Origin of the sequence: Microbacterium sp. LBN7 (assembly GCF_045690345.1) — a bacterium.
Classification (GTDB): domain Bacteria; phylum Actinomycetota; class Actinomycetes; order Actinomycetales; family Microbacteriaceae; genus Microbacterium.
Genome location: NZ_CP147856.1, coordinates 2985804 through 3097459 on the forward strand (window position 1 = coordinate 2985804; position 111656 = coordinate 3097459).

General features: G+C 68.5%; 123 protein-coding genes and 2 tRNA genes (2 of these 125 cut by a window edge). 105 read left to right on the plus strand and 20 right to left on the minus strand.

Annotated elements, in window-relative coordinates; all coding sequences use genetic code 11:
- Nucleotides 1-748 carry the 3' portion of a polyphosphate kinase 2 family protein gene (locus LBN7_RS14380; RefSeq protein WP_407360045.1) on the plus strand. The gene continues 95 nt to the left of window position 1, outside the view, so the window shows 748 of its 843 coding nt (coding positions 96-843); its start codon lies off the left edge, out of view; it ends in the stop codon at nt 746-748.
- 47 nt (nt 749-795) lie between these two features.
- On the opposite strand, the gene LBN7_RS14385 is transcribed toward LBN7_RS14380, so the two are convergent.
- The gene (locus tag LBN7_RS14385; RefSeq protein WP_407360046.1) at nt 796-2046 is read right to left on the minus strand and encodes an isochorismate synthase MenF; all 1251 of its coding nucleotides are present in this window, start codon (nt 2044-2046) and stop codon (nt 796-798) included.
- A gap of 55 nt (nt 2047-2101) precedes the next feature.
- Here LBN7_RS14385 and LBN7_RS14390 point away from each other — a divergent pair, with 55 nt between their 5' ends.
- The 6 genes from LBN7_RS14390 to LBN7_RS14415 all read left to right on the plus strand — a co-directional run bounded on the left by LBN7_RS14390 (nt 2102) and on the right by LBN7_RS14415 (nt 8087).
- A complete protein-coding gene (locus LBN7_RS14390; protein ID WP_341947747.1) occupies nt 2102-2665 on the plus strand; it encodes a hypothetical protein in 564 nt (187 codons plus the stop codon).
- A complete protein-coding gene (locus tag LBN7_RS14395; RefSeq protein WP_116635663.1) occupies nt 2662-3381 on the plus strand; it encodes a class I SAM-dependent methyltransferase in 720 nt (239 codons plus the stop codon). The genes LBN7_RS14390 and LBN7_RS14395 overlap by 4 nt, the downstream gene beginning before the upstream one ends.
- 47 nt (nt 3382-3428) lie before the next feature.
- Complete coding sequence (locus LBN7_RS14400; RefSeq protein WP_116635664.1) at nt 3429-4490, plus strand: polyprenyl synthetase family protein; 1062 nt, start codon at nt 3429-3431, stop codon at nt 4488-4490.
- A 61-nt stretch (nt 4491-4551) separates the two neighbouring features.
- A complete protein-coding gene (locus tag LBN7_RS14405; protein WP_116635665.1) occupies nt 4552-5925 on the plus strand; it encodes an FAD-dependent oxidoreductase in 1374 nt (457 codons plus the stop codon).
- Between the two features lie 64 nt (nt 5926-5989).
- The gene (locus tag LBN7_RS14410) at nt 5990-7027 is read left to right on the plus strand and encodes a hypothetical protein (protein WP_407360047.1); all 1038 of its coding nucleotides are present in this window, start codon (nt 5990-5992) and stop codon (nt 7025-7027) included.
- 37 nt (nt 7028-7064) lie between these two features.
- Nucleotides 7065-8087 (plus strand): alpha/beta hydrolase, encoded by a 1023-nt coding sequence (locus LBN7_RS14415; protein WP_407360048.1) that lies wholly within the window; start codon nt 7065-7067, stop codon nt 8085-8087.
- Here LBN7_RS14415 and LBN7_RS14420 read toward each other — a convergent pair.
- Both LBN7_RS14420 and LBN7_RS14425 read right to left on the minus strand, forming a co-directional pair.
- On the minus strand, nt 8078-8701 hold the full coding sequence (locus LBN7_RS14420) for a GntR family transcriptional regulator (protein ID WP_407360049.1): 624 nt from the start codon (nt 8699-8701) through the stop codon (nt 8078-8080). The two genes, LBN7_RS14415 and LBN7_RS14420, sit on opposite strands and share 10 nt — an antisense overlap.
- A gap of 478 nt (nt 8702-9179) precedes the next feature.
- The gene (locus LBN7_RS14425; protein ID WP_116635669.1) at nt 9180-9668 is read right to left on the minus strand and encodes a YajQ family cyclic di-GMP-binding protein; all 489 of its coding nucleotides are present in this window, start codon (nt 9666-9668) and stop codon (nt 9180-9182) included.
- Nucleotides 9669-9855: 187 nt separating this feature from the next.
- Between LBN7_RS14425 and LBN7_RS14430 the strand changes: the two genes are divergently transcribed.
- From LBN7_RS14430 to rplQ, 42 genes are all read left to right on the plus strand, one after another.
- Nucleotides 9856-11064, plus strand: coding sequence for an extracellular solute-binding protein (locus LBN7_RS14430; RefSeq protein ID WP_407360050.1), 1209 nt, complete (start codon nt 9856-9858; stop codon nt 11062-11064).
- 69 nt (nt 11065-11133) lie between these two features.
- The gene (locus LBN7_RS14435; RefSeq protein ID WP_407360051.1) at nt 11134-12738 is read left to right on the plus strand and encodes an ABC transporter permease subunit; all 1605 of its coding nucleotides are present in this window, start codon (nt 11134-11136) and stop codon (nt 12736-12738) included.
- Nucleotides 12738-13625: a sugar ABC transporter permease gene (locus LBN7_RS14440; protein ID WP_407360052.1), complete on the plus strand. Its 888-nt coding sequence runs from the start codon at nt 12738-12740 to the stop codon at nt 13623-13625. Before LBN7_RS14435 ends, LBN7_RS14440 begins: the two co-directional genes overlap by 1 nt.
- A 75-nt stretch (nt 13626-13700) precedes the next feature.
- Nucleotides 13701-13853, plus strand: coding sequence for a hypothetical protein (locus LBN7_RS14445; RefSeq protein ID WP_165808066.1), 153 nt, complete (start codon nt 13701-13703; stop codon nt 13851-13853).
- A 120-nt stretch (nt 13854-13973) separates the two neighbouring features.
- Nucleotides 13974-14990 (plus strand): ABC transporter, encoded by a 1017-nt coding sequence (locus LBN7_RS14450; RefSeq protein WP_407360053.1) that lies wholly within the window; start codon nt 13974-13976, stop codon nt 14988-14990.
- Nucleotides 14991-15109: 119 nt separating this feature from the next.
- Entirely contained in the window at nt 15110-15490 is a 381-nt protein-coding gene (locus LBN7_RS14455; RefSeq protein WP_407360054.1) for a hypothetical protein, read from the plus strand.
- A gap of 60 nt (nt 15491-15550) precedes the next feature.
- On the plus strand, nt 15551-16198 hold the full coding sequence (locus LBN7_RS14460; protein WP_207769970.1) for a spermidine/putrescine ABC transporter substrate-binding protein: 648 nt from the start codon (nt 15551-15553) through the stop codon (nt 16196-16198).
- Between the two features lie 213 nt (nt 16199-16411).
- A complete protein-coding gene (gene rpsL, locus LBN7_RS14465; RefSeq protein ID WP_017201609.1) occupies nt 16412-16780 on the plus strand; it encodes a 30S ribosomal protein S12 in 369 nt (122 codons plus the stop codon).
- A gap of 5 nt (nt 16781-16785) precedes the next feature.
- Nucleotides 16786-17259, plus strand: a complete 474-nt coding sequence (gene rpsG, locus LBN7_RS14470) for a 30S ribosomal protein S7 (RefSeq protein WP_116635676.1) — start codon at nt 16786-16788, stop codon at nt 17257-17259.
- Between the two features lie 91 nt (nt 17260-17350).
- Nucleotides 17351-19468: an elongation factor G gene (fusA, locus tag LBN7_RS14475; protein ID WP_116635677.1), complete on the plus strand. Its 2118-nt coding sequence runs from the start codon at nt 17351-17353 to the stop codon at nt 19466-19468.
- Between the two features lie 148 nt (nt 19469-19616).
- On the plus strand, nt 19617-20807 hold the full coding sequence (gene tuf, locus LBN7_RS14480) for an elongation factor Tu (RefSeq protein WP_116635678.1): 1191 nt from the start codon (nt 19617-19619) through the stop codon (nt 20805-20807).
- Nucleotides 20808-20957: 150 nt separating this feature from the next.
- A complete protein-coding gene (locus LBN7_RS14485; protein ID WP_116635679.1) occupies nt 20958-21170 on the plus strand; it encodes a hypothetical protein in 213 nt (70 codons plus the stop codon).
- Nucleotides 21171-22034: 864 nt separating this feature from the next.
- Nucleotides 22035-22343: a 30S ribosomal protein S10 gene (gene rpsJ, locus LBN7_RS14490; protein ID WP_017201594.1), complete on the plus strand. Its 309-nt coding sequence runs from the start codon at nt 22035-22037 to the stop codon at nt 22341-22343.
- Between the two features lie 8 nt (nt 22344-22351).
- Nucleotides 22352-23011 carry a 50S ribosomal protein L3 gene (rplC, locus tag LBN7_RS14495; RefSeq protein ID WP_341947758.1) on the plus strand — a complete coding sequence of 220 codons (660 nt, stop codon included), beginning with the start codon at nt 22352-22354 and terminating at the stop codon, nt 23009-23011.
- Nucleotides 23012-23013: 2 nt separating this feature from the next.
- Complete coding sequence (rplD, locus tag LBN7_RS14500; protein WP_116635681.1) at nt 23014-23676, plus strand: 50S ribosomal protein L4; 663 nt, start codon at nt 23014-23016, stop codon at nt 23674-23676.
- Entirely contained in the window at nt 23673-23996 is a 324-nt protein-coding gene (gene rplW / locus LBN7_RS14505; protein WP_017829206.1) for a 50S ribosomal protein L23, read from the plus strand. Before rplD ends, rplW begins: the two co-directional genes overlap by 4 nt.
- A gap of 20 nt (nt 23997-24016) precedes the next feature.
- The gene (gene rplB, locus LBN7_RS14510) at nt 24017-24856 is read left to right on the plus strand and encodes a 50S ribosomal protein L2 (RefSeq protein ID WP_116635682.1); all 840 of its coding nucleotides are present in this window, start codon (nt 24017-24019) and stop codon (nt 24854-24856) included.
- A 12-nt stretch (nt 24857-24868) separates the two neighbouring features.
- On the plus strand, nt 24869-25150 hold the full coding sequence (gene rpsS / locus LBN7_RS14515; RefSeq protein ID WP_116635683.1) for a 30S ribosomal protein S19: 282 nt from the start codon (nt 24869-24871) through the stop codon (nt 25148-25150).
- The gene (gene rplV / locus LBN7_RS14520) at nt 25150-25548 is read left to right on the plus strand and encodes a 50S ribosomal protein L22 (protein ID WP_116635684.1); all 399 of its coding nucleotides are present in this window, start codon (nt 25150-25152) and stop codon (nt 25546-25548) included. The genes rpsS and rplV overlap by 1 nt, the downstream gene beginning before the upstream one ends.
- Nucleotides 25548-26303, plus strand: coding sequence for a 30S ribosomal protein S3 (gene rpsC, locus LBN7_RS14525; protein WP_017201587.1), 756 nt, complete (start codon nt 25548-25550; stop codon nt 26301-26303). The genes rplV and rpsC overlap by 1 nt, the downstream gene beginning before the upstream one ends.
- Nucleotides 26303-26722 carry a 50S ribosomal protein L16 gene (gene rplP / locus LBN7_RS14530; RefSeq protein WP_045278748.1) on the plus strand — a complete coding sequence of 140 codons (420 nt, stop codon included), beginning with the start codon at nt 26303-26305 and terminating at the stop codon, nt 26720-26722. Before rpsC ends, rplP begins: the two co-directional genes overlap by 1 nt.
- A complete protein-coding gene (rpmC, locus tag LBN7_RS14535) occupies nt 26722-27039 on the plus strand; it encodes a 50S ribosomal protein L29 (protein ID WP_017829202.1) in 318 nt (105 codons plus the stop codon). Before rplP ends, rpmC begins: the two co-directional genes overlap by 1 nt.
- Nucleotides 27039-27371, plus strand: a complete 333-nt coding sequence (gene rpsQ / locus LBN7_RS14540) for a 30S ribosomal protein S17 (protein WP_116635685.1) — start codon at nt 27039-27041, stop codon at nt 27369-27371. The genes rpmC and rpsQ overlap by 1 nt, the downstream gene beginning before the upstream one ends.
- Entirely contained in the window at nt 27368-27736 is a 369-nt protein-coding gene (rplN, locus tag LBN7_RS14545) for a 50S ribosomal protein L14 (RefSeq protein ID WP_116635686.1), read from the plus strand. Before rpsQ ends, rplN begins: the two co-directional genes overlap by 4 nt.
- A gap of 2 nt (nt 27737-27738) precedes the next feature.
- The gene (gene rplX, locus LBN7_RS14550) at nt 27739-28098 is read left to right on the plus strand and encodes a 50S ribosomal protein L24 (protein WP_116635687.1); all 360 of its coding nucleotides are present in this window, start codon (nt 27739-27741) and stop codon (nt 28096-28098) included.
- Nucleotides 28098-28688, plus strand: coding sequence for a 50S ribosomal protein L5 (gene rplE / locus LBN7_RS14555; protein WP_116635688.1), 591 nt, complete (start codon nt 28098-28100; stop codon nt 28686-28688). The genes rplX and rplE overlap by 1 nt, the downstream gene beginning before the upstream one ends.
- A gap of 131 nt (nt 28689-28819) precedes the next feature.
- Nucleotides 28820-29218 (plus strand): 30S ribosomal protein S8, encoded by a 399-nt coding sequence (rpsH, locus tag LBN7_RS14560; RefSeq protein WP_046013414.1) that lies wholly within the window; start codon nt 28820-28822, stop codon nt 29216-29218.
- A 6-nt stretch (nt 29219-29224) separates the two neighbouring features.
- A complete protein-coding gene (gene rplF, locus LBN7_RS14565; RefSeq protein ID WP_116635689.1) occupies nt 29225-29761 on the plus strand; it encodes a 50S ribosomal protein L6 in 537 nt (178 codons plus the stop codon).
- Between the two features lie 2 nt (nt 29762-29763).
- On the plus strand, nt 29764-30123 hold the full coding sequence (gene rplR, locus LBN7_RS14570) for a 50S ribosomal protein L18 (RefSeq protein WP_029260926.1): 360 nt from the start codon (nt 29764-29766) through the stop codon (nt 30121-30123).
- Nucleotides 30124-30143: 20 nt separating this feature from the next.
- A complete protein-coding gene (gene rpsE / locus LBN7_RS14575) occupies nt 30144-30821 on the plus strand; it encodes a 30S ribosomal protein S5 (RefSeq protein WP_279303210.1) in 678 nt (225 codons plus the stop codon).
- Nucleotides 30821-31006, plus strand: a complete 186-nt coding sequence (gene rpmD, locus LBN7_RS14580; RefSeq protein ID WP_046013417.1) for a 50S ribosomal protein L30 — start codon at nt 30821-30823, stop codon at nt 31004-31006. The genes rpsE and rpmD overlap by 1 nt, the downstream gene beginning before the upstream one ends.
- Nucleotides 31006-31668: a 50S ribosomal protein L15 gene (gene rplO, locus LBN7_RS14585; RefSeq protein ID WP_116635691.1), complete on the plus strand. Its 663-nt coding sequence runs from the start codon at nt 31006-31008 to the stop codon at nt 31666-31668. Before rpmD ends, rplO begins: the two co-directional genes overlap by 1 nt.
- A gap of 153 nt (nt 31669-31821) precedes the next feature.
- Complete coding sequence (gene secY / locus LBN7_RS14590; protein WP_116635692.1) at nt 31822-33144, plus strand: preprotein translocase subunit SecY; 1323 nt, start codon at nt 31822-31824, stop codon at nt 33142-33144.
- Nucleotides 33141-33737: an adenylate kinase gene (locus tag LBN7_RS14595; protein WP_407360055.1), complete on the plus strand. Its 597-nt coding sequence runs from the start codon at nt 33141-33143 to the stop codon at nt 33735-33737. Before secY ends, LBN7_RS14595 begins: the two co-directional genes overlap by 4 nt.
- 9 nt (nt 33738-33746) lie before the next feature.
- Nucleotides 33747-34598, plus strand: a complete 852-nt coding sequence (gene map / locus LBN7_RS14600; RefSeq protein ID WP_116635694.1) for a type I methionyl aminopeptidase — start codon at nt 33747-33749, stop codon at nt 34596-34598.
- A complete protein-coding gene (locus LBN7_RS14605; protein ID WP_407360056.1) occupies nt 34598-35260 on the plus strand; it encodes a DsbA family protein in 663 nt (220 codons plus the stop codon). Before map ends, LBN7_RS14605 begins: the two co-directional genes overlap by 1 nt.
- A gap of 160 nt (nt 35261-35420) precedes the next feature.
- Complete coding sequence (gene infA, locus LBN7_RS14610) at nt 35421-35642, plus strand: translation initiation factor IF-1 (protein WP_017201569.1); 222 nt, start codon at nt 35421-35423, stop codon at nt 35640-35642.
- Between the two features lie 65 nt (nt 35643-35707).
- Nucleotides 35708-35824: a 50S ribosomal protein L36 gene (rpmJ, locus tag LBN7_RS14615; RefSeq protein ID WP_005050492.1), complete on the plus strand. Its 117-nt coding sequence runs from the start codon at nt 35708-35710 to the stop codon at nt 35822-35824.
- A 176-nt stretch (nt 35825-36000) separates the two neighbouring features.
- Entirely contained in the window at nt 36001-36375 is a 375-nt protein-coding gene (rpsM, locus tag LBN7_RS14620; protein ID WP_017201568.1) for a 30S ribosomal protein S13, read from the plus strand.
- Nucleotides 36376-36406: 31 nt separating this feature from the next.
- Nucleotides 36407-36805: a 30S ribosomal protein S11 gene (gene rpsK / locus LBN7_RS14625; protein WP_046013422.1), complete on the plus strand. Its 399-nt coding sequence runs from the start codon at nt 36407-36409 to the stop codon at nt 36803-36805.
- Between the two features lie 153 nt (nt 36806-36958).
- On the plus strand, nt 36959-37948 hold the full coding sequence (locus LBN7_RS14630) for a DNA-directed RNA polymerase subunit alpha (protein ID WP_116635696.1): 990 nt from the start codon (nt 36959-36961) through the stop codon (nt 37946-37948).
- 33 nt (nt 37949-37981) lie between these two features.
- Entirely contained in the window at nt 37982-38533 is a 552-nt protein-coding gene (rplQ, locus tag LBN7_RS14635) for a 50S ribosomal protein L17 (RefSeq protein ID WP_407360057.1), read from the plus strand.
- Nucleotides 38534-38608: 75 nt separating this feature from the next.
- Here rplQ and LBN7_RS14640 read toward each other — a convergent pair whose 3' ends face one another.
- Both LBN7_RS14640 and LBN7_RS14645 read right to left on the minus strand, forming a co-directional pair.
- The gene (locus LBN7_RS14640; RefSeq protein WP_407360058.1) at nt 38609-40183 is read right to left on the minus strand and encodes an AMP-binding protein; all 1575 of its coding nucleotides are present in this window, start codon (nt 40181-40183) and stop codon (nt 38609-38611) included.
- 104 nt (nt 40184-40287) lie between these two features.
- Nucleotides 40288-41508 (minus strand): hypothetical protein, encoded by a 1221-nt coding sequence (locus tag LBN7_RS14645; RefSeq protein ID WP_407360059.1) that lies wholly within the window; start codon nt 41506-41508, stop codon nt 40288-40290.
- 163 nt (nt 41509-41671) lie between these two features.
- On the opposite strand from LBN7_RS14645, the gene LBN7_RS14650 reads away from it, so the two are divergent.
- Genes LBN7_RS14650 through LBN7_RS14685 form a run of 8 tightly spaced genes read left to right on the plus strand, consistent with a single transcriptional unit; the run spans nt 41672 to nt 48079 of the window.
- A complete protein-coding gene (locus LBN7_RS14650; RefSeq protein WP_407360060.1) occupies nt 41672-42682 on the plus strand; it encodes a Bug family tripartite tricarboxylate transporter substrate binding protein in 1011 nt (336 codons plus the stop codon).
- A 1-nt stretch (nt 42683) separates the two neighbouring features.
- Complete coding sequence (locus tag LBN7_RS14655) at nt 42684-43229, plus strand: tripartite tricarboxylate transporter TctB family protein (RefSeq protein WP_407360061.1); 546 nt, start codon at nt 42684-42686, stop codon at nt 43227-43229.
- Nucleotides 43229-44776, plus strand: coding sequence for a tripartite tricarboxylate transporter permease (locus LBN7_RS14660; protein WP_407360062.1), 1548 nt, complete (start codon nt 43229-43231; stop codon nt 44774-44776). The genes LBN7_RS14655 and LBN7_RS14660 overlap by 1 nt, the downstream gene beginning before the upstream one ends.
- Nucleotides 44777-44814: 38 nt before the next feature.
- Nucleotides 44815-45612, plus strand: coding sequence for a sulfite exporter TauE/SafE family protein (locus LBN7_RS14665; RefSeq protein ID WP_407360063.1), 798 nt, complete (start codon nt 44815-44817; stop codon nt 45610-45612).
- Nucleotides 45613-45638: 26 nt separating this feature from the next.
- Nucleotides 45639-46112 (plus strand): MaoC family dehydratase N-terminal domain-containing protein, encoded by a 474-nt coding sequence (locus LBN7_RS14670; RefSeq protein WP_407360064.1) that lies wholly within the window; start codon nt 45639-45641, stop codon nt 46110-46112.
- Nucleotides 46112-46510, plus strand: coding sequence for a MaoC/PaaZ C-terminal domain-containing protein (locus LBN7_RS14675; protein WP_407360065.1), 399 nt, complete (start codon nt 46112-46114; stop codon nt 46508-46510). The genes LBN7_RS14670 and LBN7_RS14675 overlap by 1 nt, the downstream gene beginning before the upstream one ends.
- A 14-nt stretch (nt 46511-46524) precedes the next feature.
- Complete coding sequence (locus LBN7_RS14680; protein ID WP_407360066.1) at nt 46525-47655, plus strand: UDP-N-acetylmuramate dehydrogenase; 1131 nt, start codon at nt 46525-46527, stop codon at nt 47653-47655.
- Nucleotides 47656-47677: 22 nt separating this feature from the next.
- Entirely contained in the window at nt 47678-48079 is a 402-nt protein-coding gene (locus LBN7_RS14685) for a VOC family protein (RefSeq protein ID WP_341947772.1), read from the plus strand.
- A gap of 43 nt (nt 48080-48122) precedes the next feature.
- On the opposite strand, the gene LBN7_RS14690 is transcribed toward LBN7_RS14685, so the two are convergent.
- Both LBN7_RS14690 and ald read right to left on the minus strand, forming a co-directional pair.
- Nucleotides 48123-49322: a pyridoxal phosphate-dependent aminotransferase gene (locus LBN7_RS14690; protein ID WP_407360067.1), complete on the minus strand. Its 1200-nt coding sequence runs from the start codon at nt 49320-49322 to the stop codon at nt 48123-48125.
- A gap of 72 nt (nt 49323-49394) precedes the next feature.
- Complete coding sequence (gene ald, locus LBN7_RS14695) at nt 49395-50489, minus strand: alanine dehydrogenase (RefSeq protein WP_116635708.1); 1095 nt, start codon at nt 50487-50489, stop codon at nt 49395-49397.
- 101 nt (nt 50490-50590) lie between these two features.
- On the opposite strand from ald, the gene LBN7_RS14700 reads away from it, so the two are divergent.
- Entirely contained in the window at nt 50591-51109 is a 519-nt protein-coding gene (locus LBN7_RS14700; protein WP_407360068.1) for an Lrp/AsnC family transcriptional regulator, read from the plus strand.
- A gap of 28 nt (nt 51110-51137) precedes the next feature.
- Here LBN7_RS14700 and LBN7_RS14705 read toward each other — a convergent pair whose 3' ends face one another.
- The 3 genes from LBN7_RS14705 to aceA form a co-directional block, all read right to left on the minus strand.
- The gene (locus LBN7_RS14705; RefSeq protein WP_407360069.1) at nt 51138-51572 is read right to left on the minus strand and encodes a hypothetical protein; all 435 of its coding nucleotides are present in this window, start codon (nt 51570-51572) and stop codon (nt 51138-51140) included.
- 119 nt (nt 51573-51691) lie between these two features.
- The gene (gene aceB, locus LBN7_RS14710) at nt 51692-53347 is read right to left on the minus strand and encodes a malate synthase A (protein WP_407360070.1); all 1656 of its coding nucleotides are present in this window, start codon (nt 53345-53347) and stop codon (nt 51692-51694) included.
- Between the two features lie 58 nt (nt 53348-53405).
- The gene (gene aceA, locus LBN7_RS14715) at nt 53406-54746 is read right to left on the minus strand and encodes an isocitrate lyase (RefSeq protein ID WP_116635711.1); all 1341 of its coding nucleotides are present in this window, start codon (nt 54744-54746) and stop codon (nt 53406-53408) included.
- Nucleotides 54747-54867: 121 nt separating this feature from the next.
- On the opposite strand from aceA, the gene LBN7_RS14720 reads away from it, so the two are divergent.
- From LBN7_RS14720 to LBN7_RS14730, 3 genes are all read left to right on the plus strand, one after another.
- Entirely contained in the window at nt 54868-56340 is a 1473-nt protein-coding gene (locus tag LBN7_RS14720; protein ID WP_407360071.1) for a helix-turn-helix domain-containing protein, read from the plus strand.
- Nucleotides 56341-56458: 118 nt separating this feature from the next.
- Nucleotides 56459-58009 carry a glucoamylase family protein gene (locus LBN7_RS14725; protein ID WP_407360072.1) on the plus strand — a complete coding sequence of 517 codons (1551 nt, stop codon included), beginning with the start codon at nt 56459-56461 and terminating at the stop codon, nt 58007-58009.
- Between the two features lie 58 nt (nt 58010-58067).
- Nucleotides 58068-58694: a TetR/AcrR family transcriptional regulator gene (locus LBN7_RS14730; RefSeq protein WP_407360073.1), complete on the plus strand. Its 627-nt coding sequence runs from the start codon at nt 58068-58070 to the stop codon at nt 58692-58694.
- 43 nt (nt 58695-58737) lie between these two features.
- Here LBN7_RS14730 and LBN7_RS14735 read toward each other — a convergent pair whose 3' ends face one another.
- Nucleotides 58738-60246, minus strand: coding sequence for a PucR family transcriptional regulator (locus LBN7_RS14735; RefSeq protein WP_407360074.1), 1509 nt, complete (start codon nt 60244-60246; stop codon nt 58738-58740).
- A gap of 95 nt (nt 60247-60341) precedes the next feature.
- Here LBN7_RS14735 and gabT point away from each other — a divergent pair, with 95 nt between their 5' ends.
- From gabT to poxB, 7 genes are all read left to right on the plus strand, one after another.
- Nucleotides 60342-61703 (plus strand): 4-aminobutyrate--2-oxoglutarate transaminase, encoded by a 1362-nt coding sequence (gabT, locus tag LBN7_RS14740; protein WP_341947786.1) that lies wholly within the window; start codon nt 60342-60344, stop codon nt 61701-61703.
- 81 nt (nt 61704-61784) lie between these two features.
- The gene (locus LBN7_RS14745; protein WP_407360075.1) at nt 61785-63185 is read left to right on the plus strand and encodes a flavin monoamine oxidase family protein; all 1401 of its coding nucleotides are present in this window, start codon (nt 61785-61787) and stop codon (nt 63183-63185) included.
- Nucleotides 63185-64069 (plus strand): universal stress protein, encoded by an 885-nt coding sequence (locus tag LBN7_RS14750; RefSeq protein WP_116635717.1) that lies wholly within the window; start codon nt 63185-63187, stop codon nt 64067-64069. The genes LBN7_RS14745 and LBN7_RS14750 overlap by 1 nt, the downstream gene beginning before the upstream one ends.
- Entirely contained in the window at nt 64069-65613 is a 1545-nt protein-coding gene (locus tag LBN7_RS14755; RefSeq protein WP_341947788.1) for an APC family permease, read from the plus strand. Before LBN7_RS14750 ends, LBN7_RS14755 begins: the two co-directional genes overlap by 1 nt.
- A gap of 31 nt (nt 65614-65644) precedes the next feature.
- Nucleotides 65645-67111, plus strand: a complete 1467-nt coding sequence (locus LBN7_RS14760) for an NAD-dependent succinate-semialdehyde dehydrogenase (RefSeq protein WP_407360076.1) — start codon at nt 65645-65647, stop codon at nt 67109-67111.
- Nucleotides 67112-67222: 111 nt separating this feature from the next.
- Nucleotides 67223-68587: an NAD-dependent succinate-semialdehyde dehydrogenase gene (locus LBN7_RS14765; protein WP_407360077.1), complete on the plus strand. Its 1365-nt coding sequence runs from the start codon at nt 67223-67225 to the stop codon at nt 68585-68587.
- 133 nt (nt 68588-68720) lie between these two features.
- Nucleotides 68721-70445, plus strand: a complete 1725-nt coding sequence (poxB, locus tag LBN7_RS14770) for a ubiquinone-dependent pyruvate dehydrogenase (protein WP_116635721.1) — start codon at nt 68721-68723, stop codon at nt 70443-70445.
- 14 nt (nt 70446-70459) lie between these two features.
- Here the strand turns inward: poxB and LBN7_RS14775 are convergent, their stop codons facing one another.
- Nucleotides 70460-73258, minus strand: a complete 2799-nt coding sequence (locus LBN7_RS14775) for a tetratricopeptide repeat protein (RefSeq protein ID WP_407360078.1) — start codon at nt 73256-73258, stop codon at nt 70460-70462.
- 24 nt (nt 73259-73282) lie between these two features.
- On the minus strand, nt 73283-75127 hold the full coding sequence (locus tag LBN7_RS14780) for an HSP90 family protein (protein WP_407360079.1): 1845 nt from the start codon (nt 75125-75127) through the stop codon (nt 73283-73285).
- A gap of 171 nt (nt 75128-75298) precedes the next feature.
- Here LBN7_RS14780 and LBN7_RS14785 point away from each other — a divergent pair.
- The 3 genes from LBN7_RS14785 (at nt 75299) to nusG (ending at nt 76758) form a co-directional block, all read left to right on the plus strand.
- Nucleotides 75299-75371: transfer RNA gene (locus LBN7_RS14785), tRNA-Trp, on the plus strand.
- Between the two features lie 40 nt (nt 75372-75411).
- Nucleotides 75412-75684 (plus strand): preprotein translocase subunit SecE, encoded by a 273-nt coding sequence (gene secE, locus LBN7_RS14790; protein WP_116635724.1) that lies wholly within the window; start codon nt 75412-75414, stop codon nt 75682-75684.
- Between the two features lie 42 nt (nt 75685-75726).
- Nucleotides 75727-76758, plus strand: coding sequence for a transcription termination/antitermination protein NusG (gene nusG, locus LBN7_RS14795; RefSeq protein ID WP_407360080.1), 1032 nt, complete (start codon nt 75727-75729; stop codon nt 76756-76758).
- Between the two features lie 82 nt (nt 76759-76840).
- On the opposite strand, the gene LBN7_RS14800 is transcribed toward nusG, so the two are convergent.
- A complete protein-coding gene (locus LBN7_RS14800) occupies nt 76841-77236 on the minus strand; it encodes a VOC family protein (RefSeq protein ID WP_116635950.1) in 396 nt (131 codons plus the stop codon).
- An 87-nt stretch (nt 77237-77323) separates the two neighbouring features.
- Between LBN7_RS14800 and LBN7_RS14805 the strand changes: the two genes are divergently transcribed.
- The 6 genes from LBN7_RS14805 (at nt 77324) to LBN7_RS14830 (ending at nt 82142) form a co-directional block, all read left to right on the plus strand.
- Complete coding sequence (locus tag LBN7_RS14805) at nt 77324-78331, plus strand: helix-turn-helix transcriptional regulator (RefSeq protein WP_407360081.1); 1008 nt, start codon at nt 77324-77326, stop codon at nt 78329-78331.
- 213 nt (nt 78332-78544) lie between these two features.
- Nucleotides 78545-78976 carry a 50S ribosomal protein L11 gene (gene rplK / locus LBN7_RS14810; RefSeq protein ID WP_116635727.1) on the plus strand — a complete coding sequence of 144 codons (432 nt, stop codon included), beginning with the start codon at nt 78545-78547 and terminating at the stop codon, nt 78974-78976.
- A gap of 11 nt (nt 78977-78987) precedes the next feature.
- Nucleotides 78988-79674: a 50S ribosomal protein L1 gene (gene rplA, locus LBN7_RS14815; protein WP_116635728.1), complete on the plus strand. Its 687-nt coding sequence runs from the start codon at nt 78988-78990 to the stop codon at nt 79672-79674.
- Between the two features lie 172 nt (nt 79675-79846).
- Entirely contained in the window at nt 79847-80668 is an 822-nt protein-coding gene (locus tag LBN7_RS14820) for an amino acid ABC transporter substrate-binding protein (RefSeq protein WP_116635729.1), read from the plus strand.
- Between the two features lie 3 nt (nt 80669-80671).
- A complete protein-coding gene (locus LBN7_RS14825) occupies nt 80672-81343 on the plus strand; it encodes an amino acid ABC transporter permease (protein ID WP_116635730.1) in 672 nt (223 codons plus the stop codon).
- The gene (locus LBN7_RS14830) at nt 81330-82142 is read left to right on the plus strand and encodes an amino acid ABC transporter ATP-binding protein (protein ID WP_341944795.1); all 813 of its coding nucleotides are present in this window, start codon (nt 81330-81332) and stop codon (nt 82140-82142) included. The genes LBN7_RS14825 and LBN7_RS14830 overlap by 14 nt, the downstream gene beginning before the upstream one ends.
- A 10-nt stretch (nt 82143-82152) precedes the next feature.
- Here LBN7_RS14830 and LBN7_RS14835 read toward each other — a convergent pair whose 3' ends face one another.
- Entirely contained in the window at nt 82153-82821 is a 669-nt protein-coding gene (locus LBN7_RS14835; RefSeq protein WP_407360082.1) for a LysE/ArgO family amino acid transporter, read from the minus strand.
- Nucleotides 82822-82892: 71 nt separating this feature from the next.
- On the opposite strand from LBN7_RS14835, the gene LBN7_RS14840 reads away from it, so the two are divergent.
- From LBN7_RS14840 to LBN7_RS14865, 6 genes are all read left to right on the plus strand, one after another.
- Nucleotides 82893-83771, plus strand: coding sequence for a LysR family transcriptional regulator ArgP (locus tag LBN7_RS14840; RefSeq protein WP_407360083.1), 879 nt, complete (start codon nt 82893-82895; stop codon nt 83769-83771).
- Between the two features lie 188 nt (nt 83772-83959).
- Nucleotides 83960-84595: a SipW-dependent-type signal peptide-containing protein gene (locus LBN7_RS14845; RefSeq protein WP_341944798.1), complete on the plus strand. Its 636-nt coding sequence runs from the start codon at nt 83960-83962 to the stop codon at nt 84593-84595.
- Between the two features lie 7 nt (nt 84596-84602).
- Nucleotides 84603-85226 (plus strand): SipW-dependent-type signal peptide-containing protein, encoded by a 624-nt coding sequence (locus LBN7_RS14850; protein ID WP_116635734.1) that lies wholly within the window; start codon nt 84603-84605, stop codon nt 85224-85226.
- A gap of 33 nt (nt 85227-85259) precedes the next feature.
- Nucleotides 85260-85877 carry a signal peptidase I gene (locus tag LBN7_RS14855; protein ID WP_407360084.1) on the plus strand — a complete coding sequence of 206 codons (618 nt, stop codon included), beginning with the start codon at nt 85260-85262 and terminating at the stop codon, nt 85875-85877.
- Complete coding sequence (locus LBN7_RS14860) at nt 85874-86509, plus strand: hypothetical protein (protein WP_341944802.1); 636 nt, start codon at nt 85874-85876, stop codon at nt 86507-86509. The genes LBN7_RS14855 and LBN7_RS14860 overlap by 4 nt, the downstream gene beginning before the upstream one ends.
- Nucleotides 86506-87081: a hypothetical protein gene (locus LBN7_RS14865; RefSeq protein ID WP_407360085.1), complete on the plus strand. Its 576-nt coding sequence runs from the start codon at nt 86506-86508 to the stop codon at nt 87079-87081. The genes LBN7_RS14860 and LBN7_RS14865 overlap by 4 nt, the downstream gene beginning before the upstream one ends.
- A gap of 5 nt (nt 87082-87086) precedes the next feature.
- Here the strand turns inward: LBN7_RS14865 and LBN7_RS14870 are convergent, their stop codons facing one another.
- Both LBN7_RS14870 and LBN7_RS14875 read right to left on the minus strand, forming a co-directional pair.
- Entirely contained in the window at nt 87087-87767 is a 681-nt protein-coding gene (locus LBN7_RS14870; protein ID WP_116635737.1) for a YqaJ viral recombinase family protein, read from the minus strand.
- A 73-nt stretch (nt 87768-87840) separates the two neighbouring features.
- The gene (locus tag LBN7_RS14875) at nt 87841-89202 is read right to left on the minus strand and encodes a glucose-6-phosphate dehydrogenase (RefSeq protein WP_407360086.1); all 1362 of its coding nucleotides are present in this window, start codon (nt 89200-89202) and stop codon (nt 87841-87843) included.
- A gap of 46 nt (nt 89203-89248) precedes the next feature.
- Between LBN7_RS14875 and LBN7_RS14880 the strand changes: the two genes are divergently transcribed.
- The 3 genes from LBN7_RS14880 (at nt 89249) to rplL (ending at nt 92185) form a co-directional block, all read left to right on the plus strand.
- The gene (locus tag LBN7_RS14880; protein WP_407360087.1) at nt 89249-91039 is read left to right on the plus strand and encodes a glycoside hydrolase family 15 protein; all 1791 of its coding nucleotides are present in this window, start codon (nt 89249-89251) and stop codon (nt 91037-91039) included.
- Between the two features lie 226 nt (nt 91040-91265).
- Nucleotides 91266-91754, plus strand: a complete 489-nt coding sequence (gene rplJ, locus LBN7_RS14885; protein WP_116635740.1) for a 50S ribosomal protein L10 — start codon at nt 91266-91268, stop codon at nt 91752-91754.
- Between the two features lie 47 nt (nt 91755-91801).
- Nucleotides 91802-92185 (plus strand): 50S ribosomal protein L7/L12, encoded by a 384-nt coding sequence (gene rplL / locus LBN7_RS14890; protein WP_116635741.1) that lies wholly within the window; start codon nt 91802-91804, stop codon nt 92183-92185.
- Nucleotides 92186-92254: 69 nt separating this feature from the next.
- Here the strand turns inward: rplL and LBN7_RS14895 are convergent, their stop codons facing one another.
- On the minus strand, nt 92255-93259 hold the full coding sequence (locus tag LBN7_RS14895) for a LacI family DNA-binding transcriptional regulator (RefSeq protein ID WP_116635742.1): 1005 nt from the start codon (nt 93257-93259) through the stop codon (nt 92255-92257).
- Nucleotides 93260-93546: 287 nt separating this feature from the next.
- Here LBN7_RS14895 and LBN7_RS14900 point away from each other — a divergent pair, with 287 nt between their 5' ends.
- The 8 genes from LBN7_RS14900 (at nt 93547) to LBN7_RS14935 (ending at nt 102653) form a co-directional block, all read left to right on the plus strand.
- Nucleotides 93547-94866, plus strand: coding sequence for an ABC transporter substrate-binding protein (locus LBN7_RS14900; RefSeq protein ID WP_116635743.1), 1320 nt, complete (start codon nt 93547-93549; stop codon nt 94864-94866).
- 101 nt (nt 94867-94967) lie between these two features.
- Nucleotides 94968-96107 carry a sugar ABC transporter permease gene (locus LBN7_RS14905; protein WP_341944806.1) on the plus strand — a complete coding sequence of 380 codons (1140 nt, stop codon included), beginning with the start codon at nt 94968-94970 and terminating at the stop codon, nt 96105-96107.
- Entirely contained in the window at nt 96107-97093 is a 987-nt protein-coding gene (locus tag LBN7_RS14910; protein WP_116635745.1) for a carbohydrate ABC transporter permease, read from the plus strand. Before LBN7_RS14905 ends, LBN7_RS14910 begins: the two co-directional genes overlap by 1 nt.
- 126 nt (nt 97094-97219) lie before the next feature.
- Complete coding sequence (locus LBN7_RS14915) at nt 97220-98620, plus strand: cystathionine beta-synthase (protein WP_407360088.1); 1401 nt, start codon at nt 97220-97222, stop codon at nt 98618-98620.
- Between the two features lie 42 nt (nt 98621-98662).
- A complete protein-coding gene (locus tag LBN7_RS14920; protein ID WP_407360089.1) occupies nt 98663-99817 on the plus strand; it encodes a cystathionine gamma-synthase in 1155 nt (384 codons plus the stop codon).
- Nucleotides 99818-99986: 169 nt separating this feature from the next.
- Entirely contained in the window at nt 99987-101351 is a 1365-nt protein-coding gene (locus LBN7_RS14925; protein ID WP_407360090.1) for a multidrug effflux MFS transporter, read from the plus strand.
- Nucleotides 101352-101382: 31 nt separating this feature from the next.
- Nucleotides 101383-102015: a phosphatase PAP2 family protein gene (locus LBN7_RS14930; RefSeq protein ID WP_407360091.1), complete on the plus strand. Its 633-nt coding sequence runs from the start codon at nt 101383-101385 to the stop codon at nt 102013-102015.
- A 29-nt stretch (nt 102016-102044) separates the two neighbouring features.
- A complete protein-coding gene (locus LBN7_RS14935; RefSeq protein WP_407360092.1) occupies nt 102045-102653 on the plus strand; it encodes a GNAT family N-acetyltransferase in 609 nt (202 codons plus the stop codon).
- A gap of 45 nt (nt 102654-102698) precedes the next feature.
- Here LBN7_RS14935 and LBN7_RS14940 read toward each other — a convergent pair.
- Nucleotides 102699-102786, minus strand: a tRNA-Ser gene (locus LBN7_RS14940).
- Between the two features lie 51 nt (nt 102787-102837).
- Nucleotides 102838-103194 (minus strand): DUF4406 domain-containing protein, encoded by a 357-nt coding sequence (locus tag LBN7_RS14945; protein ID WP_407360093.1) that lies wholly within the window; start codon nt 103192-103194, stop codon nt 102838-102840.
- Nucleotides 103195-103250: 56 nt separating this feature from the next.
- Here LBN7_RS14945 and LBN7_RS14950 point away from each other — a divergent pair, with 56 nt between their 5' ends.
- From LBN7_RS14950 to LBN7_RS15000, 11 genes are all read left to right on the plus strand, one after another.
- A complete protein-coding gene (locus LBN7_RS14950; RefSeq protein WP_407360094.1) occupies nt 103251-103970 on the plus strand; it encodes a DeoR/GlpR family DNA-binding transcription regulator in 720 nt (239 codons plus the stop codon).
- A 369-nt stretch (nt 103971-104339) separates the two neighbouring features.
- Nucleotides 104340-105389: a daptide biosynthesis RiPP recognition protein gene (gene mpaB, locus LBN7_RS14955; protein ID WP_407360095.1), complete on the plus strand. Its 1050-nt coding sequence runs from the start codon at nt 104340-104342 to the stop codon at nt 105387-105389.
- Nucleotides 105386-106645 (plus strand): daptide-type RiPP biosynthesis aminotransferase, encoded by a 1260-nt coding sequence (gene mpaD / locus LBN7_RS14960; protein ID WP_407360096.1) that lies wholly within the window; start codon nt 105386-105388, stop codon nt 106643-106645. The genes mpaB and mpaD overlap by 4 nt, the downstream gene beginning before the upstream one ends.
- Nucleotides 106642-107826 (plus strand): daptide-type RiPP biosynthesis dehydogenase, encoded by a 1185-nt coding sequence (mpaC, locus tag LBN7_RS14965; protein WP_407360097.1) that lies wholly within the window; start codon nt 106642-106644, stop codon nt 107824-107826. Before mpaD ends, mpaC begins: the two co-directional genes overlap by 4 nt.
- A gap of 5 nt (nt 107827-107831) precedes the next feature.
- Nucleotides 107832-107966: an MpaA1 family daptide-type RiPP gene (mpaA1, locus tag LBN7_RS14970; RefSeq protein WP_407360098.1), complete on the plus strand. Its 135-nt coding sequence runs from the start codon at nt 107832-107834 to the stop codon at nt 107964-107966.
- A 40-nt stretch (nt 107967-108006) separates the two neighbouring features.
- The gene (mpaA2, locus tag LBN7_RS14975) at nt 108007-108132 is read left to right on the plus strand and encodes an MpaA2 family daptide-type RiPP (RefSeq protein ID WP_279303212.1); all 126 of its coding nucleotides are present in this window, start codon (nt 108007-108009) and stop codon (nt 108130-108132) included.
- A 36-nt stretch (nt 108133-108168) separates the two neighbouring features.
- A complete protein-coding gene (mpaA3, locus tag LBN7_RS14980; RefSeq protein WP_341944813.1) occupies nt 108169-108288 on the plus strand; it encodes an MpaA3 family daptide-type RiPP in 120 nt (39 codons plus the stop codon).
- A gap of 64 nt (nt 108289-108352) precedes the next feature.
- Nucleotides 108353-109180 (plus strand): daptide-type RiPP biosynthesis methyltransferase, encoded by an 828-nt coding sequence (gene mpaM / locus LBN7_RS14985; RefSeq protein ID WP_116635955.1) that lies wholly within the window; start codon nt 108353-108355, stop codon nt 109178-109180.
- Complete coding sequence (mpaP, locus tag LBN7_RS14990; RefSeq protein ID WP_407360099.1) at nt 109161-110840, plus strand: daptide biosynthesis intramembrane metalloprotease; 1680 nt, start codon at nt 109161-109163, stop codon at nt 110838-110840. The genes mpaM and mpaP overlap by 20 nt, the downstream gene beginning before the upstream one ends.
- Nucleotides 110841-110852: 12 nt before the next feature.
- Nucleotides 110853-111569 carry an ATP-binding cassette domain-containing protein gene (locus LBN7_RS14995; RefSeq protein WP_407360100.1) on the plus strand — a complete coding sequence of 239 codons (717 nt, stop codon included), beginning with the start codon at nt 110853-110855 and terminating at the stop codon, nt 111567-111569.
- Nucleotides 111566-111656 carry the 5' end (the start) of an ABC transporter permease gene (locus tag LBN7_RS15000; RefSeq protein ID WP_407360101.1) on the plus strand. 638 nt of this gene lie beyond the right edge of the window, so the window shows 91 of its 729 coding nt (coding positions 1-91); the start codon lies at nt 111566-111568; its stop codon lies off the right edge, out of view. Before LBN7_RS14995 ends, LBN7_RS15000 begins: the two co-directional genes overlap by 4 nt.

Below are 111656 nucleotides of genomic sequence, written 5' to 3' on the forward strand. Positions count from 1 at the left end.
CAAGGCGCAGGGGGCGAAGGATCTCGCCGCCGGGCTCGTGCGACTCAACGACCTGCAGGAGAGGCTCTTCGCCGAGAGCCGGGTCGGCACAGCCCAGGACTCCGTGCTCCTGGTGCTGCAGGCCATGGACTCGGCCGGCAAGGGCGGGATCGTGCGGCACGTCGTCGGCGGCGTCGACCCGCAGGGCGTCTCGCTCGCGGCCTTCAAGGCGCCGACGGCCGAGGAGCGTACGCACGACTTCCTCTGGCGCATCGAGAAGCGCCTGCCGGAACCCGGATTCATCGGCGTCTTCGACCGGTCCCACTACGAGGACGTGCTGATCGGACGCGTGCGCCAGCTCGCGGACGGGCCCGAGATCGAGCGCCGCTACGCCGCGATCAACGAGTTCGAGGCACGGGTCGCAGCGTCCGGCACCCGCATCGTCAAGGTCATGCTGCACATCTCACCCGAGGAGCAGAAGGCCCGGCTGATGGAGCGCCTCGAACGACCGGACAAGCACTGGAAGTACAACCCGGGCGATGTGGACGAGCGACTGCTGTGGCCGAAGTACATGGAGGCCTACCAGACCGTTCTCGACCGCACGTCCACCGAGGCCGCACCCTGGTACGTCGTTCCGGCGAACTCCAAGTGGTTCGCGCGCCTGGCTGTGCAGGAGCTGCTGCTCGCGGCTCTCGAGGACATCGATCCGCAATGGCCGGGCGCCGACTTCGACGTCGAGGCGGAGAAGAAGCGCCTCGCCGCGAGCTGACCCCTACCGGTCGTTGAGCGAGGAGCGCAGCGACGAGACGAAACGCGTCAGGCGAGCGCGTCGACCAGCGGGCGGAACTTGACCCTGGTCTCGAGCAGCTCCGACTCCGGGTCGGAACCGGCGACGATGCCCGCGCCCGCATAGGCGGTCACGTGGATGTCGTCGGCGGCCGCGGTGAACTGGGCGCAGCGCAGCGCGATGGCCCACTCGCCGTTGCCCGCGGCATCCACCCACCCCACCGGCCCCGCATAGCGGCCGCGGTCGAAGGGCTCGAGGTCGCGGATCGCGGCGATCGCGGCCGCCGTCGGCGTCCCGGCGACCGCCGCGGTCGGATGCAGCGCCCGCACGAGATCGAGCGCCGACTCGCCGTTTCCGAGCTCGCCCTCGACGTCGGTCGCCAGGTGGAACAGATTCGGCAGCTTGAGCAGGAACGGCTGCTCGCTCGCAGCGAGCGCCCGTGTGTGCGGGCGGAGCGAGGCGAGCACGCTCTGCACGGCGTACTGGTGCTCGTCGAGATCCTTCGTGCTCGAGGCGAGATGAGCGGATGCCGCGGTGTCGGCATCCGCGTCGGCCCCGCGCCCGATCGTGCCGGCGAGGACCCGGGCCGTGACGGTGCCGTTCTGCACGGTCACCAGCGTCTCGGGGCTCGCGCCGATCAGCCCGTCGACCGCGAACGCCCAGGTGTCGGGGTAGCCCGTCGACAGGGCGCGGACCAGGCGGCGCAGATCGGAGCCGGCCGGGATGCTGCCGGTGAGGTCTCGGGCCAGCACGACCTTGCTCAGCTCGCCGCCGGCGATGCGCGCGAGCGCGGCGCGGACGGAGTCCTGGTAGCCCTGCGGGCTCTGCGCACCGGGGCCGACAGTGCCCGCCCAGTGGGGTCCGTACGGGTGGGTGGCGAACTCCTCGTCGGGATCCGATGCTCCGGCGACGCGGATGCGGGTCTCCCAGAACCGGTCGCCGTGGCGACCGAGCACCTTCGTGGGCACCACGAGCACGCTGTCGGCGGCCGACTCCTCGTCGAAGGCGAAGGCGCCGAAGGCCACCAGCCCCGTGCCGGGGAGGCCGACGGCGTCATCGATCTCCGCCTGGGCGGCCATGCCGCGCCAGAACGTGGCGAGGGCTGCGCTGCGCGGCTCGTCTCCGGCGGGCGGGCGGATCGCGGCGAGGGGCTCGCCGACCGACACGATGCCATCGCCGCGGCGCAGCCAGGCGAGCGGGCGGGCGGGATCCGCGTAGGCCAGGAGGTCCTCGACCGGGTCGATCTCGCGGGTCTCCACGACCAGGTGGGTGGTGTGCACGTCTCCAGCCTATGCCGCGCGGATGACCGGAACCGCGCCGTCGTAGGGTGGGCGCATGAGCGATGCACGTCCTGCCACAGGTGCCGAGATGATCTTCCAGTGGCGCAAGTGGGACGGTGCGCCGCACTGGCGCCACGAGTGCGTGTACCTCGGCTCAGACGAGTGGGGCGACTGGATCGGGCAGCCGGTCGGGTGGAGCAGCGCCCGTCCCGGCGCGCAGTTCGTCGCCGCCGGCCCGAACGTCACGCTCGTGCCGCGGCAGACCGACTTCGCACTCACGGTCAACCGCGATCACCCGAACGGCATGCGCATCTACATCGACCTCGGATGGGATGTCCGGTGGTCGGCGGAGCCGCTTCTCGCGACCGGCATCGACATGGACCTCGATGTCGTGCGCGTCGAGGGCGAGCGTGGCACCTGGGTCGACGATCGCGACGAGTGGGCGGAGCACAGCCTGCAGTACGGGTACCCGGCGGAGATCATGACACGGCTCGAGGCGCTCGCGCTCGATCTCGAAGAGCGGGTCCGCGCGCAGATCGCGCCGTTCGACGATGCCACCGCCGACGCCTGGCTCGACCGCCTCGAAGCCCTGGACCTCGCGCCTAGACTGAACGCGTGACCCCGAACGAGAAGAACCGCGCCGATCTCGGCAAGGACCCCGCCCGCGTCAGCGGCATGTTCGACCAGGTCGCCGCCGGCTACGACCGCACCAACACGGCGATGACCTTCGGCAACGACGCGCTCTGGCGCGCGGCGACGACGAGGGCCGTGGCGCCGAAGCCGGGGGAGCGCATCCTCGACCTCGGGGCGGGCACCGCATCGTCGTCGGCATCCCTCGCCCGCAGCGGCGCAGAGGTGGTCGCCGCCGACTTCTCACCGGGGATGCTGGCCGAGGGACAGCGCCGACACGGCGCGATGCGCAACCTCTCCTTCGTGCAGGCCGACGCGACCGACCTTCCCTTCGCGGATGCCGAGTTCGACGCGGTCACGATGTCGTACGCCCTGCGCAACGTCAGCGATCCGAAGAAGGCGCTCCGCGAGCTGCTCCGCGTGACGAAGCCGGGAGGCCGCCTCGTCATCAACGAGTTCTCCACGCCTCCGGGCAAGCTCTTCCGCGGCGCCTACCGGTTCTACAACGACCAGGTGCTGCCCCGGGTCGCCCGTGTCGCGGGGACGAACGGCGACGCCTACGACTACCTCAACGAGTCGATCCGGGAGTGGCCCGACCAGAAGAAGCTCTCCGCCTGGATCCGCGAGGCGGGCTGGGCCGAGGTGGCCTATCGCAACCTCTCCTTCGGCATCGTGGCCCTCCACAGAGCGCGCAAGCCCGAGTGAGAATCCCGGGCGCAAACCGCCGCACCCGACGAAGGTAGGCTGGGACCGTGACTTCGAGCCCCATCGCCCCGGGTTCGCGACTGGCGAGCCGTCTCGGCTTCAGCGATCGCGTCTTCATCGGCCCCGCCGCCCGCCGCGTCGCGCGCGCCATCGAAGACGGTCTGGAGCGCGTCGAGACCGGACTCGCCGAAGACGTGCGCGTCGCCGATCCGCTCGCCGACGCCGCCAGCCGCTATCTCTACGAGGCCGGTGGCAAGCGCATCCGTCCCGTGCTGACCCTTCTCGCCGCGCAGCTCGGCGACGGCAACACCGACGAGGTGATCGACGTCGCCAAGGCGCTCGAGATCACGCATCTCGGCTCGCTGTACCACGACGACGTCATGGACGGCGCCGATCGCCGCCGCGGGGTCCCCGCCGCGCATGCGGTCTGGGGCAACAGCATCGCGATCCTCACCGGCGACATCCTGTTCTCCCGCGCCAGCCAGCTCATGTCGCGACTGGGCGAGCGCGCCATCCGTCTCCAGGCCGACACGTTCGAACGACTCGTGCTCGGCCAGATGCACGAGACCATCGGCGCGCAGCCCGACGACGATCCGATCCAGTTCTACATCCAGGTGCTCGCCGACAAGACGGGTTCGCTGATCGCCGCCGCGACGCAGGGCGGTGTGATCTTCTCGAACGCTCCCGTGGAGTACGAAGAGCCGATGCGCGTCTACGGTGAGAAGATCGGCGTCGCTTTCCAGCTCATGGACGACGTGATCGACCTCTCGGCGAAGCCCGAGGACACCGGCAAGGTCCCGGGCACCGATCTGCGTGCCGGCGTGCCCACCATGCCGTACCTGCTGCTCAAGGCCGAGACGGACGCGACATCGATCGACCTCGGCGCGCGTATCGATGCCGGTGTGGCGCTCATCGCCGACGGCGCCGATCCGGCGATCCTCGACGGACCGCTCGACGAGCTGCGCGATCACGCCGTGACGACGAAGACCCTGGAACTCGCCCACGCCTGGACGCAGGACGCGATCGACGCGCTCGGACCGCTCCCGCGCGGCACGGTGCGTGAGGCGCTGACCCGATTCGCAGAGACCCTCGCCGATCGCTCCAGCTGAATCCGGCGATGCGACCCACGCGGTCGCACGACGGGCGCGACGGCACACGAAAGGACCTCCCATGACCAAGCTCAGACTGGCCATCGTCGGTGCGGGCCCCGCAGGCATCTACGCCGCGGACATCCTGCTGAAGGCCGAGCGCAAGTTCGACGTCTCCATCGACCTGTTCGAGCAGCTTCCGGCGCCCTACGGCCTCGTTCGCTACGGCGTCGCCCCCGATCACCCCCGCATCAAGGGCATCATCACGGCCCTCCGCGATGTGCTCGACCGCGGCGACATCCGCCTGTTCGGGAACGTCCGCTTCGGCGAGGACATCACGCTCGAAGACCTCAAGCACCACTACAACGCCGTGATCTTCGCGACCGGCGCCATCCGGGACACGTCGATGGACATCCCCGGTGTCGACGCCGTCGCCTCCTACGGCGCCGCCGACTACGTCAGCTGGTTCGACGGCCACCCCGACGTGCCGCGCGAGTGGCCGCTGGATGCCGAGTCGGTCGCCGTGATCGGCAACGGCAACGTGGCGCTCGACGTCGCGCGGATGCTGGCCAAGCATGCCGAGGATCTGCTCGTCACCGAGGTCCCGGCGAACGTCTACGAGGGCCTGCAGGCGAGTGCGGTCACCGACGTGCACGTGTTCGGGCGCCGCGGCCCCGCGCAGGTGAAGTTCACGCCGCTGGAGCTGCGCGAGCTCGGCGAGCTCCGCGACGTCGACATGGTCGTCTACGACGAGGACTTCGACTACGACGACGCCTCCAAGGAGGCGGTCGCCAGCAACAAGCAGGTCATGGTCATCGACCGCGTCCTGCAGTCGTGGCGCAAGCGCGACTCGGTGAACAACGCGGGCGGCACCGCATCGCGACGCCTGCACCTGCACTTCTGGGCGCGGCCCGTCGAGGTCCGCAAGGACGAGAGCGGCCGCGTGGCGGCGCTCGTGTACGAGCGCACCCAGCCGGACGGCGAGGGCGGCGCGGTCGGCACCGGTGAGCTGCGCGAGGTCCCGATCCAGGCGCTGTACCGCGCGATCGGCTACTTCGGCTCGCCGCTGCCCGGAGTGCCGTTCGACAAGAAGCACGGCGTGATCCCGAACCGCGAGGGGCAGGTGCTCGCGAAGGACTCCAACCAGCGCGTGCCCGGCATCTACGCGACGGGCTGGATCAAGCGCGGACCGGTCGGCCTGATCGGTCACACCAAGTCCGACGCCATGGAGACGGTCCGGCACATCATCAACGACCAGGGGTCGTGGTGGCAGCCGGAGGACCCCTCGGAGGAGTCGATCCCTGCTCTCCTGCAGGAGCGCGGCGTGAAGTGGACCGACCTCGAGGGATGGCACCGCCTGGACGAGCACGAGATCGGTCTCGGCGCACCGCACGAGCGCGCTCGCGTGAAGGTCGTCCCGCGCGACGAGATGGTGCGGGTCTCGCGCGGCGAGTAGCACCGTCATCCGATCGTTGCGAGCCGATCCCGTCGTGTCGGGGCTGTCCTCCTAGGCTGAGAGCATGCGACGGCGACCTCTCCTCATCCTCGGCGCGGTGGCGCTGCTCCTCGTGTCGGGCTGCGCGCCGACGCCGGAGCCCACTCCCACGGCATCCGTGGACCCGTCGCCCAGCCCGACACCGACGCCGACCTCGGATCCGATCGTCGCGCCGACGCCCGCGTTCGACGTGACGTGCGACGATGTCGCGGCGGAGATGTCTGCTCTCGTCGGCGCGCCGGCGGGGGCGGTGGAGGAGACCCTCTCGCGCGTCTCGATGCCCAACTGGTACCCCGGACCCGCGCTGTACGCGTTCCAGCGCGCCGGCGGCATCGCCTGCTCGACGGGAGACGACTCGCGCAGCTGGGAGGTCACGGTCGTTCCCCGGGCGCAGACCGTGATCACGGGTGCGGAGTCCCGCGGCGGATGGTGGGGCGAGGAGTCGCGCTGCGAGGACAACGGGATCTGCGTCTTCCAGGTGCTCGACGGAGACGTGCTCGTCTCCGCTCAGATGATGGAGCCGGAGGTCGGCTCCGGCGATGCCGCGCGCATCGACGAGGGCCTTCGCCGCATCGCCGCCGCGGCCGTCGCGACGAGCAAGGACGTCGAGCTCGCCCCCAGCGACATCGTCGGCGTGGAGTGCGCGCAGTTCCTGACCAAGGACGAACTCGCCGAGGAACTCGGCACAGAGGTGTTCCTCATCGACTCCTTCGGGGGCTGGGGCATCCCGTCGGAGGTCTACCAGGCCGTCAACGGCTCGCGCATCTGCTACTACGCCTCCGGCGAGAGCGAGTACGAGTCGCAGGGATACCTGACGATCACCACGCTGCCCGGCGGCGCGTGGGCCTTCGAGCTGATCGAGGGCGGCACGGCCGTCGAGATCGAGGGAGCGGATGCCGCGCTCCGCGGCGTCGACGAATTCGATCGCCCTGTCCTCGATGTGCGCGTCGGCTCCGACTGGATCCGCCTCACCACCTTCGAGGGCTCCGGGATCTCCGACCTGACGCAGGTCGCCGAGCACGTCGTGCAGAACTTCACGGTCGGGCGTCCGGCGCCGCAGTAGCGTCCTCGGCTAGCCTGGCCGCAGGGGGGTGGAGCGCATGGCCGACTGGATCGCAGACGTTCTCGGCGAGGAGTTCGAGCAGCTCACCCTCGAGCTCCGCGACGACGACCAGGGACCGGTCGTGGCGACTCTCGTGCGGGCGCTGCCGCCCGCGCAGGGGTGGTGGGATCGGCTGCGGGGGAGTCGCCCCCTGCTGGATGACGTAGACGTGCTGTACGTGCACGGGTGGTCCGACTACTTCTTCCAGAAGCGTCTCGCCCGGTTCTGGACGGCGAGGGGAGCGCGGTTCTTCGCGCTCGACCTGCGCAACTACGGCCGCAGTCTCCGCGACGGCCAGACGCCGGGATACGTCGCCGATCTCGCGACCTACGACGAGGACATCGCCGCGGCACTCGACGCGATGGGGCACGCGATCGACGGGAGCGACAGCCGACGGCTCGTGCTCCTCGGGCACTCGACGGGCGGACTGACCCTGAGCCTGTGGGCATCGCGTCATCCGGATGCCGCGGACGCGGTGATCCTGAACAGCCCGTGGCTGGAGTTCCAGATCGCCCCGGTGCGTGCGGCGATCGCGCCGATGGTCGAGCTGCAGGCACGGCTCCGTCCGCGGGAGGTGGCCCCTCAGGTCGATCTGGGCTTCTACTCGAGGGCGCAGCAGGAGGTCGCCGATCCGGACGATCCCATGGAGGTGAATCCGCTCTGGCGCCCCACCCAGACGATGGCGGTGTACGCCGGCTGGCTGCACGCGATCCTCTCGGGCCATCGCACCGTCGCGTCGGGACTCGCGATCCCCGTTCCGGTGTGCGTGCTCCTCTCGGCCCGTTCGGCCGTGCCCACCCGCTGGTCGGAAGAGCTCACCGCGGCCGACTCCGTGCTGGTGGTCGACGACATCGCGCGCGCGGCCCTGCGCCTCGGCTCGTCCGTGACCGTCGAGCGGATCGACGGGGCGCTGCACGACGTCTTCCTCTCGCGGCACGAGGCGAGGGAAGACGCCTATCGGCGCCTCGAGCGCTGGGTCACCGGCTGGCAGGCGTCCGGCGGAGCGCTCGTTCAGAGGTAGTGCATCGCCCGGGTGAGGCGCTCCGCCTCATCCCCGTCGCCGCGGAGGACCGCGTCATGGAAGTCGACGTAGACCTGCAGCATCCGCTCCCGGTCGTCGACGGGCACGGTCCAGTGACGGAGATTGCGCAGGAGCGCGACCGTCGTCTCCTCGATGACCGTGCAGTGCTGGGCGTTCTGGCTGTGCGCGCCGAGGTAGGCGAACACGTCCCAGCGTGTGTCGGTGGTCAGCGTGCTGTCATGGAGCGAGTCGTACATCGCCTCCACGAGTCCGGCGACATGCGCGCGCTGCGCGGCGCTGAGCTGCGGGACGGCGAGGCGGGCGGCGATACCCGCCTGGTACCCCGCGAAGGCGAGCGACTGTGCCACGGTGTCGGTCGTGACCTCGGTGACCTCGGTGTACCGACTCGGGTACATCGTCACCATCCCCAGGCGCTCCAGGCGCTGCAGCGCTTCCCGCACCGGCGTCCGGGAGACGTGCATCCGCTCGGCCACGTCGAGATCGCGGATGCGCTGCCCCGGGGCCAGTGTGCCGTCGACGATCTGCCGGCCGATGTGCTGGAAGACCTCCTCCGCCAGCAGTTGCTTGTTCTCGCCCACGTTCTTCGTTCCCATGCTGCCCATGGACCCCCGCCCCCAATTGCTCTTCCTTCTCCTGCTACGTGATGCGCCCGGGTGGGCCTCTCATCACAGATCGCGCAGGATGCCAACACACTACGCGCATAACTCCTCGCGCACGGAACATGACGCACGGGCGCCACGGCGGCTCTCGAGGATGCTGACGGAGTTCTCTGCGGCCGACGGACGCGGAGCGCCCGCCGGCCGCATCCGACGCGGTCGCGCGGAACCGCCGCGAACCCCGTCCCCACGGGGGGAGGCCCGCGATTCCGAGAGCGCGGGGCCGTTCGACGACAGTACGTCACGCGGCTGGCGCGTCGTGGGTCGCATCGAGAAGCGACCCCTCTCAGTCTCAGGCACGCATTCCGATATATCGGTATGCGATCCGGATATGACGAAACGATTCATCCGATGCCACGGCATCCGATGAATCGTCTCGTCGCGCTGCACCCGGGCGTCGCGCCCGGCGAGAGGGTCAGCGGTAGTTGATGAACTGCAGGTCGACCTCGAGGTCGGAGCCCTTGAGCAGGCTGATCACGGTCTGGAGGTCGTCACGGCTCTTGGACTGCACGCGCAGCTCGTCGCCCTGGATCTGGCTCTTCACGCCCTTCGGGCCCTCGTCGCGGATGATCTTGTTGATCTTCTTCGCGTTCTCGGAGGAGATGCCGTCCTTGAGGCTCGAGACGATGCGGAACTCCTTGCCGCTCGCGAAGGGCTCCCCGGCGTCGAGGCTCTTCAGGGAGATCCCGCGCTTGATGAGCTTGGACTGGAACACGTCGAGCACGGCCTTCGCGCGCTCCTCGGAGTTGGCGATGATGAGGATCTGCTCGCCGCTCCACGCGATGGATGCCCCGGTGCCCTTGAAGTCGTAGCGCTGCTCGACCTCCTTGCGGGCCTGGTTGAGAGCGTTCTCGGCCTCCTGGTGATCCACTTTCGAGACGATGTCAAAGGAACTGTCAGCCATAGGAGAAGTGTATCGAGACTGCGGTTTGTGCGAGCTCGTGGAAGCGTTTTCATCTCGTCTTCCGCCACGAAGCCGGGTCACAGGTTGATATCAACGCCTTCTTGCATTGTGAATCCACTCGATCTCGATGCATACTGTAAGCGCTTGCAGTACTGCAGGCCATCAGCACCGAGAGAGGCACACACCAATGAAGGTGAACAAGAGGGGCATCGTCGCCGCGGGCGCGATCGCCATCGTTTCGACTCTGACGCTCGCCGGCTGCGCCACGGGGACCAGCGGCGACGACTCGTCCGGCGGCGACAAGGGCAGCGCGCTGACCGTGTGGGTCGACGCGGAGCGCGTCGACGCGCTGCAGGGCGCCGCGGACTCGTACGAGGAGAAGACCGGCGTCAAGGTCGAGCTCGTCGGCAAGTCCGTCGACGACATGAAGGACGACTTCATCCAGCAGGTGCCGACCGGGAAGGGCCCTGACGTCGTCATGGGCGCGCACGACTGGCTCGGCGAGCTCTCCACGAACGGCGTCGTCGCGCCGCTCGAGCTCGGCGACAGCTCCGCCGACTACCTGCCGGTCGCACTTCAGGCCGCCACCTATGACGGCACCGTCTACATGCTCCCGTACGCGGTCGAGAACATCGCCGTGCTGCGCAACGCCGACCTCGTTCCCGCGGCAGCCACCAGCTTCGACGACATGCTCGCCAAGGGCGCGTTCGTGGTGGAGCAGGGCGCCGAGGGCAACCCTTACCACCTCTACCCGTTCCAGACCGCCTTCGGCGCTCCGGTCTTCGGCACCGACGAGTCGGGCAGCTACGACTCGACCGACCTGCAGCTCGGCAGCGCAGGCGGCACGGCATTCGCCGACTGGCTCGCCGCGCAGGGGGCCGCGGGCACGCTGAACACCGACATCGACGGCGAGATCGCCAAGCAGCAGTTCCTCGACGGCACCGCGGCCTTCTGGCTGACCGGCCCGTGGAACGTCGGTGCGGCCGTCGACGCCGGCATCAACGTCGCGATCGACCCCGTTCCCAGCCCCACGGGTGAGACGGCCTCGCCGTTCGCCGGTGTGAAGGGGTTCTTCGTGAGCTCCGAGTCGAAGAACAAGGTCGCGGCCAACGACTTCCTCGTGAACTACATCGGCACGGAGGAGGTTCAGCTCGCGCTGTTCGAGGCCGGCAACATCCTGCCCGCGCTCACCGCTGCAGCCGACTCCGCGGCATCCGATCCGATCATCGCCGGCTTCCAGGCCGTCGGTGCTGACGCCGTCCCGATGCCGGCCATCCCGGCCATGGGCTCGGTCTGGCAGTTCTGGGGCGTCGCCGAGGCGGCCATCATCAACGGCGAGGACCCGGCGACGACGTGGCAGAAGCTCGTCGACGACGTGACCGCCGCGATCAAGTAACAGCTGGAAACCGACTCTGCCGGGGCGGGCGTCCTTCGCCCGCCCCGGCAGGATCATGACGAGGACGACATGACAGAGACCGTCGAGCCCACGGCTCCGCCCACCACGCGTCAGCGACAGGCAGCGAGGATCGCCGAGGCGGCATCCGGCCCGATCGGCTGGCTGCTGCTGAAGATCCTGCTCCTCGCGGTCGTCGATGCGATCGCGCTCTACGCGGCGTTCGTGCTCTTCACGCACCAGGAGTGGCTGATCCTCGGGATCGTCGTCGCGGTCGCCGTCCTCGTCAACTACCTCTACTTCTCCCGCAAGCGCATCGCGGCGAAGTATCTGACCCCCGGCATCATCTTCCTGGTGGTCTTCCAGGTCTTCACGCTCCTCTACACGGGCTACATCGGGTTCACGAACTACGGCACCGGTCACAACGGCACCAAGGATCAGGCCATCTCCTCGCTCCTCGCTGCCGCGCAGGAGCGGGTCGAGGACTCGCCCACGTACCCGGTGACCGTCGTCGAGCAGTTCGGCGGATACGGGCTGCTGGTCACCGACCCCGACACCGGGGACGCGCTCCTCGGCACCGCCGAGCAGCCGCTGCAGGAGGTCGAGGCCGACTTCGAGGGCGGCCGGGCCGTCTCGGTCGAGGGCTGGACCGCCCTGCCGCTGGCGACCGTCTTCACGCTCTCGGAGGAGCTCGAGAAGCTCTCCATCCCGTTCAGCGACGACCCGAACGACGGCAGCCTGCGAGCCCCGGACGGGCAGAAGGGCTACCTCTACGTCTCGACGCTCGAGTACGACGCGGATGCCGACGCGATCACCGACACCCGCACCGGGACCGTCTACTCCGACACCGGCGCCGGGGCGTTCACCTCCGACGCGGGGGAGGAGCTCCTGCCCGGCTGGCAGACGACGGTCGGCTTCGACAACTTCGTCCGCGCCGTCACCGACGCGTCGATCCGCGGTCCGCTCATCTCCGTCACGATCTGGACGTTCGCGTTCGCCTTGATCTCGGTCGCGTCCACCTTCTTCCTCGGGCTGCTCCTCGCCCTGGTGTTCAACAACACCCGGATGCGGTTCCGCAACGGCTACCGCATCATCCTGATCCTCCCGTACGCGTTCCCCGCGTTCCTCTCGGCGCTCGTGTGGGCCGGCATGATGAACGAGAGCTTCGGGTTCATCAACCAGGTCATCTTCGGCGGAGCATCCATCCCGTGGCTCACCGACCCGGCCCTGGCGAAGGTCTCGGTGCTGCTGGTGAACCTGTGGCTCGGCTTCCCCTACATGTTCCTCGTCTGCATGGGCGCGCTGCAGGGCATCCCCGAGGATGTGAACGAGGCAGCCGTCATGGACGGTGCGAACCCGTGGCAGGTCTTCCGTCGCATCAAGCTGCCGCTGCTGCTGGTGACGGTCGCCCCGCTGCTGATCTCGTCGTTCGCGTTCAACTTCAACAACTTCAACCTCATCTACATGCTCACCAAGGGCGGGCCGCGCTTCAGCGACGTCTCGATCCCGGTCGGGCACACCGACATCCTGATCTCGATGGTCTACAAGGTGGCGTTCACCGGCCAGGCGCGCGACTACGGCCTGGCATCCGCCTTCACGATCCTCATCTTCATCGTGGTGGCGACGATCTCGATCGTCAGCTTCCGCAAGACCAAGGCCCTCGAGGAGCTGAACTGATGAGCACCGAGATCATCGCCCCGCGCCGCCGCAGCTTCGGCGTCTGGTTCGCCGACACCGGATGGCGCCACCTCGTCGCGATCGTCGTGAGCGCCTTCGCGCTCTTCCCGCTGCTGTACGTCGTCTCGGCCTCATTGAATCCGAAGGGCACGCTCACCGGTTCGAATCGGCTCTTCTCCGCCGTCGGCATCGACAGCTATGTGCGCATCCTCAGCGATCCGCAGAATCCGTACGGGCTGTGGTTCCTGAACACGCTGCTCGTCGCCGTCGTCACCGGAGCGGTCACCGTGTTCATCGGCGCCTGCGCGGCCTATGCCTTCTCGCGCATGCGATTCGCCGGACGCCGGGTCGGACTGGTCACGATCGTCGTGGTGCAGATGTTCCCGCAGCTGCTCGCCGTGGTGGCGATCTTCCTGCTGATGTCGACGCTGGGGGACTGGTTCCCCGCGATCGGTCTGAACACGCACACCGGGCTCATCCTCGTGTACCTCGGCGGTGCGCTGGGCGTGAACACCTACCTGATGTACGGCTTCTTCAACACGATCCCGAAGGAGATCGACGAGGCGGCCCGCATCGACGGCGCCGGCCACGCCCGCATCTTCTTCACGATCATCCTGCGCCTGGTCGCGCCCATCCTCGCGGTCGTCGGACTCCTGTCCTTCATCGGCACCGTCAACGAGTACGTGATCGCCAGCGTGATGCTCGTCGACGTCGAGCAGCAGACGCTCGTCGTCGGGCTCACGAAGCTCGTCGCGAATCCGCGCTACGCGGACTGGTCGGCGTTCTCGGCGGGCGCCGTGATGGCGGCGATCCCGGTGATGATCCTGTTCCTCTTCCTGCAGAAGTACATCGTGGGCGGGCTCACCGCCGGGGCCACGAAGGGCTGAGCCGGTGGGTCCCGCGGCGCCCGCTGATCGGCGTTGCGGCCGGTGCGACCGCCCGCGCGGGCCTACCGTGGAGACATGGCACGGGTCGGTGGACGCAACCTCGCGATGAGCTGGGTGGCCGGCGTGATGTGCGCCGGGATCATCGGCGCCCTCGTGTGGTTCTCGATCCCCATCCTCCCGGTCCTCGCCGAGTTCGCCGGGGATGCGCTGCGCAGCGCGCTCCCCTGACGGCTACCCGACCGAAACCCGGGAATCCAGCGGTATGCCGACACGTCGGCACGCCTCCGTGAGCGGCCGCCCGCGCGGCGGTAGCCTCGCACTGCACACATCCGATGAGAGGCGCATCCCATGAGCGACCCTGAGGTTCACAAGCCCGAGAAGCCGGCTGACGTCGACGACGTCGTCGGCAGCGCGAACGCCGGGCTCGACGCCGCCGCCGCGGCGGGTGCGGACGTTCCCGGAACCGCGCCCGATTCGACGGAGAGCAAGCCCGTCGACCCCGACCTCGCCGCGTTCGAGGAAGCGGAGCGCGAGCACCCCGGCCTGTTCTCGTCGCCGACTCCCGCGGAGTCCGGATCGACGTCGGCCGGCGCCACGGACTACTCCGACGCGGATACGACCGCAGCGTTCGTCCCGCCGGTCTCGCGGCACGACGACGCCACCGCCTCGTACGACCGCGTGTCGTCCTACGACCGCGAGGAAACGGCCGTCGCCGACACGGCCTACGCGCCGTCCGCAGATCTGACCGAGACCCGCATCGTCCCCTCGGAGCCGCTGGTCGCCGCGTCGGCGCAGGCTCCGCAGCCGATCTTCGTGCAGGCTCCCGAACCTCCGCGCGACCGTGGGAACCGCGGCACGGCCGGTGCGATCGGCCTGCTCGCGACCGTCGCCTTCGCCGTCCTCTACCTCGGCGCCACGATCGGCTTCGGCGCGATCGCCGGCGACGTGACCGGACAGAACATCGGCGAGGCCCTCGTCGCGCCGCTGCTCACCTGGGGGTACTGGACGCCCGTCGTGGTGTTCTTCCTCGGCTTCTGGCTGCTGGGCGCCATCATCAACCGCGGACGCTGGGGCCTCTGGGTGGTCTTCGGCATCGTCGTCGGTGTGATCGCCTACGCCGGGCACATCCTCGGCCAGCTCTTCGAGGCCCCGTTCTGGAAGCTCACGGCATCCGAGGGACTCGATCTCGTCGGCTCGCAGCTCCTCGCGCCGCTCGCGATCGCCGCCTTCGTGTTCGCCCGCGAGCTGACGATCTGGTTCGGTGCCTGGGTCGCGCGCAGCGGAGCACGCAAGACCGAGTACAACGCCGAGGCGCAGCGCGAGTACGAGCGCACCCTCGAAGCCGGTCCGACGCTCGCGAGGTAATCACGGACTCCACCACGCCGAACCCCCGCGGACCCGAGTCCGCGGGGGTTTCGGCCGTCCTGGCGCTCGTCTTCGCCACCATCGGCTTCTTCGCCCTCGCCGTGTGCGGACTGGGTGCGGTGAGCCTGCTGACGGATGCCGACGTCATCGCGGTGCCGGGGCTCGGCCCCGTCCCCGGCGTCACCGGGATGCTGGCGGCGGTCGTCGCCTTCGCGGTCGCACTGTGGTCGACACTCCGTCGACAGCGTCCGTCCTTCGTCGCGACGATCGCGATCGCCCTCGTCGCCGGGCTTGCCCATCTCGTCGGCGTCTGGGCGGCGGTGCTCATCGGCGTCGGCAACGTCATCCTCGCCACGGCGGTGGCGGGGGACCTCGTCCGCGGGGGAGCGAGCGCGGTGCTGCTGCTGGCGGCCGCGATCGCCGCGTGGGGCGGCATCGCCCTGCGCCGCACCCGCTCCGCACGACCGCGCTGGCCCTGGGAGGGCGACGAAGACGAGTGACGCCCCGCCGTGACGCGGGAAATCGCGGCGCTGCCGCGCGACGCGCCGTACGCTGGAGGGGTGGAGCGCTCATTGGAGACGCAGGTGGACCAGGCCGTCGAGGCCTGGTTGCGCTGGGTGCCGCGCTGGGAACCGGCGACTCATCGCGGACGCGTCGCGCCCTGCCGCCGCTGCCTGGGATCGCCGATCCTGTCGGCCGCCGGCATCGGCGCCAACACGCCGCACGGCGTGCAGCACGGTCTCTCCACCCGGATGAAGACGATCGTCGATCACGCGGTCGCCGACTACACGTCCCGGAATCTCCCGATGCTGCAGCGCGAGCTCGACGATCAGGCCGCCCGCAACCGCGCGCGCAGCTATCGGCCGTCCGAGGACCTCGACCCCGAGTTCGACGGCCTCCCGCTCGATCCGGAGCCGGTGCCGGGCGCCCCCTTCCTGTTCACGATCGCCGGGCTCGCCGATGACGCCGCCGACCAGCTGCCGCCCCTCCCGCCCCTGACGGAAGAGGCCAAGATCGCGCTGCGCCAGGAGGTCGCACTCGCCGACGAGTACGCCAACATGGTCGGACGCGAGATCTGCGGCATCCTCCTGCGCCATCGGCTGCACATCCAAGCCGCCATCTCGCAGCACGTCGAGCCGCAGATCGAGGCGCTGCTGGCCGAGCTGACCCAGTCGCTGGACTCGCCGTTCGACCCCGACGGCGCCTAGCCGCGGGGCCGCGCTCATTTGACCGTCAGGTTACGCGGCATTACACTTGATCAGGTGTGTGCACGTCTTGACGTGCGCACCGGGCGTCGGCACCTGCCGGTCCGCCTCCACGGCATACCCACCACACCACAAAGCCCGCCGGTTCCGGCGTGCCGGTGGGTCATGATGTGAAACCCATCACGCTGTCACCGTGCAGCACTATGAGGAGAGAACGTGCCAACCATTCAGCAGTTGGTTCGCAAGGGTCGCTCGCCCAAGGTCACCAAGACCAAGGCGCCCGCCCTGAAGTCGAACCCGCAGCAGGCCGGGGTCTGCACCCGCGTCTACACCACCACCCCGAAGAAGCCGAACTCGGCGATGCGCAAGGTCGCTCGTGTGAAGCTCCGCAACGGGACCGAGGTCACCGCGTACATCCCCGGTGAGGGTCACAACCTGCAGGAGCACTCGCTGGTGCTCGTCCGCGGCGGTCGTGTCAAGGACCTCCCCGGTGTGCGTTACAAGATCGTCCGTGGCGCCCTGGACACCCAGGCAGTCAAGAACCGTAAGCAGGCTCGTTCCCGCTACGGCGCGAAGAAGGGTTGAGTTAGATGCCTCGTAAGGGTCCCGCCCCCAAGCGCCCCGTCGTCAACGACCCGGTATACGGCGCTCCGATCGTCACCTCGCTGGTGAACAAGATCCTCGTCGACGGCAAGAAGTCGCTCGCCGAGTCGATCGTCTACGGCGCCCTCCGCGGCGTCGAGGCGAAGAACGGCGGCCAGGACGCCGTCGCCACCCTCAAGAAGGCGCTCGACAACGTGCGCCCCACCCTCGAGGTCCGCAGCCGCCGTGTCGGTGGCTCGACCTACCAGGTGCCGGTCGAGGTCAAGCCGCACCGCGCGAACACCCTCGCGCTGCGCTGGCTCGTGAGCTACGCCAAGGGTCGTCGTGAGAAGACGATGACCGAGCGTCTCCAGAACGAGATCCTCGACGCGTCGAACGGCCTCGGTGCCGCGGTCAAGCGCCGTGAGGACACGCACAAGATGGCCGAGTCGAACCGCGCGTTCGCTCACTACCGCTGGTAAACCTTCGGCAGGCTCAGGGACCCATCCGCGTCCCTGAGCCTGTCAAAACCCTCCGCGCAGTACGACTGCACGAAAAGATAAGGACACTCCTGTGGCACAAGACGTGCTCACCGACCTGAGCAAGGTCCGCAACATCGGCATCATGGCGCACATCGATGCCGGCAAGACGACGACGACCGAGCGCATCCTGTTCTACACGGGCGTCAACCACAAGCTCGGCGAGACGCACGATGGCGCCTCGACCACCGACTGGATGGAACAGGAGAAGGAGCGCGGCATCACGATCACGTCTGCCGCCGTGACCTGCTACTGGAACAAGAACCAGATCAACATCATCGACACCCCCGGTCACGTGGACTTCACGGTCGAGGTGGAGCGCTCGCTCCGCGTCCTCGACGGTGCCGTCGCCGTCTTCGATGGCAAGGAGGGCGTCGAGCCCCAGTCCGAGACCGTGTGGCGTCAGGCCGACAAGTACAACGTCCCGCGCATCTGCTTCGTCAACAAGATGGACAAGCTCGGCGCCGACTTCTACTTCACGGTCGACACGATCATCAACCGCCTCGGTGCGAAGCCGCTGGTCATCCAGCTGCCCATCGGCGCCGAGAACGACTTCATCGGCGTCGTCGACCTGGTCGAGATGCGCGCACTGGTCTGGGCGGGCGACTCCAAGGGTGACGTCACCATGGGTGCCTCGTACGAGATCCAGGAGATCCCGGCCGACCTCAAGGAGAAGGCGGACGAGTACCGTCAGCAGCTCCTCGAGACCGTCGCCGAGACCGACGACGCGCTGCTCGAGAAGTTCTTCGGCGGCGAGGAGCTCACGGTCGCCGAGATCAAGGGCGCGATCCGCAAGCTCACCGTGGCTTCCGAGATCTACCCGGTCCTCTGCGGCTCGGCCTTCAAGAACCGCGGCGTCCAGCCGATGCTCGACGCGGTCGTCGACTACCTCCCGAACCCGCTCGACGTGGGTTCGATCGAGGCTCACGACCCGAAGGACTACGACACGATCATCGAGCGTCACCCCGACGCCAACGACCCGTTCGCGGCCCTGGCCTTCAAGGTCGCCGTGCACCCGTTCTTCGGTCGCCTCACCTACGTGCGCGTCTACTCGGGTCACCTCGACTCCGGCTCCGCGGTCGTCAACTCGACCAAGGGCAAGAAGGAGCGCATCGGCAAGATCTTCCAGATGCACGCCAACAAGGAGATCCCCGTCGCCTCGGTGACCGCCGGGAACATCTACGCGGTCATCGGTCTGAAGGACACCACCACCGGTGACACCCTGACCGACCCGGCCTCGCCGGTCGTCCTCGAGTCGATGACGTTCCCCGAGCCCGTCATCGAGGTCGCCATCGAGCCGAAGACCAAGGCCGACCAGGAGAAGCTGGGTGTCGCCATCCAGAAGCTCGCTGAGGAGGACCCGACCTTCCGCACGGAGCTCAACCCCGAGACCGGTCAGACGACCATCAAGGGCATGGGCGAGCTGCACCTCGACATCCTCGTGGATCGCATGAAGCGCGAGTTCAACGTCGAGGCGAACGTCGGCAAGCCCCAGGTGGCGTACCGCGAGACGATCCGCAAGGCCGTCGAGAAGCACGACTACACCCACAAGAAGCAGACGGGTGGATCGGGCCAGTTCGCCAAGATCCAGTTCAACATCGAGCCCCTCGATCTGGACGACGAGAAGACGTACGAGTTCGTGAACGCCGTCACCGGTGGTCGCATCCCGCGCGAGTACATCGGCTCGATCGACGCCGGTTTCCAGGACGCCATGAACGTCGGAGTCCTCGCGGGCTACCCGATCGTCGGCGTCAAGGCGACCATCGTCGATGGTGCGGCGCACGACGTCGACTCCTCGGAGATGGCGTTCAAGATCGCCGGTTCCATGGGCTTCAAGGAGGCTCTGCGCCGGGCGAGCCCCGTGCTGCTCGAGCCGCTGATGGCCGTCGAGGTCCGCACGCCCGAGGAGTACATGGGCGACGTCATCGGCGACCTGAACTCCCGTCGTGGTCAGATCCAGTCGATGGAGGATGCCGCCGGCGTCAAGGTCGTGCGTGCACACGTGCCGCTGTCCGAGATGTTCGGCTACATCGGCGACCTGCGCTCGAAGACCTCGGGTCGCGCCGTCTACTCGATGGAGTTCAACAGCTACGCTGAGGTTCCCCGCAACGTGGCCGACGAGATCGTCCAGAAGCACCAGGGCGGCGAGTAGTCATCTTCCTGGGAGCCGGTTAAGCCCCGGCTCCCAGGTCTCCTACAACTTCACATTCCCTCTCTACTAAACTGAGATTCACACCCGTAGAGAACCGGTCGCAAACCAGTGCCCGGCAACCTCTACACGACGTCCTGAGGAGGACCCAGTGGCTAAGGCCAAGTTCGAGCGGACCAAGCCGCACGTCAACATCGGAACCATCGGTCACGTTGACCACGGCAAGACCACGCTCTCCGCAGCGATCTCGAAGGTGCTTGCTGACAAGTTCCCGTCTGACACCAACGTGCAGCGCGACTTCGCTTCCATCGACTCGGCGCCGGAAGAGCGCCAGCGTGGTATCACCATCAACATCTCGCACATCGAGTACGAGACCCCCAAGCGCCACTACGCGCACGTTGACGCTCCCGGCCACGCCGACTACGTCAAGAACATGATCACCGGTGCGGCTCAGATGGACGGCGCGATCCTCGTGGTCGCCGCCACCGACGGCCCGATGGCTCAGACGCGTGAGCACGTGCTGCTCGCCAAGCAGGTCGGCGTGCCGTACCTGCTGGTCGCGCTGAACAAGTCCGACATGGTCGACGACGAGGAGATCCTGGAGCTCGTCGAGCTCGAGGTCTCCGAGCTGCTCGCCTCGCAGGGCTTCGCCGAGGACGCTCCTGTCGTGCGCGTCTCCGCTCTCAAGGCCCTCGAGGGCGACGAGAAGTGGACGCAGTCGATCCTCGACCTCATGGAGGCCGTCGACGAGCACGTTCCGGACCCGGTGCGCGACAAGGACAAGCCGTTCCTGATGCCCGTCGAGGACGTCTTCACGATCACCGGTCGTGGAACCGTCGTCACGGGTCGCGCCGAGCGTGGCACGCTGGCCATCAACTCCGAGGTCGAGATCGTCGGACTCCGTCCGACCGTCAAGACCACGGTCACGGGTATCGAGATGTTCCACAAGCAGCTCGACGAGGCATGGGCCGGCGAGAACTGCGGTCTCCTGCTCCGTGGCACGAAGCGTGAGGACGTCGAGCGCGGTCAGGTCATCGTCAAGCCGGGTTCGGTCACGCCGCACACCGACTTCGCGGGCACCGCGTACATCCTGTCCAAGGACGAGGGTGGGCGTCACAACCCCTTCTACACGAACTACCGCCCGCAGTTCTACTTCCGCACCACCGACGTCACCGGCGTCATCACGCTGCCCGAGGGCACCGAGATGGTCATGCCCGGCGACACCACGGACGTGACGGTCGAGCTGATCCAGCCGATCGCCATGGAAGAGGGCCTCGGCTTCGCCATCCGTGAGGGTGGACGCACCGTCGGCGCCGGTACGGTCACGAAGATCATCAAGTAAGCATCTGCTTCCTCGCAGAGGGGTCGGGCCTTCGGGTCCGGCCCCTCTGTCGTTGACCGACGACGCGAGGGTTCCCTTTTGCGGTGGCGTGCGGGCACAATGAGTGGTGTCGGCCCGCAAGCGGTCGGCAACACACCTGAGAGGGAGATCATGGGTATCGAGGACGCCGTCAACAAGGGCAAGGACCTGTACGAGCAGAACAAGGACAAGATCGCCGAGGCCGTCAAGAGCGAGCAGGCCGAGGACATCAGCGACAAGGTCCTCGACGGCGTCGCGGACTTCGCCAAGAAGGTCGCCCCCGGTGCAGCCGACAAGATCGACGAGATCCGCGACAGCGCGGACAAGGCTGTCGGCAACGAGTAGCACTCGACGCGAGCTCTGAAGCGGCGGTCCACCACGGCGGTGGGCCGCCGCTTTCGCATCCCACCGGTATTCTCGGCCTGTCGGACTCGCGTCCAGGCCGCCGGACCCCGTATGATGTTCGAGACCGCCTGGGGATCTTGCGGTCGGGGCAGCCGAAGGGGTTCGGCTCCCGAAACTCGCGTTCTTCGCGAACAAACTGGGGATAAGCGATCTTGGGGATCATCGTACGACGCGCGCACTCTGTGCGCCTGAGCGTCTCCCTGCCTGCGCGGCGGGTACTCCGCCGCGCCCTCGATCGAGGATTCCGGCGTCCCTTCACGTCGGCATCCTCGCGTTCGGTGTGCCCCCTCGCACTGAACGTCCTCCCCAAGCGGGGCGAGGCATGGGGATGCCTCGCCCCGCTCTCCTCCCTGATCTGACCCGTTCCGGACCCGTTTCCGACCCGTTCCGGGGTCGGCGGGACAGGCGCGACACGCCCGGGTTTGCAGAAGTGAAATCGGGCATGGCAGAATAGACAGGTTCGATATTCCGTCGCCGCTGTGCGTGCGTCGGATCACTGCCAGGGCAGTGCATAGACGGCGCCTCCTCCGGGATGGTGCAGGGTTCTAGGCCGCGGGTAGCAGAACAAATCCCCGACACCCTCTTCCGAGAGGGTTCGCCGTGCGCGGCGAAGGTCGGCATCCGCATGTCGGAAGACAGGCGGCTGACATGAGAACAGTGGTGCAGCCCTTCGACAGGCACAGGAACCCCGGTCCCTGGCCCGAGAAGACGAGTGCCGAAGGCGCGAACAGCGCCGACGTGCGTCCAATGCCCCAGGGTCACCCGGCCCAGGACGGTACGACGCCTAAAGAGAGAGAGCAGACAATGGCGGGACAGAAGATCCGCATTCGCCTGAAGTCGTATGACCACGAGGTCATCGACACGTCCGCACGCAAGATCGTCGACACCGTGACCCGTGCGGGCGCGACCGTCGTCGGCCCCGTGCCCCTTCCGACCGAGAAGAACGTCGTGTGCGTCATCCGGTCGCCGCACAAGTACAAGGACAGCCGCGAGCACTTCGAGATGCGCACCCACAAGCGTCTGATCGACATCGTCGACCCGACGCCCAAGGCCGTCGACTCGCTGATGCGTCTCGACCTCCCGGCCGATGTCAACATCGAGATCAAGCTCTGAGGTTCGACATGGCTGACATCAACTCCAAGGTTTCCAAGGGCATGCTGGGCACGAAGCTCGGCATGACCCAGGTGTGGAACGAGAGCGGCAAGCTCGTTCCCGTCACCGTCATCGAACTCGCGCCGAACGTGGTCACCCAGGTCCGCACGCCCGAGAAGGACGGCTACAACGCCGTCCAGATCGCGTACGGCCAGATCGACCCGCGCAAGGTCAACAAGCCCCTCACGGCTCACTTCGAAGCGGCCGGCGTCACGCCGCGTCGTCACGTCACCGAGATCCGCACCGCGGATGCTGCCGAGTACTCGCTCGGTCAGGAGCTCACGGTCGACGGCACCTTCGAAGCCGGCCAGCTCGTCGACGTCGTCGGCACGAGCAAGGGCAAGGGCACCGCGGGTGTCATGAAGCGCCACAACTTCAAGGGCGTCTCGGCATCCCACGGTTCGCACCGCAACCACCGCAAGCCCGGCTCCATCGGCGCATCGTCGACTCCGAGCCGCGTCTTCAAGGGCATGCGCATGGCCGGCCGTATGGGTGGCGAGCGCGTGACCGTCCTCAACCTCACGGTGCACGCCGTCGACATCGAGAAGGGTCTGCTGCTCGTCAAGGGCGCCGTCCCCGGTGCTCGTGGCCGCATCGTCTACGTCCGCAACGCAGTGAAGGGTGCCTGATCATGGCTGACTCCACTCTCGCGCTCGACGTCCTCAAGGCAGACGGCAAGAAGGCAGGCTCCATCGAGCTTCCCGCCGCTCTGTTCGACGTCAAGACGAACATCCCGCTCATCCACCAGGTCGTCGTCGCGCAGCTCGCGGCGGCTCGCCAGGGCACCCACTCGACCAAGCGTCGCGGTGAGGTCTCCGGTGCCGGCCGCAAGCCCTTCAAGCAGAAGGGCACGGGTAACGCCCGTCAGGGCTCGATCCGCGCGCCGCACATGACCGGCGGTGGCATCGTCCACGGCCCGAAGCCGCGCGACTACTCGCAGCGCACGCCCAAGAAGATGATCGCCGCCGCCCTCCTGGGCGCGCTCAGCGACCGCTTCCGCGGCGACCGCATCCACGCCATCGAGTCCTTCGGGATCGACGGCACGCCTTCGACCAAGACCGCCGTGAACTTCCTCACGAACGTCGTGTCGTCGAAGAACGTGCTCGTCGTGATCGAGCGCAACGACGACGTGACGCTGAAGAGCATCCGCAACCTGTCGAACCTGCACGTGCTGACGTTCGACCAGCTCAACGCCTACGACGTGCTCGTCTCTGACGACATCGTCTTCACCCAGGCCGCGCTCGAGGGCTTCATCGCCTCCAAGTCCGGCGCCAACCAGGAGGTCTCCGCATGAGCGAGCAGGCATCTGTTCTCCAGACGGCCCTGAACAAGGACCCGCGCGACATCATCCTGAAGCCGGTCGTGTCCGAGAAGAGCTACGGGCTCATCGATGAAGGCAAGTACACCTTCCTCGTCGACCCGCGCGCTTCGAAGACCGAGATCAAGCTCGCCATCGAGAAGATCTTCGGCGTCAAGGTCGCTGGGGTCAACACTCTCAACCGCGTCGGCAAGGCTCGCCGCACCCGCTTCGGAACCGGCAAGCGCAAGGACACCAAGCGCGCCATCGTCACCCTGAAGTCGGGCACCATCGACATCTTCACGGCAATCGGCTGATCCGGGGGATAAGGACAATCATGGCTATTCGCAAGTACAAGCCCACGACCCCGGGCCGTCGCGGCTCGTCGGTGGCTGACTTCGCCGAGATCACCCGATCGACGCCGGAGAAGTCGCTGCTGCGCCCGCTCTCGAAGACCGGTGGTCGCAACAACCAGGGCCGCATCACGACCCGTCACATCGGTGGTGGCCACAAGCGCCAGTACCGCGTCATCGACTTCCGTCGCAATGACAAGGACGGCGTCGATGCCCGTGTCGCTCACATCGAGTACGACCCCAACCGCACCGCGCGCATCGCGCTGCTGCACTACTTCGACGGCGAGAAGCGCTACATCCTCGCGCCGGCGAAGCTGAAGCAGGGCGACGTCGTCGAGTCGGGCGCCGGGGCGGACATCAAGCCGGGCAACAACCTCCCGCTGAAGAACATCCCGACGGGTACCGTCATCCACGCGATCGAGCTCCGCCCCGGTGGCGGCGCGAAGATGGCTCGCTCGGCGGGCGCATCCGTGCGTCTCGTCGCGAAGGACGGCCCCTACGCCCAGCTGCGTCTGCCCTCGGGCGAGATCCGCAACGTCGATGCGCGCTGCCGCGCGACCATCGGCGAGGTCGGCAACGCCGAGCAGTCGAACATCAACTGGGGCAAGGCCGGCCGCATGCGCTGGAAGGGCGTCCGCCCGACCGTGCGTGGTGTCGCGATGAACCCGGTCGACCACCCGCACGGTGGTGGAGAGGGCAAGACGTCCGGTGGACGTCACCCCGTCACCCCCTGGGGCCAGGCTGAGGGTCGTACCCGTCACGCCAACAAGGAAAGCGACAAGTACATCGTGCGTCGTCGTAACGCCGGCAAGAAGCGCAAGTAGGAGTAAGAGAAGATGCCTCGCAGTCTTAAGAAGGGCCCCTTCGTCGACGATCACCTGCTTCGCAAGGTCATCGTGCAGAACGAAGCCGGCACCAAGAACGTCATCAAGACCTGGTCCCGTCGGTCCATGATCATCCCGGCCATGCTGGGTCACACGATCGCGGTCCACGACGGACGCAAGCACATCCCTGTGTTCGTGTCCGAGACCATGGTCGGTCACAAGCTGGGCGAGTTCGCGCCCACCCGCACCTTCCGCGGCCACGAGAAGGACGACAAGAAGGGGCGGCGCCGCTAATGGTCGAATCGATCGCACGCGTGCGACACATCCGCGTGACCCCTCAGAAGGCTCGTCGTGTCGTCGCGCTCATCAAGGGCAAGCAGGCCCAGGAGGCTCTGGCGATCCTGAAGTTCGCACAGCAGAGCGCCAGTGAGCCGATCTACAAGCTTGTCGCGTCGGCCATGGCCAACGCGCAGGTCAAGGCGGATCGCGACGGGGAGTTCCTCGACGAGCAGGACCTGTACGTGGCCAACGCGTACGTGGACGAGGGCACGACGCTCAAGCGTTTCCAGCCCCGTGCACAGGGTCGCGCTTTCCAGATCAAGAAGCGCACGAGCCACATCACGGTCGTGCTCTCGACGCCTGAGGCGGCTCCGGCCGCTGCGGGCGACAGCAAGAAGAAGGCGAGCAAGTAATGGGACAGAAGGTAAACCCGTACGGCTTCCGCCTCGGCATCACGACGGACCACGTCTCGCGCTGGTTCTCTGATTCGACGAAGCCGGGTCAGCGTTACGCCGACTACGTGGCCGAGGACATCAAGATCCGCAACCTGCTGAAGACGCAGCTCGACCGTGCCGGTGTCTCGAACATCGAGATCGAGCGCACCCGTGACCGCGTCCGCGTCGACATCCACACCGCCCGTCCGGGCATCGTGATCGGTCGTCGTGGCGCCGAGGCCGAGCGCATCCGCGGCGACCTCGAGAAGCTCTCGGGCAAGCAGATCCAGCTGAACATCCTCGAGGTCAAGAACCCCGAGGCCGACGCTCAGCTCGTCGCACAGGGCATCGCCGAGCAGCTCTCTGCTCGTGTGGCGTTCCGTCGTGCGATGCGCAAGGGTCTGCAGGGCGCTCAGCGCGCCGGCGCCAAGGGCATCCGCATCCAGGTCTCCGGCCGCCTCGGCGGCGCCGAGATGAGCCGTTCGGAGTTCTACCGCGAGGGTCGTGTGCCGCTGCACACGCTGCGCGCGAACATCGACTACGGCTTCTACGAGGCGAAGACCACCTTCGGCCGCATCGGCGTGAAGGTCTGGATCTACAAGGGTGACCTGACCGCAAAGGAGCTCGCTCGCGAGCAGGCCAATGCACCCAAGGCCCGTCGTGACGACCGTGGTGGCGACCGCCGCCGCGCGCCGCGCAACGAGGCACCTGTCGCAGAAGGAGCGTCGGCATAATGCTCATCCCCCGTAAGGTCAAGTTCCGCAAGCAGCACCACCCGGGTCGTTCGGGTCAGGCCACCGGCGGCACGAAGGTCTCGTTCGGCGAGTTCGGCATCCAGGCGCTCACGCCTGCGTATGTCACGAACCGTCAGATCGAGTCCGCTCGTATCGCGGTCACCCGTCACATCAAGCGTGGCGGCAAGGTGTGGATCAACATCTACCCGGACCGTCCGCTCACGAAGAAGCCTGCCGAGACCCGCATGGGTTCCGGTAAGGGTTCCCCCGAGTGGTGGGTCGCCAACGTCAAGCCGGGTCGCGTCCTCTTCGAGGTCGGCGGTGTGAGCGAAGAGCTCGCCCGCGAGGCACTGACCCGTGCCATTCACAAGCTGCCTCTCAAGGCACGCATCATCAAGCGCGAGGAGGGCGACGCGTAATGGCGATCGGCACCAAGGAGCTCGCTCCGGCAGAGCTCGACACGTTCGAAGACCAGCGCCTCGTTGAGGAGCTGCGCAAGGCCAAGGAGGAGCTGTTCAACCTCCGTTTCCAGTCGGCCACCGGCCAGCTGGAGAGCCACGGCCGCATCCGCGCCGTCAAGCGCGACATCGCGCGTCTCTACACCGTGATCCGCGAACGCGAGCTGGGCATCCGTGCGACGCCCGCTCCGGTCGAGGCTCCGGCGAAGAAGGCGACCAAGTCGAAGGCGAAGAAGGCGGACTCCGCCGACGACGCCGTGAAGGAAGAGGCTGAGTGATGGCCACCAAGAAGGAAGCGACTGCGGAGACGCAGGCCGCCGGACACGAGTCGTCCGAGCACGACGTCCGCGACGCCGCAGCCCGCGGTTACCGCAAGACGCGTCGTGGCTACGTCGTCAGCGACAAGATGGACAAGACCATCGTGGTCGAGGTCGAGGACCGCGTGAAGCACCCGCTTTACGGCAAGGTCATCCGCCGCACCTCGAAGGTCAAGGCGCACGATGAGGCGAACACCGCCGGCATCGGCGACCTGGTCCTCATCAACGAGACCCGCCCGCTGAGCGCCACCAAGCGCTGGCGCCTGGTGGAGATTCTGGAGAAGGCCAAGTGATCCAGCAGGAGTCCCGCCTCAAGGTCGCCGACAACACCGGCGCCAAGGAGCTGCTCACGATTCGCGTGCTCGGCGGATCGAAGCGTCGTTACGCCGGTCTCGGCGACACCATCGTCGCGACCGTCAAGGACGCGATCCCCGGTGGCAACGTGAAGAAGGGCGACGTCGTCAAGGCGGTCATCGTCCGCACCAAGAAGGAGACGCGCCGTCCCGACGGCTCGTACATCAAGTTCGACGAGAACGCCGCCGTCATCCTGAAGGCAGACGGGGAGCCCCGCGGCACCCGTATCTTCGGACCGGTCGGTCGTGAGCTTCGCGACAAGAAGTTCATGAAGATCGTCTCGCTCGCGCCGGAGGTTATTTAGTCATGGCGAAGATCAAGAAGGGTGACCTGGTTCAGGTCATCACCGGAGCCACGCAGGAGCGTGGCGGCGATCGCGGTAAGCAGGGCAAGGTCCTCGAGGTCCTCGCCGAGAAGAACCGCGTCATCGTCGAAGGCGTGAACTACGTCACCAAGCACACGCGCGTCGGCCAGACGCAGCGTGGCACGAAGACCGGTGGCCTCGAGACCGTCGAGGCCTCCATCCACATCTCGAACGTCGCCGTCGTCGACCCTTCGACCAAGAAGCCGACCAAGGTCGGCCACCGGGTCGAGGAGAAGACCAAGGACGGCGTCAAGCGCACCGTCCGCGTGCGCTTCGCGAAGAAGAGCGGTAAGGACCTCTGATGAGCACCGACACTGCCGCGCCGGCTGGCAAGATCCAGCCGCGCCTGAAGCAGAAGTACAACGCCGAGATCAAGAAGGCGCTGCAGGACGAGTTCGGTTACGCGAACGTCATGCAGATCCCCGGCCTGGTCAAGGTCGTCGTGAACACCGGTGTCGGCGAGGCAGCTCGCGACAGCAAGGTGATCGACGGCGCGGTCGACGATCTCACCAAGATCACCGGCCAGAAGCCGATCGTCACGAAGGCCCGCAAGTCCATCGCGCAGTTCAAGCTGCGTGAGGGCCAGGCCATCGGCGCGCACGTCACCCTCCGCGGTGACCGCGCGTGGGAGTTCGTCGACCGCCTCGTCTCGCTCGCACTGCCCCGTATCCGCGACTTCCGCGGCCTCTCGGGCAAGCAGTTCGACGGGAACGGCAACTACACCTTCGGTCTCCAGGAGCAGAGCGTGTTCCACGAGATCGATCAGGACAAGATCGACCGGGTTCGCGGTTTCGACATCACCGTCGTCACCACCGCGAAGACGGATGAAGAGGGTCGGGCTCTGCTCCGTCACCTCGGCTTCCCGTTCCGCTCGGAAGACGCACAGGCGTGATCATTCGACAGGCTCAGTGACCATCGGTCACTGAGCCTGTCGAACTGCACGTACAATTGAAGATTGCGTGTCATCGCAGGCCGTCTGTCGTGTAACGGCAGCCGGAACCTCATGAACAAAGGAAAACAACAATGACAATGACAGACCCGGTCGCAGATCTGCTGACCCGTCTGCGCAACGCGAACTCGGCGCACCACGATTCCGTGACCCTGCCGTCGAGCAAGCTCAAGACGCACATCGCCGAGATCCTCCAGCAGGAGGGCTACATCGCCGGCTGGGAGACCTCTGACGCCCGCGTCGGGAAGAACCTCACGCTGTCGCTGAAGTACGGCCCGAACCGTGAGCGCTCGATCGCCGGCATCAAGCGCGTGTCGAAGCCCGGTCTTCGCGTGTACGCGAAGTCGACGGAGCTCCCCAAGGTGCTCGGCGGCCTCGGCGTGGCCATCCTGTCCACTTCCTCCGGTCTTCTCACCGACCGTCAGGCTGAGCAGAAGGGCGTGGGCGGAGAAGTTCTCGCCTACGTGTGGTAATCCCTCATGTCGCGTATTGGACGACTTCCCATCGACGTGCCTGCGGGCGTCACCGTTTCGGTCGACGGCCGTGAGGTCGCGGTGAAGGGCCCCAAGGGTGAACTCACCCTCACGGTGGCCAGCCCCATCGAGGTCGCGGTCGAGGAGAACCAGGTTCTGGTCTCCCGCCCCGACGACGAGCGCGAGTCGCGGTCGCTTCACGGCCTGACCCGCACGCTCATCAACAACAACATCATCGGCGTGACCCAGGGCTACACCAAGGGTCTCGAGGTCGTCGGCACCGGTTACCGCGTGGCGCAGAAGGGCAGCTCGGTCGAGTTCGCCCTCGGCTTCTCGCACCCGGTCCTCATCGACCCGCCCGCCGGCATCACGCTCACGGTCGAGGGCACCAACAAGCTCACCGTCAGCGGGATCGACAAGCAGGCTGTCGGCGAGGCAGCTGCCAACATCCGCAAGATCCGCAAGCCCGAGCCGTACAAGGGCAAGGGTGTGCGCTACGCCGGCGAGAACGTGCGTCGCAAGGCCGGAAAGAGTGGTAAGTAACCATGGCTCTCAAGTCAAAGTCTGACGCCCGCGCGCGTCGTCACGCCCGCCTTCGCAAGAAGGTCGTCGGCACCGAGGTGCGTCCGCGCCTCGTCGTCAACCGTTCGGCTCGCCACGTCTTCGTGCAGCTTGTCGACGACAGCAAGGGTCACACCGTCGCGTCGGCTTCGACGCTCGAGACCGACCTGCGCTCGCTCGAGGGTGACAAGACCGCCAAGGCCCGCAAGGTCGGCGAGCTTCTCGCCGAGCGTGCGAAGGCTGCCGGCGTTTCCGAGGCAGTGTTCGACCGTGGCGGCAACCGCTACGCCGGTCGTGTCGCCGCCATCGCCGACGGCGCCCGCGAGGGGGGTCTGGCACTGTGAGTGACAACAAGGAGAACGAAGTGACCGAAGCGGCTGCTGCCACTTCCGAGACGGCTGCCGGCACCACGCAGGCTGAGCCGGCTCGCGATCAGCGCGACGGCCGCCGCGGCGGCCGTGGTGACCGCAACCAGGGTGGCCGCGACCGCAACTCGCGCGACCGTGGTGACAACCAGTTCCTGGAGCGCGTCGTCACCATCAACCGCGTCTCGAAGGTCGTGAAGGGTGGTCGTCGCTTCAGCTTCACCGCCCTCGTGGTCGTCGGTGACGGCAACGGTCTGGTCGGCGTCGGCTACGGCAAGGCCCGTGAGGTCCCCCTGGCGATCTCGAAGGGTGTCGAAGAGGCCAAGCGCAACTTCTTCCGCGTTCCGCGCGTCGGCAGCACGATCCCGCACCCGGTGCAGGGTGAGGCGGCCGCCGGTGTGGTCCTGCTTCGTCCGGCCGCTGCCGGTACCGGTGTCATCGCCGGTGGTCCGGTCCGCGCCGTGCTCGAGTGCGCCGGTATCCACGACGTGCTGTCGAAGTCGCTCGGCTCGTCGAACACGATCAACATCGTGCACGCGACCGTCGCTGCCCTGAAGCAGCTCGAGGAGCCTCGTGCGGTCGCCGCACGCCGTGGCCTCGAGTTCGACCAGGTTGCTCCGGCGCGTCTCGTCCGTGCGGAGGCTGACGCCATCGCCGCACAGAAGGTAGGTGCCTGATGGCTTCGCGCCTCAAGGTCACGCAGGTCAAGTCCAAGGTGAGCGAGAAGCAGAACCAGCGTGACACGCTGCGCAGCCTCGGTCTGAAGCGCATCGGTGACAGCACCGTGCGCCCCGACGACGCGCAGACGCGCGGCTACGTCAAGACCGTCGCCCACCTCGTCAAGGTTGAGGAGATCGACTAATGGCTGAGAAGAACGACGCCGTCGAGGCCGAGAAGGCCCCGAAGAAGGCTGCCGCTCCCAAGGCTGCCGCCGAGAAGAAGCCGGCTGCGAAGACGGCAGAGAAGAAGCCCGCTGCGAAGAAGGCGCCGGCCACGTCCGCCGCCGCCGACGCCAAGGCCGACGCTCCCGCCAAGAAGCCCGCCGCCAAGAAGGCTGCGCCGAAGAAGGATGCTCCGGCATCCCGCCCCGGCGTGCTGAAGGTGCACCACCTGCGTCCGGTCCCCGGATCCAACACCGCGAAGACCCGTGTGGGTCGCGGTGAGGGCTCCAAGGGCAAGACCGCCGGTCGCGGCACCAAGGGCACCAAAGCTCGCAACACCGTTCGCGTCGGCTTCGAGGGTGGGCAGATGCCTCTGCACATGCGCACCCCGAAGCTGCGCGGGTTCAAGAACCCGTTCCGCGTCGAGTACCAGGTCGTGAACCTGGAGAAGCTCGCGGAGCTGTACCCGAAGGGCGGCGACGTCACCGTCACCGACCTGGTCGCCAAGGGCGCCGTTCGCAAGAACGAGAAGGTCAAGGTTCTCGGTAACGGCGACATCGCCGTGAAGCTCACCGTCGCGGTCGACAAGGTCTCGGGTTCCGCCGAGCAGAAGATCGTGGCTGCGGGCGGTTCCGTCAAGTAACCACCGCACAAGAGGGGCCGGAGATTCTCCGGCCCCTCTTGTGGTTACACCACGCGGGTCAGGTTCGGCCCACGCAGTCCGGGGTTCCCGGATGGGTTACCCTGGTCTTTCAGCCGTCCTTCGGGAATCGGCAACTTTTCAGGAGGAACGTTCTTGTTCAGCGCCATCGCGCGGATCTTCCGCACGCCCGACCTGCGTCGGAAGATCGGTTTCACTCTCGCCATCGTCGCGATCTACCGACTCGGCTCCAACGTCCCCGCACCGTTCGTGAACTTCCCGAACGTGGAGGAGTGCCTCGCGGCCAACTCCGGCACCGACGGACTGCTCGGACTCGTCAACCTCTTCTCGGGCGGCGCGCTCCTCCAGCTGTCGATCTTCGCGCTGGGCGTGATGCCGTACATCACCGCGACGATCATCACGCAGCTCCTCCGCGTGGTCATCCCGCACTTCGAGGCGCTGCACAAGGAGGGTCAGGCCGGCCAGGCCAAGCTGACCCAGTACACGCGCTACCTCACCATCGCGCTCGCGCTGCTCCAGTCGACCACGCTCGTCACCGTCGCCCGCAGCGGCCAGCTCTTCGGCACGACCGACCTCGCCGCCTGCCAGCAGCTCCTGACCAACGACGTGTGGTGGGCGCAGCTGCTCATCATCATGGCGATGACCGCCGGCACCGGACTCATCATGTGGTTCGCCGAGCTCGTCACCGAGCGCGGCATCGGCAACGGCATGTCCCTGCTGATCTTCACCTCGATCGCCGCGACGTTCCCCGGCGCCATGGGCCTCATCTGGCAGACCAAGGGCTTCGAGGTGTTCCTGCTCGTGCTCCTGGTCGGAATCGTCGTGATGGGTCTCGTCGTCTTCGTCGAGCAGTCGCAGCGACGGATTCCCGTGCAGTACGCCAAGCGCATGGTGGGCCGCCGCACCTACGGCGGCACGAACACCTACATCCCGATCAAGGTGAACATGGCGGGTGTGATCCCCGTGATCTTCGCCTCGTCGCTGCTGTACATCCCGGCGCTCATCGCGCAGTTCAACACCCCGCAGGACGGCTCCGTGCCGGCGCCCTGGGTCACGTGGATCAGCGCGAACTTCACCACGGGCAACCACCCGGTCTACATGGCGGCGTACTTCCTGCTGATCATCGGGTTCACCTACTTCTACGTCGCGATCACGTTCAACCCTGTCGAGGTCGCGGACAACATGAAGAAGTACGGCGGGTTCATCCCCGGCATCCGTGCCGGTCGTCCGACGGCCGAGTACCTCGACTACGTCCTCACCCGCATCACGCTCCCCGGCTCGCTGTACCTCGGCCTGATCGCGCTCATCCCGCTGATCGCCCTGGCCACTGTCGGCGCCAACCAGAACTTCCCGTTCGGTGGCGCCTCGATCCTCATCATCGTCGGCGTCGGCCTCGAGACGGTGAAGCAGATCGATGCACAGCTGCAGCAGCGTCACTACGAAGGGCTTCTCCGATGACAGCATCCGCACGTCTTCTCATCGTCGGCCCGCAGGGCTCCGGAAAGGGCACGCAGGGCGTGCGCATCGCCGAGTCCTACGGCATTCCGGTCGTGTCGACCGGTGACATCTTCCGGGCGAACATCAAGGAGGGGACGCCCCTCGGCCAGCAGGTCACGGCGATCCTCGACAAGGGCGACCTCGTTCCGGACGAGCTGACGAGCGAGATCGTGCGCGACCGTCTGTCGCAGGCGGATGCCGCGAACGGCTTCCTCCTCGACGGATACCCCCGTAACGTGGCCCAGGTCGCGCACCTCGAGGAGTTCCTCGCAGGACGCGGCGAGGCGCTCGATGCCGTCATCCTGCTCCAGGTGCCGCGCGAGGAGAGCATCGCTCGCCTGGGTCTGCGCGCCGCCGAGCAGGGGCGTTCGGACGACACGGACGCGGCCATCGCGCACCGTCTGGACATCTACGAGCACGAGACGGCTCCGATCATCCAGGTCTACGGTGCCAAGGGCATCGTCGACCGGATCGACGGGGTCGGGTCGCTCGACGAGATCACCGAGCGCATCTCCGCCGCATTGGCCGCTCGCGGCCTGCGCCTCGCGGCCTGAGGCCTCGCGATGTTCCGCCGGTCGATCTACAAGACCCCGGCTCAGCTTCGAGCCATGGTCGAGCCTGGACTCATCACGGCGGCGGCTCTCGATGCCGTGCGTCCGCTGATCAGGGCCGGTGTCACCACACTGGAGCTGGATGCCGCGGCGAACCGCACGATCCTCGATCGCGGAGCCGAGTCGAACTTCCAGCTCGTGCGCGGGTACCACCACACCGTGTGCGTGTCCGTGAACGAGCAGGTCGTGCACGGCATCCCTGGCGACCGCGTGCTGCGCCCCGGAGACATCGTCTCGGTGGACTGCGGCGCACAGTTCCAGGGCTGGAACGGCGACAGCGCGATCACGGTCGTCGTCCCGGATCCCGAGCGCCCGGAGCTGGTGGCGCAGCGCGAGGAGCTCTCGCGCGTCACGGAGGGCTCGATGTGGGCGGGGATCGCCGCGATGGCAGCGGTGGACTCGATCGACGAGATCGGTGCGGCCATCCAGGAGTACATCGAGGCCCAGGGGCCGTCAGCGGTGTCGGGGGAGCCCTACGGCATCCTCCGCGAGTACGTCGGCCATGGCATCGGGCGCAAGATGCACGAGGCGCCGAGCGTCTTCAACTACCGCACCCCGGACCGCGGCGCGGACGTCAGGCCGGGACTCGTCCTCGCGATCGAGCCGATGGTGACCGCAGGAGGTGAGGCGACCTACATCGAAGACGATGACTGGACCGTCACGACCGTCGACGGCACAGACGGCTCACATTGGGAACATAGCGTGGCCCTGCATGATGGGGGTATCTGGGTGCTGACCGCGCCCGATGGCGGAAAGGCCGGACTCGCCCCGTTCGGGGTCGAGCCTCGAGAGATCGGAAAGTAATGGCAGCGGCGAAGAGCAACACGAACTGGTTCGCGATCGGCGTCTCCATCGCCGTGGTCGTGGTGCTGGTCGTGCTCGGTGGTCTCGTGGTGTTCCTCAACAACCAGGCCATGGCTCCCGGCGTCGCTCCGAAGAGCGACATCATCAACGAGGAGACCGGTGCCATCTCGTTCGGCGACGGCGAGGACGAGGTCGACACCTTCGTCGACTTCATGTGCCCGATCTGCGGCACCTTCGAAGACCAGTACGGCGAGAAGCTGCAGGCCGCCGCGGCCGACGGCACGATCACGCTGAACATCCACCCGGTCTCGATCCTCGACCGCTTCTCGCAGAACACGCAGTTCTCCACCCGGGCCGCCGGCGCGATGTACTGCGTCGCCGAGAAGGCCCCGGAGGCCGCGCTCGACTACTTCAACCTCCTCTTCGCCAACCAGCCGGAGGAGAACACGGCCGGCCTCAGCGATGAGGAGCTCGCCGCATTCGCAGAGCAGGCGGGCGCCGGCGCGGCGGCGGACTGCATCGCCGACGGCACCTACATGGACTTCGTCCTGGATCAGACCAAGGCTCAGGAGATCGCGGGCACGCCGACCATCGAGGTCAACGGCAAGCGTCTCGACCTTCAGGCCGGCGAGATCACCGAGATGGAGAAGCTCCTCGGTTGATCCTCCACCCGCGCATCCGGTCGAGTTGCCGGATGCTCCGGGGTCGGATAACATAGATTTTTGGTGCCTTGTGCCTTGATTCGGCGTGTCCGATCGGTGCGGCACCGCACACCACCCACCCACCGCAGATCGACCGGTCTGCAGAAGCGTCAGCGAGGCTATGGCTAAGAAAGACGGTGTCATCGAGATCGAGGGCGTGATCTCCGAGGCTCTGCCCAACGCGATGTTCCGCGTTGAGCTCAGCAACGGACACAAGGTCCTGGCAACGATCTCCGGAAAGATGCGGCAGAACTACATCCGCATCATCCCCGAGGACCGCGTGGTCGTGGAGCTCAGCCCCTACGACCTGACCCGCGGACGTATCGTCTACCGCTACCGCTGATCGGTCGAGAAGTAACGGCCTGCCTCGGTCACGGGGCGGTACGAAGACAGCGATAAGGAAACATCATGAAGGTCAACCCCAGCGTCAAGCCGATCTGCGATCACTGCAAGGTGATCCGTCGTCACGGCCGCGTCATGGTGATCTGCAAGAGCAACCCGCGTCACAAGCAGCGCCAGGGCTGACCTGCGCTGCGCGGCTCGCTCGCGCACATCTCACAACTCAATACGAAACGGCAGGATCAGACGCTTCGACAGGCTCAGCGACCGGGTGACCGGCGGAACTGTCGAGGCTGACACCTCGGGGCGGAGGCCCGGGCACCGATCCTGTTCCATACCTCCACTACATCCAGGAGAACCGCATGGCACGTCTTGCCGGCGTTGACATCCCGCGCGACAAGCGCGTGGTGATCGCCCTTACCTACATCTACGGCGTCGGCCGTACCCGCTCGGTCGAGATCCTCAAGGCGACGGACATCGATGAGAGCATCCGCGTGAAGGACCTCAGCGACGACCAGCTGATCGCCCTCCGCGACCACATCGAAGGCAACTACAAGGTGGAGGGTGACCTGCGCCGCGAGGTCGCCGCAGACATCCGCCGCAAGGTCGAGATCGGCTCCTACGAGGGCATCCGCCACCGTCGTGGTCTCCCGGTCCGTGGTCAGCGCACCAAGACCAACGCCCGTACCCGCAAGGGCCCGAAGCGCACCGTCGCAGGCAAGAAGAAGGCCCGCTAAGCGGGGCCCCAGGGACTAGGAGAACACTTTCATGGCTGCACCCAAGGCCGCCGCGCGCAAGCCGCGCCGCAAGGAAAAGAAGAACATCGCGCTGGGCCAGGCCCACATCAAGTCGACGTTCAACAACACGATCGTCTCGATCACCGACCCGTCCGGCGCTGTCATCAGCTGGGCTTCGTCGGGTGGCGTGGGCTTCAAGGGCTCCCGCAAGTCGACCCCGTACGCGGCAGGTCTCGCCGCCGAGTCCGCTGCGCGTCAGGCGCAGGAGCACGGCGTCAAGAAGGTCGACGTCTTCGTGAAGGGTCCGGGCTCCGGCCGCGAGACCGCGATCCGCTCGCTCCAGGCCGCCGGCCTCGAGGTCGGCTCGATCTCGGACGTCACCCCGCAGGCGCACAACGGTTGCCGCCCGCCGAAGCGTCGCCGCGTCTGACAACGCTTGTCGAGTCGCCCGCCCTGCGACAGGCTCACGCAGCCATGTCGGGTCGGGCGACTCGACGCCCGCGTGCGGGCATCGACTTCCACAATTGAAGACCTCACCACACCACATGTCATATAGCGGGCATGTGATCGAAAGGAACACAGAGTGCTCATTGCACAGCGTCCCACACTGACCGAGGAAAAGATCGTCGAGAACCGTAGCCGGTTCATCATCGAGCCTCTGGAGCCCGGCTTCGGATACACGATCGGCAACGCGCTGCGTCGCAGCCTGCTGTCGTCGATCCCCGGCGCCGCTGTCACCAGCGTTCGTCTCGACGGCGTGCTGCACGAGTTCAGCACCATCCCCGGCGTGAAGGAGGATGTCACCGAGATCATCCTCAACATCAAGCAGCTCGTCGTCTCCTCGGAGCGCGACGAGCCCATCACCGCCTACCTGCGCAAGACCGGTGCGGGCGAAGTGACCGCCGCTGACATCTCGGCTCCGGCCGGTGTCGAGGTCCAGAACCCCGAGCTCGTCATCGCGACTCTCAACGAGACCGCGAAGTTCGAGCTCGAGCTCACGATCGAGCGCGGCCGCGGCTACGTCTCGGCGACGCAGAACCGCAACGAGTACGCCGAGGCCGGTCAGATCCCGATCGACTCGATCTACTCGCCGGTCCTCAAGGTCAGCTACCGCGTCGAGGCGACTCGTGCCGGTGAGCGCACCGACTTCGACAAGCTCGTCCTGGACGTCGAGACCAAGTCGTCGATCAGCCCCCGCGACGCCGTCGCTTCGGCTGCGAAGACGCTCACCGAGCTGTTCGGTCTCGCTCGCGAGCTGAACGTCGAGGCCGAGGGCATCGAGATCGGCCCGGCGCCGGTGGAGGCTGTGAACTCCAGCGAGCTGTCGATGCCGATCGAGGACCTCGACCTGTCGGTCCGCTCGTACAACTGCCTGAAGCGTGAGGGCATCAACACTGTTTCGGAGCTCGTCGCCCTCTCGGAGACGCAGCTCATGAACATCCGCAATTTCGGCCAGAAGTCGGTCGACGAGGTGCGCGACAAGCTCATCTCGCTCGGTCTGTCGCTCAAGGATTCGGTGCCCGGTTTCGACGGCGCCCACTTCTACGGCGGCAGCGAAGACGAGTCCTTCTGATACCCGACCTTTCTGACCAGGAGTTAGACGATTATGCCCAAGCCCACTAAGGGTCCCCGCCTCGGAGGCGGCCCCGCCCACGAGCGCCTGCTGCTTGCCAACCTCGCGGCGGCTCTGTTCACCCACAAGTCGATCAAGACGACCGAGACCAAGGCCAAGCGCCTTCGTCCGCTCGCCGAGCGTCTGATCACGTTCGCGAAGCGCGGCGACCTGCACGCGCGTCGTCGCGTGCTGTCGGTCATCGGCGACAAGAGCGTCGTGCACACGCTCTTCGCCGAGATCGCTCCGCTGGTCGCCGACCGTGAGGGTGGCTACACCCGCATCACGAAGGTCGGGAACCGCAAGGGCGACAACGCTCCGATGGCTGTGATCGAGCTCGTCCTCGAGCCGGTCAACCCGAAGCCGAAGTCGGCCAAGAAGACGGCCGCTGCCGCTCCGAAGGCGGAGAAGTCCGCCGAGGTCGCCGAGGAGGCTCCCGTCGAGGAGACCCCCGCCGAGGAGACGCCGGCCGCTGACGCCGGTGCCGAGTCGCAGGCCGAGGGCGAAGCAGCCGAGGCTGCCGCCGAGGACGCTGTCGAGAAGTAAGCACCTCTCACGACGAAGCCCGCCGCCCCTTCCGGGGTGGCGGGCTTCGTCGTTGCTGCGGGCGGGGGTGGAGCGTCAGCGCGCGCGCAGATCCTTGCGGAGGATCTTGCCGGATGCCGACTTCGGGATGGCGTCGATGAACTCCACCTGACGCACCTTCTCGTGCGGGGCCACATGGGCGGCGACATGCGCCATGACGGCATCCGCGTCGAGGTCGGCATCCGCCTGCCGCACGACGAAGGCCTTCGGCACCTCCTGGCCGTCATCGTCCTGGGCGCCGATGACGGCGGCGTCCGCGATCGCCGGATGCTCGAGCAGCACGGCCTCCAGCACGGCGGGGGCGACCTGATAGCCCTTGTATTTGATGAGCTCCTTGAGGCGGTCGACGATCCGGAAGATGCCGTCGTGCGTGACGGTCGCGACGTCTCCCGTGTGCAGCCAGCCGTCGGCGTCGAGCATCTCCGCCGTGGCATCCGGCCGGTTGAGATAGCCCTTCATCACCTGCGGACCGCGGATCAGCAGTTCGCCGGGTTCGCTCGCGCCGTCCGAGGGCACGGCGACATCGGCTCCCGATTCGGGATCGAGCAGCCGGGCCTCGGTGCCGCTGAGCAGCAGCCCGACCGAGGAGCGGTCGATGTCGTGGCTCCCGGCGGGGATCGCGTGGGTCACGGGGCTGGTCTCCGTCATGCCGTACCCCTGGCACACCGTGCACCCGAGCCGCGTCGCCACGGCCGAGGCGAGCGCCCCGTCGAGGGGAGCGGCGCCGGAGAAGATCACCTTGATGGACGACAGGTCGTACTCGTCGACCAGCGGATGCTTCGCCAGTGCCACCGCGATCGGCGGGGCGATGAACACCCAGCTGGTGCGGTGCTCGGCGACCACGCGCAGGAAGTCGGTGAGGTCGAAACGCGGCATCGTCACGAGGGCGGCTCTCTGACGCAGCGCGAAGTTGAGCAGCACCGTCATGCCGTAGATGTGGAAGAAGGGGAGGACCGCGAGGACGCGGTCGTCGTCGGCCAGCGAGATCGTCGAGCGGCACTGGCTGACGTTCGCGACGAGGTTCCGGTGCGTGAGCATGACGCCTTTGGGACGACCCGTCGTCCCTGATGAGTAGGGGAGCACGGCGAGGTGCTCCGCCGGGTCGAAGGCGACGTCCGGTGCCGTGTGCCCCTCACCCAGGAGGGCTGCGAGGGACGGATGCCCGTCGGCGCCGTCGAGCACGATGAGGTGGTCGGCGTCGATGCCGACCTTCGCGGCCGCGGCTTCCGCGCCGGCGAGCAGCGGCGACACGGTGATGAGCCACTCCGCCTCGGCGTCGGTGAGCTGGTTCGCGATCTCGTCCGGGGTGTACAGCGAGTTGATCGTCGTCGCGGTCGCCCCCGCGCGGAGGATGCCGTGGAAGACGGTCGCGAATGCGGGCACGTTCGGGCAGAGCACGCCGACGCGGGTGCCGACGCCGACGTTCCGTGCCGCGAGGGCGCCGGCGAAGAGATCGATCTGGGTGATCAGCTGCCGATAGGTGGTCTCGGCGCCGCTCGTCCCGTCGATCAGCGCGGTCGCGTCGAGCCGGCTCTCGTCGAGATCGCCGAACAGATAGTCGTACACGGAGACCGCCGGGATCTCCACATCGGGGTAGGTGCTGCGAACCATGAGATCTCCTTCGATCCGGGCGGGGCGGCGGCGGCGCGCGCTGAGAGTCAGTGTCGCATACCACGGCACTGCGTACCAGCGTGCGGCGCTGCGAAGGCGGAAACTCAGACGGTGTCGTTGGCCCGGTAGCGCGTGCTCGGGCGGCCCTTCGTCGAATAGTCGAGGGTACGGATCGCCCGGCCCGAACTCGCCAGGTGCTCGAGGTATCGCCGGGCGCTCACCCGCGAGATCTGCACGTCGGCGCCGATCTCGGTCGCCGACGCGTCGGGGCGGGTGACGAGCGCGGTGGCGACGCGATCGAGGGTCTCCGCACTGAGCCCCTTCGGCAGCCCGAACCGCTGGCGGAACGCGATGATGGCATCCGCGGCCTCCACCCGCCGGACCACATCATGCAGCTCGGTGTGATCGCGCAGCAGGAGAGTGGCCTCGACGTCGACGCCGTCGTGCCTGCTCCCTGTGCTGCGAGCGACGAGCACGTGCGGTCCGACGATCACCGGCCGCCCGGCGTCCTCACCTTCGCGGAGGGCCGTGTGGAGGTCTTCACCGAGCGCGGATGCGGCATCCGCGCCGTCGAGTTCCGCGGCATCCTTGTCGAGGAAGCGGGCGGCGGCATCGTTCACAAGCGTGATCCGACCGGCGGCGTTCACCGTGATCACACCCTCGCTCAGACCGTGCAGCGTGGTCTCCTGATTCTTCACGAGGGCCGCGATCTGATCCGGTTCGAGCAGGTAGATGCGACGACGGATCACCGAGGTCACCCACGCCGAGCCGAACACACCGAGGACAGCGGCGGCGAGCATCGCCGAGATCAGCCAGGCGAGGTTCCGCATGAACTCGTCGTTCAGCTCCGACTCGAGAATCCCGACCGATGCCGTGCCGATGACCGCCCCGTCATCCGTGAAGACCGGCACCTTCACGCGCCAGGACGTTCCGAGCGTGCCGGTCTGGGTGCCGACGTAGATCTCCCCCGCGAGCGGGATGGACGGATCCGTCGAGACCTTCTCGCCGATCCGATAGGGATTCGGGTGGGAATAGCGGATGCCGTCGGCGTTCGCCACCACCACGTATGCGAGGTCCGACGCCTCACGGATCACCTCGGCGATCGGCTGGATGGTCGACGACGGGTCTGCATCGTCGAAGGCCTCGCGGACGGTGGGGAGCGACGCGATCGACTGGGCGACGGCCTGCATGCGGTCCTTGTACGACTCGCGCAGTGCCTGCTCCTGCAGAGCGCCGGCGACGATGCCGGTCGCGAGCGTCACGAGGAACACGATCAGCGCCTGCAGGACGAGGAGCTGCACTCGGAGCGTCATCTTCGAGGCCACCCGATCATTCTCGTCGCTCCCGAGACCGACGGCGAGGGGTCTCCGGCAGCGTTCGCGAACAATAGTTTCAGAACTCCGACCAATGGTTTCCGAAGCTTGAACACCCGCACCCGTCCCTCCAGAGTGAACCGACAGCAACACCGACGCTCAAGGAGGAGCGCACATGAAGCACACACGTCTGGTGGCGGCCACAGCCGCCTTCGCGGCCGCCGCATTGGCATTGACGGCATGCGCCGGGGGAAGCACGGGGTCGGGCAGCGGAGGCGACGACGCGGCGGCCATCGAGGATGTCAAGATCATCGTCCCGGCCGACCCCGGTGGCGGCTGGGATCAGACCGGCCGCGCGATGTCGCAGGTTCTGGCCGCCGACGAGATCGTCGGATCCGCCCCTGTCTCCAACGTCGGAGGGGCGGGCGGTACGGTCGGGCTCGCCCAGCTCGCGAACGAGAAGGACCCGGCGACCCTCATGGTCATGGGCCTCGTGATGGTCGGTGCGATCGAGACGAACGCGTCGACGGTGCGACTCGAGGACACCACCCCGATCGCCCGGCTCACCGATGAGTCGCTCGTCATCGTGGTGCCGGAGAGCTCGAAATACGACACCCTCGAGGATCTCGTCGACGACATCGTCGAGAACGGCCAGGAGGTGACGGTGACCGGCGGTTCAGCGGGTGGTGCCGATCACATCCTCGCCGGCCTCCTCCTCGAAGCCGCCGGACTCGACGCGGACGAGATCCCCGAGAAGCTCAACTACACACCGAACTCCGGTGGTGGCGAGGCCGTCTCGCTCCTCGTGGGCGACAAGGTCGCCGCAGGCATCTCCGGTGTCGGCGAGTTCCTCCAGTACATCGAGGACGGCTCGATGCGGGCGCTGGCGGTCTCGGGCGCCGAGCCGGTCGCGTCTCTTCCGGACGTGCCGACCATCACCGACGAGGGGTTCGACGTCGAGCTCACCAACTGGCGCGGTGTGATCGCTCCCGGAGGCATCTCCGACGCGGAGCGCGCCGAGCTGGAGCGGATCGTCACCGAGATGCACGACTCCGGCGCCTGGAAGGACGAGCTCGAGACCAAGGGCTGGGCGGATGCCTTCCTGACCGGCGACGAGTTCGACAGCTTCCTCAAGGAGAACATCACCGATGTGACCGGCACGCTCGAGAACATCGGATTGATCTGACATGGAGACCCCGATCCTCGGGGTGAGCGGGCGGGCCGAGGCGACTCGGCCCGCCCCGCGGGTTCCCCTCGGTGAACTCGTCTTCGCTCTCCTCATGCTCGCTCTCGGCGTCTTCGCGCTGGTGGGCGTCTTCACGATCCACGTCCCGGTCGGGGTGGAAGCCGGGCCGACGATCTTCCCGATCTTCGTCTCGATCATCCTGCTCGGCTCGGCTGTGGCCGTTCTCGTCACCGTGCTGCGCGGAGAGCGCGCGGAGGTCGAGGAGGGCGAGGACATCGACCCCGACGCCAAGACCGATTGGCTCACGATCGCGAAGATCGTCGGAGCCGTGGTCGCCCATCTGCTGCTGATCGACGTCATCGGCTGGGCGCCGGCGGCCACCGTGCTCTTCGGCGTGGTCGCGTGGTCGCTCGGTGCCAGGCGCTGGTGGCTGGCCTTCGTCATCGGGCTCGGCGTCAGTCTGGTGATCCAGGTGGTCTTCGGGGGTCTGATGGGGCTGTCGCTGCCCTGGGGACCGGCTCTCGGATGGCTCGGGGAGGTGTTCTGATGGACAGCTGGGCCCTGCTTCTCGACGGCTTCGCGACGGCGCTGCAGCCGCAGTACCTCGTGTTCGCCTTCTTCGGAGTGCTGGTGGGAACGGCGGTCGGCGTGCTCCCCGGCATCGGGCCGGCGATGACCGTCGCGCTCCTGCTGCCGCTCACCTACACGCTCGACCCCACCGCGGCACTGATCACCTTCGCCGGCATCTACTACGGCGGCATGTACGGCGGCTCCACCACCAGCATCCTGCTGAACACGCCGGGTGAATCGGCATCCATAGTCACGGCCATCGAAGGCAACAGGATGGCGAAGCTGGGGCGCGGGGCCGCCGCGCTCGCCACCGCCGCGATCGGCTCGTTCGTCGCCGGCACCATCGCCACCGTCGGTCTCACTCTGCTCGCACCCGTGCTGGCGCAGTTCGCCGTCAACCTCGGCCCGGCCGACTACGTCGCGCTCATCGTGATCGCGTTCATCACGGTCGGGGCCCTGATCGGCAGCTCCGTCCCGCGCGGGATGATGTCGCTCGGGGTGGGTCTGTTCCTCGGCCTGGTCGGCACCGACACCCTCACGGCCCAGCAGCGCTACACGCTGGGACTGCTGCCGCTGTCGGACGGGATCGACATCGTGCTCGTCGCGGTCGGGCTCTTCGCCGTGGGCGAGACGCTGTACATCGCGGCTCGCCTGCGCCACGGCGGCATCGATGTGATCCCGGTCACCCGCGGGTGGCGCAACTGGATGACCAAGAGCGACTGGAAGCGTTCGTGGAAGCCCTGGCTGCGCGGCACGGCCATCGGCTTCCCGATCGGCACGATCCCCGCGGGCGGGGCGGACGTCGCGACGTTCCTGTCGTACGCCACCGAGCGCAAGCTCTCGCGGCACAAGAGCGAGTTCGGCCGCGGAGCCATCGAGGGGGTCGCCGGCCCCGAGTCCGCGAACAACGCGGCGGCGGCCGGGGTGCTCGTCCCTCTGCTCACGCTGGGGCTGCCCACGACCGCGACCGCGGCGATCATCCTCGTCGCCTTCCAGGCGTACGGCCTGCAGCCGGGACCGCAGCTGTTCCAGAACCAGCCGGCACTCGTCTGGGCGCTGGTGGCGAGCCTGTACGTCGGCAACGTCATCCTCATCGTCCTCAACCTGCCGCTCGTCGGCATGTGGGTGAAGCTGCTGCAGATCCCCAGGCCGTATCTGTATGCGGGCATCCTGCTGTTCGCCGCCTTCGGCGCGTACGCGCTGAACTTCGCGGTCGTCGACATCCTGATCCTGGCGATCATCGGAGTCCTCGGCTACTTCATGCGACGGTACGGCTATCCGGTGGCTCCGCTCGTGGTCGGCATGATCCTGGGGCCGATGGGGGAGGAGTATCTCCGCAAGGCGCTGCAGTTGAGCCAGGGCGACCTGTCGACGCTGTTCGTTCAGCCGTTCGCCGCGACGGCCTACATCGTGCTGGCGCTCCTCGTCGCCGGCGGGCTGTGGCTGCGGCGGCGCCAGCGCCGGTACGAGCAGGCGCTGACCGAGTCGATCTCGGTGCCGATCAAGGCCGATGCGGAGGTGTGACGGCAGGAGCAGGGCGACGGCGCGAGTAGGCTGATCCGGTGAGCGATGCAGAGACCCGGAACCGAGGGCCTCGCGCCTACGCCGCGTTCATCGGCATCGGCCTGCTCGCCGGGCTCCTCTCCGGACTCTTCGGCGTCGGCGGCGGCACCGTCATCGTCCCGCTGCTCGTCCTGTTCCTGCACTTCAACCAGCGGCTCGGGGCCGGGACATCGCTCGCGGCGATCGTGCCGACCGCCGCCGTCGGAGTGGTGTCGTACGCGATCCACGGCTCGGTCGCCTGGGTACCGGCCCTCATCCTCGCGGCAGGCTCGGTCGTGGGTGCACAGATCGGCACCCGCCTGCTGCCCAAGATCTCGCAGACGACGCTGCGATGGTTCTTCGTCGGCTTCCTCGTGGTCGTGATCGTGAGCCTGTTCCTGGTGATCCCGTCCCGCGAGGCCACGTTCGATCTGCAACTGCTCAACGGTCTCGCACTCGTCGCCGTCGGAGTCGTCACCGGCATCCTGGCGGGTCTGATCGGCGTCGGGGGCGGCGTGATCGTCGTTCCGGTCCTGATGCTCGCCTTCGGCACGAGCGATCTCGTGGCCAAGGGCACCTCGCTGCTCATGATGATCCCGACCGCCATCTCCGGCACGATCGGCAACATCCGCAATCGCAACGTCGATCTCGTGGCGGCTGCCGTCGTCGGGTTCTCGGCCTGCACGACGACGGCGCTGGGCGCCTGGCTCGCGACGCTGATCGATCCGTTCGCCGGCAACATCCTGTTCGCGGCATACCTCGTCGTGATCGCGGTGCAGATGGCGATGAAGGCGATCCGCGGGCGCAAGAAGGACTGACTGCCGCGGCTCGGTAGGATCAAGGGGTGGCAGTGAACCAAGATCTTGTCGGCCGGGAGTTCCCGCCGACCGCCCCGTACCTCGTCGGACGCGAGAAGGTGCGCGAGTTCGCCCGCGCGGTCTTCGCCGACGCCCCGCAGCACAACGACGTCGAGGCCGCTCGTGCGCTGGGCTTCGCCGACGTCGTGGCACCGCCCACTTTCGCGATGGTGATCCAGGACCACACGCTCCAGCAGCTCCTCGCCCTGGAGGACTCCGGGATCGTCCTCGCCCGCACGATCCATGCGGAGCAGCGGTTCGGCTACACCCGTCCGATCGTGGCGGGCGACGAGCTCACCGGACAGCTGCGTGTCACGGGCATCCGCATGATGGGCGGCAACGCGATGATCACCAGCGAGGCGGAGATCACGGATGCGACGGGCGCTCATGTCGTGACCGCCACCAGCGTGCTGCTGGTCGGCGCGGATGAAGACGGTGCAGACGAGGGAGAGGTCGCCTGATGGGCTACACCGTCGGAGACGTGATCGCCGAGCGCACCGTGCACCTGACCCGCGAGTCGCTCGTGCGCTACGCCGGAGCATCCGGAGACTTCAACCCCATCCACTACCGCGATGATGTCGCGGCATCCGTCGGCCTCCCCGGAGTGCTCGCGCACGGCATGCTCACGATGGGCATCGCCTCGTCGGTGGTGGTCGCCGCGCTCGAGCCCGGGGCGAAGGTCCTCGACTACGGCGTGCGCTTCACCAAGCCCGTCGTGGTCGACCCGCAGAGCGGTGCCGACCTGCACGTCGTCGCGACCGTCGGCGCCGTCGACGAGACCTCCGCGCGCATCGACCTGAAGGTCACCTTCGACGAGGTCACCGTGCTGGTCAAAGCGCAGCTGCGCGTCGCCGTCTGATGGGGGCGTCCGAGGTGCACGACATCGAGTCGATCCCGCTCGCGCAGCTGACGACGCTGCGCACCGGCGCTGCTCCCGAGCGGATGCGCGAGGCCTCGACGACCGCCGAGCTGGTCGACGTGCTGCGCGACACCTGGTCAGGCCGCGATCCGTGGTTCGTGCTCGGCGGCGGCTCCAACCTCTTCGTCGGAGACGAGCCCTTCGAGGGCACCGTGATCCGGGTGCGCACCGAGGGCATCGAGGAACTGCCCTCCCCGCACGCCGGTCGCATCCGCCTTCGGGCGCAGGCCGGCCACGGGTGGGACGCCTTCGTCGCCTACGCGGTCGAGCGCGGCTACGCGGGGCTCGAGGCCATGAGCGGCATCCCCGGAACAGTCGGAGCCGCGCCGGTGCAGAACATCGGCGCCTACGGTCAGGAGATCCAGGAGACGCTCGTCGAGGTCGAACTCATCGACGAGGCCACCGGCGAGATCTCGACCGTGCCGGCATCCGAGCTCGGTCTCGGGTTCCGCACCTCTGTCCTGAAGCACCACTACGGCGGTGAGCCCCTGCGCCGCGCCGTCATCCTCTCGGTGACCGTCGACCTTCTCGTCGCCGGAGAGCGCGTCGTGCGCGGCGAGCAGCTGCGCCGCGCGCTCGCGCTCCGGGACGACGCCCCCGTGCCGCTGGGCTGGGTGCGCGAGCGCATCCTCGCCACGCGCGCGTCCAAGGGGATGCTGCTCGACGACGCGGACCCCGACACCCATGGCGTCGGCTCGTTCTTCCAGAACGCCATCGTGCCGGAGTCCGTGGCGCGGGGCCTTCCGCCCGAGTGCCCGCGCTGGCCCGTGGCCCCCGACCTCGACACGGTGACCGTGATCCCGCTCGCCTCGTACGACGGCCTCGTGCCGCAGGCGAAGACCGAGGCGCCCGACGTCAAGGTCAGCGCCGCCTGGCTCATCGAGCAGGCCGGCATCCGCAAGGGCTTCAAGCTGCCCCGTTCGCGGGCGTCTGTCTCCACCAAGCACGCGCTGGCTCTGACGAATCGCGGTGGCGCGACGGCGGGCGAGGTCGCGGAGCTGGCGCGGTTCATCCAGAGCAGGGTGCACGCCGAGTTCGGACTCGTGCTGCAGCCGGAGCCGGTGCTCGTCGGCGTCGAGCTGTAGCCCGCGCGCTACACTCGGCCGCATGAGCGGACTGACCCCGTACCTGTTGTTCCCCGGCAACGCCGCGGAGGCGATGCGGTTCTACCAGTCGGTGTTCGGCGGCGAGCTGCGGTTGTTCGACTACGCGCAGTTCGATCGGCACGACGGCCCGTCGGACGCGATCGCGCACGCGATGCTCGAGGGCGTCGTGGATCTCTCGGGCGCGGATGCCGGCATCGATGCCGACGCCGTGCAGATGGGAGGGATGTTCTTCTCCCTGCTCGGCACCGCGGACGCATCGACGCTGACCGGATGGTTCGCCGACCTCTCGGTGGGCGGCAGGGTCATCGACCCGCTCCAGCGTCGCCCGTGGGGCGACTGGGACGGCACGCTGGTCGACCGCTACGGCATCCGCTGGCTCATCGGGTACCAGCCCGAATCCTGACCGGCGGTCGGCAGGCCGGGCCGGTCAGGAGAACAGAGGCCGGTCAGGCGAACAGGCGCTGCAGGCGCTGTACGCCCGCGAGCAGCTGGTCGTCGCCGAGGGCGTACGAAAGGCGCAGGTATCCGCTCGGGCCGAAGGCCTCACCCGGGACCACGGCGACCTCGGCCTGTTCGAGGATCAGGTCGGCCAGCTCCAGCGAGGTGGTCGGCGTGACCCCGCCCCAGGTGCGGCCGAGCAGGCCCTGCACGTCGGGGTAGACGTAGAACGCGCCGAGCGGGTTCGGCACCACGAGCCCCTCGATCTTGGAGAGCTCGGAGACGATGAGCTTCCGACGCCGGTCGAACGCCTCGCGCATCTGCTCTGCCTCGGTCTGCGGACCGTTGAGTGCGGCGATCGCGGCCTTCTGGGCCACGTTGTTCACGTTGCTCGAGAGGTGCGACTGCAGGTTGCCGGCGATCTTGATGGCATCGGCGGGGCCCACCATCCAGCCGACGCGCCAGCCGGTCATGGCGTAGGTCTTCGCGACGCCGTTCACGAGGATGGTCTGGCCCGCGACCTCGGGCACGGCCGCGACGATCGACGTCGCCGTCACGCCCTCGTAGGTGAGGTTCTGGTAGATCTCGTCGGTGATGACCCAGATGCCGTGCTCGAGAGCCCACTCGCCGATGGCGCGGGTCTCCTCGGCGGTGTACACCGACCCCGTCGGGTTCGACGGCGAGACGAACACGAGCACCGTGGTGCGCTCGGTGCGGGCGGCCTCGAGCTGCTCGACGGTGACCTTGTAGTCCTGGTCGGCTCCGGCGAAGACCTCGACGGGGGTGCCGTCGGCGAGACGGATCGCCTCGGGATACGTGGTCCAGTACGGCGCGGGGAGCAGCACCTCGTCGCCGGGGTTCACGACGGTCTGGAACGCCTGGTAGACCGACTGCTTGCCGCCGTTGGTCACGATGACCTGGCCGGGGGAGACCTCGAGACCGGAGTCGCGGAGGGTCTTCGCGGCGATCGCCTCACGCAGCGCGGGGAGTCCGGCCGCCGGGGTGTACCGGTAGTTCGCCGGGTCGGCCAGGGCCTCGGCGGCGGCATCCACGATGAACTGCGGCGTCGCGAAATCGGGCTCGCCGGCGGCGTAGGAGATGACGTCCTTGCCTTCGGCCTTGAGGGCCTTCGCCTTCGCGTCGACCTTCAGGGTCGCCGACTCGGCGATGGCGGACAGCTTGCGGGAGAGAGGAGCGCGTTCGGTCACGTTAAGAGCGTACTCGGGTGGGCATGCCGGATGCCGGGCGCGTCGTCATCAAGAACCGGGGTTCTTTCCGCGTCAGGCGGTCGCGAAGCCGTGCGCCCGGGCGACGGCGTCGAGGGTGATGCGCCCGCCCTGGACGTTCAGGCCCTTGGCGAGGGAGGGATCGTCGGATGCCGCGCGCTCCCAGCCCTTGCCGGCGATCGCCGAGACGTAGGGGAGCGTCGCGTTGGTCAGGGCACGCGTGGCCGTCTCGGGGACGGCGCCCGGCATGTTCGCGACGCAGTAGTAGATGGCGTCGTGGACCGCGAACGTCGGGTCGTCGTGCGTGGTCGGGCGTGAACCCTCGAAGCATCCGCCCTGGTCGATGGCGATGTCGACGAGCACGGCGCCCGGCTTCATGCCCGCGACCATGTCGTCGGTGACGAGCTTCGGGGCCGCCGCGCCGGGGATCAGCACCGAGCCGATCACGAGATCGGCGGTGGCCAGCTCCTCGGCGATGTCGTAGCGGCTCGAGGCGCGGGTCTGGAGTGCGCCGCCGTAGCGGTGCTCGAGGTCGCGGAGGCGGGGCAGGGAGATATCGATCACGGTCACCTGGGAGCCGAGGCCGAGCGCGTTCGCCGCCGCGTGCTCGCCGGCGACACCACCGCCGATGACGACGGTCTTCGCGCGCGGGGTGCCGGCGATGCCGCCGAGCAGCATGCCGCGGCCGCCGTTCGAGCGCAGCAGCGAGTAGGAGCCCATCGTGACCGAGAGCCGTCCGGCGATCTCGCTCATCGGTACGAGCAGAGGAAGGCTGCGGTCGGGCAGCTGCACCGTCTCGTAGGCGACGGCGGTGGTGCCCGCGTCGACGAGCGCGGTCGTGAGCGCGCGGTCCGCGGCCAGGTGCAGGTAGGTGAAGAGCGTGAGGTCGGGACGGAGGAATCCGTACTCCTGCGCGATCGGCTCCTTGACCTTGATCAGCAGGTCGGCGTCGCCCCACACGTCGGCCGCGGTCGCGACGATCTCGGCGCCGACGGCCCGGTAGGCGTCGTCGTCGATGCGCGAGCCCACGCCCGCCCCGGACTGCACCAGCACGCGGTGGCCCTCGTGGACGAGGCGGTCGGCACCCGCGGGGGTGAGCGCGACACGGTTCTCATTGTTCTTGACCTCGGTGGGCACGCCGATTTTCATCGATCCTCCAGGGCTCGGTTTCGTGGATACAGATTCGCAGAAACTTCGGTCCAGCAACAGATTCTGTGAAGATCATTCGCCAGAGCGGACGATCCTGAATAATGGTTCGCATGGAGACGACATCGAAGGGCCCCCAGCCGAATACTCTTCGGGCACCCGCCCTGGACCCGACGGATGCGAGGATCGTGCAGCTGCTGGCTGAAGACGGGCGCATGACCAACGCCGAGCTCGCGGGGCACCTCCGGGTCGCCCCCTCGACGGCGCACGCGCGGCTGCGCGCCCTCGTCGAGCGCGGGGTCATCACCGGGTTCCACGCCAGCGTGGACGAGCGGATGCTGGGCGCCGGACTCCAGGCGATCATCGGTGTGACGCTGCGTCCGAGCGGGCGTCGCGAGAGCATCGTCGAGTTCGCCGAACGTGTGCGAGTGCTGCCGCAGGTGATCCAGGTGTTCTTCCTCGGCGGCGACGACGACTTCCTCCTGCACATCGCTGTCGCCGACTCGTCCGAGATGCGCGAGTTCGTGCTCGAGCATCTGTCGGCGCAGAGCAGCGTCGCGTCGACGCGCACGAGCATCGTGTTCGACTATCACCGGAACTCGGTGGCCGCGTCGTTCGCGTGAGGGGATCAGCGCGGGTCGGGCGTCCCGCTCACGCGCCGAAGGATGCCGGAAGAGCGCAGTAGTCCGCGAAGCGACGCTTCGCGTTCGCGGGGTCGGTGACGTCGACGATCGCGGCGGCGATCGTGTGCGGTGCCTCATCGTCGGCCAGCTGCCAGACGACGTAGTGCCACATCCCACGGGCCGTCTCGCTCAGCAGCGCGGAGGGGCCGGAGACGACGAGCACGCTGTCGCTCTCGGCGGTGGCGCGGAACGGGGCGATCACCTCGGTGCGAAGAGCCTGCTCGTCGCCGTCGGCGGTATGCACCCGCTCGACCTGCAGTCCTGTCGCGCTGAGCGCTGCGGACAGTTCGTCGGCGCTGCGGCGCGAACGCTCGGCATCCGCTCCCGCCACGGCGAGCAGCCGTCGCCCTCGGGGGTAGAGATGCAGGAACTCGGAGGAGATGTCGGTCCACACGTCGGCCATGAATCCAGGCTACGCCGGGTGATCGGGCCACGGGCCGACAGGGGGTGGAGGGAGTCGACCGTGCGCGCGGAGAGGCCCCCGGATGCCGAACCGCGCACCCGGGGGCCCCGTCCGTCGACTCAGTCCTCGTCGACGAGGAAGCGGCTGTAGGCGCCGAGCGTGAGGAACGTGGGGAACTCCTCCTGCAGGGCCACCTCGCGGAAGATCTCCGCGGCATCGTCGAATCGGTCGCCGGCGCTGCGGGTGGCCGAGGCGATGACCTGGGTGATCAGCCCCTCCACGTACTCCGCCGTGATCGGCGTCCCTTCCTGCGTGACGCGGTCCTGGTGGATCCACTGCCACACCTGCGACCGGCTGATCTCGGCCGTCGCAGCATCCTCCATGAGGTTGTCGATCGCGACGGCGCCGAGGCCGCGCAGCCACGCCTCGAGGTAGCGGATGGCCACCGACACGTTGTCGCGCACGCCCCGATCGGTGACCGCGCTCCCGATGCGGAGGTCGAGCAGGTCGCGCGCTTCGACGTGCACGTCGTCGCGCTGACGGTCGACCTGGTTCGGGCGATCGCCGAGCACGGCGTCGAACTCCGCCTGGGCCGTCGGGATCAGGTCGGGGTGGGCGACCCAGGTGCCGTCGAAGCCGTCGCCGGCCTCGCGCTTCTTGTCGGCCGAGACCTTCTCGATCGCGCGCGCGGTCACCTCCGGGTCGCGACGGTTCGGGATGAACGCGCTCATGCCGCCGATCGCGAAGGCGCCCCGCTTGTGGCAGGTCTGCACGAGCAGCTCGGTGTACGCCCGCATGAACGGCACGGTCATCGTGACCTCGCTGCGGTCGGGGAGCACGAAGCGCGCGCCGCGGCCGCGGTAGTTCTTGATGATCGAGAAGATGTAGTCCCAGCGTCCGGCGTTGAGGCCGGCGCAGTGGTCGCGCAGCTCGTAGAGGATCTCGTCCATCTCGAACGCGGCGGGCAGCGTCTCGATCAGCACGGTCGCGCGGATGGTCCCGTGCGGGATGCCGATGTACTCCTCGCTGAACGAGAAGACGTCGTCCCACAGCTTCGCCTCTTCGCTGGACTCGAGCTTGGCGATGTAGAAGTACGGTCCGCGGCCACCGTCGATCAGCGCCTGCGCGTTGTGCAGGAAGTAGAGACCGAAATCGACGAGCGAACCGGATGCCGCGGTGCGGCGCCCCGCCCGATCGGTGAACTGCACGTGCTTCTCCGGCAGGTGCCAGCCCCGCGGTCGCATCACGATCGTCGGCGTGTGCTCGGCGGTGACCTGGTACTCCTTGCCGTCCCTTGAGGTGAAGGACAGCTCGCCCCGGATCGCGTCCCGCAGGGAGAGCTGACCTTCGATGACGTTCTTCCAGGTGGGGCTCGTGGCATCCTCCTGGTCGGCGAGCCAGACCCGCGCACCGGAGTTCAGCGCGTTGATCGTCATCTTCGGATCGGTCGGTCCGGTGATCTCGACTCGGCGGTCCTCGAGGCCGGGTCCGGCTCCGGCGACGCGCCACTCGGCATCCTCGCGGATGTGGGCGGTGTCGTCGCGGAAGCGGGGATCGTGCCCGTTGCCGATCTCGAAGCGGCGGCGCATGCGGTCGGCGAGCCGATCGTGGCGACGCGAGGCGAACCGGTGGTGCAGCTCGGTGAGGAAGGCGATGGCCTCGGGGGTGAGGATCTCGTCGTATCGGTCGCGCAGCGGGCCGGTGACCGCGATCGTCGGACCCTGCTGGGTCGTCTGGATCGGAGCCGTGGTCGGGGGAGCGGTGGGAGTGGTCATGATGAAGTCCTTCGCGTGAGGTGGGTGCTTCGACAGGCTCAGCAACCCAGGACGGGGATCAGTGGAACTGCGCGGCTTCGGTCGAGCCGGCGAGGGCGAGGGTCGCGCTGTCGGGGTTGAGCGCGGTGGAGATGACGTCGAAGTATCCGGTGCCCGCCTCGCGCTGGTGCTTGGTGGCGGTGTAGCCGTCTGCCTCGGCGGCGAACTCGGCTTCCTGCAGCTCGACGTACGCGCTCATGGCGCGTTCTGCGTAGCCGCGGGCGAGGTCGAACATCGAGTGGTTCAGGGCATGGAACCCGGCGAGGGTGATGAACTGGAACTTGTAGCCCAGGTCTGCCAGATCCTGCTGGAAGGTCGCGATCTCGGCGTCGGAGAGGTGGCGCTTCCAGTTGAAGCTCGGTGAGCAGTTGTAGGCCAGGAGCTTACCGGGGAATTCCGCGTGGATCGCGGCGGCGAACTCACGAGCGAGCTCGATGTCGGGCTCGCCCGTCTCGACCCACAGCAGGTCGGCGTAGGGCGCGAAGGCGAGGCCGCGGCTGATCACCGACTCGATGCCGGGGCGGATCCGGTAGAACCCCTCGGTAGTGCGCTCGCCGGTGGTGAACTGCTGGTCGCGCTCGTCGACGTCGCTCGTGAGGAGGTCCGCGGCGAGAGCGTCGGTGCGGGCGATGATCACGGTCGGCACGCCGGCGACGTCCGCCGCGAGACGCGCGGCGTTGAGCGTGCGGATGTGCTGCTGCGTGGGCACCAGCACCTTGCCGCCGAGGTGACCGCACTTCTTCTCGCTGGCCAGCTGGTCCTCCCAGTGGATGCCGGCGGCACCCGACTGGATCAGCGACTGCGCGAGCTCGTAGGCGTTCAGCGGGCCGCCGAAGCCGGCCTCGGCATCCGCGACGATCGGGGCGAGCCAGTCCTGCGTGATCTCGCCCTCTCCCGCCAGGGCCTCGGCATGCTCGAGCTGGTCCTGGCGGATCAGCGCGTTGTTGATGCGGCGGACGACGGCGGGGACCGAGTTCGCCGGGTACAGCGACTGGTCGGGGTAGGTCTGGCCGGCGAGGTTGCCGTCGGCGGCGACCTGCCACCCGGAGAGGTAGATCGCCTTGAGGCCGGCGCGCACCTGCTGCACTGCCTGACCGCCGGTGTAGGCGCCGAGCGCCCGGACGTAGTCCTCGGTGTGCAGGAGGTTCCAGAGGTTCTCGGCGCCGCGATGGGCGAGCGTCGACTCCTCGCGGACGGACCCGCGGATGCGGATGACGTCCTCCGCGGTGTAGGTGCGCTCGACGCCGTCCCACCGCGGGTCGGTCTCCCAGATCTCCCGGAGCTCCGCGGCCGTCTGTACCTGGTCGCCGGCGCGCAGTCCGGCGGGGCGAGGTGCGGGGGTTGCTGCGGTGTTCGTCATGGTGTCTCCTCGGTGAGAGTGGGTGGCTTGGCATCCACTCTGGGTGAAGTTCTCATCCTCCGACGACCGATCAGGGGGTGAAGAATGCCCGAAATTCTGTTTCTGTGACAGAATCGCGGCCATGACCCCTTCGACAGGCACAGGGACCCCGCTCCCCGACGCGGAAGACACCGACGCCCTCACGATCGGGCGTCGCATCCGTCAGCTCCGCACGGCGCGGGGGATGACCCTCGACGATCTCGCCGCCGCGGTCGAGCGCGCCCCCAGCCAGATGTCGATGATCGAGACCGGCAAACGCGAGCCGAAGCTCACCCAGCTGCAGGCCATCGCGCGTGCCCTCGGCGTCACGCTCGACGCGCTGCTGGAGGGCGAGCCCCTCGACGAGCGCAGTGCGATCGAGATCGCACTGGAGCGTGCGATGAAGGGGCAGACGTTCCGGGCGCTCGGGATCGATCCGTTCCGCATCGCGAAGTCGGTGCCGACCGACGCCCTCAAGGCGCTCCTCGCCCTGCACGGGGAGATCGACCGCCTGCGCGATGAGCGTGCGGCCACCCCGGAGGAGGCGCGGCGGGCGAACGTCGAGCTGCGGCACCTCATGCGCCGGCAGGACAACCATTTCGCCGACCTCGAGGCGAAGGCCTCGGAGATCCTGGCGGCGGTCGGCCATCCCGGCGGTCCGCTGACCCAGCGCACGGCATCCGAGATCGCCGCCTACCTGGGATTCACGCTGCACTACGCGCCCGATCTGCCGCAGACGACACGCAGCGTCGCCGACCTCGCGCACGGGCGCCTGTACCTGTCGAGCAGCGTGCCAGCCAAGGGGGATGCCCGCACGGCCGTGCTGCAGGCGCTGTCGAGCCGGATCCTCGGGCACTCCGAACCGCACAGCTATGCCGAGTTCCTGCGTCAGCGCGTGGAGACGAACTACCTGACCGGCGCACTCCTCATCCCCGAGGCGCATGTCGTGCCCTCGCTGAAGGACGCCAAGGCGCGGCGATCCATCTCGATCGAGGATCTGCGCGACGCGTACTCCGTCTCGTACGAGACCGCGGCGCATCGCTTCACGAACCTCGCGACGCGTCACCTCGACATCCCCGTGCACTTCCTCAAGGTGCACGAGTCGGGCACGATCACGAAGGCCTACGAGAACGACGACGTCAACTTCCCGACCGACCGCCTCGGTGCGATCGAGGGCCAGATGTGCTGCCGGCGGTGGACGAGCCGGGTCGTCTTCGACGAGGACGACCGCTTCAATCCCTACTACCAGTACACCGACACCGGCAACGGCACCTACTGGTGCACGGCCCGCGTCGAGGCGTCGAGCGAAGGGCTGCACTCGGTGAGCGTGGGCGTGCGCTTCGACGACACGAAGTGGTTCGTCGGACGAGACACCGCGCATCGCGGGGTATCGAAGCACTCGGTCGAGGTGTGCTGCCGGCAGGCGCCCGCAGACCTCGAGGAGCGCTGGCGCGAGAACTCCTGGCCGAATGTGAAGACGCCCCGCACGCTGCTCGCGACACTGCCGACCGGGTCGTTCCCGGGCGTCGACACGACGGACGTGTACGAGTTCCTCGAGGCGCACGCACCGCGCTGAGCGGGATCCGTCGCCATCGTCGATCGGCAGAGGGGGTTGAGCCAACACTGAACACATGTTAGGTTTTCGCGTGTCAGTGCGCTGCGATCCGCAGCGCCGTTCTCGATGAGGAGACGCGATGAAGCGATGGATGAGTGCAGTGGCGACGATCGGAGTGGTCGTCGTCGGCCTGGCCCTCGCCGGCCCCGCTGCGGCGGGTGGCGGACGACCAGGCACCCAGGACCTGAATCGATGGGCGGAGGACACCTGGCAGTCCCTCGTGGCGATGACCGACGAGGAGACCGGGCTCCCTGCCGACAACGTCACCGGCGATCTCGAGACCTCGAGTGCCTACACCTCGCCGACGAACATCGGCGGGTACCTCTGGTCGACCGTCACCGCGCGCGACCTCGACATCATCACCGCCGACGAGGCGCGCTCGCGCATGTCCGCGACCCTCGAGACGCTGGCCGGACTCGAGCGCAACGACGCGAGCGGCATGTTCTACAACTGGTACTCGCCCGCGACCGGGGAGAAGCTGACGACCTGGCCCGACTCCGGCGATGCCGTGCATCCGTTCCTCAGCACGGTCGACAACGGCTGGCTGGCCGCCGCGCTGCGCATCGTGCGCGAGGCGGAGCCCGCGCTCGCGGCGCAGGCCGACGCACTCTACGACTCCATGGACTTCGCCGCGTTCTTCGATCCCGCCGGCGCCGCAGGGCTCCCGGCCGGAAGGAATCGAGGAGGATTCTGGGATGCCGCACCGCCGGACTGCAGCGTCGCGGCGCCGATGTACAACGGGTCGGGAGCGACGGCCTACTACACGTGCCATCACTACGACACGACGGTGAGCGAGAGCCGCATCGCGACCTACCTGGGCATCGCCAACGGGCAGATCCCGGCGACGGCGCTGTACGGCACGCACCGCACCATGCCCCCGGGCTGCGATTGGGCCTGGCAGGAGCAGCTCCCGCAAGGCGAGTACCGCACCTACGACGGCGTCGAGGTCTGGGAGGGCGCGTACACGTACGAGGGGATGTCGTTCGTCCCGAGCTGGGGCGGCAGCATGTTCGAGTCGCTCATGCCGGACCTGCTCGTACCGGAGACGAAGTGGGGCCCGAAGTCCTGGAAGCTCAACCACCCGATCACGGTCGCCGTGCAGAAGCAGCACGGGCTCGACGAGGCCGGCTACGGATACTGGGGCTTCTCGCCCGCGAGCAACCCCTTCGGCGGATATGCGGAGTACGGGGTCGACATCGCCGGCATGCGATCCGACGGCTACACGTCCGACGCCGAGAAGACCGACGTCGACGTCGACCGGCCCGGCTGCACGGTCGGTACGAATCCCGCCCCTGCGTTCGGCGACGGTGTCGTGACGCCGCACGCCGCCTTCCTCGCGCTGCCCTACGACCGGGAGGGTGCGCTGAGCAACCTCCGCGGCATCGAGCACGACCTCGGCGCCTACGGCCCCGGCGGGTTCTACGACGCCGTCGCCGTGCACAGCGGCACCGTCGCCGAACGCTACCTGTCGCTCGATCAGTCGATGATCATGGCGGCGATCGGCAACGAGCTCACGGGGGATAAGCTCAAGGACTACTTCGTGGATCGCGAGATGGAGCAGCGCCTGCGGCCGGCGATGAAGCAGCAGGTGTTCGGCTCGTCGTGGGGAGCGGGCGGCCACCACGGCTGAGACCCCGCCGCCGCGGACCGTGGGAAGAGGGCTGGCTGTGGATGCGGATGAACGACCGGTGACCCCCCGCGGAACCCGCGGCCCTTATGCGACGGGGCAGGCGCGGCGTCAGGCCATCGTCGACGAGGCGCTCGGGGTGTTCTCCCGCACGGGCTTCCATGGAGGCTCGTTGCGGGAGATCGCCAAGCGTGTCGGGGTGACGCCCGCCGGGCTCCTTCATCACTTCGCCGGAAAGGACGAGCTCTTCGCCGAGGTCATCCACCAGCGCGACGAGAAGGTGCGCGCCGCGGCGGGCGACCCTGCCGAGCACACGCTGCTCGAGCAGGCGAGGCGCGTCGTCGCGCACAACCAGACCTCTCGCGGGCTCACCTCGCTGTACGCGATCGTCTCGGCGGAGGCGACCGACCCCGAGCATCCCTCGCATGACGACTTCTCCGAGCGCTACCGGACGCGCGCCGTCGAGGCCGAGGAGATCCTCCGCCGAGGTCAGGAAGCCGGTGAGGTGCGCGACGACATCGACCCTGCGCTGGCCGCGCGTCTGATCAGCGCCGTCATGGACGGGATCCAGCTCCAGTGGCTGCTCGACGAGTCGGTCGACATGGTCGTGCTCTTCGACGAGTTCGTGAGCCGCTACCTGCACCCCGCTGACCCGGCCGCCCCTCCGGTCGCGAGAACGCAGGGGTGATCGACCCCGATCGGTGAGACGGTGCGACCGGAGCGATGTGCGCTCAGTCCCTCGCGGTCTGCAGCAGCGTCCAGAGCTCGGCTCGAGCCGGGAACGACGACAGGTCGATCCCGAGCATCCCTCCCGCCTGGGCGATACGGGAGCGGAGCGTGTGCCGATGCACACCGAGCGCGGCGGCGGCGGACTCGGCGCGCGCGTCGTGCTCCAGCCAGGTGCGCAGCGAGCGCTCGAGATCCGCGCCCGTCCGCGCGTCGTGCTCGCGCAGCGGTGCGAGGCGGGATTCCGCCACGAGTCGCGCCTCATCGGTCGCGAGAGCGGTGAGGATGCTCGAGCCGACGGTGTCGGCGTACCTCACCGCACCGCGCTCGCCCTGCTGGCGGAGTGCCGTCAGGGCCTGCGCGTGCGCGCGCGAGAACGCGTCGTAGCCCTCCGGGTCGGAGACGCCGATGCGGATGCCGAAGCGCACGGCGACCTCGTCGAGGAGGTTCTCGTCGGCCTCGGACAGGCAGAGCGTCACGCCCTCCTCGGACTCGGCCAGGAAGAACGGCGTGCCGTGCTCGGAGCGGTGCCGCTCCCACCAGTCGGTGAGCGTCCCCGCCGGAGCATCGGCCGCGACGGCGACGAGCATGGGGGCGGGCGGGAGGCCGCCGAGGACGCGCCGGGCCAGTCCCGGGTCATCGGTCAGCAGCGAGCCGAGGAGCTGGTCGTGCAGCCGCCGTCGGCTCCGGGCCAGCTGCTCGCTCTGCTCCATCGCCAGTCCCGCCATCGCGATGACCGAGGTCACGACCGAACGCGCCTCCGCATCGAGCACGTCGATCGCGAGCGCGATGACGCCGCGCAGGTGCCCGCCCCGGCCGACGGTGAAGAGAGTGAAGGTGCGGTCGTCGAGCGTGAGCGACTGGCCGGCCTCGAGTCCGCGGGCCAGGATCTCGATCACGCGCTCGCCGAGGTCGTCGAGCACGCCGGTCTCGACCGCATCGCGCGGATGCGAGCTCAGCAGCGCTCCGGCCGCGTCGAACATCCCGGCCCAGACGTCGAGGCGCCGGCCCAGCTCGGCGATCGTCGCGTCGAGGCCATGCGGACGGAGGGCGGCGAGGGCGAGAGCGCGCTGCGTGTCGAGCGCCCACGACCGGCGGGCGTAGGCCTGCGCGGCGATGGCCTCGGAGTGCGCGCGGGCGACGGCGATGAACGGCGTGCGGTAGGGGACCTCGAACAGCGGCATCCCCTTCGCGGCACAGGCGTGGACGAGTTCCTCCGGGATGCCGGAGCGGTGCACCTCGGTGCCGAAGCCGAGCCCGAGCACCCCGCGGTCGGCGAGACGCGCGACGTAGGCGCCGATGTCGCCCGGCTCGTCGAACTGCCGGCCGGTGGTCAGCAGCGCCAGGTCTTCGGAGAGGAACGGCGTGGGGTCCTCGAGATCGGAGCTGTGCACCCACCGCAGCGACCGGTCGAGCGCGCCCTCGGGGAGATCATCCTCGTGCGAGACGAGGGTCAGGCCGAGGTCGCGACGGTGCAGCAGTGCCCGCAGCGTGGGCTCTTCCGCAGCGGCCATGGGGGACTCCCGTTGTACAGGTCGGCGATCTGACTCTCCAGATTGTACAGTCGGGCGAGTGCGGCGGTGTCCGATGCCGCCGTACGCTCGCGAGCATGGCACTCCTCGACACCGCAGCTGTTGCAGTTCCCCTCGGCGGACCCGAGCTCCCCCAGGAGCGACGCCTCGTCACCGCGCTTCCCGGGCCCCGCTCGGCCGAGATCCTCGCGCGCAAGGCGGATGCCGTCGCCGCCGGTGTCGGCCACACCGTCCCCGTCGCGACCGTCGCCGCCGGCGGAGGCGTCGTGGTGGACGCCGACGGCAACTCGCTCATCGACCTCGGCTCCGGCATCGCCGTGACGACGGTCGGCAACGCGCACCCGAAGGTCGCCGCCGCCGTCGCCGCCCAGGCCGCGCAGTTCACCCACACCTGCTTCATGATCTCGCCCTACGAGTCGTACATCGAGGTGGCCGAGGCGCTGAACCGGGTCACGCCCGGTGACTTCGCCAAGAAGAGCGCCCTGTTCAACTCCGGCGCCGAGGCTGTCGAGAACGCGATCAAGATCGCCCGCAAGCACACCGGTCGCCAGGCCGTCGTCGCCTTCGACCACGGCTACCACGGCCGCACGAACCTGACCATGGCCCTCACCGCCAAGTCGATGCCGTACAAGAGCGGCTTCGGCCCGTTCGCGCCCGAGGTCTACCGTGCGCCCATGTCGTACCCGTTCCGCGACGGCCTCGCCGGCCCCGAGGCCGCGGCCCGCGTCATCCTCCAGCTCGAGAAGCAGATCGGCGCCGACAACCTCGCCGCGGTCATCATCGAGCCGATCCAGGGCGAGGGCGGATTCATCGTTCCCGCCGAGGGCTTCCTGCCCGCCATCGTCGACTGGTGCCGTGCGAACGGCGTCGTCTTCATCGCCGACGAGGTGCAGACCGGATTCGCCCGCACCGGCCACATGTTCGCGAGCGAGATCTTCGGCATCGAGCCCGACCTCATCACCACGGCCAAGGGCATCGCCGGCGGTCTGCCGCTCGCCGCCGTCACCGGCCGCGCCGAGATCATGGACGCCTCGCACTCCGGCGGCCTCGGCGGCACCTACGGCGGCAACCCGATCGCCTGCGCCGCGGCGCTCGCCGCGATCGACGTGTTCGAGAACGACGGCGTGATCGAGCGCGCGCGTGAGATCGGCACGATCCTCACCGACCGCCTCACCGCGATCCAGCAGGGCGACGCCCGCGTGGGCGATGTCCGCGGCCACGGCGCGATGATCGCCGCCGAGTTCGTGGACCCCGAGACCAACGCCCCGGATGCCGCGCTCACGGCCGCCGTCGCGAAGGCCTGCATCGCCCAGGGCGTGATCGTGCTCACCTGCGGCACGTACGGCAACGTCATCCGCTTCCTGCCTCCGCTCGCGATCGGCGACGATCTGCTGAACGAAGGACTCGACATCGTCGCAGCGGCCCTCGCCGCCGCCTGACACACACACGTCCGGTCGCGACCCTGATCGGGGGATTGCGGGTCGCGACCGGCACTTCATCCCCCAACGAAGGAGTTGCACATGGCTGAGATCACACGCGACGTACTGATCATCGGCGCCGGAGCCGCAGGGCTCACGGCGGCGAACGACCTGCGCAAGGCCGGCCTCTCGGTCGCCGTGCTCGAGGCGCGCGACCGTGTCGGCGGACGACTGTGGACCGACGTGATCGAGGGCGCGATGCTCGAGATCGGCGGGCAGTGGGTCTCTCCGGATCAGGACGCGCTGAAGGACGCCATCGAGGAGCTGGGGCTCGAGACGTACAGCCGCTACCGCGAGGGCGACAGCGTGTACGTCGGCCCGGACGGCACGTCGCACCGCTTCACGGGTGAGATGTTCCCGGTGTCGCCTGCGACCGAGGCCGTGATCGCCGAGATCACCGAGCGTCTCGACGCGATGGTCGCGGAGATCGACCCGGATCGCCCCTGGGCGCACCCTCAGGCCGAGGAATGGGACACCGTCACCTGGGACGCCTGGCTGCGCGCCCAGACCGACGACGACGAGGCCGTGCGCAACCTGGCCTTCGCCACCGGCACCGCGATGCTCACCAAGCCCACGCACTCCTTCTCTCTGCTGCAGTCGCTGCTCATGGCGGCATCCGCCGGCTCGTACTCGAACCTCGTCGACGCCGACTTCATCCTGGACAAGCGCGTGGTCGGCGGTCTGCAGCAGGTGCCGCTCCGCCTCGCCGAGCGTCTGGGCGACGACGTGCTGCTGAACCAGCCCGTGCGGAGCCTGGAGTGGGGGCCGTCGACCGGCTCGGGGACCCCGTTCGTCCGCGCGACGACCGATGATCTCACGGTCACCGCCCGCTACGCGATCCTCGCCCACGCGCCGGTGCTGTACAACCGCATCTCGTTCGTCCCGCCCCTGCCGCGCCGCCAGCACCAGATGCACCAGCACCTGTCGATGGGGTTCGTGATCAAGGTGCACGCGGTCTACGAGACGCCCTTCTGGCGGAATGACGGCTTGAGCGCCACGGCCTTCAGCCCGTACGAGCTCGTGCACGAGGCGTATGACAACACCAACCACGGCGACGAGCGCGGGACGCTGGTCGGCTTCGTGTCCGACGCGAACGCCGACGGCGTCTTCGAGCTGTCGGCGGAGGAGCGCAAGGAGCGCATCCTCGAGTCGCTCTCGCACTACTACGGCGCCGAGGCCAAGAACCCCGTCGTCTACTACGAGAGCGACTGGGGCAGCGAGGAGTGGACCCGCGGTGCCTACGCCGCGAGCTTCGACATGGGAGGCCTGCACCGCTACGGCGCCGACCTGCGCACCCCCGTCGGACCGATCCACTTCGCGTGCAGCGACCTGGCCGGCGCCGGCTACCAGCACGTCGACGGGGCGATCCGCATGGGGCAGCTCGCCGCCGCGAACATCGTCGACGCGATCCGCGACGCCGGCTCCGCCGAGGGCGGCGTCTGATGACCGGCTCGGTCGTCGTCGGCTACACCGCGACGGACACCGGAGCGGATGCCGCAGCACTCGGTGCCCGCCTCGCCCGCAGCCTCGGGGCGACGCTGCACCTCGTCATCGTGCTCCCGAACGAGGGCACGCGCAGCGCGGCGGTCCCTCCGGAGCGCGCCTACGAGGAGCACATCCGCGGCCAGGCGAAGAAGTGGCTCGCCGACGCGATCGTCCGGCTGCCGCAGGAGCTGACCCGCAGCGGTCACGTGCGCTTCGCGGAGTCCTTCGCCGAGGGACTCATCGCCGCCGGTGAGGAGTTCGGCGCACGCGTCATCGTGGTCGGTGCTGCCGGAGGCGGCATCCTCGGTCGGCATCGTCTCGGCAGCGTCGCCTCGGAGCTGCTGCACTCGTCGACGATCCCGGTCGCGCTCGCGCCGGTGGGTTCGGCGCAGCAGGACGATCACGTCATCCCGCGCGTCACGGTCGCCGTCGGCACCCGCCCGGGCGCCGACGCGCTGCTCGACGAGGCGGTGGCCCTCGCGGGCGACGCCGACGTCGATCTCCGGCTCGTGTCGCTCGTGCCCTTCGACGTCCCGCCGGGACTCGACACCGGAGCGATCCGCGTGGTCGGCGACGAGCACTCGCAGGAGGTTCTCGCGGTCGCTTCGGAGCTGCTGCCCGACGGTCGGACCGCCGCCGTCGAGCGGGCGCCCGGCGACACCGTGGAGGACGCGGTCGCGCATCTCTCCTGGCTCCCCGGCGAGGTCGTCCTCGTCGGCTCCAGCCGGCTGGCTCAGCCCCGCCGACTGTTCCTGGGCTCCACGGCAGCGAAGATGCTGCACGAGCTGCCCGTCCCGATGATCGTCGTCCCGCGCACCCGCGCCGAAGCAGGAGTCCGCTGATGAGCAGCACGAATCGGGCGACGGAGCCCGAATCCGGTGTCACGACCGGCATCTCCACGAAGGGCCTGAGCGCCGGGACGATCGGCCTCATCGGCGCGGTCGTGATCGGCATCTCCTGCATCGCGCCCGCCTACACGTTCACGGCGGCGGTCGGGCCCACGGCATCCGTCGTCGGCGCGCAGATCCCCGCCATCATCCTCGTCGGCTTCATCCCGATGCTCCTCGTCGCCTTCGGGTATCGCGAGCTCAACAACCGGATGCCGGACTCGGGAACCTCCTTCACCTGGGCGACCAGGGCGTTCGGCCCGTGGATCGGCTGGATGGCCGGCTGGGGTCTCATCGTCGCGACGATCCTGGTGCTGTCGAATCTCGCCGGCGTCGCGGTCGACTTCCTGTTCCTGCTGCTCTCGCAGATCACGAACAACCCCGACATCGCCGCCCTCGCGAGCAACACCTGGATCAACATCGGGGTGTGTCTGCTCTTCATGCTCGGCGCGACCTGGGTCTCCTACCGGGACATGCAGACCACGCAGAAGCTGCAGTACTGGCTCGTCAGCTTCCAGATCCTCGTGCTCGTGTTCTTCGCCGGCGCCGCGATCGTGCAGGCGGTGAACGGCAACGGGTTCGACTACCAGCCGTTCGACCTCAACTGGTTCAACCCGTTCGCGATCTCGTCGTTCAGCGCCGTCGCCGCCGGTCTCTCGCTCTCGATCTTCATCTTCTGGGGCTGGGACGTCACCCTCACGATGAACGAGGAGACCAAGGACCCGGAGAAGACCCCGGGACGCGCCGCCACACTGACCGTGCTCACGATCGTGTCGCTGTACCTGCTCCTCGCGGTCGCGATGATCATGTTCGCGGGCGTCGGCACGGGAGACCTCGGGCTCGGCAACGAGGACATCCAGGAGAACGTGTTCTTCCACCTCTCCGGTCCGATCCTCGGCCCGCTCGCCTTCCTCGTGTCGCTCGCGGTCCTGACCAGCTCGGCGTCGTCGCTGCAGTCGACCTTCGTCGGCCCGGCGCGCACTCTCCTGGCGATGGGCCACTACGGCGCGCTGCCGAAGTCGTTCGCCAAGGTCAGCCCGCGCTTCTTCACCCCGGGATACGCGACCATCGTCTCGGCCATCGTCGCCTCCGCGTTCTACGCGGTCATGCGCGTGGTCAGCGAGGACACGCTGTGGGACACCATCCTCACGCTCGGCATGATGATCTGCTTCTACTACGGCATCACCGCCTTCGCCTGCGTCTGGTACTTCCGCAAGCAGTGGTTCGACTCGACGAGGAACTTCTTCTTCACGTTCCTGTTCCCCCTCGTCGGCGGCATCATCCTCGCGGTGCTGTTCTTCACGACCCTCATCGACTCCATGGATCCGGCATACGGATCCGGATCGCAGATCGGCGGCGTCGGCATCGTCTTCATCCTCGGGATGCTCATCATCGTGGTGGGCATCGCGGTGATGATCTGGCAGCGGGTCAAGCGGCCCGCGTTCTTCCGCGGCGAGACCCTCGGCATCGACGCTCCGCCGAGCCTCCGCCGCCGCTGACCCCGCACTCCTCCCCACAGAAAGAGAATCCATGAGCACTCAGACCGAGCAGGCGCTGCTCGACAGCATCCCCACCGGCCTCTTCATCGGCGGCGAGTGGACGGATGCCGAGACCGGCGGCACCTTCGACGTGCAGGACCCCGCGACGGGAGCCGTCATCCGGACGATCGCCGACGCGACGCCCGCCGACGGCAAGCGCGCGCTCGACGCCGCGGTCGCCGCTCAGGACTCGTGGGCGGCCACCGCTCCGCGCGTGCGCAGCGAGATCCTCCGCCGGGCGTTCGACCTGGTGCAGGTGCACAAGGAGGACCTCGCGCTGCTGATGACGCTCGAGATGGGCAAGCCGCTCGCGGAGGCGCGCGGCGAGGTCGGCTACGGCGGCGAGTTCCTGCGCTGGTTCAGCGAGGAGGCCGTGCGCATCAGCGGCCGCTACGGCATCAACCCCGAGGGGACCGGCCACATGGTCGTGTCGCAGCGGCCGGTCGGACCGTCGTTCTTCGTGACGCCGTGGAACTTCCCGTTCGCGATGGCGACCCGCAAGATCGCGCCCGCGCTCGCTGCCGGCTGCACCGTCGTGATCAAGCCCCCGGCCCTCACGCCGCTCACGACGATGTTCTTCACGAAGCTGCTGGAGGAGGCGGGTCTCCCCGCCGGTGTCGTCAACGTCGTGCAGACGTCGAAGTCCAGCGCGCTGTCGGCCCCCATCATCGCCGACCCGCGTCTGCGCAAGCTGTCCTTCACCGGCTCGACCGAGGTCGGCCGCAAGCTCATCGCCCAGGCGGCCGAGGGCGTGCTGCGCGTGTCGATGGAGCTCGGCGGCAACGCGCCGTTCGTGGTCTTCGACGACGCCGACCTCGACAAGGCCGTGGAGGGGGCGCTCGCCGCGAAGTTCCGCAACATCGGGCAGGCGTGCACGGCGGCGAACCGCTTCATCGTGCACAAGGACGTCGCGGGCGAGTTCGCCGCACGCGTCACGGAGCGCGTCAAGGCGATGAAGATCGGCCGCGGCACCGAAGAGGGCGTCGCGATCGGACCGCTCATCGACGAGGATGCCGTCGCCAAGGCGGGCGAGCTCGTCGACGAGGCCGTCGGCCGCGGCGCCACCCTGCTCGCGGGCGGCAAGGCCGTCGAGGGCACCGGCACGTTCTACGAGCCGACCGTCCTCACCGACGTCGTGGCGGGATCGGCGATCCTCCGCGAGGAGATCTTCGGACCGGTGCTTGCGATCGCGACCTTCGACTCCGAGGACGAGGCCGTGCGCCTCGCGAACGACACCGAGTACGGACTCGTCTCGTACGTCTTCACCGAGAACCTGCAGCGCGGACAGCGGATGATCGACAAGCTCGAGACCGGCATGATGGGTCTCAACGTGGGCGTGGTGTCGAACGCGGCCGCCCCCTTCGGCGGCGTCAAGCAGTCCGGCGTCGGGCGCGAGGGCGGCTTCGAGGGCATCCACGAGTACCTGTCCACGAAGTACACGCTGATTCCCGTCTCCTGAAAACCCCTCGGTCGTTGAGCGAGCGCAGCGAGACGAAACGCCCACACGCAGCGTTTCGTCTCGTCGCTTCGCTCCTCGCTCAACGACCGGCACAAATCGAGAGGACACGACATGACCGACTACGCCGTCATCAACCCCGCCACCGGAGAGACGCTGGCGTCCTTCGACACCTTCACGGACGCGCAGATCGACGAGGCGGTCGCGGCCGCCGACCAGGCACACCGTGACTGGTCGCGTTCGTCGACCGTCGCGGAGCGTGCGGCGCTTCTGCGTCGCGCGGCCGAACTGCACCGGGAGCGCCGCGAGGCGCTCGCCGACGTGTTCGTGCGCGAGATGGGGAAGCCCCGTGAGGCGGCCCTCGGCGAGGTGGACTTCGCCGCCGACATCGCGGAGTACTACGCCGACCAGGCCGAGGCGATCATGGCCGACCAGACGATCGCGATCCTCGGCGAGGGCTCGGCGATCATCCGCCGTTCGTCGCTGGGCCCGCTCATCGGGATCATGCCGTGGAACTTCCCGGCCTACCAGATCGTGCGCTTCGCGGCCCCGAACCTCATCGTGGGCAACACGATCCTGCTGAAGCCCGCGCCGCAGTGCCCGGAGTCGTCGACCGCTCTCGAGGCGATCTACCACGACGCCGGCTTCCCGAAGGGCGCGTACCAGAGCGTGCTCGCCACGAACGAGCAGATCGCGACGATGATCGCCGACGCCCGCGTGCAGGGAGTGTCGCTCACCGGCTCCGAGCGTGCGGGAGCCGCCGTCGCCGAGGTCGCCGGACGCAACCTCAAGAAGGTCGCGCTGGAGCTCGGCGGGTCCGACCCGTTCATCGTGCTCTCGACCGACGACCTGGATGCGACGGTCCAGGCGGGTGTCGACGCGCGCCTCGACAACAACGGCCAGGCCTGCAACGGCGCCAAGCGGTTCATCATCGTCGACGGTCTCTACGACGCCTTCGTCGAGAAGTTCACGGCAGCGATGGGAGCCGTGAAGGCGACCGATCCGATGCTCGACGACACGGTCCTCGGGCCGGTGTCGTCGGAGACGGCGGCGGAGAACCTGCAGAAGCAGATCGACCAGGCCGTCGAGCAGGGAGCCACGCTGCTCACCGGCGGCACCCGCGATGGCGCGTTCTTCGCACCGACCGTGCTCGCCGACGTGACGCCCGACATGAACGTCTACCGCGAGGAGCTGTTCGGACCGGCAGCGGTCGTCTACCGCGTCGCGGACGAGGATGCGGCCGTCGCCCTGGCGAACGACACCACCTTCGGTCTCGGCTCGTACGTCTTCACCACGGATGCCGACCAGGCCGAGCGCGTGGCCGACAGGATCGAGGCCGGCATGGTCTACGTGAACCTGGTGCTCGCCGACAGCCCCGAGCTGCCCTTCGGCGGCATCAAGCGCAGCGGCACGGCCCGCGAGCTGGGACACCTGGCGGCCGACGAGTTCGTCAACAAGAAGCTCATCCGCATCGGCTGAGCGCGGGGCGTGCGCCCTTCGTCTCGCTGCGCTCGCTCAGGAACCGGCAGCCTCGGTTCCTGAGCGGAGAGCGCAGCGACGAGACGAAGGGCGCTCCCGATCCGGGGCCGCACCACGGGCGTAGGGTCGAAGCATGGCCAACGTCGCTGAGAACATCGTCAAGACTCTGCACGCCAACGGGATCGAGCGGGTGTACGGCATCCCGGGAGACTCGCTCAACGGCTTCACGGATGCGCTCCGCAAGGACGGCACGATCCGCTGGGTGCACGTGCGCCACGAGGAGGCCGCGGCCTTCGCCGCCGCCGCGGATGCCGCCACCACGGGCGAGCTCGCCGTCGTCGCGGGATCGTGCGGCCCGGGCAACCTGCACCTCATCAACGGGCTGTACGACGCGAACCGCTCGCGTGTGCCGGTGCTCGCGATCGCGGCGCAGATCCCCACGACCGAGATCGGCACCGGCTACTTCCAGGAGACGCATCCGCAGGAGCTGTTCCGGGAGTGCAGCGTCTATGTCGAGTACGTCGCGGATCCCGCGCAGATGCCGCGGCTGCTCGAGATCGCCATGCGCGCCGCCATCGAGCAGCGCGGCGTCGCGGTGCTCGTCATCCCCGGCGACGTCGCCCTCGCCGAGATCGCCGACAACCGCGCCGTCGTGATCGAGCGCGCCCGCCCGGTGATCGTCCCCAGCGGGCCCGAGCTCGAGAAGGCCGCCACGCTGCTGAACGCCGCCAAGAAGGTCACGATCCTCGCCGGTGCGGGTGTCGAGGGCGCGCACGACGAGGTCATCGCGCTCGCCGACCGACTGGGCGCGCCGATCGTGCACGCGCTCCGCGGCAAGGAGTTCATCGAGTACGACAATCCGTTCGACGTGGGGATGACCGGGCTGCTCGGCTTCGCCTCGGGCTATCGCGCGATGGAGGCCGCAGACGCCCTCCTGGTGCTGGGGAGCGACTTCCCCTACGAGCAGTTCTATCCGGAGCATGCCACCACCATCCAGGTGGACATCCGCGGTGCGCAGCTCGGCAGGCGGCATCCGCTCGATCTCGGTCTCGTCGGCGACGTGCGCGCCACGGCCGAGGCGCTGCTGCCCCGGCTGGCGACGCGCGACGACCGCAGCCACCTCGACGACGCCACCGCCCACTACCGCAAGACGCGGAAGAAGCTCGACGAACTGGCGGTTCCGGCGAAGGGTAAGCGCCCCATCCACCCGCAGTACCTCGCCAGACTCGTGAACGAGTACGCGGCCGACGACGCGATCTTCACGGCCGACGTCGGGTCGCCGACCGTGTGGGCCGCCCGCTACCTCTCGATGACCGAGGGCCGCCGCCTCATCGGCTCGTTCACCCACGGCTCCATGGCGAACGCTCTGCTGCACGGCATCGGGGCGCAGGTCGCGCATCCGGAGCGACAGGTCGTCGCGCTCGCCGGAGACGGCGGCCTCTCGATGATGCTCGGCGAGCTCCTCACCCTCACGCAGAACAAGCTGCCCGTGAAGACGATCGTCGTGAACAACTCCTCGCTGAACTTCGTCGAGCTGGAGATGAAGGCGGCCGGCTTCGTCACCTACGGGACGGGGCTGGAGAACCCGAGCTTCGCCGCGATCGCCGAGGCGATGGGGATCTTCGCGCGCCGCGTGGAGCGCAGCGAGGATCTGCCGGATGCCGTGCGCGAAGTGCTCGACCATGACGGGCCCGCCCTGCTCGACGTCGTCACCGAGCGGCAGGAGCTGTCCATGCCGCCGGCGATCGAGGCCGCGCAGGTCAAGGGCTTCGCGCTCTACGCGATCCGCACGGTCATGTCCGGCCGCGGCGACGAGCTCCTCGATCTCGCGAAGGCCAACTGGCGCCAGCTCTTCTGAGTCGCGGTGGTCGCTCAGCTCTCGACGAGCGCGCGGACCTCGGCGGCCTCGCCGTGCCGTCCGAGCGTCTCGAGGACATCGCCGAGCTCGAGCGCGGCCACCTGACGGAGCGGAGGGATCTCGGCGCCGTGCTCGAGGGCACTGCGGTAGACCGGCACCGCGTCGGCGGGTCGCTCGTTCCCGGCGAGAACGCGGGCCGCGAACAGCTCAGAGCCGCCGGCCGCCCCGCTGTCGCCGAGCCCTGCGAAGCCGTCGGCCGCCGTGAGCGCCGCCGCGACGGCCTCGTCGACCCTGCCGAGCTCGGCGAGAGCCCGTCCGCGGGAGTCGGTCACATCGGCCAGCAGCCAGCCCGCGTCGTGCTCCTCTGCCAGGGCCGCGACCTCGTCGAAGAGCCCGAAGGCGCGCTGGTCGCCGCGCCCGCCGTAGGCCTGGCCGAGGCTGTGCAGCACCTCGGCGCGGGCCCCGGCGGCATCCTCCGCCTGCCGCACGATCTCGGCCGCCGACTCGAGGAGGGCGATCGCGTCGTCGTTCTCGTCGAAGCGGGCGAGGATCTTGGCCTGCTCCGTCATCGCCATGGCCTGGTCGGCGTGCTCCTCGGCCTCGGCGAACAGCTCGGACGCGTAGCCGTGCGCGCCCACCGCCTGGCCGAACTCGCCTGCCGCGCTCAGCGAACGCGCCAGCATCGACGCGGTCATGGCGCGCGAACCCGGGGGCACCTCGGCCTGCTCCTCCTGCTGGAGCACCTCGCCGAACAGCTCGGCGGCCTCCACGGCGTCGCCGGCGCGCAGCATGGCGCGCGCCATCCGGAAGTTCACGCCGGTCGAATCCCCTCCCGATTCCCCGCCCATGCGCGCCGCGAGCCGATAGCGCGACACGGCCTTCTCCGGCTCGTCGGCGTCTTCCCAGAGCGCGCCGGCGAGCAGGTGCGCCTCGGCCAGCGCGCGGGTCGCGCCGAGCTCGGCGAGCAGCCGGCAGGATTCATCCGCGTCGGTGGCGCCATCGACATAGGCGCTGCTGCCCCCGCGCACGCGTGCCCTGGTCTGGTGCGCCTGCGCGCGATGGCCGGCGCTCACGTCGTCCTGCGCCAGGAAGCGATCGAGCAGCGCGGATGCCGCTTCGAGGTCGCCCTTGCTGAGCAGCGCCGAGATCGCCACCAGGGTGGTCGTGTTGGACAGGCGCGTGTCCTCCGCCTCGGCGAACGCCCGCGCCGCCACCTCGGCGTGGTCGAGCGCGGCATCCGCTTCATCGGCCTGCAGATGCAGGGACGCGCGGCTGATCGCGAGATCGCCTCGCGACCATGCGGGGAGCGCGGCGGACGCGGCGATCTCCTCTTCGAGTCCGGCGGCCGCCTCGGGGGTGTTCAGCCCGAAGGTGGCGAGGCCCAGGCGCTCCTCCAGGTCGGCCTGCTCGTCCCGGCCGGCGGCGCGCAGGGCCGCGATCCGCTGCGGCAGTAGCTCGGCGGCCTCATCGGCGCGGTCGAGCGCGATCAGGATGCCGAGCCGCATGGACTGGAGCTGCGCGAGCTTGGCGGGGTCGTCGACCTCCAGTGCGCGGGGCAGGGCTTCGAGCATCTCGTGCTCCGCGCCGAACTGCGCGAGCTGCATCGCGCGCTCGTACCAGCCGTCCGCGTCGACCGGCGTGACCGACGGCGCAGGCGCAGTGAACGCGTCCGAGCGGATCGGCACGTCGTGCTTCTCGGTCTCGAGCGCGCGCATCCGCGCCAGGGCGCGCGCATGACCGTCGGTCCCGTCGCGGTGGTCGAACTCGGCGCCGATCCGCTCGGCGGCGGCCCAGGCGGCAGCGGCGAGCTCCGCGGCGGTCCACGCCCCGTCGTGCGCACCGAAGAACGGGACGAGCCCGGCGGAGTCGGCGCCGCGGACGGGAGTCTCGCCGTGCCCGACGGCGGTCACCCGGTCCAGCGCGACCGCGAAGGCGGCGAGGGCGGCGAAGTGCGCGTCGACGTTCAGTCCGTCGTGCGCCAGCCACCCGATGTGCCGCTCGACCATCGCCAGCGCCCTGGCCTCGTTGCCGGTGACCGCGGCGAAGACGATGTTGCCTGCGACGATGCGCAGATTGTCGGGGTTGTCCTTCGCCAGCCGGTAGCTGCGCAGGTGCGCCGTCTTCGCGTCGTCGGGGCGTCCCGCGCGCAGATAGGGCAGCAGCACACGCGACAGGGCGTGCTCCGGCTCCTCTCCGCAGGAGAAGCCGCCCTCGATCATCTCCTCGACGAGGCGGATGGCATCGGCATCGCGGTCGGTCTCGGCGAAGAATCCGGCGAACTGGCTGCGCCCGCACGCGTCGCAGTGGCTGTGCTCGTCGCGAGGGGTCGCCTCGAGCTGCACCCGCAGCGCCTCCGCATCGTCGAAGCGCCCGGCATCCCAGGCGTCCTCGAAGCGCGCCGTGAGCACACCGCTCAGCCCGAGGCCCGCGGTGCGGTAGTGCGACTCCATGTCGTCGAGGACGGCGGCGATCTGCTCCTGCGAGAAGGCCGGAGAGGAGCGCAGGGCGGAGGCCATCCACTTGAACTGCCACATCAGGTCGGCGCCGCCGTTGTCGATGTCGGCGGGGAAGCGCTGCGGGTCGGCGTCGTGGTGCGCCAGGCACCACGCGAACGAGTTCAGCATGACGTCGGTGGCGCCGCCCATGTTGGCGGATGCCGTCTGCCGCATCCGTGCGTCGTACTCGAGCCGCTCGTCGCCGAGCTCGACGGCCAGGGCGACGGCTTCGGCGACGAGCGCCTGCTCCGCCGGACCCCACGGGGTGCGGTCGATCTCCTCGATGAGCTGCTGGAAGCGCTTCTTCGGACGTGCCATGGACGTGCCCTTTCGGTGGAGATGTCAGTGGGCGTCGCCGAAGGGGATCGAGTCCCCTTCCAGACCGGCCGAGAGCGAGACGAGGTCGGAGAGCGCGCTGGTCATCAACGCGCGGTCGGCGTCGCCGAGCGGATGATGACCAGCCAGCAGCGCCTGGATGTAGAGGAGCTGGACGGTCCGGCCGAACACCGCCTCGTCCTGCACGCGGACCAGGGCGCGGACGACGCGGTTCGACCAGTTCAGGCAGAGTCGCGCACGGAGGTCGTCCTCGCGCGCCGTCGAGAGCGTCCGGTCGATGCGGTCGAGCACGCCGCCCCAGAGCGCCCCGGTCACGCCCTTGGTGCGTCCGCGGTCGATCGCCCTCAGCACCTCGGGGTCGGCGACGTAGAGCGCCGCGAGGTCGGGTCGGTCGATCGAGCGGACGACGACCGAGCAGTCGGATGCCGCGAGCACGGCGCCCGCTCGGGCTTCGAGGGCCACGGCGGCATCGCGGTCGTCGAGAGGCGGGGGGTCCAATCGGTCGAGCTCGCCCGTGACGTCGACCTGCTCGATCGAGACGTGCGGGTGCAGCTCGGGCAGCATCCGGATCAGGTCGGCGTCGTACAGGTAGCCGCCGTTGACGAGCACCTCGTCGGCGGGGGAGATCCCGGCCACCTGGCGGAACTCGTCGACGCTCTGCGCATAGCGGATGTGCGGGTACCGCTCGACGAGATCGCCGATGCGCATCGTGCCGTGCGTGGTCTCCACCGTCAGCCAGCGCGTGATGAAACGCGCGAGCTCCTCGTCGTGGCGGACGAGCGATTTGAGGCCGACCTCGTGCACGGCGACGAACTGCGCGAGACGGTGCGGCTCGCGCAGGCCGAGCTCCAGCACCCAGCGGCGGATGCCGGCGCCGAGCTGCTCGCGGACCCGCTCCAGTGCCGCATCCTCGACCAGCGACTCCCGGCTCGCGGTGGGGGCGAGCCCGGTGGAGTCGACGACCGCGCGCACGAAGAACGCCCAGTCCGGGAGCACGTCGTCCACGCGCTCGGAGAGCAGCATCCGGCCGAGATACATCCGGGTCGCCTGGCGCGCGCCGGGCGGGGGAGCGTAGGGAAGCACGTAGGCGAGGCCGCGGGTTCCGGTCGCGGGCTCGGCGAGCTCGATCACGTCCAGCGGGGCGGCGCCGAGGAGGTCGCGCCCGTAGACGGCGGCGGCCTCGAGGTCGTCCGCCGGGTCGAGGAACGGCGCATCCCGGGTGATGTCGACGTCCCCGCCGGCCGCGTCGACGGTCACCCGCGCAGGGAGGAACTCGCCGAAGGTCGTGGCCAGCTCGTGCACGGCCGCGGGGCGCAGCAGCTCGTCGGCGTCGAAGCGCGGCACGAGATGCACGCTGGTGCCGATGGGGAGCTCCTCGTCGATCTCGGCGACCTGGAAGGTCCCGTCGGCGCTGCCCGTCCACTCGACCGAGGCGCCGCCTCTGGCGCTCCGGGAGCGGATCACGATCGTGTCGGCGACCATGAAGCAGCTGAGCAGTCCGATCCCGAACTGGCCGAGGTAGTCGCTGCGGGGCAGGTCGAAGATGTCGCGCTTGGAGCTCCGACCGACGGTGGCGAGGAGATCGGCGACCTCGGACGCCGTCAGCCCGACGCCGTCGTCGCGCAGGACGAACTCGCCGGTCTCGGCGGTGAGGGGCGTGATCCGGATGCGGCCGCCCCCGCCGTCCACCTCGCGACGCGCCGTGATGGCGTCGCGTGCGTTCTGCAGGAGTTCGCGCAGATACACGCGAGGACTGGAGTAGATGTGCCTGCTGAGCAGGTCGACGACTCCGCGCAGGTCCACCTGGAACTGCTGCACATCAGCGCTCACCGGCGCTCCCTCCCACTGCATCCGCTCGCCGAGCCTAACAACAACACCGGGCTCTCCTCGGTTCGGCTTCCCTCGGAGGATGCCGTATGCTGGGTGAGCAGTTGTTGTCTGCATTCTTTCGCCGTGCCTGGGATCTCCCGATCACAGTTCGGTGGCAGAGTGGGGAGAACACCCCGAGGCCTCCAGGCCTCTAGGGCGGTAGCTCAATTGGCAGAGCAGCGGTCTCCAAAACCGCAGGTTGCAGGTTCGATTCCTGTCCGCCCTGCGCGTCAGCGCAACGCTGACACACGAAAGGTACATTCAGGATGGATCAGGACGAACCGCGCGGCGAGCTGGTCGCGGCCGGCGCCACCCGTGAGAAGAAGGGCAACCCCTTCTCCCGGTTCTTCGGGGGAATCGCCCTGTTCATCCGTCAGGTCATCTCCGAACTGCGCAAGGTCGTCACACCGACTCGCAAGGAGCTGTTCAAGTTCACCGGTGTGGTGCTCGTCTTCGTTCTGATCGTCATGGGCATCGTCTACGGCTTGGACACTCTGTTCGCGTACGTGACGCACTGGGTTTTCGGAATCCCCGACTGATGACGCCCGCGGCTCGCGCCGCAGCTATGGAGAAGAAGCAACGTGTCTGAACGATATTCCGACGACGCCGACTGGGCGACCGCCGCAGAGCAGTCCAGCGAGGAGGACGAGGCCCAGGAGGGCAACGTCCTCGCCGCGGAGGAGTTCTCGGTCACCTCGGCCGAGCACGTCGCCGTCCACGTCGAAGACGAGGACGAAGACGAGGACAGCACGGAAGACATCGACATCGACATCGACGACCCGGAGGCGGACGCGATCGTGAACGACGCTCTGAACTTGGACGAGACGGCGGAGACCGAGGCTGCTGCCGAGGTGCTCAACGATTCCGTCGCAGAGGAGACCGCAGAGCAGGAAGCGGCGGCGGCCGACGAGGTCACCCCCTACGACGGCCCCGACGTGAACGGCGAAGACGACCGTCCGTCCGAGGACGACGAGGACGACGACGCCGAGGAGGACCCCTACGAGGCCTTCCGTCTGGACCTGCGCATGCTCCCCGGCAAGTGGTACGTCATTCACTCTTACGCCGGCTTCGAGCGCAAGGTGAAGGCGAACATCGAGCAGCGCAAGTCGACGCTCGAGGTCGAGGACGAGATCTACCAGATCGAGGTCCCGATGGAGGACGTCGTCGAGATCAAGAACGGCCAGCGCAAGATGGTCACCCGCGTGCGCATCCCCGGCTACGTGCTGGTGCGCATGGAGCTCACCGAAGACACCTGGTCGGTCGTCCGTCACACGCCGGGCGTCACCGGCTTCGTGGGCAACGCCCACAACCCGACGCCGCTGCGCTTCGAAGAGGCCTTCAACATGCTGAAGTCCCTCGTCGAGGTCAAGGACGTCCCCACGGCCAAGAACATCGCGTCGAAGGGCGGCGTCGCCGTCGCTCGTCCGCTGCCGGCCGAGGTCGACTTCGAGGTCGGCGAGACCATCACGATCAAGGAGGGCTCGTTCGCGGGTCTTCCCGGTTCGATCAGCGAGATCAAGCCCGAGAGCGGCAAGCTCACGGTCCTCGTCTCGCTCTTCGAGCGCGAGACCCCGGTCGAGCTGTCGTTCGACCAGGTCACCAAGATGGTCTGACCCTCTGGGTCGCTGAACCAGTCGAAGCGTACGAGAACGGCCGTCCCCTGTCGGGGGCGGCCGTTCTCGCGTCTGCCGGCGGTCAGGCGTGCTGGGCCGCCCAGTGCGGGCTCTGGATCAGGCCGAGCAGGTTGCCGAAGGGATCGCTGACGGATGCCGACCACCAGCCCTCTCCGCGCTGGGTCACCGGATCGAAGACCGTCGCACCGAGTTCGATGAGCCGGTCGACGCTCGATCGGACGTCGTCGACGTGGATGCTCATCAGCGCGCCGCCCGGCTGTGCGAGCGCCGGACGGAATCGCGCGTCCATGAGAGCGAATTCGTCTTCGTCGTCGCCGAAGCGCCACTCCGCGTACTGCACGGGGCCCTGCTCGGGGCGGACGAAGTACGGGGGAGTGTCGAAGACCTCGGCGTACCAGGCGACGGCTGCCGTCATGTCCTCGGCGACGAGGTTGAGATTGGCGAGTCCACGGAACATGTCGTTCTCCTTCATCGGTGGGGCTGTTTCTTCTATGCTTCCCGGTGAAGTGATCACCGAATGATCACTTCAGAAAAGAGTTCGGAGATGCGCGCCGACCGTCTCATCCAGGCCCTCCTGTTCCTCCAGGGGCGGCCGCAGGTGACGGCATCCGAGCTCGCCGCCGAACTCGAGGTGTCCGTGCCGACAGCGCGGCGGGACCTGGAGGCGCTCGCGATGTCGGGCGTCCCGATCTACCCGACGCGGGGGAGAGGCGGAGGCTGGCGACTGATCGGGGGCGCACGCACGGATCTCACCGGGCTCACTCAGGGCGAGGTGAACTCGCTGCTGGTGGCGCTCACGCAGAGCGGCGCGGCGACGCCGGAGCGGATCGCGGCGATGCGGAAGCTCGTCCGCGCGGTTCCCGAGCCGTTCCGGGAGGGCGCGCAGCGCGTCGCGGTCTCGACGGTGCGCGACGCGCCCTGGGGCGTCACCGAAGACGACTCGCCTCCCCCGGTCGTTTCGGAACTGCAGCGGGCGATCGCCGGCTCCGTGCAGGTCGCGCTGCAGTACGACGGCTCGTCCGGTCCGAGCGAGGCGGAGGTCGTGCCGCTGATGGTCGGCAGCAGGGGCCCGCGCTGGTACCTCATAGCCGCGCCGGTCGTCGAGGGGACGGATGCCGCGGACGCCGGGCGGCTGCGGACGTATCGGGCGGATCGGATCCTCGGGCTGCGCCTGCTGGGGTTGCGCGGGACTGCCCCTGTCGAGTTCGACGGGGCGCTCGCCTGGGCGGAGATGGTCGAGCGGGTCGAAGCGTTCCGCGGGGCTGTCCGCGCGGTCGTGCATGTCGCGCCGTGGGCGGTGAAGGCTCTCAGCGACCGGTTCGGGGTGCAGGCGCGGATGCTCGACGAACAGCCCGACGGCGCAGGTCGCGTGCGGATGGAGGTCAGCGCCCACCGTGTCGACGCGCTGGCCGAGCAGCTCGCGGGGTGGACCGGGGTCGCCGAGGTGGTGGAGCCGACCGAGGTGCGATCCGCCCTCCGTGACCTCGGCGAGCGGATGGCCGCCCTCTACGGAGCCCCGTCGGCGCAGGATGGATCAGAAACGACTCTCTAGCCGCTCGCTCCGATGCGTTTCTGATCCGGCATCCGCGGCCGCCGGATGCCGAACACGGCGGCTCCGCTGATCGGGTAGACTTGTGTGGTTTGTGCGATACCCGGTTGGGTCCCTGAGCTTGTCGAAGGGCGCGCAGACGACCACGACCCGGAGATGCCGGGTCCGTGGGAGAAACGGATGCCGATGGCATCCGGTTCGATGAAAGGAAAGAGAATGGCACCGAAGAAGAAGGTGACCGGCCTGATCAAGCTTCAGATCAACGCCGGTGCAGCCAACCCGGCGCCGCCGATCGGCCCCGCGCTCGGTCAGCATGGCGTCAACATCATGGAGTTCTGCAAGGCGTACAACGCCGCGACCGAGTCGCAGCGCGGCAACGTCATCCCCGTCGAGATCACCGTCTACGAGGACCGCAGCTTCACGTTCATCCTGAAGACCCCGCCGGCTGCGGAGCTCATCAAGAAGGCCGCCGGCGTGCAGAAGGGGTCGTCGACCCCGCACACGGTCAAGGTCGCGAAGATCACCAAGGACCAGGTCCGTCAGATCGCAGAGACCAAGCAGGCCGACCTGAACGCCAACGACATCGAGGCCGCCGCCAAGATCATCGCCGGCACCGCCCGTTCCATGGGCATCACGGTCGAGGGCTGAGGAGAATAATCATGGCTAAGTCCAAGGCTTACAACGCTGCTGCCGAGAAGATCGAGGCAGACCGTTTCTACACCCCGTCCGAGGCAGTCGCCCTCGCGAAGGAGACCGGCTCCGCGAAGTTCGACTCGACCGTCGAGGTCGCGCTGAAGCTCGCCGTCGACCCCCGCAAGGCCGACCAGATGGTGCGCGGCACCGTCATCCTGCCCCACGGCACCGGCAAGACCGCCCGCGTCATCGTGTTCGCGACGGGTCCGGCCGCTGAGGCCGCGATCGCCGCAGGCGCCGACGAGGTCGGTGGCGCCGAGCTCATCCAGAAGGTCGCCGACGGCTGGACCAACTTCGACGCCGCGGTCTCGACCCCGGAGCTCATGGGTCAGGTCGGTCGTCTCGGTAAGGTCCTGGGTCCGCGTGGCCTGATGCCGAACCCGAAGACCGGCACCGTCACCCCGAACACGGCCAAGGCCGTCGAGGAGATCAAGGGCGGAAAGATCGAGTTCCGCGTCGACAAGCACGCCAACGTGCACTTCGTCGTCGGCAAGGCCTCCTTCACCGCCGAGCAGCTGAACGAGAACATCGACGCAGCGCTCGAGGAGATCGTGCGCCTCAAGCCGTCGAGCTCGAAGGGCCGCTACATCCAGAAGGGTGCGGTGTCGACCACGTTCGGCCCCGGCATCCCGCTGGACGTCAACGCCATCTGACGCTTCGACCCGTCACAGAGGAATGCCCCCGCCTTCGGCGGGGGCATTCCTGCGTTCGCCGACCGAAACCCGACGTCATCGGATGCGGCACCGGCTCGCACGGGCGCGTACTGTGGATGGGTTCCGTCCCCGCGCCACAGCACGCGCGCACACCGCACCCCAGGAGGGTCCCATGTCTCGTCGCCTCATCGCCGTCACGGCACTCGTTCTCACCGCCGCCGCGCTCACCGCGTGCAGCGGCTCGAGCGCACCGGAGGAGTCGAGCGCGAGCGGTGACAGCGGCTCGGCATCCGACTTCGGTCTCGTGAAGGACGGCACACTGACCGTCGCGACCGAGGGCACGTACCGCCCGTTCAGCTTCCACGACGACAACGGCGCCGGTGCGCTGACCGGATACGACGTCGAGATCATCCAGGCCGTGGCCGACAAGCTCGACCTCGAGGTCGCGTTCGAGGAGACGCAGTGGGACGCGATCTTCGCGGGCCTCGATGCCGGTCGCTTCGACGTCATCGCGAACCAGGTCACGATCAACGACGAGCGCACCGCGAAGTACCTCTTCAGCGAGGCGTACACCGTCTCGCCCGGCGTGATCGTCGTGAACGAGGATGACGACTCGATCTCGTCGTTCGCCGACCTCGACGGGAAGACCACCGCGCAGTCGCTCACCAGCAACTGGAACGACCTCGCCACCGAGTCCGGCGCGAAGGTCGAGGGCGTCGAGGGCTGGGCCCAGGCCGTCGAGCTGCTGCGTCAGGGACGCGTGGATGCGACGATCAACGACAAGCTCACCTTCCTCGACTACGAGACGACCAACAGCCCCTCGGGTCTGAAGATCGCCGCCGAGACCGACGAGGCCGGCGAGCAGGCCTTCGTCTTCACGAAGGACAAGAAGAGCCTGGTCGAGGCCGTGGACGCCGCGCTCGACGAGCTGCGCGCCGACGGCACGCTCGCGGAGATCAGCGAGAAGTACTTCGGCGAAGACGTCACGCAGTAACCCATGGAACCGACCTCGCCCTGGCAGCTGTTCCTCGACTCGCTCGGCCCCATCGCTCTGGCGGGGCTGACGGCGACGGTCCCGCTCGCCCTGGCGTCGTTCGCCCTGGGCCTCGTGATCGCGGTCGGCATCGCGCTGATGCGCATCTCGGTCAACCCGGTCCTGTCGGGGATCGCCCGGTTCTACATCTCGGTCATCCGCGGAACGCCGCTGCTCGTGCAGCTGTTCGTGATCTTCTACGGCATGCCCTCGATCGGCATCACGATCGACCCGTGGCCGAGCGCGATCATCGCGCTCTCGCTCAACGTGGGCGGCTACGGGGCGGAGGTGGTGCGCGCGGCCATCCTCTCGGTGCCCCAGGGGCAGTGGGAGGCGGCGTACACCGTCGGCATGAACCGCACCCGCACGCTCACGCGCGTCATCCTGCCGCAGGCGGCACGGGTGTCGGTTCCGCCGCTGTCCAACACGTTCATCTCACTCGTGAAGGACACGTCGCTGACGTCGCTGATCCTGGTGACGGAGCTGTTCAAGGTGGCGCAGCAGATCGCGTCCACCACCTACGAGTTCATGATCCTGTATCTGACGGCGGCACTGGTCTACTGGGTGTTCTGCCTGGTGCTCTCCGCCGGCCAGAGCGCACTGGAGAGGAGGCTCGACAGCCGTGTCGCTCACTGACCCCGCTCTCCCGCCCGCGGCAGCGCCGCTGCTCACCGCCCGAGGCCTCCGCAAGAGCTTCGGCGACAACGAGGTGCTCCGCGGCATCGACCTGACGCTGCACCGCGGTGAGGTGCTGGTGCTGATCGGGCCGAGCGGCTCCGGCAAGACCACCGTGCTGCGGGCGCTGAACGGCCTCGAGACGCCGGATGCCGGCACCATCGAGGTCGACGGAGGGCCGGACATCGACTTCGCGGCGTCGGGAGTACCCGCGCGCATCGCGAAGCAGCAGCGCCTCGCTCTGCGCGACCGCTCGGCGATGGTGTTCCAGCACCACAACCTGTTCCCGCACTTCACCGTGCTGCAGAACGTCATCGAAGGACCCTGGCGTGTGCAGGGCCGGCCGAAGGACGAGGTGGTCGCCGAAGCGCGGGTGCTGCTCGACCGGGTCGGTCTGAGCGACAAGGCGGACGCGCGACCGCATCAGCTCTCCGGCGGGCAGCAGCAGCGGGTCGGCATCGTCCGCGCGCTCGCGCTGAAGCCGGATCTGCTGCTGTTCGACGAGCCGACCAGTGCTCTCGACCCCGAGCTCGTCGGCGACGTGCTCGTCGTGATCAAGGAGCTCGCCGACGAGGGCTGGACCATGGCCGTGGTCACCCACGAGCTGAGCTTCGCCCGTGAGGCGGCGGACCACGTGCTGTTCATGGACGGCGGGGTTGTCGTCGAGCAGGGGGCGCCGGATCGGTTGTTCAGCGCTCCGCAGCACGAGCGCACGCAGAGGTTCCTGACGCGCATCATGCGCCCGCTCGACGGCGCCTGAGAGCGAAGTCTCAGCCCCCGAGGACCGGCAGCACGAGGCTGACGGCGATGACGATCATCACCACGGCGATCGCCGCGTCGAGGATGCGCCACGAGAGCGGCGTGCGCAGCCAGCGGCCGACGTAGCGGGCGCCGAATCCCAGCGCGGTGAACCACAGGATGCTGGCCGCGACGGCACCCGCGGCGAACAGCCATCGGTCCTCGCCATGCGTGGCGGCGATCGAGCCGAGCATGAGGACGGTGTCGAGATACACGTGCGGATTGAGCCACGTCAGAGCGAGCACGGTGAGGATCACGGGCGCGAGACGGGTGCGCGTGAGCGTCGCCGTCGCGCCACCGCCCGCAGCGGATGCCGTGAGCGGCGCGGCATCCGTCCCGCCCGACTCGAGGCCCGCCTCGCCGCCCTTCCACGCGCGCCGGGCGGCCAGCACGCCGTACGTCAGCAGGAAGAGCGCACCGGCCCACCGTGCGACCACCACGAGCCACGGGGCCGCCGAGACGACGAAGCCGAGGCCCGCGACACCGGCGATGATGAGCACGGCATCGGACACCGCGCAGATCACGACCACGGCCAGCACGTGCTCGCGGCGGATGCCCTGCCGCAGGACGAAGACGTTCTGCGCGCCGATGGCGACGATGAGGGAGAGGCCGAGACCGAGGCCGGCGAGCACGGGGAGCATGTGTCTCAGACTAGGTTTCGAGGTGCAACAGCACCAGCGATGATTCCTTCCGAACCATTAGCCTGGCTAATGTGAAGATCGATCCCGAACTCGCCGCCACCGTCGCCGCCGTGGCCGACGAGGGCACGCTCGACGCGGCCTCGCGGCGCCTGCGCATCACCCCGTCGGCTGTCAGCCAGCGGCTGAAGGCTCTGGAACAGCAGCTCGGCCGCATCCTCGTCGTCCGGACGAAGCCCGCGACGCTGACCGAGGCGGGGGAGGCGGTCGTGCGGCTGGCGAGACAGATCGCCCTGCTCGAGTACGATGCGCTCGCCGGCGTGGGCATCGACGACGGCGCCGGTGCCCGGCGCACCAGCATCCCGCTCGCGGTGAACGCCGACTCGATGGCGACGTGGTTCCTGGCTCCGCTCGCCCGGCTGTCCGCACGACACGACATCGACTTCGACCTGCACCGGGACGATCAGAACTTCACGGCGCGGCTGCTCGAGTCCGGCACTGTCATGGCGGCGGTCACGAGCGAGGAGAACCCCGTCGCGGGATGCTCGGTCGCACCGCTGGGCATGATCGAGTACCGAGCCGTGGCCGCGCCCGCATTCGCGGAGCGCTGGTTCGCCGACGGCGTCGACCGCGCGGCCCTGGCGGACGCCCCGTTCGTCGACTTCGACCGGCGCGACACGCTGCAGCACGAGTGGCTGCGCGCACAGGGCGTGTCGCATCAGGGGGTGCCCCGGCAGTACGTCCCGGCGTCGCACGACTACGCGCTGGCCGTGCGGCTCGGCCTGGGGTGGGGCATGCTCCCTCGGCTGCAGGAGGCGCCGGGGCTGGTGAGCCTCGGCGGCCCGTCGCTGCGGGTGAAGCTCTACTGGCAGCAGTGGAACCTGCGCTCCGACCTCCTCGACACCATCGCGGCCGAGGTCGCCGACGAGGCGAGACGCGTGCTGCAGGCGTGATCCGATCGGCGCTCGGTGCTGAGAGCGGTGAGCCGCGGAAGACCCTTCTGCGCGCGATGTGCGTTCTTCCTGCACGGAAACGGCTTGTCACCTGGGATTTGGCTGAAAGACTGAAACCGGCGGAACCGTAGGTCTCGGAGGAGGGACCGGTGGTTCACGCCATCGACCGAATCCTGAGGGGGACGAACATGGTCAAGAAGCAGAATCAGCGGAAGGTGCTCGCGGTGCTCGCGGGCGGACTCGTGCTCGGTGTCGGCGTCGCGGTGACGCTCGCCGCCTGGAACGATTCCGAGTTCGCGACCGGCACCTTCACCGCAGGATCCTTCAACCTCGAGGGATCTACAGCCGGTGACGTCGATGCGAACTACAGCGACCACAACGTCGACGACGGAGACACCGCCGCCACGCTCGCCTTCGACCTCCCGGCGGACATCGTCGACAACATGTCCCCCGGCGACGCGGTGTATGCCGGGTTCTGGGTGCGCCTCGCCGCAGGAACGACCACCGGAGCCGACCTCGTCGCCGCCGGGACCACGGCCGATCCGGCAGCGACGTCGAACACCGACCACCTCGGCTATGCGATCTACGCCCTCGCCCCCGGGGCCACCTGCAACGCGGCATCCGCGGTGGGCACCCCGATCGCGACCGGCGCGACGCTCGATGCCCAGGCCGGCGTCACGACCGTGCCGCTTCTCGAAGGAGCGACCGCCGCTGTGGCGGGAACCGCCGTGCAGCTGTGCTTCGCCGTGACCGCGGACGCGAGCCTCGAACAGGGTCTCGAGACCACGGCGACGTGGGAGTTCACGGCGACCTCGACGGACTGAGCACCTGATGGACACCCGCAGAGACGTGCGGGAGGCGAAGCGACTCCGCTCCCGCCGTATCCGTGCTGTCCTGGCGGGAGGGCTGGTGCTGGGCGTCGGCGCGACGATGACACTCGCGGCGTGGAACGACTCGGAGTACGCCACCGCGACGTTCACCGCCGGCAAGTTCGACATCGTCGGCGCCGCCGACGGCACCACGTTCGCCAGTCATGCCACCACGGGCACGGCGGCCGCGCTGACCTTCGTCGCGGCGCCGACGGCCATGGCTCCGGGGACGACCACCTATGCGCTGTACAGCGTGAAGACCGCGAATCCGTCGATCGCAGGGACCCTGCAGTGGTCGGCGGGCACCCCGGGCGGCACCGGGCTCGCGACCTATCTGACGTACGGCGTCCGGACGATCAACGGCACCGCCTGCAATTCGACGACCTACCCGCTGGGCACCGCGCTGGTCGCCGACGGCTCCGCCTTGACCGCGAACGGAACGACGACGCAGACGGTGTCGGCGAACGGCGGCAACCAGATCAACTACTGCGTCGCCGTCACGCTGCCGCTCACGGCGCCGAACGCGGCGCAGTCGCTGACGATGTCGCAGACGTGGCAGGTGCTCGGCACCTCGTCGGCCCCGTAGCGGGTCGACGTCCGCAGACGGATGGAGGACGAGATGACGACGTCGGAGACGCGACGGAGTCTGCGCGAGCAGCCCGCCGCGTCCGGCGCGCCCGCGCCCGCCCTCTCCCCGGTGGGACGGCCGTCTCGTCGCGGGCCGGGCCGGCCCATCGGCGATCTGCTGCTCTGGATCGCGGCCGCCGGCGGCGTGATCTGCATCGTGCTCGTCGTTCTCGCGTTCACTGCGCAGATCACCCTGATCATGTTCCGCACCGGCTCGATGTCGCCGACCATCCCGGCCGGCTCCGTCTCGATCGTGCAGCGCATCCCGGCCGGCGAGATCGAGATCGGCGACGTCGTGACCGTCGACCGCCCCGGTGAGCTCCCCGTGACGCACCGCGTGACCTCGATCGAGCCGGGGGCGAGCGCGCAGGAGCGCGTCATCACGATGCGCGGCGATGCGAACGCCTCCGAGGACCCGTTCCCGTACACCGTGACCTCGGTGCGGATCGTCCTGTTCTCGGTCCCCGGTATCGCGCTGCTGGTCGCGGGTATGGGCAGCCCTATCGTGTTGGGCGGACTCACCCTCGCCGCCACCGCCCTCGTCGTCTGGGCGTTCTGGCCGCGTTCGGGCGGAGGATCGCGACGCCGCCGAGCGGGGGGCGTCATATGAGGAAGAGGCTCCTCGCCGTTCTCGGCGCGATCGCCGCGGCGGTGCTCCTGGCGCCGACGGCGGCATGGGCGGCTCCGACCACCCAGGTGATCCAGGGCGACGTTCTCCGTCTCGTGTCGGTCGCGGACTGGGACGCCGCCTCGAGTCTGCTGCCTGGTGTCCCGGTGCAGTGGGACGTCGAGGTGAGCGCGGATGCGCCCGACCCCGGCATCGTCCGGATCGGCGTGAGCGCGACCGGATCGGCGACGCTGCTGCTCGACGTCTCCCTCTGCGCGACCGCCTGGCGTGCCGGAGGCTGCCCGGGAGGCGCGACCGTTCTGAGGACCGACTGGAGCATTCCCCGCGACGGTGCGCAGGTCGGGCTCACCGAGATCACAGATACGGAGATCGCGTATCTCCGGCTCGCGATCACGCTCGATCCGGCGGATGTCGAGGGCAGCACCGACATCCGCGTGCACGCGCAAGGGGCGGGAGAGTCCGCGGTCGTCGGACCCGACGGCGGCCTCGCGACGACGGGACCCGCACCGCTCGCGCCCTGGGCCTGGGCGGGAGGCACGCTGCTGATCCTGGGGGGCGCTGTCCTCGTGATCATCCGCCGACGCGCCCGGCGCGACGCGAGGGACGGCGCATGATGTCGCGCGGAAGGCGACGGATGCTGGCCGGAGTCGCAGGCCTCTCCGTCCTGTCCGGGCTCGCGATCCTGCCCTCGGCGGAGATGACGGCCGCGCAGTTCATCGACAGCGAGTACGCGTCGTCGACGGTCACCGCTCTCAAACTGCTCCCGCCCGTCGTGGAGCCGCTGCCAGGGGGACTGACCTGTCCGAATCCGCTGAGCACCCTCCTGGGCGGCACGGCCCTGACGATCAAATGGAGGTGGCCGACGACCGTCGGAGACTATCCGGCGACGTCCGCCCTCAACGTGTTTCTCACGGGAGCCGCTGACGGGACGGGAGGGAGCACAGTCGCTCCCGGAACGGCCGCCGGTGGCGTGTACACGACATCCGTGAGCAAGGGTGTGCTGGACGGGCTCCTGGGCGGTCTCGGCTTCCTGCTCGGGGGAGGCTCGTACGTCGTCTACTTCGGCACATCCTGGGTGACACCCGGGGGGATCACCTGGCGCTCGCCGCAGAAGGTGAAGATCACGGTCACGTACGCGTCGATCCTCGCCGGCGGCGCGACCACCTGCACGTTCACGACCGTCTAGGGGCGTCAGTCCGCCAGTGCCAGGGCGCGGAACGCGTCGCGCTCGCGCAGCTGTTCGCGGCGGCTGGCCGCGGCATCCGCGATGCGGGTCGGCGGCTGCTGTCCGGTGGTGCGTCGGTAGAGCTCGTCGATCAGGTCGGTCGCGAGTCCGATGAGCTTCGCGATCTCGCGGTCGTCCCGATCGATCCAGACGCAGCGGGGCTCATCGTGGATGGGCGAGAAGTCCTCGTGCTGCTCCCAGACGAACAGCGTGCGCTCCGCGCCCAGCACGTGCTGCTGCCACCACACCTGGCGCAGGTAGGTGCGAGGGATGCCGCTCCACGGCTTGTTGGTCGTCTTGATCTCGGCGAGCTTCACCCGCCCGGCGGCGTCGACGGCGATGCCGTCCGGCGTGGCCAGGTGCCGGTGCTCGACCTCGGCGCGGAACAGCGCCGACGAGGGGAGGATGCCGTGGGTCGCTGCGACCCAGGCGGCGATCTCGGGCTCGCGACGGCGCCCGTGGTCGGTGTAGGCGTTGCCGCCGAAGCGGGGACCGCCCCCGAGCTTGGCGTCGGCGGCGCGCGAGATCGACTTCTCGCTGGTGAGCCCGGCGACGTCGGTCGCGGTGATGCCGCGGGACCGTGCTCGCATCCACGCCACCCTGTCGCGCGAGTCCGCGACGATGCGTGCGGCGAGTTCGGGGTTCACTCCTCGACCCTAACCCCGTCCGCCGACGCTGCGGTCCGTACACGCCGCACCGCGGTCGCTCGGCGGGATCGCGTCAGTGCGAGGGCCAGGAGGCGGGACCGGAGGAGCCGGCGACGTACTCCTCAAGCGGCACGTCGCCATCGCGCCACGCCTGCAGGATCGGAGCGACGATGCGCCAGCACTGCTCGGCCGCGTCTCCGCGGACGGCCAGCAGGGGATCGCCGTCGAGGACGCCGGACAGCACCTCGGCGTAGGCCTTGAGGGCGCCCTCGCCGAGCTCCGCCGAGAGGGTCGCCCGCTCCAGCTCGAAGGGGTCCTCCGCCGCGTTGAGATTCAGCTCGAGAGACATGCGGTCGGGACCGAGGGAGAAGCGCAGGATCGCGCCGTCGGCCGTTCCGGTGAGACCGGCGGGCACGTGCCGCACCGGCCGGAACCGCACCACGATCTCGGTCGCGGGCTCGCCGAGCGCCTTGCCCGAGCGGAGCCGGAACGGCACGCCGGCCCAGCGGGAGTTGCGCACCTCGAAGGTCGCCTCGGCGAGCGTCTCGGTCTCCCTGGCCGGGTCCACTCCGGGCTCGTCGACGTACGAGGGCCTGTCCACGCCGTCGACGCTCCCTGCCGTGTACCGGGCGCGGCGCGTCGCGGCCACGGGATCGTCGTCCCAGACGAAGGTCGCCCGCAGCACCGCCCCGGTCGCCTCGCGGAAGTCGACCTCGTCGAGCGTGGCGGGCTCCTCCATGGCGAGCACGGCGAGGACCTGCAGCAGGTGGCTCTGGATCATGTCGACCAGGGCGCCGGCGGAGTCGTAGTACCCGGCCCGGCCTTCCAGTGCGAGCCGCTCGTCGTAGACGATGCTCACCGATTCGATGCTCTCGGCGGACCAGAGCGGTTCGAGGATGCGGTTGGCGAAGCGAGCGCCCAGCAGGTTCAGTGACGTCGACCGGCCGAGGAAATGGTCGACCCGGAACACCTGACTCTCCGGCACGAGCGCCGTCAGCGTGCGGTTCAGTGCGCGGGCGCCGGCCTCATCGGTGCCGAAGGGCTTCTCCATCACCAGCATCGCTCCGGCCGGCAGCATGTCGGGCGTCATCGCCGCCACGGATGCCGCGGCGATCGACGGCGGCACGGCGAAGTAGAGGGCGACCTGGCCTGAGCACTCCTTCAGCAGTGCGCGCAGGTCGTCGGGCTGCGTGATGTCGGTCTTGCGATACATCACGTCGACGCGGGATGCCGCATCCTCGGCGTTCATCGTCGCGAACGACTTCCGGACGACGTCCTCGAGGTCGGCATCCGTCCAGTCCTCCCGGTCGGCGCCGATGAGATGGACCACGCGGGAGGGCTCGCGGACGAGCAGCTGCCCGAGGGCGGGCAGCAGGAGGCGGGAGGCGAGATCGCCACCGGCCCCGAAGATCACCAGCGTCGTCGCATCGGTCATGGTCCCACCGTAACCGCTCCACAGCCGGCCATGTCAGACTCGGGCGATGCCTGCTCCGATCGAGGACTACGCCCTTCTCAGCGACTGCCGCACCGGCGCGCTGGTCTCCCGCGACGGGAGCATCGACTGGCTCTGCCTTCCCCGCTTCGATGCGCCGTCGCTGTTCGGAGCGCTCCTCGGGGAGCCGGGCAACGGACGCTGGAGCCTCCGTCCCACCGACGACACGGCCGTGCCGCATCGGCACTACATCTCCGACACGTTCCTCCTCGTCACCCGCTGGGAGACGGCGAGCGGCGTCGCGGAGGTGCAGGAGTTCCTGCCGCTCCACCCGACGCGCACGGATGTCGTGCGACGGATCGTCGGCATCTCCGGGCAGGTCGAGTTCGCCACCGAGTTGCGGCTGCACTTCGACTACTCCCGGCGGCTGCCCTGGGTGCGCCAGGTCGGAACGCGCGAGGAGCCGGCACTCCGCGCGACCGCGGGGCCGGAGGCCGTGATCGTGCGGGGTCTGCAGCTCGTCGCCGAGGATCACGTGCACCGAGGGACGGTGACGCTCGGCGCGGGGGAGCACCGGGACCTGGTGCTCAGCTGGTTCCCCTCGCACGAGCATCCGCCCCGACCGCTCGACGTCGAGGACGCGATCGCCGGCACCCGCGCCTGGTGGCAGGGATGGGCGAGCGGCATCGAGCACGACGGTCCGTATCGCGCGGAGGTCGTCCGATCGCTGCTGGTCCTCCGCGCGCTGACGAACAGGGACACCGGCGGCATCGTCGCCGCAGCCACGACCTCGCTTCCCGAGCAGTTCGGCGGCTCGCGCAACTGGGACTACCGCTTCGTCTGGCTGAGGGATGCCGCGCTGACGCTGGAGGCGCTCATCGCCCACGGATTCCTCGACGAGGCGCACGACTGGCGGCGCTGGCTGCTCCGCGCGGTCGCCGGCGAGCCGGCCGAGGTGCAGATCATGTACGGGATCGCGGGGGAGCGCGACCTGATGGAACGCGAGATGCCGAGTCTTCCCGGCTACGACGGCGCGGCCCCTGTGCGCATCGGGAACGGCGCCGTCGATCAGTACCAGGGTGACGTCGTCGGCGAGGTGCTGGTCGCCCTGGAAGCGGCGAGGATCGCCGGACTCGGCGAGGGAGACTTCTCCTGGCCGCTGCAGCGTGCGCTCATCGAGCACGTGATCGCGTCGCTCGATCGTCCGGACAACGGAATCTGGGAGATCCGCGGCGAACCACGGTGGTTCACCCACTCGCGCGTCATGATGTGGGCGGCCGTGGACAGGGGCGTCCGCGCCGTGCGGGAGCACGGCCTCTCCGGCGACGCGGACAGGTGGGAGCGTACCCGCGACGATCTGCGACGCGAGATCGACCGTCGCGGGGTGCATGCCGACGGCCACTTCGTGCAGCACTACGACTCGGCCGAGGTCGACGCCTCGCTCCTGGTGCTCCCGCAGGTCGGATACTGCGCGCCCGACGACCCGCGGATGCTGCGCACCGTGGAGCAGATCGAGCGCACCCTGCTCGAGGACGGGCTGCTGCTGCGCTACCGCACGGAGTCCGGAGTCGACGGCCTCGCCGGCGGGGAGCATCCGTTCCTCGCCTGCAGCTTCTGGCTCGTCGAGCAGTACGCCGCGACCGGGCGCATCGACGAGGCGGGTGCGCTGATGGAGCGTCTGCTCACGATGACGAACGACCTCGGACTCCTCTCGGAGGAGTACGACGTGACGAACGCGCGCCAGGCCGGGAACACGCCGCAGGCGCTCTCGCACCTCAGCCTCATCCGCGCCGCCGACGCCCTGGCCGGACATCGCGGACGTGCCGCCGATCGCCGCTGATTTGGGGGACGGCGGCCGGTGAGGTAGCCTTGTCGTAACCGAAGACCGCTGGTCATCGTCGTGCGTGCGAACGCGAGGCGATCGAAGCTCTGCTCAGCAGGGGCCCGCGCAGGACACGAACTTCTCGAAGCTCCGTGCGCTTGCGCCGGGGCTTCTTTCTTTTGCAGGGGGTCCGAGGCCGGCGCCCCACCACCGTGCGGCGCCACGTACACACCAAGGAGTGACCATGGCGCAGAAGGATGCATCGGTCGCCGAGCTCACGAAGTCATTCGAGAACTCGAACGCCGTCCTGCTGACCGAGTACCGCGGTCTGACGGTTGCCCAGCTCAAGGAGCTGCGCAACAGCATCCGTCAGGACGCCGAGTACGCCGTGGTGAAGAACACGCTGACCAAGATCGCTGCCAACAAGGCCGGGATCACTGCGCTGGACGACGACCTCAAGGGTCCGTCGGCTGTCGCTTTCGTGCACGGTGACTTCGTCGCCACCGCCAAGGCTCTGCGTGACTTCGCCAAGGCCAACCCGCTTCTCGTGATCAAGTCCGGCGTCTTCGAGGGCAACGCCCTCTCCGCCGACGAGGTCAACAAGTACGCCGCGCTGGAGAGCCGTGAGGTTCTGCTGGCGAAGGCTGCGGGCATGATGAAGGCGACGATGGGCAAGGCTGCCGCCACCATCGACGCGCTTCGCGAAAAGCTGGAGACCGCTGAGGCCGCGTAAGCGTCCGGCGATCTTTTTCACAAACCCCATCTATTAGGAGATACATCATGGCGAAGCTTTCCACTGAGGAGCTGCTCGAGCAGTTCGCTGGCCTGACCCTCGTCGAGCTCAACGACTTCGTGAAGGCGTTCGAGGAGAAGTTCGAGGTCACCGCTGCTGCACCCGTCGCCGTTGCCGGCGCTGCGGGCGCGGGTGGCGCTGCCGAGGCCGAGGAGGAGAAGGACTCGTTCGACGTCATCCTCGAGGCTGCCGGCGACAAGAAGATCCAGGTCATCAAGACGGTCCGCGAGCTCACCTCGCTGGGTCTCGGCGAGGCCAAGGCCGTCGTCGACGGTGCTCCCAAGGCCGTGCTCGAGGGCGCGAACAAGGAAGCCGCCGAGAAGGCCAAGGCTGCTCTCGAAGAGGCAGGCGCCACGGTTACCCTCAAGTAATCACCGCGTCTCCACGCTTCATCGAAGGCCCCGGGTCCGCCCGGGGCCTTCGTGCGTCCCTGCCGCGGTTCAGCGCGGCGGTGCCGTGGAGCTGCGCACCACGAGAGCGGATGCCGCGGCGACGTGCTCGAGCGGATCATCGGGTCGGCTCATCCGCCGGGTGAGCAGTCGCACGGCCTCATGCCCCTGTTCCCTGGGCGACTGGCCGATCGTCGTGAGGGCGAACATCTCGGCGTGCTCGTGATCGTCGATGCCGACGACGCTCAGCTCGGTCGGCACGGCGATGCCGAGGCGTCGCGCCGCGATCACGGCGCCGATCGCGGCCTCGTCGCAGACGCCGACGATGGCGGTCGGGCGATGCCGGCGGTCGCCGAGCAGGCCGGCCGCCGCGGTGTATCCGCCGGGCATGGTCGGGGTCGCGCCGACGACGCGCGCGCGGTCCGCGAGGCCGGCGGTCCGGAGGGCGTCGCGGTAGCCGTCGAGGCGTCGCGCGTCGCCATAGCTCAGCTCTGCCGCATCCGTCGACCCGCCCACGAACGCGATGTCCTGGTGGCCCAGCTCGATCAGGTGCTCGGTGGCGATGCGCGCGGCATCCGTGTCGTCGATCGACACGGCGCTCGACCCCTCGCTGTACGGTCCGACGCTGACGAGGGCGCGCTCCGCGCGCTGCAGTCGTTCCAGCTCCCTCGCGCTGGGCTGGATCCCCACCGCGATGATGCCGTCGAACCTCCGGCGGGGGAGCACGTGCTCGAACAGCCGCTCCCGGGTGCGCGAGCCCTCCGGCACGCCGTAGAGCGAGAGGTCGTAGTCGAGCGCGAACAGGGATTCCTGGATGCCGGCGAGCAGCTCGGCGAAGAACCAGCGATCGACGGGCGGCATGACGACGCCGACCGTCTGCGTGCGTCCGGTCGCCAGGCTCGTCGCGGAGGAGTGGGCGACGTAGGAGAGCTCGTGCGCGGCATCCGCCACCCGCTGACGCGTCTCGTCCGAGACGTATCCGCGTCCGGTGAGCGCGCGGCTCGCCGTCGCCTTCGACACGCCGGCACGAGCGGCGACGTCCGCGATCGTGCTCATCGGTCCTCCTCGACCTGTCACGCGGCGATGCGTGCGGCGACGCGACCGGCGCGTGCCGGGTGACAGCGTAGTCGTTCGGCAACGGAAAGGGAACCGGTTCCACAACGGAATCGAGGGAGCGCTCCCATCACACGCCAGGCAGAGCTGTGAAAGGTTGCGAGCTTGTGACCGTTGCTTATTGTGCCGGGGAGCGGAAGGCCAGTAGGTTGGCCTGGAATCGGTTCCCGAACGACGCCGGGGGTGGCGTCGGGCGAAGCGGGACCCTGTACTCGAAGAGGAGAATTCACATGGCTCTGTCACAGCGTTCACGGCGGCTCGTACCGCTCGCCCTGCTGGGGGTCGCGGGCATCGCGCTCGCCGGTTGCGGGGCTCCGGGCGGTGCGCCCGGAGGAGGCGGCGGCGATGACGGCGGAGACGCCACCGTCACGATCTACGGAACGATCGTCGACGCGGAGGCGGAACTCCTCCAGGAGTCCTGGAAGGACTGGGCCGACGAGAACGGCATCACGATCAAGTACGAGGGCAGCCAGGACTTCGAGACGCAGCTCGGCACGCGCGCGCAGGGCGGCAACCCGCCCGACATCGCGATCTTCCCGCAGCCCGGACTCTTCGCGGACTTCGCCAAGCGCGACTACCTGAAGCCGGCGCCCGAAGAGGTCGAGAAGAACGCCAACGAGTACTGGACCGAGGACTGGGTGAACTACGGCACGGTCGACGACACCTTCTACGGTGCGCCGCTGATGGCGAACGTCAAGGGATGGATCTGGTACTCGCCGGCGAAGTTCGCCGAGTGGGGCGTCGAGGTTCCGACGACTCTCGACGAGCTGACCGCGCTGACCGAGTCGATCCAGGCCGCCACGGGCACCCCGGCATGGTGCGCCGGATTCGAATCCGGAACGGCGACCGGCTGGCCGGGCACCGACTGGGTCGAGGACTACGTGCTGCGCCAGGCCGGTCCCGAGGTCTACGACCAGTGGGTCACGAACGAGATCCCCTTCACCGACCCGCAGATCAAGACCGCGTTCGACTCGGTCGGCGAGATCCTGCTGAACCCGGCGAACGTCAACGCCGGCTTCGGCGATGTGCGCTCGATCAACTCGACCGCGTTCGGCGACGTCGCCCCGGCACTCGCCAGCGGCAGCTGCGCGCTGACCCACCAGGCGTCGTTCCTCTCGGGCTTCTACCCCGAGGGCACGAACATCGCCGAGGACGGCGACGTCTGGGCGTTCATGCTCCCGGGTGAGTCCGCCGACGAGAACGCGGTGACCGGTGCCGGCGAGATCGTCGGAGCGTTCAGCGAGTCCGAGGCCACGCAGAAGGTGCTCGCGTACCTCTCCAGCCCCGAGTGGGCCAACAGCCGCGTCAGCCTCGGCGGCGTCACCTCCGCGAACAACGGGCTCGACCCGGCGAACGCGAAGGACCCGATCCTCCAGGAGACCATCAAGATCCTGCAGGACCCGGACACGACGTTCCGCTTCGACGCGTCCGACCTGATGCCCGGTGCCGTCGGCGCCGGAACGTTCTGGAAGGGAATGGTCGACTGGGTCAACGGCGCCTCCACCGATGAGGTGCTCACGCAGATCGAGACCGGCTGGCCTTCGAGCTGATCGGTGTGGGAGGACCGTCCTCAGGGACGGTCCTCCCATTCTCACGGCGCGCACACCGACGTGCGCGCCGCTGATCCGCAACGCGTGACGAAGGGGATTCCGTGAACGCGACAGTATTCTTCCAGTGGATCGGGACGCTCCCGCCGATCCTGCAGGCCGTCATCGTGGTCATCGCGTTCGCGGTGGTCGTGGCCGTCATCCTGCTCCTCGTGGACGTCGCTCCGCGCCGAGGAGCGATCTACACCTGGGTGCGGCTGGCGATGTGCCTGCTCATCCCGCTCGCCGTGATGTTCTTCTTCAGCTCCTACTACTGGGCGATGGGCGTCGCCGTCGTCGTGGGTGCGCTGTTCTTCCTTCTGGACTACCGGTCCCGCGACGGCGCGGGCTACCTGATCCAGCTGGTGGCCTTCATGGCCCCGGCCCTGCTGCTCCTGCTCGTCGGGCTCATCCTGCCGTCGATCCAGACGATGTACTCCTCGTTCCTGAACTCCTCCGGCAAGGACTTCGTCGGGTTCGCGAACTACCTCTGGATCTTCACGCAGTCCGACGGCATCACCTCTGTCATCAACTCGATCGTGTGGGTGCTGCTCGTGCCGACCGTGTCGACGATCGTGGGACTCGCCTATGCCGTCTTCATCGACCGCACGCGCGGCGAGAAGATCTACAAGGTGCTCGTGTTCATGCCGATGGCGATCTCGTTCGTCGGCGCCAGCATCATCTGGCGGTTCATGTACGAGTACCGCGGCGGCGAGTTCAAGCAGATCGGTCTGCTCAACCAGATCCTGGTCTGGTTCGGCGGCGAGCCGCAGCAGTGGCTCCTGAACGAGCCGTGGAACAACCTGTTCCTGATCGTGGTGCTGATCTGGGTGCAGACCGGATTCGCGATGGTCGTGCTGTCGGCATCGATCAAGGGCGTCCCGGCCGAGCTGCTGGAGGCCGCGGAGCTCGACGGCGCGAACGCCTGGCAGCGTTTCCGCTCCGTGACCGTCCCGTCGATCCGACCGGCGCTCATCGTCGTCCTCACCACCATCTCGATCGCCTCGCTCAAGGTCTTCGACATCGTCCGCACGATGACCGCAGGAAACTACGGCACATCGGTGCTCGCGAACGAGATGTACACGCAGTTCTCGAAGTTCGAGGCCGGCCGCAGCGCTGCGCTGTCGGTCATCCTGTTCATCCTGGTGCTGCCGATCGTCATCTACAACGCGAGACAGATCAAGAAGCAGCGGGAGGTGCGCTGATGACCATTTCGACGAGCTCCGGATCCGCGGAGCAGAAGACCCCCACCGGCGCGACCAGCACGCGGGCGATCACGACGGGCGGCGGCCTCGACGGCGCCGCGGGACGGGCGCGCAAGAAGCTCTCCCGGCCGTGGGCCTCGGTCGGATCGATCATCATCGCGGTCCTGTGGACGATCCCGACGCTGGGGCTGTTCATCTCCTCGTTCCGTCCTCGCGACCAGATCCAGTCGAGCGGATGGTGGGAGTTCTTCGCCAACCCGCAGATCACGCTGGAGAACTACGTCGACGTGCTGCAGTCCGGCACGACGCAGCTGACGATCCTCGAGTCCTTCGTCAACTCGATCGCGATCACCATCCCGGCGACCGTGATCCCGCTGATGATCGCGGCGATGGCGGCGTACGCGTTCGCCTGGATCGACTTCAAGGGCCGGAACGCGCTGTTCATCTTCGTGTTCGCCCTGCAGATCGTGCCCATCCAGATGGCCCTCGTGCCGCTGCTGAGCTCGTTCTCCCGGGGCATCAACCTCTTCGGACTGCAGGTCACGCTCCCGCTCGATGCCTCGCAGGGGTACGCCCAGGTCTGGATCGCGCACACGATGTTCGCCCTGCCGCTGGCGATCTACCTGCTGCACAACTTCATGTCGGAGATCCCCGGCGAGATCATCGAGGCCGCGCGCGTCGACGGCGCATCGCGCGGGCAGATCTTCTTCCGGATCGTGCTGCCGCTGACGATGCCCGCGATCGCCTCGGTCGCGATCTTCCAGTTCCTGTGGGTCTGGAACGACCTGCTCGTCGCTCTCGTCTTCGCCGACGGGGCTGCGGCGCCGATCACGAAGCTGCTCGCCGAGATCACCGGCACGCGTGGAAACGACTGGTACCTGCTCACGGCCGGCGCCTTCGTGTCGATCATCATCCCGCTGATCGTCTTCTTCGCCCTGCAGCGGTACTTCGTCCGCGGTCTCCTGGCGGGGTCGACCAAGGGCTGACCCTTCGACAGGCTCAGGGACCCACTCGGGTCACGGACCCACTCGGATCCCTGAGCCTGTCGAAGCGCCGCGGGCATGCGTGCAACACAGCCCCACCCGCGGCATCCGTCCCCGTACCCTGAAGTCATGAAGTACGCAGACTCCATCGTCGACCTCGTCGGCGACACGCCCCTCGTGAAGCTCCAGCACGTCACCGAGGGCGTCGCGTGCACGGTGCTCGTCAAGCTCGAGTACATGAACCCCGGTGGCTCCTCGAAGGACCGCATCGCCTCGCGGATCATCGACGCGGCCGAGGCCGCCGGCGACCTGAAGCCCGGCGGCACGATCGTGGAGCCCACCAGCGGCAACACCGGCGTCGGACTCGCGCTGGTCGCGCAGCAGCGCGGGTACAAGTGCGTCTTCGTGCTCCCGGACAAGGTGGGCGAGGACAAGATCGACGTGCTGCGCGCCTACGGAGCAGAGGTCGTGGTGACGCCGACGTCGGTCGCGCCCGACAGCCCGGAGTCCTACTACAGCGTGAGCGACCGGCTCACGCGCGAGATCCCCGGAGCGTTCAAGCCGAACCAGTACGAGAACCCGAACGGTCCGCGCAGCCACTACGAGACGACCGGGCCCGAGATCTGGCGCGACACCGACGGAGCCGTGACGCACTTCGTCGCCGGCGTCGGCACCGGAGGAACGATCACCGGGACGGGCCGATTCCTCCGCGAGGTCTCCGACGGTCGTGTGCGCATCGTCGGCGTCGATCCCGAGGGCAGCGTCTACAGCGGCGGAACCGGACGCCCGTATCTCGTCGAGGGCGTGGGCGAGGACATCTGGCCGGGAGCGTACGACCCCTCCGTGCCGCACGAGATCGTGGCGGTCGGCGACGCCGACGCGTTCGCGATGACCAGGCGCCTGGCCAGGGAGGAGGGCATCCTCGTCGGCGGGTCCAGCGGGATGGCCGTCGTCGGCGCACTGCGGGTGGCCCGTGAGCTGCCGGCGGATGCCGTGATGGTGGTGCTCCTCCCGGACGGCGGGCGCGGCTACCTGGGCAAGATCTTCAACGACGGGTGGATGCGCTCCTACGGCTTCAGCGACGTGGAGGAGGGGGAGACCGTGGCCGATGTGCTCGCGGCCCGCACAGCCCGTCAGACGACGGCATCCGGCTCCGGCATCCCGGATCTGGTGCACGCGCACCCGACCGACACCGTGCTCGAGGCGATCGGGATGATGACGGAGTACGGCATCTCCCAGCTCGTCGTGCTCAGTGCGGAGCCGCCGGTCATGATGGGCGAGGTCGTCGGCACCGTCGACGAGAAGGGTCTGCTCGACCTGCTGTTCCGCGGCGAGGCGAATCCGACGGATGCCGTGGGCGCGCACGTGGGCGAGCGGCTTCCGCTCGTCGGCATCCACGCCTCCGTGGCGCAGGCGCGCGCCGCGCTCGCCGAGGCCGATGCGCTGCTGGTCACCGAGGACGGCAAGCCGCACACCGTGCTCACCCGGCAGGACCTGCTGTCGTACCTCTCACGCTGGCGCGTGGCGTAACGGGAGGGCTGCCGCGCAGACCGCGGACGTAGGCTGGGGAGCATGTCCGAGCACTCCTTCGCCACCCGAGCCATCCACGCGGGCCAAGAGCCCGACCCCCGCACGGGCGCGATCATCCCACCGATCTACCAGGCCTCCACACATGTGCAGGACGGCATCGGAGGGTTCCGGGAGGGCTTCGAGTACAACCGCGCGGGCAACCCGACGAGATCCTCTCTGGAGACGCAGCTCGCCGCGCTGGAAGGCGGCGCGAACGCGCTCTCGTTCGCCTCGGGCCTTGCGGCGGAGGACGCGCTGCTGCGCGGCATCCTGAAGCCCGGCGATCATGTGCTGCTCGGCAACGACGTCTACGGCGGCACGTACCGTCTGCTGACCAAGGTGCTCGCGCCCTGGGGCATCGAGACCACGACGGTCGAGCTCGCCGACGTCGAGGCGATCCGCGAGGCGATCCGGCCGGAGACGAAGATCGTGTGGCTGGAGACGCCGAGCAATCCGCTGCTGAAGATCGTCGACATCGCGCAGATCGCCGAGATCGGGCATGCGGCCGGGGCGATCGTCGTCGTGGACAACACCTTCGCCTCGCCGGCGCTGCAGCAGCCGCTGGCGCTCGGAGCGGATCTCGTCGTGCACTCGACCACCAAGTACCTCGGCGGGCACTCCGACGTGCTCGGCGGCGCGGTCGTCTTCGGCGACGACCGCTTCTTCGACCGGGTCAAGTTCCAGCAGTTCGCCGTCGGCGCGGTCTCCGCCCCGCTCGATGCCTGGCTGACCACCCGCGGCATCAAGACGCTCGCCGTGCGGATGCGGCAGCACTCCGAGAACGCGCAGGCGATCGCCGAGTGGGCGGCGAGCCGTTCCGAGTTCGCGCAGGTGTTCTTCCCCGGCCTCGCCTCGCACCCGGGGCACGAGATCGCGGCGAAGCAGATGAGCGGGTTCGGCGGCATGCTGTCGTTCGGCCTCGCCGGCGGAGCGGACGCGGCGCGCACCTTCGCCGAGAGCACCGAGCTCTTCCAGCTCGCCGAATCGCTCGGCGGCGTCGAGTCGCTCATCGGGTACCCGTCGGACATGACGCACGCATCGGTGCGCGGCACCGCGCTCGCCGTGCCGGAGAACGTCGTGCGCCTCTCGGTCGGCATCGAGGACGTCGACGACCTGATCACGGACCTCGAGCAGGCGCTCGCGCGCCTGGGCCGCTGAGGGATCGGCGGCGTCGCGGGATCTCGGCGGCTGGGTCGCTGCGCATCCGGGGCGGTCGTTGATCCTCCGGGATGGGTCGCTGAGCCCGTCGAAGCGATAGCATTGGTGCTTTCCCCGGTCGAATCGTTTCGATCTCGCGCGCCCCCGCCTGACCTCCGGAAGGACCGTCGTGTCCGACGCTCCACACACTGACTCCATCCCGACGACCCCGCAGTCCGAGCGCACCCCGACGGGCAGCATCCGCACGTCCAGCGCCACCGGCGCGATCCGCACCCTGGGCAGCAATCCGGCGACTGCGCCGATCATGCTGCACCCGGGAGACGCGATCTCGCTCGGCCGGCGAACCCTGTACATCGTGCTGCTCGGCGCCCTCACGGCGCTCGGACCGTTCACGATCGACCTCTACCTGCCTGCCTTCCCCGTGCTGGAAGAGGACTTCCAGACGACGGCCGCCGCCATCCAGCTGACGCTCACCGGCACCATGATCGGCTTCGCGCTCGGTCAGCTCGTCGTCGGGCCGCTCAGCGACAAGGTCGGGCGACGGTTCCCGCTGATCGCCGTCACTGCCCTGCACGTGCTCGCGAGCGTCGCCGCGGCGTTCGCACCCGACCTCGGCCTGCTGAGCGCCGCCCGCGTGCTCATGGGCATCGGCGCCGCCGCCGGCGGTGTCGTGGCCATGGCCATCGTTCGCGACCTCTTCGGCGGGCGTCGGCTGGTCGTGATGCTGTCGCGGCTCGCGCTCGTGTCCGGGGTCGCCCCCGTGGTCGCGCCCCTGATCGGTTCGTGGCTGCTGACGCTCATGCCCTGGCGCGGGATCTTCGTGGTGCTCGCCGCCTACGGCGTGATCATGCTGCTCTCGGCGATCCTGTTCATCCCCGAGACGCTGCCCGTCGCGCGGCGTCAGGGACGCGGCGGCGCGACCATGCTGCAGCGGTACAAGTCCGTGCTCTCGGATCGCGTGTTCATCGGCGTGCTGATCATCGGCGGCATGAGCTTCTCCGGACTGTTCTCCTACCTGTCGGCCTCGCCGTTCCTCTTCCAGGAGACGCACGGCCTCGACGCGCAACAGTACGGTCTGCTGTTCGCGGTGAACTCTCTCGGCGTGGTCACCGGCGTGCAGGTCGCCTCGCGCCTCGCCGCACGCTTCGGTCCCCAGTGGGTCCTGGCGTACTCGACCGCGATCCTGCTGCTGGCGGGCACGGCGATCATCGTGACCGACCAGCTCGGCCTCGGACTCTGGGGCACGGTCGTTCCGCTGTTCGTGTTCATGACCGCCTGCGGGTTCACGTTCCCGAACGTGCAGGTCCTGGCGCTCGACCGGCACGGCAAGGCGGCCGGCACAGCCGCGTCGATCCTCGGCGCGGTCAACTTCGGCGTCGCCGGGCTCATCTCGCCGATCGTCGGGTGGATCTCGAAGGACGCCGGGATCACGGCGACGACGATGGCGTCGGTCATGGTCGGCTGCGCCGTGATCGGCGTCCTGTCGCTGTGGCTCATCGTGCGTCCGCGCACCGTGGCGATGCTCACTCCCTGAGTGCACAGGGTTCATCGGCCATGATGGGACGATGAGCAGACGGATGCTGTTGTGGTGGGGCGTGGGGTGTCTCGTCCTCGCGACGGCTCTGGGTGCGTTCGTGGTCTTCGGGTACTCCGAGACGCCGGGGTTCGACCGGTGGTGGAACGAGCTCATCGCGAGCGTCCGCGGTGACTGGATGTACTCGTTCGCGCTGGCGCTGAACTGGGTCGGCGGCGGATGGGTCGCGATCCTCGGGGTGCCGCTCCTCGCGATCGTCGCGCTGCTGCTCGCACGCCGCTGGCGCAGCGCCCTCTTCGCGGCGATCTGCTTCGCTGCGAGCGCGGGAGCCGTGCAGCTGCTCAAGCAGCTGTTCGGGCGAGCCCGGCCGGAGGACATGCTCGTGGTGAGCGACTACGGGTCGTTCCCCTCGGGTCACACCGCGAACGCCGCGACGATCGCCCTGGTCGTCTGGGTGCTGTTCCCGAAGGCCTGGACCGCGCTCCTCGGCGCGCTCTGGGTGCTCGCGATGGCGCTCTCGCGCACGTTCCTCTCGGTGCACTGGGCGAGCGACACTCTCGGCGGAGCACTCGTCGGAGCGGGAGTGGTGCTGGTGCTCGCCGCCTGGCTGCTGCCGTGGGTGCGACACCGTCGCGAAGAGCCCGTCGAGGCGCCGGTAGGCTGACGGGACCCCGATCGTTCAGAGGAGTCCTCGTGCCGAGCAGCATCCGTCCCTACCGTCCATCGGATCGTGCCGCGATCTACGAGATCTGCACGAAGACGGCCGATGCGGGAGCGGACGCGACGGGCATCCTCTCGGATGACGACCTGTGGGGCGAGCTGTTCGCGGTCCCGTATGTGGAGCGGCATCCGGATCTCGCCTGGGTCGTGGAGACGGACGACGGGCGCACGATCGGATACATCGTCGGGACCGATGACACCGATGCGTTCTACACGTGGTTCCGCGACGAGTGGTGGCCGGCCTTCCGGGAGCGCTTCCCGCGACCGCAGCAGGTGGTCACCCGCGAGGATCGCATGATCGAGTACGGATACGAGCGAGCACCGGGCGTCGACGCCGAGGTCTCCGACTACCCGGCTCACCTGCACATCGACCTCCTCCCCGAGACTCAGGGGCAGGGCCTCGGGCGCCGACTCATGGAGACGCTGTTCGCCGAGCTGACCCGGCGTGGCGTGCGCGGGCTGCACCTGGGCATCGATCCCCAGAACTCGGCCGCGGCCGCGTTCTACGAGCGACTCGGCATGACGCGCCTGCCCGGCGAGGCGCACAGGTACGGAGTGACGTTCGACACGGCTGCTCGATAAAACGCATGAAGGGCCCCCGCTGGCGCGGAGACCCTTCATGCGTTTTGGCGGTGACGGCGGGATTCGAACCCGCGGTTGCTTGCACAACACACGCTTTCCAAGCGTGCTCCTTCGGCCGCTCGGACACGTCACCAGGAACAACCTGTTCATCTTATCCGATCGGCCGGGTGCCGAGTGACCGCGTCTATGCGGCGGGGATCTCCTCGATGCGGTGATAGACGGGCAGGCCCCGCTCGAGGGCGATGGCGACGTCGTTGTCGGCGCCGGCGGATTCCCCCGGAAGCCGCAGCACCGCATCGCAGTGCTCGAGCAGTCGTGCGGCCGTCTCGTACATCACGTCGTGCTGCGCTGTCTCCGCCTCGTCGAGGCCGCGCAGGGTCGGGAGGGCGACCCATTCGCCGATCATCGGCACGTGGCCGAGGCGGTGGATGGGAGCGGCGGCGGTCTCCAGGCGTTCGAGGTTGCGAGCGATCGCGGCGGGGTCGCCGTCGGTGCCGGATCGGTAGGGACCGGCGATCAGGATCAGGAGTGGCTTCTTCATGGGGGACACTGTAGCGTTAACCGTGCAAGATCATGCAACAACAGGAGGAAGTGCGGATGCTGGGTGCGCAGCGAAAGGAACATCTCCTCGGACTCCTCGCCGCTGAGGGGCGCGTCGTCGCGAAGACGGCGGCGGCCGAGCTGGGAGTGTCCGCGGATTCGATCCGGCGAGATCTCCGCGAGCTCGCCGACGCGGGGCTGTGCATCCGCGTCTACGGCGGAGCGCTGCCCGTGCCGGCGGCCGACGCGCCCGTGGCCCAGCGTCTGGGCGTGGCGAGCGAGAGCAAGGAGCGGGTCGCCAGGGCGGCTGTCGCTCTGATCCGTCCGACGTCGACGATCATCCTGGATGCCGGGACGACGACCTTGGCGATGGCGCGCATGCTTCCGCACGGTGCGAGCCTGACCGTGATCACTCCGAGTCCCGCCGTGGCGCTGGCGGCGCTCGAGCATTCGAGCGCTCGCGTGCTGATGGTCGGTGGCGAGCTCAGCCGGCACTCGGCGGTGGCCGGCGGCGCTCTCGCCCAGGAGGCGATCGCCCGGCTCGCCGCCGACACCTTCTTCCTCGGCGTCACGGGGATCCACGAGACGCACGGCTTGACGACCGGCGAACTCGACGATGCGGTGACGAAGCGGGCTCTCGCCGCTCGCAGCGCAGAGGTCTTCGTGCTCGGCAGCGCAGAGAAGATCGGCGCGGTGTCGCGGTTCCCGGTGCTCGGGATCGACGAGATCTCCGGGGTGATCGTCGACCCGCAGGGCCCGGGATTCCGCGCCGTCTGAGGCTGATTCAACGCTCACTTTTCCTCCACAGCGGGGGCACGGCCTGCTGAAATATTGCACTCGATGGAGTAATCCGTTTACCCTCAGGTGAGGACATAAGGTCCTCGCATGGGGATGCAAAAGAGTCGACCGGATGATGTCTTCACTGCCTCCTCGGTGCATCTTCTGGGGGACGAATGGACATGGGATCAGCGTGGTCGACGGGGCGTCGTCAACGTACCGCGACAGCTGTCGCGCCGGACCTGAACGGCCGACGGCCGGTGGTCGACTTCGTCACAGCGCCGGTACCACCGCAGGATCCTCCGGTCGACTCCTTCCCGACGGCGCACTCCGACAGGTCGGCCGGAGCACACCGCGAGGAGGCGTCTGATGCGAAGTGACGAAAGGGTGACTGACCTGGAAGTCGTCGGGGCACGGGCGCTTCGCGAATGGATCACCGGACGCTGCGAGGAGTACTCGCAGGTAATCCTCGTGGAGCGCGGAGCCGCCGCAGCGGACATCGACGACGTGGCCGGCCGCGATGATGTGGTCCTTCTGCCGATGGCCGGCGAACCGTACAACGGACGGGCCCGCGCCGTTCGCTACAGCGGAGCGTTGGACGAGATCGGCGACGAGCTGTTCTTCGGAGAGCGTTCGGTCGAGCTTCAGGACTACGTCTCCGCGGCGTTCGTCCAGATTCTCGGACCGACGGCGGTGTGCCTCGTCGACCTGCCCGGCTGGTACGCCTTCCTGGCTGATGCGGAAATCGCTCGGGAGACCGGGGTCTTTCCGTCTGCGTTGATCGATCCTCGCGTGATCCTCGGGGATCGCACTGCCCTGGCGAAGCCCCATGAGCGGGCGGCTCCGAGCGCCCTCAGAGTGCGCTCGGACGGCAGAGTCAGCGTCGGTCTCCGGGGTGAGGTCATCGGCAGCGTCGACGATCTTCGTGCCCTGCTCTCCGTCCCTCTGCCTCGCATCGCGGCGCTGGGAGGCATCGCGCCGCGCGATGAGCTCACGGCCGACCTGACCAGCCGCGGCTGGATCGGACGCTACCTCGACGCGACGGATCTCATCAAAATGCTCCAGCTCGGAAACGGGGGCGCCAAGATGGCGGGCTTCGGCTGGGAGCTCGTCGAGGACGGACGCGCCGACGCCGAACCGCTGATGTCGGATCCGTTCCTGCTGGAGACCAGCGACGGCTTCCTTCTCGCCGACACCGGAACCCTGCGCCGTCAGCTGCTCTCGCCGGTCACGGCCACGGTGGTCGCCATCCTCCAGACCTCGAGCGCGCCCGAGGTCGCGGCAGAGCGCATCACGCGACTGCTGGGTACGACAGCCTCTGACGCGAGCAGGCTGTGCATCGATGCCGTCGGCGCGCTCGACGTCCACTTCGGCAGGCGAGCCGACTCGTCGATTCCGACATCGGGAACGCGCGGGTGAGCGCCCTGCATGCGCTCTGGGCCTCGATGCTCCCAGCCGACACGACCTTCACGCAAGATCGAGTCGCTGTCGGCGCCGCTGGGCATCGGATCGACTTCGCCGACGGCTCCTCGCGCCTCTGCGCGACGAGCGGACTATGGAACGTTCCGCTCGGTTTCGGCAATCCGGCGGTCGCCGATGCCGTGAGCAGGGCCGCCCACGACGCGTCCTACCTGACTCTGTTCCGCGCGTCGCATCGGTACGCGGAGGCCGCCGCTGAGGCACTCGTGGAGCTCGCGAACCCGACGAGGTACAGCCGCGTCATCTTCTCCACGTCGGGCGGAGCGGCGAATGACGCCGCGATGAAGCTGGCGCGTCAGTACTGGGCGCAGAAAGCGGCTCGATCCCGCTCGCTCGTCGTGGGTCTGAAGGGCAGCTATCACGGCACGATGTACGGCAGCCATGCGCTGAGCGGCGACGATCTCCTTCAATCCGCCTACGCCGTCGACCGCAGATCGGTGAGACATGTCGCTCACTCCGATGACGGAGAGGAACTCGAAACGCTGCTGAAGCGTGAGGGGGCCAGGGTCGCGTCTGTCGTCGTCGAGCCGGTCCTGGGCAGCGGAGCGCACGCGCTGTCCGATGCGTTCGTGGATCGTCTGCTGGCTCTACGAGAGGAGTACGGGTTCCTGATCGTCGCGGATGAGGTCGCCACGGGTTTCGGTCGCACAGGCACGATGCTCGCCACCGATGTGTGGGCCGCCGCTCCCGACGTTCTCCTGCTCTCGAAGGCGTTGACGAACGGCGCCATGGGCGCCGCGGCGCTCCTGGTGGGTTCTCGTGTCGCATCCGAGTTCGCGCGCGGCGGGTGGACCTTCGTCCACGGTGAGACGCAGGCGGGAACGCCGGCGTGCGCCGCGGCCATCATCGCGGTGATCGAGGAACTGCGCCGCATCGACGTGCAGTCGACCGCGCGGGCGCTCGCGACGGGCCTGTGGGAGATGGCGACGTCGTTGAAGGCCGAGGGTCTGGTCGCTGAGGTGACGGGCCGCGGTTGCTTCGTGGGACTCGGGCTTCGCAACCCCGATGACAGCCTCCTCTCGGCGAATGAGGTCCTTCGAGTCGTCTCCGCCATCGCAGAGAGCGGCGTTCTGGTTCAGCCCGGGCCCAGTTCCGTCGAGCTGATCCCGGCGTACGGATTCACAGCCGCGGAGCTCCTCCAGACGGATACGGCTGTGCGCGCGGGGCTGGCGCACGCAGCGGAGTCGGCAGCATGACCCCCGAGTTCACGGGTCGGGTTCCGACGCTCTGGCACGGGCGAGGGGTCGCGCGTCAGGTGACGAGACGCCTGACCGCCGGGCGTGAGACCCTCGTGATCGCAGATTCCGCGATCACGGTCCCCGTCCTGATCGCCGGCTCGGCGAGGATGGTGAGGCTGGACGCGCGCTCGATCGACGTCACCACTGTCGTCACGATCGCGCAGGAGATCGTACGTCGGCCACCGAGCATCATCGTGGCGATCGGTGGAGGCAGCATCCTCGACGCCACCAAGATCGCAGCTCTGGCGCTCGCCGGGGGGCGCGTCTTCGATTATGCGGTCGGGCACGCGTCGAGGTTCGCGCTGACACTGCTGCCCGATGCGCCACCTCCCATCGAGATCGTCGCCGTGCCGACGACCATCGGCACGTCGTCGGAGACGAACAGCGTCGGCATCCTCAGGAACGACAGCGGCTACCGGCTCATCGTCGGGCGCCTCCTGCGACCGCGCCACGCCATCATCGATCCGGACAATCTGAGCTCTCTCACGCGTGCCGCAGTGAGAGAGGGGGCGATCGAGGCATTCCTCCGTCTGGCCGGAGTGTCGACGAGCGAGCGGCGCAGCACCAGGGCGAAAAGCGACGCTGTCCTTCTCGCCCGGGCGCTTCTCAAGACGGCCTCGTACGACGAGGGCTCCGCTGCGGGACGGCTGCGTCTCGCCCGATTGAGCGCGGCCACGCAGCGCAGCGCCGCACTCCGTGGCGACGACCCGTTCGGCGCCCGTCACTGGTACCTGGCGAACGAGGTCGCCTTCGCGCTCGGGGCTCGCAAGATGGTCGCCACGGCGGCGGTCATCGCCGCGGTATGGCGTCGAATCTGCGCGGGCGACTCCCGATGGGGAGACCGGGAGAGTCTTGAGGACTTCTGGGAGAGGGGCACGAGCGGGTCGGGACTGCCGCGCGAACCGGTGGCCGGGATCGCATCCCTCGTCGACCAGTGGGAGATCCCGCTTCCGCCGACTCCGACCGCGGACGTCCTCAGCCGCATCTCCTCCGCCACAGAGAAGTCATGGGGGTCTCGCCAGCCGATGCTTCGCGATCTCGCGTCAGACGACTTCCGCGATGTGCTCCGCGATTCCCGCTGGAGTGCTCAGCCGGTCGGCAACGCATGCCGACCTTCGGAACCACTTCGGAGGAGGTGAATTGAATGAACAGCAACGTTGAAATGCAGATCCATTTCCAGGAACTGGACGCGATGGAGGCCCCGAGCTGGGAGAGCTTCTACAAGGGCACGATCAGTGCGCTGGTTCTCATCGGCGCCGCCGCGGCCATCGCGACATGATCTCGGCGATCGAAGGATTCGAACGAGGAAAGGAATGAGCATGCGAACTGCAGCACCGAAGCTCGAGTTCACGGAGCTCGAGGCCATGGAGGCGCTGAATGACACCGATGACTTCATGCGCGGCTTCGCCGTGGGCGTCATCATCGGGATTCTCGCTCTGACGTAGGAAGAGCATTCACAAGGTTGACCCAGGAGGTAGGAATTGCAGACAGAGACGCTGGACTTCATCGAACTCGAACAGCTTGACGCACCTCTCGAATGGTGGGAGCACGCGAGCTACATCATCGCCATCATCGGCGGTGCCGCAGCGATCGCGACCTGAACATCGGGTGCGGGCGCAACACCGCGCCCGCACCCGATCCTTCCCATTGAAAGGTGAGGTGTGCATGTCACGACTGATTACCGATGCCATGGCGGCGCGACTCGACATGGCCGGTGCGGTCCCCAAGGAGCAGGACCTGTACGCGGGTACCGGCACCGACTTCTATGAACGGCTGGTCGGGCCCGACCGAGCAGAGATTCGAGAAGTGTTGGCGCTTGCGAGAAACTCCGCGGATCCGATTCTCGATATCGCGGCGGGTACCGGGAGATTGACCGTCCCGCTCGTGAGATCCGGACGACGGGTGACCGCGATCGATCTTTCCGACGACATGCTCCGCCACCTTCGACGCGCATTGCCCGACCACCCGATGCTGGATTGTGCTGTCGCGGACATGCGCGACTTCGCGTTGGCGGGTCGATTCGGGCTCATCATCATCGGTGCGACGTCGATCACCCTGCTCGATCGCATAGGGAGATCGCGTCTCTACGCGAACGTGCGGCGCCACCTCGCGGCCGACGGCGTCTTCGCCTTCACCATCGCGGGAGGTATCTCTGCGGAGGGCCTCTCGGAGTCCAGAGACCAGGAGATCAGGGTGCCCGGGCCTGACGGAGACGAGATCTACCTCTTCTCCCAGCAGATCGAAGACGGCGGCGCGGTGCGCGTCGTCAACTGGGTGCGGGCCTCCGACGTGACGGAGGGCGGCGAAGTCACCGTCCTCACCAGCCGACTGCGGGTGCTCGACCACGATATCCTCTCGCAGGAGCTCATCGAAGCCGGCTTCGACCCACCTGCCGTCTCTCCGGTGCGAACGCACCACGGAGCGGACATCCTCCTTCTCACGACGTCGTGGGCGGGACCGCCGGAAGTGGTGGATGACGATGCCGCTCACTAGGTTCACTCACCGACGGAACTCACCGGAAGCGGCCCCGCTCGCTGCCGACGCTCGGCCGCGGCTCGCTTCCGGTGTCGTCTTCGAGGGAGCGCCCGATGAAGCGGTGCGGATCACGGTGTTGCATGGAGTGCCGACGTCGAGGGTCTCCCGGACGGTCGCCGAACTGTTGACAGCGATGGACGGCGAAACGGCGCTCCATGATCTGCACCAGCGCTTCGCCGCATCCGAGTCGCTGGAGAGCTTCCTCGAGCTGGTCCGACGCTTCCGCGCCAACGGGCTACTCGAAGGAGACACGAAGCTCCCGCCGGGCCGAATCACCTACCGGCCCCCGCTCACCCTGCAACTCGCGACGCTTCGTGCGCCGGGCATCTTCGACCGCCTCGACCGATCGATGGTGCCGGTCTCCCGCCGGACGGCTCTGATATCAGGTGCCGTGCTGTTCTGCCTGGGACTGGTCGCCGCGATCCTGCAGGCGAGCGAGCTGCTGGACGTTCTGTCCGCGCCGGTACCGTTGCTCGGTCTCGTGAGTCTTCTCGCGGCACTCTCGATCCTGACATTGCTCCACGAGAGCGCCCACGGACTCACGCTCACGAGGTTCGGCGGCAGCCCGCGCCGCGCGGGTTTCATGCTGTTCTACCTCACACCCGCGTTCTTCGTGGATGTCACTGACGGGTGGCGCCTCCCTGATCGTCGGCAACGTGTCGCGGTCGCGCTCGCGGGGCCTGCCGTGCATGCTGTCGTCGCCGCGATCGCGCTCGTCGTCGCGCTCATTCTCCCGCAGCCGGGGGTCAGGCAGACGCTCCTGCTCCTCGCGGTCGCGTGTGCGGGCATCGTCCTGGTCAACCTGATTCCGTTCGTGCGATTCGACGGGTACATCGCGCTCATGAGCGCGATGGACGAGCCGAACCTCAGAGATCGATCGATTCGGGACGGCGCGGACTTCCTGACTCGTCTCCTGTTCGGCGGACAGCGGACGAGCAGATGCCTGGAGAGGTGGTGGAGCGTGCCGTTCGGCCTGGCGAGCCTCATGGCTCCGGTCTTCCTGGTGCTGTTCGCGGTCTCACGCGCAGTTCGGGCGCTCGCCGGAGGAGGACCCATCCTCGGCCTGCTCGTGGTGGCGCTGGAAGCGGTCGTGGTCCTCGTCGGCATCGGGATCGTCTTCCGGGCACTGCACCGCGTCCTGAGGTCGGGGGTCTCACGGCTCCGCTTCGTCTCGGTCAATGCCGCTCTCATCGCGAGCGTCGCGATCGCCGGAGCCCTCATCCCCGTGCCGATGACGGCCACGTACGGCTTCACCGCACACGGTGACCGCGTGCTCCTCGTGCACGCGGGCGACAGGGCTGGGGTGGAGGTGCCCGCCGGATCCCGTGTGGAGCTCATGAGCAGCGGTCTCCTCGTGAACGAGCAGATCGGCGCGGGAACGACCCGCCCCCGGCGACCCCAACCGACCGAGGTTCCGCTCGACGCTCTGGTTCCCGTGAGGGCGAACGTTGTGTCGGTCCCCGCGGTGATCGTCGCCGGGGTGGACGTGTCCGAGGGGAGTGGGAGCTTGCCTTCGACGGGACAGGCGCGCGTCGACCTCGGCGTGGGAAACCTGTGGCAGACGCTCTGGGTGACGGGCGTGATATGGCCGCTGTCGGCCCTTCAGATCGAGAACTAGGAGAGAGCGAAGATGAACGACAACGCAATCGAAGTCCGAGGACTCACAAAGAGGTACGGCCAGCGGGTCGCAGTGGAGGAGCTGTCGTTCGTCGTACCGCGCGGGTCGATCGTCGGCCTGCTGGGGCCAAACGGCGCCGGCAAGTCGACCACGCTGCGGACGATCGTCGGCCTGCTCAAGCCGACGATCGGCGACAGTCTGATCGACGGCGCGCCCTTCGCCGCACTCGAGAACCCCGCAGCGCACGTCGGTGTCCACATGGACGGGTTCGGTTTCGAAGCAGGCATCACGGCGCGCCGGCATCTGGAGATCACCCGGCTCGCGGCGGGCGCTCCTCGGGGCCGAGTAGATACGGTGCTGGAGGAGGTGGGACTGGCCGCGGATGCCCGTCGTCGCGTGAAGACGTTCTCGACGGGGATGGCGCAGCGCCTCGGTCTGGCCGCCGCTCTCATCGGTTCGCCTCGCACACTCGTCCTGGACGAGCCGGCGAACGGGCTGGACCCCGACGGAATCCGCTGGCTGCGTAGATTCCTGCGCGGCTATGCCGCGCGCGGCGGCACCGTGCTGATCGCCAGCCATCAGCTCGCCGAGCTGGAACAGGTCGTGGATGAGGTCGTCGTCATCAAGCGACGTGCGCTCTTCGCCGGGCGACTGGAAGACCTCGTCACGAACGAATCCGACTCGCTGGAGAGCAAGTACTTCGATCTCGTCGAAGGAGTGTCGGCATGAGAGGTGTGATCCAGAGCGAGGTCCTGCGCTCCCTGAGCGGGCTCTCCATCCTGGCCGTCTATTTTGTCGCGCTCCTCGTCCCGGCGT

Coding starts and splice junctions, on each gene's coding strand:
- mpaM (WP_116635955.1), top strand. CDS start 108,353: ATGTCACGACTGATTACCGATGCCATGGCGGCGCGACTCGACATGGCC.
- LBN7_RS14930 (WP_407360091.1), top strand. CDS start 101,383: ATGAGCAGACGGATGCTGTTGTGGTGGGGCGTGGGGTGTCTCGTCCTC.
- rplB (WP_116635682.1), top strand. CDS start 24,017: ATGGCTATTCGCAAGTACAAGCCCACGACCCCGGGCCGTCGCGGCTCG.
- LBN7_RS14725 (WP_407360072.1), top strand. CDS start 56,459: ATGAAGCGATGGATGAGTGCAGTGGCGACGATCGGAGTGGTCGTCGTC.
- LBN7_RS14760 (WP_407360076.1), top strand. CDS start 65,645: ATGAGCACTCAGACCGAGCAGGCGCTGCTCGACAGCATCCCCACCGGC.
- aceA (WP_116635711.1), bottom strand. CDS start 54,746: ATGACGAACACCGCAGCAACCCCCGCACCTCGCCCCGCCGGACTGCGC.
- rplA (WP_116635728.1), top strand. CDS start 78,988: ATGGCTAAGTCCAAGGCTTACAACGCTGCTGCCGAGAAGATCGAGGCA.
- LBN7_RS14450 (WP_407360053.1), top strand. CDS start 13,974: ATGAGCGACCCTGAGGTTCACAAGCCCGAGAAGCCGGCTGACGTCGAC.
- LBN7_RS14765 (WP_407360077.1), top strand. CDS start 67,223: ATGACCGACTACGCCGTCATCAACCCCGCCACCGGAGAGACGCTGGCG.
- LBN7_RS14995 (WP_407360100.1), top strand. CDS start 110,853: ATGAACGACAACGCAATCGAAGTCCGAGGACTCACAAAGAGGTACGGC.
- LBN7_RS14605 (WP_407360056.1), top strand. CDS start 34,598: ATGGCAGCGGCGAAGAGCAACACGAACTGGTTCGCGATCGGCGTCTCC.
- LBN7_RS14430 (WP_407360050.1), top strand. CDS start 9,856: ATGAAGGTGAACAAGAGGGGCATCGTCGCCGCGGGCGCGATCGCCATC.
- LBN7_RS14825 (WP_116635730.1), top strand. CDS start 80,672: ATGGAACCGACCTCGCCCTGGCAGCTGTTCCTCGACTCGCTCGGCCCC.
- LBN7_RS14685 (WP_341947772.1), top strand. CDS start 47,678: ATGAGCGGACTGACCCCGTACCTGTTGTTCCCCGGCAACGCCGCGGAG.
- LBN7_RS14705 (WP_407360069.1), bottom strand. CDS start 51,572: ATGGCCGACGTGTGGACCGACATCTCCTCCGAGTTCCTGCATCTCTAC.
- LBN7_RS14895 (WP_116635742.1), bottom strand. CDS start 93,259: ATGAGCACGATCGCGGACGTCGCCGCTCGTGCCGGCGTGTCGAAGGCG.
- LBN7_RS14410 (WP_407360047.1), top strand. CDS start 5,990: ATGCGACGGCGACCTCTCCTCATCCTCGGCGCGGTGGCGCTGCTCCTC.
- rpmJ (WP_005050492.1), top strand. CDS start 35,708: ATGAAGGTCAACCCCAGCGTCAAGCCGATCTGCGATCACTGCAAGGTG.
- rpsJ (WP_017201594.1), top strand. CDS start 22,035: ATGGCGGGACAGAAGATCCGCATTCGCCTGAAGTCGTATGACCACGAG.
- rplV (WP_116635684.1), top strand. CDS start 25,150: ATGGTCGAATCGATCGCACGCGTGCGACACATCCGCGTGACCCCTCAG.
- LBN7_RS14915 (WP_407360088.1), top strand. CDS start 97,220: ATGAAGTACGCAGACTCCATCGTCGACCTCGTCGGCGACACGCCCCTC.
- ald (WP_116635708.1), bottom strand. CDS start 50,489: ATGAAAATCGGCGTGCCCACCGAGGTCAAGAACAATGAGAACCGTGTC.
- rpsH (WP_046013414.1), top strand. CDS start 28,820: ATGACAATGACAGACCCGGTCGCAGATCTGCTGACCCGTCTGCGCAAC.
- LBN7_RS14425 (WP_116635669.1), bottom strand. CDS start 9,668: ATGGCTGACAGTTCCTTTGACATCGTCTCGAAAGTGGATCACCAGGAG.
- LBN7_RS14445 (WP_165808066.1), top strand. CDS start 13,701: ATGGCACGGGTCGGTGGACGCAACCTCGCGATGAGCTGGGTGGCCGGC.
- LBN7_RS14835 (WP_407360082.1), bottom strand. CDS start 82,821: ATGCTCCCCGTGCTCGCCGGCCTCGGTCTCGGCCTCTCCCTCATCGTC.
- rplK (WP_116635727.1), top strand. CDS start 78,545: ATGGCACCGAAGAAGAAGGTGACCGGCCTGATCAAGCTTCAGATCAAC.
- rpsK (WP_046013422.1), top strand. CDS start 36,407: ATGGCTGCACCCAAGGCCGCCGCGCGCAAGCCGCGCCGCAAGGAAAAG.
- rplQ (WP_407360057.1), top strand. CDS start 37,982: ATGCCCAAGCCCACTAAGGGTCCCCGCCTCGGAGGCGGCCCCGCCCAC.
- map (WP_116635694.1), top strand. CDS start 33,747: ATGTTCCGCCGGTCGATCTACAAGACCCCGGCTCAGCTTCGAGCCATG.
- mpaA2 (WP_279303212.1), top strand. CDS start 108,007: ATGCGAACTGCAGCACCGAAGCTCGAGTTCACGGAGCTCGAGGCCATG.
- rpmD (WP_046013417.1), top strand. CDS start 30,821: ATGGCTTCGCGCCTCAAGGTCACGCAGGTCAAGTCCAAGGTGAGCGAG.
- LBN7_RS14700 (WP_407360068.1), top strand. CDS start 50,591: ATGGTTCGCATGGAGACGACATCGAAGGGCCCCCAGCCGAATACTCTT.
- rpsQ (WP_116635685.1), top strand. CDS start 27,039: ATGGCCACCAAGAAGGAAGCGACTGCGGAGACGCAGGCCGCCGGACAC.
- LBN7_RS14420 (WP_407360049.1), bottom strand. CDS start 8,701: ATGGGAACGAAGAACGTGGGCGAGAACAAGCAACTGCTGGCGGAGGAG.
- LBN7_RS14415 (WP_407360048.1), top strand. CDS start 7,065: ATGGCCGACTGGATCGCAGACGTTCTCGGCGAGGAGTTCGAGCAGCTC.
- mpaA1 (WP_407360098.1), top strand. CDS start 107,832: ATGAACAGCAACGTTGAAATGCAGATCCATTTCCAGGAACTGGACGCG.
- LBN7_RS14860 (WP_341944802.1), top strand. CDS start 85,874: ATGAGGAAGAGGCTCCTCGCCGTTCTCGGCGCGATCGCCGCGGCGGTG.
- LBN7_RS14755 (WP_341947788.1), top strand. CDS start 64,069: ATGAGCAGCACGAATCGGGCGACGGAGCCCGAATCCGGTGTCACGACC.
- LBN7_RS14750 (WP_116635717.1), top strand. CDS start 63,185: ATGACCGGCTCGGTCGTCGTCGGCTACACCGCGACGGACACCGGAGCG.
- poxB (WP_116635721.1), top strand. CDS start 68,721: ATGGCCAACGTCGCTGAGAACATCGTCAAGACTCTGCACGCCAACGGG.
- LBN7_RS14845 (WP_341944798.1), top strand. CDS start 83,960: ATGGTCAAGAAGCAGAATCAGCGGAAGGTGCTCGCGGTGCTCGCGGGC.
- LBN7_RS14440 (WP_407360052.1), top strand. CDS start 12,738: ATGAGCACCGAGATCATCGCCCCGCGCCGCCGCAGCTTCGGCGTCTGG.
- rplF (WP_116635689.1), top strand. CDS start 29,225: ATGTCGCGTATTGGACGACTTCCCATCGACGTGCCTGCGGGCGTCACC.
- rpsM (WP_017201568.1), top strand. CDS start 36,001: ATGGCACGTCTTGCCGGCGTTGACATCCCGCGCGACAAGCGCGTGGTG.
- LBN7_RS14880 (WP_407360087.1), top strand. CDS start 89,249: ATGCCTGCTCCGATCGAGGACTACGCCCTTCTCAGCGACTGCCGCACC.
- LBN7_RS14820 (WP_116635729.1), top strand. CDS start 79,847: ATGTCTCGTCGCCTCATCGCCGTCACGGCACTCGTTCTCACCGCCGCC.
- LBN7_RS14850 (WP_116635734.1), top strand. CDS start 84,603: ATGGACACCCGCAGAGACGTGCGGGAGGCGAAGCGACTCCGCTCCCGC.
- LBN7_RS14900 (WP_116635743.1), top strand. CDS start 93,547: ATGGCTCTGTCACAGCGTTCACGGCGGCTCGTACCGCTCGCCCTGCTG.
- rplJ (WP_116635740.1), top strand. CDS start 91,266: ATGGCGCAGAAGGATGCATCGGTCGCCGAGCTCACGAAGTCATTCGAG.
- gabT (WP_341947786.1), top strand. CDS start 60,342: ATGGCACTCCTCGACACCGCAGCTGTTGCAGTTCCCCTCGGCGGACCC.
- LBN7_RS14855 (WP_407360084.1), top strand. CDS start 85,260: ATGACGACGTCGGAGACGCGACGGAGTCTGCGCGAGCAGCCCGCCGCG.
- LBN7_RS14920 (WP_407360089.1), top strand. CDS start 98,663: ATGTCCGAGCACTCCTTCGCCACCCGAGCCATCCACGCGGGCCAAGAG.
- LBN7_RS14675 (WP_407360065.1), top strand. CDS start 46,112: ATGGGCTACACCGTCGGAGACGTGATCGCCGAGCGCACCGTGCACCTG.
- rplE (WP_116635688.1), top strand. CDS start 28,098: ATGAGCACCGACACTGCCGCGCCGGCTGGCAAGATCCAGCCGCGCCTG.
- LBN7_RS14865 (WP_407360085.1), top strand. CDS start 86,506: ATGATGTCGCGCGGAAGGCGACGGATGCTGGCCGGAGTCGCAGGCCTC.
- rpsS (WP_116635683.1), top strand. CDS start 24,869: ATGCCTCGCAGTCTTAAGAAGGGCCCCTTCGTCGACGATCACCTGCTT.
- mpaB (WP_407360095.1), top strand. CDS start 104,340: ATGCGAAGTGACGAAAGGGTGACTGACCTGGAAGTCGTCGGGGCACGG.
- rplP (WP_045278748.1), top strand. CDS start 26,303: ATGCTCATCCCCCGTAAGGTCAAGTTCCGCAAGCAGCACCACCCGGGT.
- rplL (WP_116635741.1), top strand. CDS start 91,802: ATGGCGAAGCTTTCCACTGAGGAGCTGCTCGAGCAGTTCGCTGGCCTG.
- mpaP (WP_407360099.1), top strand. CDS start 109,161: ATGACGATGCCGCTCACTAGGTTCACTCACCGACGGAACTCACCGGAA.
- LBN7_RS14650 (WP_407360060.1), top strand. CDS start 41,672: ATGAAGCACACACGTCTGGTGGCGGCCACAGCCGCCTTCGCGGCCGCC.
- rplD (WP_116635681.1), top strand. CDS start 23,014: ATGGCTGACTCCACTCTCGCGCTCGACGTCCTCAAGGCAGACGGCAAG.
- rpsG (WP_116635676.1), top strand. CDS start 16,786: ATGCCTCGTAAGGGTCCCGCCCCCAAGCGCCCCGTCGTCAACGACCCG.
- LBN7_RS14720 (WP_407360071.1), top strand. CDS start 54,868: ATGACCCCTTCGACAGGCACAGGGACCCCGCTCCCCGACGCGGAAGAC.
- LBN7_RS14485 (WP_116635679.1), top strand. CDS start 20,958: ATGGGTATCGAGGACGCCGTCAACAAGGGCAAGGACCTGTACGAGCAG.
- LBN7_RS14660 (WP_407360062.1), top strand. CDS start 43,229: ATGGACAGCTGGGCCCTGCTTCTCGACGGCTTCGCGACGGCGCTGCAG.
- secE (WP_116635724.1), top strand. CDS start 75,412: ATGGATCAGGACGAACCGCGCGGCGAGCTGGTCGCGGCCGGCGCCACC.
- LBN7_RS14640 (WP_407360058.1), bottom strand. CDS start 40,183: ATGGTTCGCAGCACCTACCCCGATGTGGAGATCCCGGCGGTCTCCGTG.
- LBN7_RS14745 (WP_407360075.1), top strand. CDS start 61,785: ATGGCTGAGATCACACGCGACGTACTGATCATCGGCGCCGGAGCCGCA.
- rplR (WP_029260926.1), top strand. CDS start 29,764: ATGGCTCTCAAGTCAAAGTCTGACGCCCGCGCGCGTCGTCACGCCCGC.
- LBN7_RS14405 (WP_116635665.1), top strand. CDS start 4,552: ATGACCAAGCTCAGACTGGCCATCGTCGGTGCGGGCCCCGCAGGCATC.
- LBN7_RS14775 (WP_407360078.1), bottom strand. CDS start 73,258: ATGGCACGTCCGAAGAAGCGCTTCCAGCAGCTCATCGAGGAGATCGAC.
- mpaC (WP_407360097.1), top strand. CDS start 106,642: ATGACCCCCGAGTTCACGGGTCGGGTTCCGACGCTCTGGCACGGGCGA.
- LBN7_RS14800 (WP_116635950.1), bottom strand. CDS start 77,236: ATGTTCCGTGGACTCGCCAATCTCAACCTCGTCGCCGAGGACATGACG.
- LBN7_RS14655 (WP_407360061.1), top strand. CDS start 42,684: ATGGAGACCCCGATCCTCGGGGTGAGCGGGCGGGCCGAGGCGACTCGG.
- LBN7_RS14735 (WP_407360074.1), bottom strand. CDS start 60,246: ATGGCCGCTGCGGAAGAGCCCACGCTGCGGGCACTGCTGCACCGTCGC.
- rpmC (WP_017829202.1), top strand. CDS start 26,722: ATGGCGATCGGCACCAAGGAGCTCGCTCCGGCAGAGCTCGACACGTTC.
- LBN7_RS14805 (WP_407360081.1), top strand. CDS start 77,324: ATGCGCGCCGACCGTCTCATCCAGGCCCTCCTGTTCCTCCAGGGGCGG.
- LBN7_RS14390 (WP_341947747.1), top strand. CDS start 2,102: ATGAGCGATGCACGTCCTGCCACAGGTGCCGAGATGATCTTCCAGTGG.
- LBN7_RS14910 (WP_116635745.1), top strand. CDS start 96,107: ATGACCATTTCGACGAGCTCCGGATCCGCGGAGCAGAAGACCCCCACC.
- rpsC (WP_017201587.1), top strand. CDS start 25,548: ATGGGACAGAAGGTAAACCCGTACGGCTTCCGCCTCGGCATCACGACG.
- rplO (WP_116635691.1), top strand. CDS start 31,006: ATGGCTGAGAAGAACGACGCCGTCGAGGCCGAGAAGGCCCCGAAGAAG.
- rplC (WP_341947758.1), top strand. CDS start 22,352: ATGGCTGACATCAACTCCAAGGTTTCCAAGGGCATGCTGGGCACGAAG.
- infA (WP_017201569.1), top strand. CDS start 35,421: ATGGCTAAGAAAGACGGTGTCATCGAGATCGAGGGCGTGATCTCCGAG.
- LBN7_RS14780 (WP_407360079.1), bottom strand. CDS start 75,127: ATGCAGTGGGAGGGAGCGCCGGTGAGCGCTGATGTGCAGCAGTTCCAG.
- LBN7_RS14950 (WP_407360094.1), top strand. CDS start 103,251: ATGCTGGGTGCGCAGCGAAAGGAACATCTCCTCGGACTCCTCGCCGCT.
- LBN7_RS14875 (WP_407360086.1), bottom strand. CDS start 89,202: ATGACCGATGCGACGACGCTGGTGATCTTCGGGGCCGGTGGCGATCTC.
- LBN7_RS14435 (WP_407360051.1), top strand. CDS start 11,134: ATGACAGAGACCGTCGAGCCCACGGCTCCGCCCACCACGCGTCAGCGA.
- aceB (WP_407360070.1), bottom strand. CDS start 53,347: ATGACCACTCCCACCGCTCCCCCGACCACGGCTCCGATCCAGACGACC.
- rplW (WP_017829206.1), top strand. CDS start 23,673: ATGAGCGAGCAGGCATCTGTTCTCCAGACGGCCCTGAACAAGGACCCG.
- rplX (WP_116635687.1), top strand. CDS start 27,739: ATGGCGAAGATCAAGAAGGGTGACCTGGTTCAGGTCATCACCGGAGCC.
- LBN7_RS14595 (WP_407360055.1), top strand. CDS start 33,141: ATGACAGCATCCGCACGTCTTCTCATCGTCGGCCCGCAGGGCTCCGGA.
- LBN7_RS14945 (WP_407360093.1), bottom strand. CDS start 103,194: ATGAAGAAGCCACTCCTGATCCTGATCGCCGGTCCCTACCGATCCGGC.